85 protein-coding genes and 2 tRNA genes are annotated in these 97,738 nt (G+C 66.5%); 47 read left to right on the top strand and 40 right to left on the bottom strand.

Annotated elements, in window-relative coordinates; all coding sequences use genetic code 11:
* Positions 1–267: 267 nt before the first annotated feature.
* The 4 genes from DXK21_RS08825 to DXK21_RS08810 all read left to right on the top strand — a co-directional run bounded on the left by DXK21_RS08825 (position 268) and on the right by DXK21_RS08810 (position 6,782).
* The gene (locus DXK21_RS08825; RefSeq protein ID WP_114817415.1) at positions 268–1,272 is read left to right on the top strand and encodes a cysteine synthase A; all 1,005 of its coding nucleotides are present in this window, start codon (positions 268–270) and stop codon (positions 1,270–1,272) included.
* Complete coding sequence (gene gcvA, locus DXK21_RS08820; RefSeq protein ID WP_114817414.1) at positions 1,269–2,219, top strand: transcriptional regulator GcvA; 951 nt, start codon at positions 1,269–1,271, stop codon at positions 2,217–2,219. Before DXK21_RS08825 ends, gcvA (DXK21_RS08820) begins: the two co-directional genes overlap by 4 nt.
* A gap of 83 nt (positions 2,220–2,302) precedes the next feature.
* Positions 2,303–3,196 carry an ABC transporter ATP-binding protein gene (locus tag DXK21_RS08815; protein ID WP_114817413.1) on the top strand — a complete coding sequence of 298 codons (894 nt, stop codon included), beginning with the start codon at positions 2,303–2,305 and terminating at the stop codon, positions 3,194–3,196.
* Between the two features lie 10 nt (positions 3,197–3,206).
* Complete coding sequence (locus tag DXK21_RS08810; protein WP_114817412.1) at positions 3,207–6,782, top strand: ABC transporter permease/M1 family aminopeptidase; 3,576 nt, start codon at positions 3,207–3,209, stop codon at positions 6,780–6,782.
* A gap of 485 nt (positions 6,783–7,267) precedes the next feature.
* Here DXK21_RS08810 and DXK21_RS08805 read toward each other — a convergent pair.
* From DXK21_RS08805 to DXK21_RS08790, 4 genes are all read right to left on the bottom strand, one after another.
* Positions 7,268–7,344 (bottom strand) — tRNA-Asp (locus DXK21_RS08805).
* Positions 7,345–7,548: 204 nt separating this feature from the next.
* Positions 7,549–7,625 (bottom strand) — tRNA-Asp (locus tag DXK21_RS08800).
* A 100-nt stretch (positions 7,626–7,725) separates the two neighbouring features.
* Positions 7,726–8,268, bottom strand: coding sequence for a GNAT family N-acetyltransferase (locus DXK21_RS08795; RefSeq protein WP_114817411.1), 543 nt, complete (start codon positions 8,266–8,268; stop codon positions 7,726–7,728).
* A complete protein-coding gene (locus DXK21_RS08790) occupies positions 8,265–10,487 on the bottom strand; it encodes a S9 family peptidase (protein WP_114817410.1) in 2,223 nt (740 codons plus the stop codon). The genes DXK21_RS08795 and DXK21_RS08790 overlap by 4 nt, the downstream gene beginning before the upstream one ends.
* A gap of 64 nt (positions 10,488–10,551) precedes the next feature.
* Between DXK21_RS08790 and DXK21_RS08785 the strand changes: the two genes are divergently transcribed.
* Positions 10,552–11,349 (top strand): trypsin-like serine peptidase, encoded by a 798-nt coding sequence (locus DXK21_RS08785; protein WP_114817409.1) that lies wholly within the window; start codon positions 10,552–10,554, stop codon positions 11,347–11,349.
* Here DXK21_RS08785 and DXK21_RS08780 read toward each other — a convergent pair.
* Together DXK21_RS08780 and DXK21_RS08775 are read right to left on the bottom strand one after the other, a co-directional pair.
* Positions 11,346–12,086: an energy transducer TonB gene (locus tag DXK21_RS08780; RefSeq protein ID WP_114817408.1), complete on the bottom strand. Its 741-nt coding sequence runs from the start codon at positions 12,084–12,086 to the stop codon at positions 11,346–11,348. The genes DXK21_RS08785 and DXK21_RS08780 overlap by 4 nt on opposite strands.
* Positions 12,087–12,129: 43 nt before the next feature.
* Positions 12,130–13,914, bottom strand: coding sequence for an acyl-CoA dehydrogenase (locus DXK21_RS08775; protein ID WP_114817407.1), 1,785 nt, complete (start codon positions 13,912–13,914; stop codon positions 12,130–12,132).
* Between the two features lie 123 nt (positions 13,915–14,037).
* Between DXK21_RS08775 and DXK21_RS08770 the strand changes: the two genes are divergently transcribed.
* Positions 14,038–14,589, top strand: a complete 552-nt coding sequence (locus tag DXK21_RS08770; protein ID WP_114817406.1) for a cytochrome b — start codon at positions 14,038–14,040, stop codon at positions 14,587–14,589.
* Positions 14,586–15,506, top strand: a complete 921-nt coding sequence (locus tag DXK21_RS08765) for an L-threonylcarbamoyladenylate synthase (RefSeq protein WP_114817405.1) — start codon at positions 14,586–14,588, stop codon at positions 15,504–15,506. The genes DXK21_RS08770 and DXK21_RS08765 overlap by 4 nt, the downstream gene beginning before the upstream one ends.
* 291 nt (positions 15,507–15,797) lie before the next feature.
* Here DXK21_RS08765 and DXK21_RS08760 read toward each other — a convergent pair whose 3' ends face one another.
* The 4 genes from DXK21_RS08760 to DXK21_RS08745 all read right to left on the bottom strand — a co-directional run bounded on the left by DXK21_RS08760 (position 15,798) and on the right by DXK21_RS08745 (position 20,097).
* The gene (locus DXK21_RS08760) at positions 15,798–16,823 is read right to left on the bottom strand and encodes a patatin-like phospholipase family protein (RefSeq protein WP_114817404.1); all 1,026 of its coding nucleotides are present in this window, start codon (positions 16,821–16,823) and stop codon (positions 15,798–15,800) included.
* Positions 16,824–16,962: 139 nt separating this feature from the next.
* The gene (locus DXK21_RS08755) at positions 16,963–17,760 is read right to left on the bottom strand and encodes a 3-hydroxybutyrate dehydrogenase (RefSeq protein ID WP_114817403.1); all 798 of its coding nucleotides are present in this window, start codon (positions 17,758–17,760) and stop codon (positions 16,963–16,965) included.
* Between the two features lie 65 nt (positions 17,761–17,825).
* Positions 17,826–18,599 carry a peroxide stress protein YaaA gene (gene yaaA, locus DXK21_RS08750; protein ID WP_114817402.1) on the bottom strand — a complete coding sequence of 258 codons (774 nt, stop codon included), beginning with the start codon at positions 18,597–18,599 and terminating at the stop codon, positions 17,826–17,828.
* A gap of 94 nt (positions 18,600–18,693) precedes the next feature.
* On the bottom strand, positions 18,694–20,097 hold the full coding sequence (locus DXK21_RS08745; protein WP_114817401.1) for an FAD-binding oxidoreductase: 1,404 nt from the start codon (positions 20,095–20,097) through the stop codon (positions 18,694–18,696).
* Positions 20,098–20,174: 77 nt separating this feature from the next.
* On the opposite strand from DXK21_RS08745, the gene DXK21_RS08740 reads away from it, so the two are divergent.
* From DXK21_RS08740 to DXK21_RS08730, 3 genes are read left to right on the top strand one after another with little or no spacing between them, the layout of a single operon-like run.
* Positions 20,175–20,666 (top strand): NUDIX hydrolase, encoded by a 492-nt coding sequence (locus DXK21_RS08740; protein WP_114817400.1) that lies wholly within the window; start codon positions 20,175–20,177, stop codon positions 20,664–20,666.
* A 25-nt stretch (positions 20,667–20,691) separates the two neighbouring features.
* A complete protein-coding gene (locus DXK21_RS08735; protein ID WP_114817399.1) occupies positions 20,692–21,729 on the top strand; it encodes an SPFH domain-containing protein in 1,038 nt (345 codons plus the stop codon).
* A gap of 3 nt (positions 21,730–21,732) precedes the next feature.
* Positions 21,733–22,191, top strand: a complete 459-nt coding sequence (locus DXK21_RS08730) for an NfeD family protein (RefSeq protein ID WP_114817398.1) — start codon at positions 21,733–21,735, stop codon at positions 22,189–22,191.
* Positions 22,192–22,201: 10 nt separating this feature from the next.
* On the opposite strand, the gene rnhA is transcribed toward DXK21_RS08730, so the two are convergent.
* The gene (rnhA, locus tag DXK21_RS08725; RefSeq protein ID WP_114817397.1) at positions 22,202–22,654 is read right to left on the bottom strand and encodes a ribonuclease HI; all 453 of its coding nucleotides are present in this window, start codon (positions 22,652–22,654) and stop codon (positions 22,202–22,204) included.
* A 111-nt stretch (positions 22,655–22,765) separates the two neighbouring features.
* Between rnhA and DXK21_RS08720 the strand changes: the two genes are divergently transcribed.
* From DXK21_RS08720 to tatC, 3 genes are read left to right on the top strand one after another with little or no spacing between them, the layout of a single operon-like run.
* On the top strand, positions 22,766–22,984 hold the full coding sequence (locus tag DXK21_RS08720; RefSeq protein WP_114817396.1) for a twin-arginine translocase TatA/TatE family subunit: 219 nt from the start codon (positions 22,766–22,768) through the stop codon (positions 22,982–22,984).
* Between the two features lie 26 nt (positions 22,985–23,010).
* Positions 23,011–23,592 (top strand): Sec-independent protein translocase protein TatB, encoded by a 582-nt coding sequence (gene tatB / locus DXK21_RS08715; protein WP_114817395.1) that lies wholly within the window; start codon positions 23,011–23,013, stop codon positions 23,590–23,592.
* Positions 23,589–24,476 (top strand): twin-arginine translocase subunit TatC, encoded by an 888-nt coding sequence (gene tatC / locus DXK21_RS08710; RefSeq protein WP_114817394.1) that lies wholly within the window; start codon positions 23,589–23,591, stop codon positions 24,474–24,476. The genes tatB and tatC overlap by 4 nt, the downstream gene beginning before the upstream one ends.
* Here tatC and metC read toward each other — a convergent pair.
* Positions 24,473–25,660 carry a cystathionine beta-lyase gene (gene metC, locus DXK21_RS08705; RefSeq protein WP_114817393.1) on the bottom strand — a complete coding sequence of 396 codons (1,188 nt, stop codon included), beginning with the start codon at positions 25,658–25,660 and terminating at the stop codon, positions 24,473–24,475. The two genes, tatC and metC, sit on opposite strands and share 4 nt — an antisense overlap.
* A 78-nt stretch (positions 25,661–25,738) precedes the next feature.
* Here metC and DXK21_RS08700 point away from each other — a divergent pair, with 78 nt between their 5' ends.
* Positions 25,739–26,842, top strand: coding sequence for an amino acid ABC transporter substrate-binding protein (locus tag DXK21_RS08700; RefSeq protein ID WP_114817392.1), 1,104 nt, complete (start codon positions 25,739–25,741; stop codon positions 26,840–26,842).
* Between the two features lie 30 nt (positions 26,843–26,872).
* Entirely contained in the window at positions 26,873–28,177 is a 1,305-nt protein-coding gene (locus DXK21_RS08695; RefSeq protein ID WP_114817391.1) for a dicarboxylate/amino acid:cation symporter, read from the top strand.
* A gap of 5 nt (positions 28,178–28,182) precedes the next feature.
* On the opposite strand, the gene sseA is transcribed toward DXK21_RS08695, so the two are convergent.
* Positions 28,183–29,025: a 3-mercaptopyruvate sulfurtransferase gene (gene sseA / locus DXK21_RS08690; protein ID WP_114817390.1), complete on the bottom strand. Its 843-nt coding sequence runs from the start codon at positions 29,023–29,025 to the stop codon at positions 28,183–28,185.
* 150 nt (positions 29,026–29,175) lie between these two features.
* Between sseA and kdsA the strand changes: the two genes are divergently transcribed.
* Genes kdsA through DXK21_RS08670 form a run of 4 tightly spaced genes read left to right on the top strand, consistent with a single transcriptional unit; the run spans position 29,176 to position 33,637 of the window.
* On the top strand, positions 29,176–30,054 hold the full coding sequence (gene kdsA / locus DXK21_RS08685; RefSeq protein WP_211305993.1) for a 3-deoxy-8-phosphooctulonate synthase: 879 nt from the start codon (positions 29,176–29,178) through the stop codon (positions 30,052–30,054).
* 18 nt (positions 30,055–30,072) lie between these two features.
* Complete coding sequence (gene rfaE2 / locus DXK21_RS08680; RefSeq protein WP_114817389.1) at positions 30,073–31,533, top strand: D-glycero-beta-D-manno-heptose 1-phosphate adenylyltransferase; 1,461 nt, start codon at positions 30,073–30,075, stop codon at positions 31,531–31,533.
* Entirely contained in the window at positions 31,530–32,531 is a 1,002-nt protein-coding gene (gene rfaD, locus DXK21_RS08675; RefSeq protein ID WP_245945161.1) for an ADP-glyceromanno-heptose 6-epimerase, read from the top strand. The genes rfaE2 and rfaD overlap by 4 nt, the downstream gene beginning before the upstream one ends.
* Positions 32,528–33,637, top strand: coding sequence for a DUF3089 domain-containing protein (locus DXK21_RS08670; protein WP_114817388.1), 1,110 nt, complete (start codon positions 32,528–32,530; stop codon positions 33,635–33,637). The genes rfaD and DXK21_RS08670 overlap by 4 nt, the downstream gene beginning before the upstream one ends.
* On the opposite strand, the gene recG is transcribed toward DXK21_RS08670, so the two are convergent.
* Complete coding sequence (gene recG / locus DXK21_RS08665; RefSeq protein ID WP_114817387.1) at positions 33,634–35,724, bottom strand: ATP-dependent DNA helicase RecG; 2,091 nt, start codon at positions 35,722–35,724, stop codon at positions 33,634–33,636. The genes DXK21_RS08670 and recG overlap by 4 nt on opposite strands.
* Positions 35,725–35,807: 83 nt before the next feature.
* Here recG and DXK21_RS08660 point away from each other — a divergent pair, with 83 nt between their 5' ends.
* Positions 35,808–36,125 carry an FAD assembly factor SdhE gene (locus DXK21_RS08660; RefSeq protein WP_114817386.1) on the top strand — a complete coding sequence of 106 codons (318 nt, stop codon included), beginning with the start codon at positions 35,808–35,810 and terminating at the stop codon, positions 36,123–36,125.
* Positions 36,126–36,136: 11 nt separating this feature from the next.
* The gene (gene mfd / locus DXK21_RS08655) at positions 36,137–39,583 is read left to right on the top strand and encodes a transcription-repair coupling factor (protein ID WP_245945160.1); all 3,447 of its coding nucleotides are present in this window, start codon (positions 36,137–36,139) and stop codon (positions 39,581–39,583) included.
* A 130-nt stretch (positions 39,584–39,713) separates the two neighbouring features.
* Here mfd and DXK21_RS08650 read toward each other — a convergent pair whose 3' ends face one another.
* Positions 39,714–41,990 (bottom strand): fused MFS/spermidine synthase, encoded by a 2,277-nt coding sequence (locus tag DXK21_RS08650; RefSeq protein ID WP_114817384.1) that lies wholly within the window; start codon positions 41,988–41,990, stop codon positions 39,714–39,716.
* A gap of 85 nt (positions 41,991–42,075) precedes the next feature.
* Here DXK21_RS08650 and DXK21_RS08645 point away from each other — a divergent pair, with 85 nt between their 5' ends.
* Together DXK21_RS08645 and DXK21_RS08640 are read left to right on the top strand one after the other, a co-directional pair.
* Entirely contained in the window at positions 42,076–42,570 is a 495-nt protein-coding gene (locus tag DXK21_RS08645) for a CinA family protein (protein WP_211305992.1), read from the top strand.
* Entirely contained in the window at positions 42,567–42,809 is a 243-nt protein-coding gene (locus DXK21_RS08640) for a sulfurtransferase TusA family protein (RefSeq protein WP_114817382.1), read from the top strand. The genes DXK21_RS08645 and DXK21_RS08640 overlap by 4 nt, the downstream gene beginning before the upstream one ends.
* On the opposite strand, the gene DXK21_RS08635 is transcribed toward DXK21_RS08640, so the two are convergent.
* Positions 42,775–43,695, bottom strand: a complete 921-nt coding sequence (locus DXK21_RS08635) for a YihY/virulence factor BrkB family protein (protein WP_245945159.1) — start codon at positions 43,693–43,695, stop codon at positions 42,775–42,777. The two genes, DXK21_RS08640 and DXK21_RS08635, sit on opposite strands and share 35 nt — an antisense overlap.
* Before the next feature lie 197 nt (positions 43,696–43,892).
* Between DXK21_RS08635 and DXK21_RS08630 the strand changes: the two genes are divergently transcribed.
* Positions 43,893–45,197: a diguanylate cyclase domain-containing protein gene (locus DXK21_RS08630; RefSeq protein ID WP_114817380.1), complete on the top strand. Its 1,305-nt coding sequence runs from the start codon at positions 43,893–43,895 to the stop codon at positions 45,195–45,197.
* Positions 45,198–45,265: 68 nt separating this feature from the next.
* Here DXK21_RS08630 and DXK21_RS08625 read toward each other — a convergent pair whose 3' ends face one another.
* Genes DXK21_RS08625 through cysG form a run of 9 tightly spaced genes read right to left on the bottom strand, consistent with a single transcriptional unit; the run spans position 45,266 to position 54,523 of the window.
* Positions 45,266–46,315, bottom strand: a complete 1,050-nt coding sequence (locus tag DXK21_RS08625) for a sulfate/molybdate ABC transporter ATP-binding protein (RefSeq protein WP_114817379.1) — start codon at positions 46,313–46,315, stop codon at positions 45,266–45,268.
* 1 nt (position 46,316) lies between these two features.
* Positions 46,317–47,180: a sulfate ABC transporter permease subunit CysW gene (cysW, locus tag DXK21_RS08620; RefSeq protein ID WP_114817378.1), complete on the bottom strand. Its 864-nt coding sequence runs from the start codon at positions 47,178–47,180 to the stop codon at positions 46,317–46,319.
* Positions 47,177–48,022, bottom strand: a complete 846-nt coding sequence (gene cysT, locus DXK21_RS08615) for a sulfate ABC transporter permease subunit CysT (RefSeq protein ID WP_114817377.1) — start codon at positions 48,020–48,022, stop codon at positions 47,177–47,179. The genes cysW and cysT overlap by 4 nt, the downstream gene beginning before the upstream one ends.
* Positions 48,019–49,029 (bottom strand): sulfate ABC transporter substrate-binding protein, encoded by a 1,011-nt coding sequence (locus DXK21_RS08610; protein ID WP_114817420.1) that lies wholly within the window; start codon positions 49,027–49,029, stop codon positions 48,019–48,021. Before DXK21_RS08610 ends, cysT begins: the two co-directional genes overlap by 4 nt.
* A gap of 14 nt (positions 49,030–49,043) precedes the next feature.
* Complete coding sequence (locus tag DXK21_RS08605; protein WP_114817376.1) at positions 49,044–50,063, bottom strand: cysteine synthase A; 1,020 nt, start codon at positions 50,061–50,063, stop codon at positions 49,044–49,046.
* A 54-nt stretch (positions 50,064–50,117) separates the two neighbouring features.
* Positions 50,118–51,182, bottom strand: coding sequence for a phosphoadenylyl-sulfate reductase (locus DXK21_RS08600; protein ID WP_114817375.1), 1,065 nt, complete (start codon positions 51,180–51,182; stop codon positions 50,118–50,120).
* Complete coding sequence (locus DXK21_RS08595; RefSeq protein ID WP_114817374.1) at positions 51,169–52,836, bottom strand: nitrite/sulfite reductase; 1,668 nt, start codon at positions 52,834–52,836, stop codon at positions 51,169–51,171. Before DXK21_RS08595 ends, DXK21_RS08600 begins: the two co-directional genes overlap by 14 nt.
* Positions 52,836–53,123, bottom strand: coding sequence for a DUF2849 domain-containing protein (locus tag DXK21_RS08590; RefSeq protein WP_114817373.1), 288 nt, complete (start codon positions 53,121–53,123; stop codon positions 52,836–52,838). Before DXK21_RS08590 ends, DXK21_RS08595 begins: the two co-directional genes overlap by 1 nt.
* Positions 53,120–54,523, bottom strand: a complete 1,404-nt coding sequence (gene cysG / locus DXK21_RS08585) for a siroheme synthase CysG (RefSeq protein ID WP_114817372.1) — start codon at positions 54,521–54,523, stop codon at positions 53,120–53,122. The genes DXK21_RS08590 and cysG overlap by 4 nt, the downstream gene beginning before the upstream one ends.
* Before the next feature lie 131 nt (positions 54,524–54,654).
* Here cysG and gcvA (DXK21_RS08580) point away from each other — a divergent pair, with 131 nt between their 5' ends.
* The 5 genes from gcvA (DXK21_RS08580) to fdxA all read left to right on the top strand — a co-directional run bounded on the left by gcvA (DXK21_RS08580) (position 54,655) and on the right by fdxA (position 59,771).
* Entirely contained in the window at positions 54,655–55,584 is a 930-nt protein-coding gene (gene gcvA / locus DXK21_RS08580; RefSeq protein WP_114817371.1) for a transcriptional regulator GcvA, read from the top strand.
* A gap of 118 nt (positions 55,585–55,702) precedes the next feature.
* Positions 55,703–56,509, top strand: coding sequence for a ferredoxin--NADP reductase (locus DXK21_RS08575; protein WP_211305994.1), 807 nt, complete (start codon positions 55,703–55,705; stop codon positions 56,507–56,509).
* A gap of 108 nt (positions 56,510–56,617) precedes the next feature.
* Positions 56,618–57,562 carry a sulfate adenylyltransferase subunit CysD gene (gene cysD, locus DXK21_RS08570; protein WP_114817370.1) on the top strand — a complete coding sequence of 315 codons (945 nt, stop codon included), beginning with the start codon at positions 56,618–56,620 and terminating at the stop codon, positions 57,560–57,562.
* On the top strand, positions 57,562–59,412 hold the full coding sequence (gene cysC, locus DXK21_RS08565) for an adenylyl-sulfate kinase (protein WP_114817369.1): 1,851 nt from the start codon (positions 57,562–57,564) through the stop codon (positions 59,410–59,412). The genes cysD and cysC overlap by 1 nt, the downstream gene beginning before the upstream one ends.
* A 26-nt stretch (positions 59,413–59,438) precedes the next feature.
* On the top strand, positions 59,439–59,771 hold the full coding sequence (fdxA, locus tag DXK21_RS08560) for a ferredoxin FdxA (RefSeq protein ID WP_114817368.1): 333 nt from the start codon (positions 59,439–59,441) through the stop codon (positions 59,769–59,771).
* Between the two features lie 51 nt (positions 59,772–59,822).
* Here the strand turns inward: fdxA and DXK21_RS08555 are convergent, their stop codons facing one another.
* The 3 genes from DXK21_RS08555 to dsbD are packed head-to-tail and all read right to left on the bottom strand — an operon-like array spanning position 59,823 to position 63,198.
* On the bottom strand, positions 59,823–60,497 hold the full coding sequence (locus DXK21_RS08555; protein WP_114817367.1) for a DsbA family protein: 675 nt from the start codon (positions 60,495–60,497) through the stop codon (positions 59,823–59,825).
* Positions 60,494–61,318, bottom strand: a complete 825-nt coding sequence (locus DXK21_RS08550; RefSeq protein ID WP_114817366.1) for a TlpA disulfide reductase family protein — start codon at positions 61,316–61,318, stop codon at positions 60,494–60,496. Before DXK21_RS08550 ends, DXK21_RS08555 begins: the two co-directional genes overlap by 4 nt.
* Complete coding sequence (dsbD, locus tag DXK21_RS08545; RefSeq protein WP_114817365.1) at positions 61,315–63,198, bottom strand: protein-disulfide reductase DsbD; 1,884 nt, start codon at positions 63,196–63,198, stop codon at positions 61,315–61,317. The genes DXK21_RS08550 and dsbD overlap by 4 nt, the downstream gene beginning before the upstream one ends.
* A 394-nt stretch (positions 63,199–63,592) precedes the next feature.
* Between dsbD and DXK21_RS16500 the strand changes: the two genes are divergently transcribed.
* Positions 63,593–63,925, top strand: a complete 333-nt coding sequence (locus DXK21_RS16500) for an autotransporter outer membrane beta-barrel domain-containing protein (RefSeq protein ID WP_162790609.1) — start codon at positions 63,593–63,595, stop codon at positions 63,923–63,925.
* Positions 63,926–63,935: 10 nt separating this feature from the next.
* Complete coding sequence (locus DXK21_RS08540; RefSeq protein WP_114817364.1) at positions 63,936–66,020, top strand: catalase; 2,085 nt, start codon at positions 63,936–63,938, stop codon at positions 66,018–66,020.
* A 39-nt stretch (positions 66,021–66,059) separates the two neighbouring features.
* Here DXK21_RS08540 and DXK21_RS08535 read toward each other — a convergent pair whose 3' ends face one another.
* Positions 66,060–66,311, bottom strand: a complete 252-nt coding sequence (locus tag DXK21_RS08535) for a hypothetical protein (protein WP_114817363.1) — start codon at positions 66,309–66,311, stop codon at positions 66,060–66,062.
* Between the two features lie 259 nt (positions 66,312–66,570).
* On the opposite strand from DXK21_RS08535, the gene DXK21_RS08530 reads away from it, so the two are divergent.
* From DXK21_RS08530 to DXK21_RS08505, 6 genes are all read left to right on the top strand, one after another.
* Positions 66,571–69,990 carry a response regulator gene (locus tag DXK21_RS08530; RefSeq protein WP_114817362.1) on the top strand — a complete coding sequence of 1,140 codons (3,420 nt, stop codon included), beginning with the start codon at positions 66,571–66,573 and terminating at the stop codon, positions 69,988–69,990.
* Positions 69,975–70,823 carry a CheR family methyltransferase gene (locus DXK21_RS08525; protein ID WP_114817361.1) on the top strand — a complete coding sequence of 283 codons (849 nt, stop codon included), beginning with the start codon at positions 69,975–69,977 and terminating at the stop codon, positions 70,821–70,823. The genes DXK21_RS08530 and DXK21_RS08525 overlap by 16 nt, the downstream gene beginning before the upstream one ends.
* Positions 70,820–71,395: a chemotaxis protein CheB gene (locus DXK21_RS08520; RefSeq protein WP_114817360.1), complete on the top strand. Its 576-nt coding sequence runs from the start codon at positions 70,820–70,822 to the stop codon at positions 71,393–71,395. The genes DXK21_RS08525 and DXK21_RS08520 overlap by 4 nt, the downstream gene beginning before the upstream one ends.
* The gene (locus tag DXK21_RS08515; protein WP_114817359.1) at positions 71,392–72,531 is read left to right on the top strand and encodes a hybrid sensor histidine kinase/response regulator; all 1,140 of its coding nucleotides are present in this window, start codon (positions 71,392–71,394) and stop codon (positions 72,529–72,531) included. Before DXK21_RS08520 ends, DXK21_RS08515 begins: the two co-directional genes overlap by 4 nt.
* Before the next feature lie 124 nt (positions 72,532–72,655).
* Complete coding sequence (locus DXK21_RS08510; RefSeq protein WP_245945158.1) at positions 72,656–73,279, top strand: hemerythrin domain-containing protein; 624 nt, start codon at positions 72,656–72,658, stop codon at positions 73,277–73,279.
* Between the two features lie 136 nt (positions 73,280–73,415).
* Positions 73,416–75,158 carry an SLC13 family permease gene (locus tag DXK21_RS08505; RefSeq protein ID WP_245945157.1) on the top strand — a complete coding sequence of 581 codons (1,743 nt, stop codon included), beginning with the start codon at positions 73,416–73,418 and terminating at the stop codon, positions 75,156–75,158.
* 21 nt (positions 75,159–75,179) lie between these two features.
* Here the strand turns inward: DXK21_RS08505 and pdeM are convergent, their stop codons facing one another.
* Together pdeM and DXK21_RS08495 are read right to left on the bottom strand one after the other, a co-directional pair.
* Positions 75,180–75,902, bottom strand: coding sequence for a ligase-associated DNA damage response endonuclease PdeM (gene pdeM, locus DXK21_RS08500; protein ID WP_245945156.1), 723 nt, complete (start codon positions 75,900–75,902; stop codon positions 75,180–75,182).
* Positions 75,899–78,361 carry a ligase-associated DNA damage response DEXH box helicase gene (locus tag DXK21_RS08495; protein WP_114817357.1) on the bottom strand — a complete coding sequence of 821 codons (2,463 nt, stop codon included), beginning with the start codon at positions 78,359–78,361 and terminating at the stop codon, positions 75,899–75,901. The genes pdeM and DXK21_RS08495 overlap by 4 nt, the downstream gene beginning before the upstream one ends.
* A 228-nt stretch (positions 78,362–78,589) precedes the next feature.
* On the opposite strand from DXK21_RS08495, the gene DXK21_RS08490 reads away from it, so the two are divergent.
* Positions 78,590–79,732 (top strand): NAD(P)/FAD-dependent oxidoreductase, encoded by a 1,143-nt coding sequence (locus DXK21_RS08490; protein ID WP_211305991.1) that lies wholly within the window; start codon positions 78,590–78,592, stop codon positions 79,730–79,732.
* A 25-nt stretch (positions 79,733–79,757) separates the two neighbouring features.
* On the opposite strand, the gene DXK21_RS08485 is transcribed toward DXK21_RS08490, so the two are convergent.
* On the bottom strand, positions 79,758–81,362 hold the full coding sequence (locus tag DXK21_RS08485; protein WP_114817355.1) for a cisplatin damage response ATP-dependent DNA ligase: 1,605 nt from the start codon (positions 81,360–81,362) through the stop codon (positions 79,758–79,760).
* Complete coding sequence (locus DXK21_RS08480) at positions 81,362–82,381, bottom strand: ligase-associated DNA damage response exonuclease (protein ID WP_114817354.1); 1,020 nt, start codon at positions 82,379–82,381, stop codon at positions 81,362–81,364. Before DXK21_RS08480 ends, DXK21_RS08485 begins: the two co-directional genes overlap by 1 nt.
* A gap of 151 nt (positions 82,382–82,532) precedes the next feature.
* Between DXK21_RS08480 and DXK21_RS08475 the strand changes: the two genes are divergently transcribed.
* From DXK21_RS08475 to DXK21_RS08465, 3 genes are all read left to right on the top strand, one after another.
* Positions 82,533–83,774 (top strand): putative DNA modification/repair radical SAM protein, encoded by a 1,242-nt coding sequence (locus DXK21_RS08475; RefSeq protein ID WP_114817353.1) that lies wholly within the window; start codon positions 82,533–82,535, stop codon positions 83,772–83,774.
* The gene (locus tag DXK21_RS08470; RefSeq protein WP_114817352.1) at positions 83,774–85,219 is read left to right on the top strand and encodes a UdgX family uracil-DNA binding protein; all 1,446 of its coding nucleotides are present in this window, start codon (positions 83,774–83,776) and stop codon (positions 85,217–85,219) included. The genes DXK21_RS08475 and DXK21_RS08470 overlap by 1 nt, the downstream gene beginning before the upstream one ends.
* Before the next feature lie 400 nt (positions 85,220–85,619).
* Positions 85,620–86,879: a tyrosine-type recombinase/integrase gene (locus DXK21_RS08465; protein ID WP_114817351.1), complete on the top strand. Its 1,260-nt coding sequence runs from the start codon at positions 85,620–85,622 to the stop codon at positions 86,877–86,879.
* Between the two features lie 14 nt (positions 86,880–86,893).
* Here the strand turns inward: DXK21_RS08465 and DXK21_RS08460 are convergent, their stop codons facing one another.
* Both DXK21_RS08460 and DXK21_RS08455 read right to left on the bottom strand, forming a co-directional pair.
* Entirely contained in the window at positions 86,894–87,598 is a 705-nt protein-coding gene (locus DXK21_RS08460) for an RES family NAD+ phosphorylase (protein WP_114817350.1), read from the bottom strand.
* Positions 87,595–88,020 (bottom strand): MbcA/ParS/Xre antitoxin family protein, encoded by a 426-nt coding sequence (locus DXK21_RS08455; RefSeq protein WP_162790608.1) that lies wholly within the window; start codon positions 88,018–88,020, stop codon positions 87,595–87,597. Before DXK21_RS08455 ends, DXK21_RS08460 begins: the two co-directional genes overlap by 4 nt.
* A 231-nt stretch (positions 88,021–88,251) precedes the next feature.
* Here DXK21_RS08455 and DXK21_RS08450 point away from each other — a divergent pair, with 231 nt between their 5' ends.
* The 3 genes from DXK21_RS08450 to DXK21_RS16910 all read left to right on the top strand — a co-directional run bounded on the left by DXK21_RS08450 (position 88,252) and on the right by DXK21_RS16910 (position 90,464).
* Positions 88,252–89,229, top strand: a complete 978-nt coding sequence (locus DXK21_RS08450; protein ID WP_114817348.1) for a zinc-binding dehydrogenase — start codon at positions 88,252–88,254, stop codon at positions 89,227–89,229.
* 303 nt (positions 89,230–89,532) lie between these two features.
* Positions 89,533–89,814 (top strand): DUF7662 domain-containing protein, encoded by a 282-nt coding sequence (locus tag DXK21_RS08445; protein WP_114817416.1) that lies wholly within the window; start codon positions 89,533–89,535, stop codon positions 89,812–89,814.
* A gap of 335 nt (positions 89,815–90,149) precedes the next feature.
* Complete coding sequence (locus tag DXK21_RS16910) at positions 90,150–90,464, top strand: type 2 periplasmic-binding domain-containing protein (RefSeq protein WP_245945154.1); 315 nt, start codon at positions 90,150–90,152, stop codon at positions 90,462–90,464.
* A 139-nt stretch (positions 90,465–90,603) separates the two neighbouring features.
* On the opposite strand, the gene DXK21_RS08430 is transcribed toward DXK21_RS16910, so the two are convergent.
* The 3 genes from DXK21_RS08430 to DXK21_RS08420 form a co-directional block, all read right to left on the bottom strand.
* A complete protein-coding gene (locus DXK21_RS08430) occupies positions 90,604–90,789 on the bottom strand; it encodes a hypothetical protein (RefSeq protein WP_114817347.1) in 186 nt (61 codons plus the stop codon).
* Between the two features lie 59 nt (positions 90,790–90,848).
* Positions 90,849–91,211 carry a DUF4126 domain-containing protein gene (locus tag DXK21_RS08425; protein ID WP_245945153.1) on the bottom strand — a complete coding sequence of 121 codons (363 nt, stop codon included), beginning with the start codon at positions 91,209–91,211 and terminating at the stop codon, positions 90,849–90,851.
* Between the two features lie 447 nt (positions 91,212–91,658).
* Entirely contained in the window at positions 91,659–92,519 is an 861-nt protein-coding gene (locus DXK21_RS08420; protein WP_114817345.1) for a Crp/Fnr family transcriptional regulator, read from the bottom strand.
* Between the two features lie 438 nt (positions 92,520–92,957).
* Here DXK21_RS08420 and DXK21_RS08415 point away from each other — a divergent pair, with 438 nt between their 5' ends.
* The 3 genes from DXK21_RS08415 to DXK21_RS08405 all read left to right on the top strand — a co-directional run bounded on the left by DXK21_RS08415 (position 92,958) and on the right by DXK21_RS08405 (position 95,061).
* Positions 92,958–93,677, top strand: coding sequence for a Crp/Fnr family transcriptional regulator (locus tag DXK21_RS08415; RefSeq protein WP_245945152.1), 720 nt, complete (start codon positions 92,958–92,960; stop codon positions 93,675–93,677).
* Positions 93,678–94,038: 361 nt separating this feature from the next.
* A complete protein-coding gene (locus DXK21_RS08410; RefSeq protein ID WP_114817343.1) occupies positions 94,039–94,395 on the top strand; it encodes a hypothetical protein in 357 nt (118 codons plus the stop codon).
* 27 nt (positions 94,396–94,422) lie between these two features.
* Positions 94,423–95,061: a hypothetical protein gene (locus tag DXK21_RS08405; protein WP_114817342.1), complete on the top strand. Its 639-nt coding sequence runs from the start codon at positions 94,423–94,425 to the stop codon at positions 95,059–95,061.
* Between the two features lie 425 nt (positions 95,062–95,486).
* On the opposite strand, the gene xth is transcribed toward DXK21_RS08405, so the two are convergent.
* Both xth and DXK21_RS08390 read right to left on the bottom strand, forming a co-directional pair.
* On the bottom strand, positions 95,487–96,281 hold the full coding sequence (xth, locus tag DXK21_RS08395; RefSeq protein WP_114817340.1) for an exodeoxyribonuclease III: 795 nt from the start codon (positions 96,279–96,281) through the stop codon (positions 95,487–95,489).
* Between the two features lie 744 nt (positions 96,282–97,025).
* The gene (locus tag DXK21_RS08390) at positions 97,026–97,289 is read right to left on the bottom strand and encodes a hypothetical protein (RefSeq protein WP_114817339.1); all 264 of its coding nucleotides are present in this window, start codon (positions 97,287–97,289) and stop codon (positions 97,026–97,028) included.
* Between the last annotated feature and the right edge of the window lie 449 nt (positions 97,290–97,738).

Raw genomic sequence — 97,738 nt, 5'->3', positions numbered from 1 at the left:
TTTCAAGGGCCGGACTCTAGCTCCGCGTGGAGGAAATTCTCAGGGGCACGTCACCACCCAACGGAAAATCCGCCCACAAATGTCAGAACTAGCACTAACGCTATCCCGATAGCTGTTGCTGCTCTCATTTCTTAAAAACCCCTGCTTGCCCGAACTCCATGAGGGATAGCGGAAGGTAGGTCTTTCCTCCAGTTGTGCCGACTGGTTGTTAGATTTTCTGAACTGTGGCTAAGAGGGTCGCCCTCTTCTCCACGGTTCGGAACTTCCATGATCGTCGCGCCTGATGTTCTCGGCCTGATCGGCAATACGCCTCTGGTGCGCCTCAAGCGCGCGTCGGAGATGACGGGCTGCGAGATCCTCGGCAAGGCCGAGTTCATGAACGTGGGCGGTTCGATCAAGGACCGCGCGGCGCTCAGCATTATTCGTAAGGCGCGGGCGTCCGGCGCGCTGAAGCCCGGCGGCGTCATCGTCGAGGGCACGGCGGGCAATACCGGCATCGGTCTGGCCCTGGTTGGGGCCGCCCTGGGCCACCCGGTCGTCATCGTCATGCCGCGCAGCCAGACGGACGAGAAGAAACGGGCGGTCCGTCTGCACGGCGCCCGTCTGATCGAGGTCGATCCGGCGCCCTTCGCCAGCCCCAACCACTTCGTCGCCTATTCCCGCCGCCTGGCCGAGGAACTGAACGAAAGCGAGCCGAACGGCGCCTTCTACGCCGATCAGTTCGACAATCTGGCCAATCGCGAAGCCCACTATGAAGGCACCGCGCCGGAAATCTGGAAGCAGACGGACGGCGAGATCGACGGCTTCATCTGCGCCGTCGGCTCGGGCGGCACCCTGGCCGGTTGCGCCGCCTATCTGCGCGAGCAGAAGCCCGAGATCGCCATCGGTCTGGCCGACGTTCCGGGCGCGGCCCTCTACAGCTGGTTCACCGAGGGCAAGTTGGCCGGCGAGGGCTCCTCGATCACCGAGGGCATCGGCGTCAACCGCATCACCGGCAATCTGGAGGGGCTGGCGGTCGATCATCCCTATCGGATCGAGGACGCCGAGTTCCTGCCCCTCCTGTTCGATCTGGTGAAGCACGAGGGCCTGTCGCTGGGCCCGTCCAGCGGGGTCAACATCGCCGGGGCCATCCGCATGGCGCGTGACCTGGGACCCGGCAAGACCATCGTCACCGTCCTGTGCGATGCCGGGCAGCGCTACGCCAGCAAGGTCTATGACCCTGCCTTCCTGACCGCGCGCGGCCTGCCGACGCCGGAGTGGCTGAGCCGATGAGCCGCAAGAAGGACATCGCCGTCGAGAGCCGCATCCCGCCTCTGAACGCCTTGAAGGCGTTCGAGGCCGCCGCGCGGCGCCTGAACATCACCCGCGCCGCCGAGGAGCTGTCGGTCACGCCCGGCGCCATCAGCCAGCAGATCCGCATTCTTGAGGAACACGCGGGCGCGCCCCTGTTCCACCGCGAGGGGCGTCAGATCGCCCTGACCGACCTGGGCGCCGAGCTCTATCCGCTGCTGCACGACGGCTTCGACTATCTGAAGCGGGCAGGGGACCTGCTGTATCGCCCCGACCGTCGTCATGCCCTGGCCGTCAGCGTCCCGCCGTCCTTCGCCACCAAATGGCTGGCCCCGCGCATCGCCCGTTTCGCGGCGGCGCATCCGGAGGTCGAGGTGTGGATGTCGGCGGATATGCGGCTGGCCGACGTCGGCGGCGGTCGCGTGGACGTGGCGGTCCGCTACGGACGCGGCGATTATTCTGGCGTGCGGTCCGAGCGTCTGCTGTCAGCCGATGTCACCCCCGTGTGCAGTCCGGCCCTGTTGACCGGGCCCAGGGCGCTGAAGCGTCCGACCGATCTGGCGCAGCACGTCTTGATCCACCTGCGCGCCGGCGAACTGGAAGAACCGCGCCCTGACTGGGCGACCTGGCTGAAGGCGAGGGGCGTGGATCAGGTCGACGCCACGGCGGGGCCGCGTTTCGATCAGACGGCACTGGCTATCGAGGCCGCCGCCCATGGTCAGGGCGTGGCCCTGGCGCCCTATGCCTTCGTGGCTGACGATCTGGCGTCGGGTCGGCTGGTGTCGCCCTTCGCCGACGGGGCTCTGGCGACGGAGATGGCCTACCACGTCCTGACCCGCCGCAGCGGCGTGTCCGAGCCCGCTCGCGCCTTCGTTCGCTGGATGAAGGCCGAGGTGCAGGCGGCGGAACAGCGTGTGGACGATCTCTGATCGCCAACCTGTCCGATTTGTAACTTGAAGATCGGGCGTTGAATCCGTCAGCGTAAAGCACCTTTTACACGCGGGGGCGCTTCATGCTGACGATCAACAATCTTGTCCATGTCTACGGCAACGGAACACGGGCCCTGGACGACGTCAGCCTGACAATCCCGACGGGGATGTTCGGCCTGCTGGGCCCGAACGGGGCGGGCAAATCGACGCTGATGCGCACCATCGCCACCCTGCAGACCCCGACGTCTGGCGAGATCCGCTTCGGCGACATCGACGTGATCCGCCAGCCCGAGCTGCTGCGCCGCACGCTCGGCTATCTGCCCCAGGATTTCGGCGTCTATCCGCGCGTCTCGGCCTACGACATGCTGGACCACATGGCGGTGCTGAAGGGCATAGCCGACGGCAAGGACCGCAAGCAGACGGTCGAGGCCCTGCTGAACCAGGTCAATCTGTGGAGCGTCCGCAAGAAGGCCCTGGCCGGTTTCTCCGGCGGCATGCGTCAGCGTTTCGGCATCGCCCAGGCCCTGATCGGCAACCCGCGCCTGATCATCGTCGATGAGCCGACCGCGGGCCTGGACCCGGAGGAGCGCAACCGCTTCCTCAACCTGCTGGCCGAGATCGGCGAGAACGTGGTGGTCATCCTGTCCACCCACATCGTTGAGGACGTGGCCGACCTGTGCCCGCGCATGGCGGTGCTGGCGGGCGGCAAGATCCAGCTGGAAGGCGCGCCGCTGGAACTGATGAAGCAGATGTCGGGTCGCGTGTGGAAGAAGGCCATCGCCAAGGAGGCCCTGCCGGAACACCGCGCTCGTTTCGAGGTCATCTCGACGCGCTTGTTCGCGGGTCAGACGGTGATCCACGTCCTGGCCGACGCCCAGCCGGGCGAGGGCTTCGAGCCAGCCTCGGGCGGTCTGGAGGACGTCTATTTCTCGACCCTGGCCGCCTCGCGCCGCCCGGCCGTCGCTCAAGCCGCCTGAGGCCCGGATCATGTTCGGGAAAGTCGCGGCCTTCGAGTTCCGCTATCAGCTTCGCCAGCCCGCCTTCTGGGTCATCTCCATCCTCTTCTTCCTGCTGAGCTTCGGCCTGGTCGCCAGTCCGAACGTCAGCCTGGGCACAGGCGGCAACGTCTTCAAGAACGCCCCCTATGCGATCGCTCAGGCCCATCTGGCCTTCAACCTCTTCTTCATGCTGGCGACGACGGCCATTGTCGCCAACGTCGTGGTGCGTGACGCCACGACCGGCTTCGGCCCCATGATCCAGGCCAGCCGGTTGTCCAAGTTCGACTACCTCTACGGTCGCTTCCTCGGCGCCTTCGCCGTGGTGGCCCTGGCCTTCCTGTCGGTCGCCCTGGGCATCCTGATCGGCACGCTGATGCCTTGGGTGGACAAGGAGACGGTCGGGCCGTTCCGTCCGCTGGACTACCTCTACGGTTTCGTCGTGATGGGCCTGCCGGGCCTGCTGTTCAGCTCGGCGGTCTTCTTCACTCTGGCGACCGTCACGCGCTCGATGATGGCCACCTATGTCGGCGTCGTCGGGGTCTTCATCCTCTACATGACCACGACTTCGGTGTTCGGCTCCAAGCCGGAGCTGGAGACCCTGGTTGCCTGGCTGGAGCCGTTCGGCGCCGGGGCCTATGGCCTGGCGACCAAGTATTGGACGGCAGCCGAGCGCAACACGATCAACGCGCCCCTGACCGGCCTGCTGCTGGGCAACAAGCTGCTATGGCTCGGCGTCAGCCTGGCCTTCCTCGCCGCCGCCTGGCCCCTGTACAATCCGTCTCCGCGTGGTTCGAAGCTGCGCAAGCAGGAAAAGCTGAAGGCCCTGGCCGAAGCCTCGCCCGACACGACGGCGCCGGTCGCGCCCCTGGCCCAGCCCTCCTACGGCTTCAAGGCCGGTTGGACCCAGCTGATCTTGCGCACCGCCTTCGAGATGAAGGCCGTGTTCAAGAGCCCGGCCTACTTCGTCATGCTGGCCCTGGGCTTCGCCTTCGGCATCGCCGTCCTGTTGTTCGCGGGAGAGCTATATGGCGCGCCGGTCCTGCCGGTGACGCGGGTGGTGATCGAGACCCTGGGCGGCTCGTTCGGCCTGATCGTCATGATCATCTCGATCTACTATTCCGGCGAACTGGTCTGGCGTGACCGCGAGCGGCGCACGCATGAGATCATCGATTCCACGGCCACGCCCGACTGGACCTTCCTGTTGCCCAAGACCCTGGCCCTGATCCTGGTGCTGGTCTCGACCCTGCTGGCCGCATCGCTGGCCGGGATGATCGTGCAGACGATCAAGGGCTACACCAACTACGAGATCGGCAAATACCTGTTCTGGTATGTCGTGCCCCAGTCCATCGGCTTTGCGCTGACGGCGGTGCTGGCCATCGTCGTCCAGTCGCTGTCGCCGAACAAGTTCGTCGGCTGGGCCGTCATGGTGGTCTATCTGATCTCGACCATCGTCCTGTCGAACATGGGCTTCGACCACGTGCTCTATCGCTATGGCGCAGGGACGGGCATGCCGCTGTCGGACATGAACGGCCTGGGCAAGTTCGCCGGCTATGCGGCGTGGATGCAGGCCTACTGGTCGGCCTTCGCCATCGTCCTGCTGGTCATCGCCTATGGCCTGTGGCGTCGCGGGGCGGAGACGCGCTTCATGCCGCGCCTGAAGCGTCTGCCGCGTCGCCTGATGGGGCCTGCGGGCGTCATCGGCGGCGTCGCCCTGACCGCCTTCGTGGCCCTGGGTGTCTACGCCTTCATCAACACCAACGTCTGGAACGAGTACCGCACCCAGAATCAGCAAGAGCAGCTGATGGCGGACTATGAGAAGACCCTGCTGAAGTACGAGAAGACGCCTCAGCCCGAGATCACCGACGTCAAGCTGGACCTGGACCTCTACCCGCACCAGCCGCGCCTGACGACCAAGGGCAGCTATGTCATCCAGAACCAGACGGGCGCGCCTCTGAATGAGGTTCACCTGCGCTGGAACTACGGTCTGAAGATCGCCAGCCTGGATGTGCAGGGCGCGACCCTGGCCAAGGAATGGCCGCAGTTCGAGTACCGCATCTATCGCTTCGCCACGCCGATGCAGCCGGGCGAGAAGCGCACCATCGCCTTTGAAACGGTGCTGGAGCAGCGCGGCTTCAAGAACAGCGGCGACACGACCCGGATCGTCGACAACGGCACCTTCGTCAACAACGGCGAGTTCGCCCTGACCATCGGCATGGGCCGCGACGGCCTGCTGTCCGACCGGGCCAAACGCCGCAAGCATGGCCTGCCGCCCGAACTGCGCATGGCCAAGCTGGAGGACGTCAGCGCCCAGAACCAGAACTACATCGGCACGGGCTGGGTCAACGCCGACATCACCGTGACCACGGTGGCCGATCAGACGCCGATCGCGCCGGGCTACAAGGTGTCGGACGTGACGAAAGACGGCCGCCGCACGGCCCGCTTCGTCACCGAGGCGCCGGTGCTGAACTTCTTCTCGGTCCAGTCCGCCGACTATCAGGTGGCCAAGGAGCAGCACGGCCCCATCGAACTGGCCGTCTATTACCACAAGGGTCACGAGCAGAACGTGTCGCGGATGCTGGCCGGGATGAAGGCGTCGCTGGATTACTACGGCACGGCTTTCAGCCCCTATCAGTTCCGTCAGGCCCGGATTATCGAGTTCCCGGCCTACCAGACCTTCGCCCAGGCCTTCGCCAACACCATGCCCTACTCGGAAGGCCTCGGCTTCATCGCCGACCTGAGCGACGAGGAGAAGATCGACTACGTCACCTATGTCACCGCTCACGAGGTCGGCCACCAGTGGTGGGCGCACCAGGTGATCGGCTCGGACCAGCAGGGTTCGACCCTGCTGTCGGAATCCCTGGCGCAATACTCGGCGCTGATGGTGATGGAGAAGCTGTACGGACCCGACAAGATCCGTCGCTTCCTCAAGTACGAACTGGACCGCTACCTGCGTTCGCGCGGCATGGAACGGCTGGAGGAGATGCCGCTGATCCGCGTCGAGAACCAGCAGTACATCCACTATCAGAAGGGCGGTCTGGTTCTCTATCTGCTGCGCGATCAGATCGGCGAGGAGGTGGTCAACCGCGCCCTGCGTCGGGTGCTGGCGCAGTACGCCTTCAAGTCCGCGCCCTATCCGCGCTCGCTGGATCTCATCAACGCCATCCGCGCCGAGGCGCCGGCGGACAAGCAGGCACTGATCACCGACCTGTTCGAAAAGATCACCCTGTATGACGTGAAGACCAAGTCGGTCACGGCGACCAAGCGCGCCGACGGCAAGTGGGACGTCGCCCTGACGGTCGAGGCCCGCAAGCTCTACGCCGACGGCAAGGGCGAGGAGACCGAGGCCCCGTTGAACGAGACCTTCGACGTCGGCCTGTTCTCTGCTGAACCCGGTAAGGGCGCGTTCGACCAGAAGTCGGTCATGTTGATGGAGCGTCGCCCCCTGCGCAGCGGAACCCAGGTCTTCCGCTTCGTCACGACCGAGAAGCCGGCCTTTGCGGGGATCGACCCCTACAATCGCTGGATCGACCGCAACTCGGACGACAACGTCAAACCTGTGACGTGACCGCCGCGCCGGTTGAATACCGGCCAGGCGTGAAGGGGGGAGGGCGCGCGCTCTCCCCCCTTTTTCTTGCGCTTTACCGCACGCCGATCCGCCCATTGGGACACGCCATCCAGCGCCCGTCATGCACAACGGCGCGCGCCAATCCCGGTAAAAACCTGGGATTGCGGGTTTTTCGATCGGATCGACGCGCCTGAGGCGTCGGATGGATCAGACTGACGGCTGTCTTTGACATTCCCGTCCGCCGCCGCCCGCTCAGGGCCGTGGCCTCCACCGAGGCTCAAGCCGCTTCGCCTGCAGGAGCGGTCGCGCGCGGCGCCCATTGCACCAATTGCACTGTTTTTTTTCGGATCAGAGTGCAATCCGGCTTCGACGGCGCACAGACCAGGACCCAAGCTCAAAGCAAGGCTGGCCTGATGCTAGATAAGGATTTTTGAGGAAATACAGATCCCTGGGGCGGGGCGGGCCATTCTCTTCGCTGAAGAGAATGGCGCGAGTGACGGGACTCGAACCCGCGACCTCCGGCGTGACAGGCCGGCACTCTAACCAACTGAGCTACACCCGCATTCCCCTCCGCGAGGAGGAGAAGAGGCCGATTAAGGGCGACTCACGACGCGGTCAAGCGCCGAACGTTCGCCCTGTTTAAAAAGGTCACGCGGCTCCATGACGGCGCACGGACGCACAGCGAGCGGGCTGATGATTGGAATGGAAATGAGCGAGGGCGTCTTGGCGACGGGCGGGGCGCGCCATTTCCTTCGGCTGAAGAAAATGGCGCGAGTGACGGGACTCGAACCCGCGACCTCCGGCGTGACAGGCCGGCACTCTAACCAACTGAGCTACACCCGCATTCCCCTCCGCAAGGAGGAGAAGAGGGCGATTAAGGGCGACTCATGATCGGGTCAAGCGCAATGTACGAAAGGGCTGAAAATAGCCGAGAATTCAGCTTCTAGCGCCCGCAGTCGAGGCCAGGGGCGTCGGGCGCGGCGGTCGCGCCCAGGCCCAGAGCCTTCTGCATGAAGACCACGTCGCGCCAGGCGTCGAACTTCCATCCGGCGGCGTGGAATATGCCGACGTGTTCAAAGCCGGCGGCGGCGTGCAGGGCGATGGAGCCGGCGTTGGCGCTATCGCCGATCACCGCCACCATCTGACGCATTCCCATAGCCTCGCAGGCGCCCAGCAGGGCCTTCAGCAGGGCCTTGCCCACGCCGCGCCCGCGAAACGCCTCGGCCACATAGATCGAGTCCTCGACCATGTAGCGATAGGCGGCGCGCAGGCGGTAGGGCCCGGCATAGGCATAGCCCGCGACCTGGCCGTCGATCTCGGCGGTCAGGACGGGCAGGCCCAGCGTGGCGGGCGCGGCCAGCCGCGCCCGCATCTCATCGACTGAGGGGACATCCAGCTCGAACGTCCCCGTGCCGTTCAGCACGCTGTCGGCGTAGATGGCGGTGACAGCCGCCAGATCGGCTTCCGCAAACGGCCGAACGATCACGCCTTCAGCCAGCCCTTGTCCACGGCCCAGACGGCGAAGGCGTAGTCGTGGGCCACGTCCTTCAGATAGTCGAAGCGGCCCGACGAGCTGAAGTGACCCGCCGTCATATTGATCTTCAGCAGGACCGGATTGCCCGATGTGGTCGCGGGCCGCAGCTTGGCCACCCACTTCTCCGGCTCCCAATAGGTGACGCGCGGGTCGGACAGGCCGCCGGTGGCCAGCACTGCCGGATAGGCCTTGGCCTCGATCTGGTCGTAGGGGCTGTAGCTGTACATGTAGTCGTAGGCGGCGGCGTCCTCGATCGGATTGCCCCACTCGGGCCACTCCGGCGGCGTCAGCGGCAGGCTGGTGTCGCTCATGGTGTTGATCACGTCGACGAAGGGCACGCTGCCGATCACGCCGGCCCACAGGTCAGGGCGCATATTGGTGACGGCGCCCATCAGCAGACCGCCCGCCGACCCGCCCTGGGCCACGATCTTGCCCGCCGTCGCATAGTTGCGTTCGATCAGGTGCTCGGCGCAGGCGATGAAGTCGGTGAAGGTGTTCTTCTTGGTCATCCGCCGGGCGCTGAGGAACCAGTTCCAGCCCTTGTCCGAGCCGCCGCGGATGTGGGCGATGGCGTAGATGAAGCCGCGATCCACCAGCGACAGCCGGTTGGTCGAGAAGCTGGCCGCCATGGGGATGCCGTAGGAGCCGTAGCCGTAGAGCAGCAGGGGCGCCGAGCCGTCGACCGGCGTGTCCTTGCGGCGCAGCACCGTCACCGGCACCAGCTGACCGTCCGAGGCCGGGGCGTTCAGCCGCTCGACCACATAGTCGGCGGGGTTATGGCCCGAGGGCACTTCCTGAACCTTGCGCAGGGTCCGCTCGCGCGTCTTCAGGTCGTAGTCATAGGTCGAGGTCGGCGTGGACGGCGAGTTGTAGCCATAGCGCATGACCGTGGTGTCGAACTCCGTCGCCCCGCCCAGCGACAGGGCGTAGGCGGGCTCGTCCACGGCGATCTCATGCTCGGCGCCGGCCCGGTCGCGGATGACGATCTTCGTATTGGCCTCGGCGCGCTCCTGACGGCCCAGGTAATCCTTCACCAGGGCCACGCCCTCGATGAAGCGGCCCGGCGTGTGCGGGATCAGATCCTTCCAGTTGGCCCTGGCCGGGGCGTCGGTCGGCGCCTCGACCACCTTGAAGTCGATGGCGTCGTCGGCGTTGGTGCGGATCACCCAGCGGTCGCCCCAGTGGTCCAGATCATACAGGCGGCCGATGTGGCGCGGCTCGACCACCACGGGCGTCGCGGTCGGGTCCGCGCCCGGAATGATCCGGCCTTCCGAGGTCTCCTGATTGCCGATGCCGATGATGATGAAGGCGTCGTCGGAGGTGCGGCCGACGCTCTGGAACATGCCGTCGTCGGTTTCCTCATAGACCAGGGTGGTCTCGCCGCCACGCGCCGGCCGACGGAAGATCTTGTCCGGGCGGCCGTTGTTGTCCCGGTTGGTCCAGAAGATCCACTGGCTGTCCGGCGAGAAGGTGAAGTTCTCGGTCGCCGATTCGATGGGGTCGGGCAGGACCTCGCCGGTCGCAAGGTCCTTGACGTAGATCTTGAAGACCTCGGAGCCCTGCGCGTCCTCGGCATAGGCGAACAGGGCGTGGTCGGGGCTGTGCTCCACCGCCGAGACCTCCGAATAGGCCTTGCCCTCGGCCAGGGCGTTGCAGTCCAGCAGGAGCTGAGGTGCCGGGGACTTGATGAAGTTCTTGGTTACGAGTTGCCCGTCGACCATCCAGGTCCCCTGGCGCTCGACCCGCATATAGCGCGGGTGCTGCTCGCCGGTGCGGTACTCGGTGAAATACTCCCAGTCGCCGTCCGCAGCGGGGACTGAGCTGTCGTCCTCCTTGATGCGGCCCTTCATCTCCTCGAACATCGCCGCCTGCAGCGGCAGGGTCGAGGCCATCATGGCCTCGCGATAGGCGTTCTCGGCGGTCAGGTGTTCCTTGACATCGGCCTTGATCAGCGAGGGGTCGCGCAGCACGGCCTGCCAGTTGTCGTCCTTCATCCACTGATAGTCGTCGACGCGGACGCGGCCCAACTGCTCGATGCGGACGGGGACCTTCTTGGCGACGGGCGGTTGGGGCAGGGACATCGAGGCTCCGGTAGTCGAACGGGCGAGTGCAGGGGAGGCGGCGGCGAGGCCGACGGCGGCGGTCGAGGCGATCAGTTCGCGGCGATTCATCAATAGGCTCCCCAATGGTTCGGGCGGACCTTGTGCCCGCCGACGGGCGGCGTCAAATGGCGACATGATCTCTCAGGATGTTCCGCCCGCTCCGCCCGCCGTCGTCGCGCCCGCCCCATGGGACCTGACCGTCGGTCTGATCAACGCCACGGTGCAGCTGGATCAGCCGCTGAACGAAAGCGCGCGCAAGGTCGGCACCGGCTTCCTGATTTCCGCCCCCCGACCGGATGGCACGCCGCGCGTGGTGCTGGTCACCGCCGCCCATGTCCTGAATGTCATGCCGAGCGCCGAGGCGCGCATCGGCTGGCGTACGCCCGAAGCAGACGGGGCCTGGAAATTCACGCCCGCGAACCTGCCGATCCGCGACGCCGTGGGGACGCCGTTATGGACGCAGCACCCCGAGCGCGACGTGGCGGTGATGGAGATCGCCGCGCCGGCCGCCTTCGCCCAGGCCGCGATCCCCCTGGGCTGGCTGGCGGACGAAACCACCTTCGACCAGTGGCGCGTGGGGCCGGGCGACGAACTGATGGCGCTGGGCTATCCGCACGGCCTTTCGGCGAACAAGGCGGGCTTTCCGATCCTGCGCCTGGGCCGGATCAGTTCCTGGCCGCTGACGCCGATCCGCCACTTCCCCATCTTCCTGCTGGATTTCGCGGTGTCGCAGGGCAACTCGGGCGGGCCGGTTTTCTGGACGCCCGCCGTCGACCGCCTGCCGGGCGCGCCGACGCCGGATCACCCCTACATCGCCGGGGTGCTGGTGCAGGAGGTCCAGGGCGGCGGCGAGGGGTTGGAGCTGGGCGTCGTGGCTCATGCTCAGTATGTGCGCGAGGCGATTGCGCTGCTGGACGCACCCCGTCCCTAGACCCCGGGCGCGCACTCATATCGGGCGCAATATCGGCGGCGAAGTTCGGCGTCGGCGGCGTGTCGGTCGAACTGGTCCGCGCTGGCCGCCGCAAACCGCCTGCTCCAGGTTTCCTCGTCAAGCGGTCGGGTAGGCGGCATTTCCGGGAGCCCGATCTCGGCCAGAAGACGTGCGGCGACGACGGTGAAGATCGCCTGCGTCTTCTGACGATCCGGATACAGTTCGCCGATCCATTCCGTCACCACAGCGCGGCGGTCAGGCGGGAGATCCTCCAGCCCGAAACGCGAGAGAATGGGTCTCCGAGAGGCCGCCCGTGCTGCCCAGCGCTGGGCGGAAGCTTGCTGACCGGCAGTGGGCTCAGGGCCTGTCCAGGGGACAGGCTTCGTGGACGGCGTCCTCGCCGGCATGCGGAACGGAAGCTGGACCTGGATTCGGCTCGGTTCCGAAGTTCCGTCCCCGGTTCGCGGGGCGAGGACGCCGCGTTGGACCACACGCACGGCTTCGCGGCCAAAGCCCAGGTCGGCGGGCTTCTCCGACATGGCGGTGCAGGCCGACAGGGCGCCGGTGGACAGGGCTTCACACTGCACAACGACGTGGCCCTCCGCCCGGATGATAGCGGCGAAACGCGGATAGTCGGCGGCCGTCGCAGCGGGCGCGGAGACCCAGATGGGGTTCACCACCTTCGGGTCTTCGCCGGCTAAGGCGACGCTGATTAAAAGGGCGGCGATCAAGGGCATGAAGCTTCCTTCAGGCCGAAGCGTCGCACGCCCCCGCCGAACGTCAACCCGCCAGAGCTTCGGCGCTCAGCCCTTGCAGAAGCTCACCGCCCTGACCCACGGCGGCCAGGCGGCTGGAGACGTGGCCCAGGACGTTCGCGGCGTAGAGCTCGTAGAGGTCCAGCTTGCCTTGTAGCCAGACGGGATCGCCGTTCCCGGCGTCCAGGCGGGCCTTGGCGGCCAGAGCGCCCTTGGCCAGCATCCAGCCGCCGACCACGTCGCCCATCAGCTTCAGATAGGCGTCGGCGCCGGCCAGGACGTCGGCGGCCCGCGCTGCGTCGGCCTTGGCGTCCAGCAGCCAAAGGGTGGCGTCCTCGACGGCCTCGATGGCCGTGGCGAAACGTTCGACCGGCTTGCCGACATAGAGGCGGTCGATGTCGATCAGGGTCGCCTTCATGTCGGCGATCAGGGCGTGGGCCGACTCGCCGCCGTCCATCGACAGCTTTCGGCCGACCAGGTCCATGGCCTGGATGCCGTTGGTGCCTTCGTAGATCGGGGCGATGCGGGAGTCGCGGTAGTATTGGGCCGCGCCGGTCTCCTCGATGAAGCCCATGCCGCCGTGGACCTGGACGCCCAGCGAGGCGACTTCGCAGCCGATGTCGGTGGACCAGGCCTTGGCGATGGGGGTGAACAGGTCTTCGCGGCCCTTCCAGGCCTTGCGCTCGGCCTCGGTGGCGGCGTGCTTGGCCAGGTCGGCGGCGACGCCGGTGGACAGGCAGATGGCGCGGGCGGCGGCGATCTTGGCCTTCATGACGCCGAGGGTGCGGCGCACGTCCGGGTGGTCGAAGATCGGAGCGTTCTTCTCGCCGGTCCAGACGCTGCGGCCCTGACGGCGGTCCAGGGCATAGGCGAGGGCGTGCTGATAGGCGCGCTCGGCGATGCCGACGCCCTCGACGCCGACGGCGAGGCGGGCGGCGTTCATCATCACGAACATATGGGCCAGACCCTCGTTCGGACGACCGACCAGTTCGGCGCGGGCGCCTTCATAGGCCATGACGCAGGTGGGCGAGGCGTGGATGCCCAGCTTGTGCTCGACCCCGACCGGGTGGAAGGCGTTGCGTTCGCCCAGCGACCCGTCGGCGTTGACGGCGAACTTGGGCGTCAGGAACAGGCTGATGCCCTTGGGGCCGGCGGGGGCGTCGGGCAGGCGGGCCAGAACCAGGTGGATGATGTTGTCCGTGGCGTCGTGGTCGCCCCAGGTGATGAAGATCTTCTGGCCGTTCAGGGCATAGGTCCCGTCGCCGTTCGGCGTGGCCGTGGTGGTCAGGGCGCCCAGGTCCGAACCGGCGTGCGGCTCAGTCAGGACCATGGCGCCGGTCCATTCGCCGCTGACCAGCTTGGTCAGGTAGGTGGTCTTCTGGTGCTCGGTGCCGACGGCTTCCAGCGCCTCGATCGAGGCCAGCGACAGCATGGGGCAGAGGCCAAACGCCATGTTGGCGGCGTGGACGGTTTCATAGGCCGCCAGTTCCAGCGCCTTGGGCAGGGCCTGGCCGCCGGCCTCGACCGAGGCGGTCAGGCTGGTCCAGCCGCCTTCGGCGAACTGCTTGTAGGCGTCCACGAAGCCGGGGGCGGCGGTGACGGCGCCGTCGGCGTACTTGGCGCCTGCTAGGTCGCCGGGGCGGTTCAGCGGGGCCAGCACCTGTTCCGAGAACTGACCGGCGGCCTCCAGCACCGCGCCCATGACGTCGGCGTCATAGTCGGGAAAGGCGCCCGTGGCGACGACCTGATCAATGCCGGCGACGGCTTCCAGGGCGAAGGCGAGGTCACGGACGGGGGCGCGGTAGCTCATGGCGGTCTCCAGGAATCTTCAACATGCTTCTGACGCCCCAGACGTGGGTGATGCAAGGGCGCTTGGACTTTGGTCGAGGTTCCGCCAAGCTATGGACCTGTGCCGTCGCGGAAGGAAAGACCCATGGCCGAACCTCGGAACCGCTATTCGACCGTTTCCCTGATCCTGCACTGGGTTATCGCTGTGGCCGTCGTCGCGCAGGTGGCGCTGATCATGGCGCACGACGCAACCGAGGGGCCGCTGTCGCGCGAGTTCGTGCAGGTTCACAAGGCGGTCGGGCTGACCATCCTGCTTCTGACCCTGGGGCGAATCGGCTGGCGGCTGGCCAATCCCCTGATCGCCCTGCCGGTCGAGATGCCGAGGTGGGAGCGCATCCTGGCGCGGACGACGCAGATCGCCTTCTACGTCGTGCTGCTGGCCATGCCGCTGACTGGCTGGCTGGCGTCGTCGGCGGGCGGTCGCGAGATCAGCTGGTTCGGCCTGTTCCAATGGCCGCTGCTGCCGGTCGGCGGCGGGCGCGAGGCGGCGGGCCAGTTTATGGACACGCATGAGATGGTGGCGAAGCTGCTCTATGTGCTGATCGTCCTGCACATCGCTGGGGCGCTGAAGCATCAGTTCATCAACCGGAACAATGTGCTGCACCGCATGATCCCGATGATCCCGCGCCGGCCATGACCGGCGACACCCCTGAAATCGCCGCCGAGGCGTTGAAGACCGGGCGGCTGGTCATGCTGCCGACCGAGACCGTCTATGGGCTGGCGGCGGACGCTTCGAATCCGCAGGCGGTGGCGCGCATTTTCGAGGCGAAGGGAAGACCGCGCTTCAACCCCTTGATTGCGCACGTCGCCAACGGCCTGGACGCCGAGAGCATCGCTGTCTTCGACGAGCGGGCGCGGGCGCTGGCTGAGGCCTTCTGGCCCGGCCCGCTGACCATTGTGGCCCCGGTGCGGGATCGGGAGCGGGTCTGTGATCTGGCCCGCGCCGGTCTGGACAGCGTGGCCGTGAGGGTGCCGGGCCATCCGCGCGCACGAGCGGTGATCGCGGCCTTTGGCGGGGCCGTAGTCGCCCCCTCGGCCAATCGTTCGGGACGACCCAGCCCCACGACCTTCGACGACGCCATGGAAGAGACCGGCCAGTTCGTCGGCGCCGCCGTGGATGGCGGGCCGTGCGCGGTGGGCGTGGAGAGCACGGTCGTTTCGGTGCTGGACGGCGTGGTCGCCCTGCTGCGTCCCGGATCGGTGACGCGCGAGGAGATCGAGGCCGTGGTCGGCCCGCTGGCCGAGAGTGGACAGGGGCATCGCTCGCCCGGACGATTGGCCCTGCATTACGCCCCCGACGCCCCTGTGCGGATCGAGGCCGAGACGGCGAACGAGGGTGAAGTCCTGCTGGGCTTCGGTCCCGGCGTCGGCGAGGCGCGTTGGAGCCTGAGCCCGAACGGCGACCTGCGTGAAGCGGCGGCCAATCTGTTCCGGTTGCTGCGCGAAGCGGACCGGACCAGGCCTGTCGGCATCGCCGTATCGCCGATCCCGCACAAGGGGCTGGGCGAGGCGATCAACGACCGGCTGCGCCGTGCGGCGGGGTTCGTCGGCTGATCGCTGTTGCACTGCTCTAAGAAAAAAACAGTGCAATTGGTGCAATGAGCGGAGCGTCGCAGTTCTGGCTCTGAGTGACGGCGCTGGAGCCTGTGCGGGAGCCGGGGACCTGAGGCGGGCGGCGGCGAGCGGGAATGTCAAAGACCGTCTGAGGGCTGTAGTCTGGCCCACTCGGTGGCTCAGGCGAGCAAATGACCGCGACGGGACGACGATCCCTTGTTTTAAAGGGGATTGGCGCGTCGCCTTGCGACAGCCAGGTCGCGACGGCGTGCGGTCTGCGGCGCGCGCGGCCTAGAGAAAACGGGCCTTCAGATCGACGCTGGAGGTCTGTCCGACCTGAGGCGCGCAGTTTTCGAGCCAATGCTCCGCCGCCCGACGCCCGCGCGATTTCAGGTCGTTGAGGAAGCTCCATTCCGTGTCGAACTTGGTCGAGAGCGACAGGCTGCCCAGCCAGTCGTCGACCTCGATGGCGTGCATACGGACGGCGCGATGGCGGTCCTCGTTGCGGCTAAGCTTGCCGTCGGCGATCAGGTCCTGAACGAAGGCGACGGCGCGCAGTTCGGCGACCAGGGGGGCGTTGAACAGGATCTCGTTCAGCCGATCCATGATCTCGCCCGCCTCACGCGGGGCCTCGTCGCGAACGAAGGGGTTCAGCGGCAGCAGCAGGACATCGTCCGGCGTGTCGGCGTAGAACAGCGGCCACAGCGCGGGATTGGCCAGATAGCCGCCGTCCCAATAGGGCTCGCCCTCGATCTCGACCGCGTGGAAGAGGTGGGGCAGACAGGCCGAGGCCAGCAGGACGTCGGGCGTGATCTCGGGCGAGCGGAACAGGCGCGACCGGCCGGCGCGGACCGCCGTGGTCGAGACGATGAGTTGAATATCCGAGCCGCGCACCGCCTCGAAGTCGACGGCGGCTTCTAGCACCCGCTTCAGCGGGTTGAGGTTGAAGGGGTTGAAGGAATAGGGGCTCATCGACATGGCCAGGGTCTCGCCCGCCTTCCACATCGGGCTGTCCTTGAGCCAGCCGGGCGTCAGGGCCTTGGACCAGATGGCGCTGTCGCCGAAGACGTTGCGGCCGCCGGATTGATTGACCTCGCGCCACAGCTTGTCCAGCGCGGCGCGGCCGCCCTCGGCGCCGCCCTGTTCCAGTCCGGTGATCAGGGCCGCAGCGTTCATCGCCCCCGCCGAAGCGGCGGTGACGGCGCGGATGTCGAGGATGTCCGACTCAAGCAGCCGATCCAGCACGCCCCACTGAAAGGCCCCGTGCGAGCCGCCGCCCTGAAGCGCGAGGCAGATGGGTTTGCGTTTCGTCGCCATACCTCACTCCGTCATCCCGGCTGTAGCGTAGCGAAGAGCCGGGATCGCCAAAAGCGCCATCGCCGGAACAGTCGTGTCTGAGCGGTCCCGGATAACGGCGGCGCCGTTTCCGGGATGACGCATGAAAAGCTTTGGCGGCTTACTGAGCGGTCCAGCCGCCGTCGACCGAGAAGTGCGAGCCGTTGGCCGAGGCGCCGAGGTCGGACACCAGATAGAGGAAGAGGCCCGCCAGTTCGTCGGTCGTGACGAAGCGTTTGGTCGGCTGCGAGCCGAGGATGACGTTCTTCATCACGTCGTCGGGCGTCATGCCGCGCGTTCGAGCCTGATCCTCGATCTGTTTGGTGACGATGGGGGTCTCGACGAAGCCGGGGCAGATGGCGTTGCAGGTGATGTTCTGCTGGGCCAGTTCCAGAGCCACCGTCTTGGTGAAGCCGATCACGCCGTGCTTGGCGGCGACATAGGCCGACTTGAACGGGCTGGCGACCAGGCCGTGGGCCGAGGCGATGTTGACGATGCGCCCGCGCCCCTGGGCCTTCATGATCGGGATCGCAGCCTTGGTGGCGTAGAAGGTCGAGGACAGGTTGATCGAGATGATCTTCTCCCACGCGTCGGCGGGGAAGTTCTCAACGGCCTCGACGTGCTGGATGCCGGCGTTATTGACCAGGATGTCGAGGCGGCCCAGCTCACGGTGGGCCGTGGCGACCATGTCGGCGATCTGATCCGGCTGGGTCATGTCGGCGGGGTGGTAGAGGACGCGCACGCCGGTCTCGGCCGCGAGATCGGCGCGGGTCTGTTCGATGACGGCGGGATCGCCCAGGCCGTTCAGCACCACGTCGCCGCCGCATTGCGCGACGGCGCGGGCCAGCGCCAAGCCTATGCCGGAAGTCGAGCCGGAGACGACGGCGACCTGGCCCTTGAGATCGTTCATGGCGAACATGCGGTGAGAACCTGTGGAATAGCTATGCTGCAACGCAGCCTAACCGCAGTCGTTCAATCTGGCGATCAGGAATTTCCTTCCCTGATGAATATCCAGTCCGCCTCGGTCGAAAGCGCCTTGTCGAAGCGGTAGCCGTCGCGGTCGAAGGCCTTGAGATCCTCGGCTTTCTCGATGCGGTTCTCGATGGCGTAGCGGGCCATGGCGCCGCGCGCCTTCTTGGCGAAGAAGGAGATGATGCGGGCCTCGCCGTCCTTGCGCTCCTTGAAGTGGGGCGTGATGACCGGCAGCTTCAGCGCCTTGGCGTCGACGGCGCCGAAGTATTCCTGGCTGGCCAGATTGACCAGGGTGCGCTCGGGCAGGGGGGCTGCGTCCTCGTTCAGGCGCAGCGAGATGCGCTCGCCCCAGAAGTCGTAGAGGGTGGCGCCCCGCTTGGTCTTCAGTCGCGTGCCCATCTCCAGCCGGTAGGGCTGGATGGCGTCCAGCGGGCGCAGCAGGCCGTAGAAGCCCGAGAGGATGCGCAGGTGATCCTGGGCCCAGGCCAGATCGGCGGGGGCGAGCGAGCGGGCGTCCAGCCCGTCATAGACGTCGCCGGCGAAGGCGAAGACGGCCTGCAGCGCGCCCTCGGTCGTCTCGTTGTCGAAGGCCTGGAAGCGTTCGTAGTTGAGGTCGGCCAGGGCGTCGGAGATCGACATCAGGCGGCGCAGCTCGGCGCGGCTCAGCTTGCGCGTCACCTTGGCCAGTTCGGCGGTCTCGTCGGCGCAGCGGCGCGGCGTCGAGGGCACGTCGAGGGCAGGGGCCGTGAAGTCCAGCCGTTTGGCCGGGGACAGGACGATCAGCAAGGCGACATAGACTCCGAAGCATCGGGAAGCGGGCCTCATAGGCCCCTTCCGTGACGATTTGAACCGTCGGCGGCGTCACATGCGGTCGTGAGGCCTAGAAGAGGACGGCCGGGTTCATGATCCGCTGGGGGTCGATGGCCTGGCGGACAGCCTGCATGGTCGCGATCTCCAGCGGCGACTTGTAGCGTCGCGCCTCGTCGGTTTTGAGCCGTCCCAGGCCGTGTTCCGCCGAGATGGAGCCGTTGTAGCGGGCCACCACGTCGTGGACGATTTCGGAGCCTTCCATCCAGCGGGCGATGAAGGCGGGGATGTCCTCGCCGACGCCGGGGATCACGTCATAGTGAAGGTTGCCGTCGCCGACGTGGCCGAAGACCGAGACGCGGCAGCCGGGGTGGAATTTTTCGACCGCCGCCGTGGCCTCGTCGATGAAGTCGGCGATTTGGGACACCGGCACCGAGACATCGTGCTTCCAGCCGCCGCCCTCGGGCTTGAGGGCCGCCGAGTGTTCCTCGCGCAGACGCCAGAAGGCGGCCTTCTGGGCGTCGTTCTGGGCGATGGCGGCGTCGATGATCAGGCCTTCCTCGAAGGCGCTGGTCAGCAGCCGCTCCATGGCCGAATCGGCGCCGCCGGGCTCGCCTGAGGTCAGCTCGATCAGGACGTACCAGGGCGGGGTGGTCTCCAGCGGCTCTCGCGTGTCGGGAATGTTCTTGAGCACCAGGGCCATGCCCAGACGCTTCATCAACTCGAAGGCCTCGACCCCGCCGCCGGTCTCGGCCTTGGCGCGGGCCAGCAGGGCGACAGCGGCGTGGTGGCTTTCTAGACCGACGATGGCCGTGGCGCGGCTGCGCATGATGGGGAAGAGTTTCAGCGTCGCCGCCGTGACTACGCCGAGCGTGCCCTCGGCGCCGATGAACAGCTGCTTCAGGTCATAGCCGGTGTTGTCCTTGCGCAGGCGCTTCAGGCCGTTGAACACCTGACCGTCGGGCATGACGGCTTCGATGCCCAGCACCAGGTCGCGCATCATGCCGTAGCGCAGGACCGCCGTGCCCCCCGCGTTGGTCGAGATCACGCCGCCGATGGTGGCGGAGCCTTCGGCCGCGAGGCTGAGGGGAAAGAAGCGGTCCTTTTCCTTGGCCAGTTGCTGGGCCTCCAGCAGGGTGACGCCGGCCTCCAGCGTCATGGCGTCGTCCAGTGGCGTGACGTCGCGCACGGTGCGCAGCTTGCGCGTGGACAAAAGGACCTCGCCAAAGGGGATCTGGCCGCCGACCAGGCCTGTGCCGCCGCCCTGGGTCACGACGGCGACGCCGTGGCGGGCGCAGATCTCGATAGCTGTGGCGACTTCTTCGGTCGTACGCGGCTGCAGCAGGATCGGTGTCTCGCCCGTCCAGCGCCCGCGCCATTCGGTCAGCCAGGGGGCCATGTCGTCGGCGTCCTGGGTCCAGGCGCCGGGCAGGGCGGCCTTGAGGTCTTCGATGGCGGCGGGCGTGGGGAGGGTCATATCCGCCTTGTGGCAAAAGGCGCGGCGTGGTGGAAGCGCAAAACCCTGCCTCCAGGCGCTCAATTCGCGGAGAAAACATGATTCCGGTCCCGGCTGTGGGCGTGGTCTGCCTGAAAGGCGACGAAGTCCTGCTGATCCGGCGCGGCACGCCGCCGCGTCAGGGCGAATGGAGCCTGCCGGGCGGTCGGATCGAGCCTGGCGAGCGGCTGGCCGACGCCGCCCGGCGTGAACTGCGCGAGGAGACGGGCGTGGAGGCCGAACTGATCGGTCTGATCGACGTGGTGGACGGCCTGTTTCCGGAGGCAGGGAGGCACTACGTCCTGATCGACTACGCCGCGCTGTGGACGGGCGGCGAGCCGACAGCAGGCGACGATGCCGCTGAGGCGGTCTTCTTGCCGTTCGAGGAGGCGCTGCGGCGGGTCGACTGGTCCGAGACGCGGAGGATCATCTGTCAGGCGCGGGCGATGGCGGCGGCCCATAGTACCGCCCTAGGCGCGGGACAGGGCGCTGACGGCCTTGTCATCGCCGGTGAACCGGATTCGGTGGCGCGAGGGCGGGGCGACCGTTAAGCTCCGCTCTCAACCGGAGGGGCTTATGGATTTCTCGATTTTCTTCTTTGTGGTGTTCGCGGCCTTCGCGATCATCTTCCTGTTCAGCGTCATCAAGATCGTGCCGCAAGGCCGTGAATTCACGGTGGAACGCTTTGGCAAATACACCAAGACGCTGAAGCCCGGCATCAGCATCCTGACCCCCTTCGTCGAACGGGTCGGTCGGCGCATGAACATGATGGAGCAGGTCCTGGACGTGCCCCAGCAGGAGGTCATCACCAAGGACAACGCCATGGTGAAGGTCGACGCCATCGTCTTCATCCAGGTGATGGAGGCCTCGGCCGCCGCCTATCGCGTTGAAAACCTGCCCTACGCCATCACCCAACTGTGCATGACCAACCTGCGCACCGTGGTCGGTTCGATGGAGCTGGACGAGGTCCTGTTCCAGCGCGACAGCATCAACTCGCGCCTGCTGACCGTCATCGACGCGGCGACCGAGCCGTGGGGCGTCAAGGTCAACCGGATCGAGATCAAGGACCTGACCCCGCCCGCCGACATCACCAACGCCATGGCGCGTCAGATGAAGGCCGAGCGCGAGAAGCGGGCGGTGATCACCGAGGCCGAGGGCGAGAAGCAGGCCGCCATCGCCCGCGCCGAGGGCGCCAAGCAGTCGGCCATCCTCCAGGCCGAAGGCCGCCGCGAAGCCGCCTTCCGCGACGCCGAGGCGCGTGAGCGTGAAGCCGAGGCCGAGGCCAAGGCGACCGCCATGGTGTCGGAAGCCATCGCGCGCGGCGACGTCAACGCCATCAACTACTTCGTGGCCCAGAAATACGTCGAGGCCTTCGCCGAACTGGCGCGCAATCCGACGGCCAAGACGGTCATCGTTCCGGCCGAGATGAGCGGTCTGGTCGGCACCATTGCAGGCCTGGGCGAACTGGTCGGCCTGGCCAAGGAGCAACAGCAGGGGCGCACGGACGTTCGTCGTGAGCCCCGTCAGGCCGCCGCGCCTTCGCCCGCCTCTACGCCGCCCGCCCGCACTGTCGCGCCGCGCCGTCCTGGCGGCGCGGTTCCGACCACGGAGTAGGTCATGGACTTCATCCAGAACCTCTACGCCAGCCAGCCTTTCTGGCTGTGGCTGGCCGTCGGCGTGGTCCTGCTGGCCATCGAGGCGGCGGCCTCGACCGAGTGGCTGCTGTGGCCGGCGGTCGCGGCGGGGGTCGTCGCCCTGATCGCGGCGATCGCGCCGAACCTGGGCCTGCCGGTCGAGGCGGGAATTTTCGCCGCCCTGACCGTTATCGCCACCCTGGCGTCGCGGACCCTGATCAAACGGGTCAATCCGACCGACGAGCCCGACATCAACGACCGCGACCTGCGTCTGGTCGGCGAGCGGGCGCGGGTGGTCGAGGCCTTCGTCGATGGTCGCGGTCGGGTCTTCGTCTCGGGCGCCGAATGGCCGGCCGAGATCGAGGGCGCCGCCCCGCTGGCGGGCGAGAGCGTGGTGGTCGAATCAGTGGCCGGTCCGCGCCTGAAGGTACGCGCCATCTGAGCCCTCCGGCCTAGCGGCGTCTCATCTCGTCCACGCCGCGATTCGCCAGGGTGTCGGCGCGTTCGTTCAGGACGTGGCCGGCGTGACCCTTGACCCAGTGCCACTTGACCTCGTGGCGGCTGCGGGCCTCGTCCAGGCGCCGCCAGAGGTCGTCGTTCTTGACCGGCTTCTTGTCGGCGGTCTTCCAGCCGCGCGCCTTCCAGCCTCTGATCCACTCCGTAATGCCCTGCATGACGTATTTACTGTCGGTATGCAGGTCGACGCGGCAGGGGCGTTTCAGCACTTCCAGCGCGGCGATGGCGGCCATCAACTCCATGCGGTTGTTAGTGGTGTTGGGCTCGCCGCCCCAGATTTCCTTCTCGTGACCGCCGCCGGTTTGCAGAATGGCGCCCCAGCCGCCAGGGCCGGGATTGCCCTTGCAGGCGCCGTCGGTATGGATGATGACGTGATCAACGAGACTCATGGCCGCGTCCCTACAGCCTCCCTTGGCGCGCCGCCATCAGTCAGCCTATATGACGCACAACAATCAGTCGGACGGGACCGGGTTTCTTCGGTTCCTTGAGGAGGTATCGCCATGGGCTCCATGAGCATCTGGCATTGGGCCATCGTCGTCGTCGTCGTGCTGGTCCTGTTCGGCGGACGCGGCAAGCTGTCCGGCATCATGGGCGACGCGGCCAAGGGCATTCGCGCCTTCAAGGATGGCCTGAAAGACGACACGGATTCCAAGGGGCCGAAGGACGGGGTGAGCTCGCTGCCGCGCACCGAGGCCGAAAAAGAAGACCTGAACCGCTGATCGCGTTCGCGGAGAGACGCTGAATCATGGGTGGTCTTGGCCCCGGAATCGGCGGGTTCGAAATCCTTGTCATCGGTCTGGTGGCCCTGCTTGTCGTGGGGCCAAAGGATTTGCCGATGCTGATGCGCAGGGTTGGCCAGTTCGTCGCCAAGGCGCGCGGCATGGCCAACGAATTCCGCGCCAGCTTCGACGAAATGGCGCGCCAGTCCGAGCTGGACGACCTGCGCAAGGAGGTCGAGGCGCTGCGGACGGGGCAGGGGATGCACCCGCTCGGCGCTGACGCCGAAGCGGCGTTCAAGGACATCCGTAGGGATCTGGAGGCGCCGCTGGGCGTCCCGGCTCTGGCGACGTCTGCCATGGCGGACGCCGCCCCCGTCGCCACGGGCGTGGACGAATGGCCTGACGCCGTGCAGCCTGAGGCTGAACCCGTGCCTAAATCCGTGCTTGAGCCCGTCGCCGCGCCCAAGGCCAAGGCGGCTTCAAAGCCGAAGACGGCTCGTGCGCCGGCCAAGAGCGCCGCCAAGCCAGCCTCGAAGGTCAGCCCCGCCAAGGCTGAGACTGCGGCCGCCAAGCCCAGGGTCGTGCGCAAGAAGAAGGTCGATCAATGACGTCGTTCGACCGGGACGAGGCCGAGATCGAGGCCTCGCGCGCGCCCCTGATGGATCACCTGATCGAGCTGCGAGGGCGGCTGCTGATCTGCGTCGTGGCCTTCATCGTGGCCTTCATCGGCTGCTTCGCCGTCGCCGATAAGCTCTATCTCTTCCTGGTTCAGCCCTATGTGGTGTCGGCGGCCTTCCATCAGACGGTGGGGGCCCACGGCCATGTCTCGCCGTTCGACCTGATCCTGGGGACAGCGCGCCTGATCCCGGTGCCTGCTGTCGATGATCAGAGCGTCAAGCTGATCTATACGGCGCCGCTGGAGTTCCTGTTCACCAAGATGAAGCTGGCGGGTCTGGGCGCGGTCATCATCGCCTTCCCGGTCCTGGCCTGGCAGCTGTATCGCTTCGTGGCGCCGGGCCTGTATCGCAACGAGAAGGGCGCCTTCCTGCCCTTCCTGATTGCGGCGCCGGTGCTGTTTCTGCTGGGCGCGGCCCTGGTCTATTTCGTCATGCTGCCCTTCGTCATGTGGTTCTCGCTGAGCCAGCAGATCATCGGGCAGGGCGTCTCGGCCGAACTGCTGCCGAAGGTGTCGGACTATCTGAACCTGGTGACGGCTCTGATCCTGGCTTTTGGCCTTTGCTTCCAGTTGCCGGTCGTCATGACCCTGTTGGGGCTGGCTGGCATGATCAGCTCCAAGGTCATGGCCCAAGGCCGTCGCTACGCCATCGTCGCCGTGGTGGTGGTGGCCGCTGTCGTCACCCCGCCGGACCCCATCAGTCAGCTGATGCTCGCCGTGCCCATGGTGCTGCTCTACGAGGTCTCGATCTGGTGCGTCCGCATCATCGAAATGCGCCGCAAGAAGGCGGACGCGGCTGAAGAGGCGACCGTCTAGAACGAGGCGGTCGTAGTCTGCGCCACGCGCCAGGCCTCAAGGCCGATTTCGAGATCTGCGATGAGATCGGCGGGGTCTTCCAGGCCGACGTGCAGGCGCAGCAGTTGACCCGGCAGGTCGGGCCTATGCTGGCGATGGGCCAGTTGCGGCGTTTCGTGAGTAATCAGGCTTTCGAAGCCGCCCCAGGAATAGCCCATGCCGAACAGGCTGAGGGCCTTCATCAGGGCGTGAGCCGAGGCCTTGTCGCCGCCCTTCATGACCAGGCCCATCAGGGCCGCGCCGCCGGAATAGTCCCGCCGCCACAGGTCGTGGCCGCCCGAGCCGGGCAGGGGCGGGTAGAGGACGCGCTCGATCTCAGGCCGGGCTTGCAGCCATTCGGCGACCTGAAGCGCAGATTTCAGCGCCTCGTTGTAGCGCAGGGGCAAGGTGCGCAGGCCCCGCAGCGCCAGCCAGGCGTCGTCGGGCGAGACGTGCCAGCCCATGTCCTCGATCGTGTGCAGCATGGCGCGGGCGATCCCCGCGTCCTGAACCGCGATGGCGCCCATAAGCAGGTCGGAATGGCCGGCGGCGTACTTGGTCACGGCCTGGACGCTGACGTCGACGCCATGTTCGAGCGGGCGGAAGGCGAGGCCTGCCGCCCAGGTGTTGTCCATCACCGTCAGCACGCCGCGCGCCTTGCAGGCGGCGGCCAGGGCGGGAACGTCGACCATCTCGAACGTCAGAGAGGATGGGGATTCGATCAGGAGCAGCCGGGTCTGTTCGCCGCAGAGCGATAGGATTTCCGAGGTCGTGGCTTCTGCAGGATGAAACCGCGTGGCGATGCCTCGCGCGGCCAGGTGGCGGGTCAGGAAGCGGCGCGTGGGGCCGTAGACGGCGTCGCTGGTCACGACTTCGTCGCCGGGGCGCAGCAGGGTCAGCAGCGGAACGGTCACGGCTGCGAGGCCCGATGGGACCAGGAAGGCGTCGCCGGCGCCCTCCAGATCGGCCAGGGCGGCGCGCAGTTCGCGGGCGGCGCTCGTCCCGTCCAGGCCATAGACCGGCCCGGGCGTCGAATCCTGCATGGAGGCTGGGTCGTCGCTGAGCATGGTGGAGGCGCGCTCGAGCGGAGGATTGACCGGCCGACGGCCCTGGCCGCGTCGCGTGGCGGAGGCGATCAGGCGGGTGCGGTCGGAAAGGCGCGGCATGAAGGCTCCGGCGGGTTGCGGTTCTGGCGTTAGAGGGCTCTAAAGAAGGCGGGGGCGCAAGCTGGAGAGGGTGCCGGAATGCGGACGTCGAAGGTCGTGACGGGAATATCGTTGGCGCTGCTGCTGGCGACGGGCGCCTGCGAGCGGCAGGCGAAGACCGATCAGGCAGAGGCGCCGACCCCCTCACGACCGACCACGACCGCGATGCCGGACGATAGGGCCAGCCCCACCCTGGCGGCGATTAAGCAGCGCGGGCGCCTGAACTGCGGCGTCAATCAGGGACTGGTCGGGTTCGCCTATACGGATAATCGCGGCGCCTGGCGCGGCTTTGACGTCGACTTCTGTCGGGCGACGGCGGCGGCGATCTTTGGCGATCCTGATGCCGTGCGATTCGTGCCGCTGACCGCCGAACTGAGGTTCGAGGCTCTGCGCGACGGGCGGGTGGACGTCCTGTGGCGCAATACGTCCTGGACCATGAGCCGCGACACCGGCGGCGAACTGAGCTTCGCCGGGATCAACTATTACGACGGTCAGGGCTTCCTGGTGCGTCGCGCCCTGAACTTGAACAGCGCAGCTGAACTGAACGGCGCGCGCATCTGCGTCCAGACCGGCTCGACCACCGAGCTGAACGTCGAGGATTATTTCCGTACGCGCGGGATCGAGTTCCGTCCCGTCATGGTCAAGACCGAGGAAGAGGCGCGCCAGGCCTATGCGCGCGAGGAATGCGACGCCTTCACCGCCGACATCTCGGCCCTGGCGGCCGCGCGAACGACCCTGGCCAATCCGCAGCAGCACGCCATCTTGCCGGACGTCATCTCCAAGGAGCCTTTGGGGCCGGTCGTGCGCCAGGGCGACGACCAGTGGACGGCGGTGATCCGCTGGACCTTGAACGCCCTGATCCTCGGCGAAGAGCTGGGCGTGACCAAGTCCAATGTGGCGGGCCTGGCGCGCGACAGTCAGGAACCGCGCATCCGGCGCCTGCTGGGCGAGGACGGAGAGTTCGGGCCATCCATAGGCCTGCCGCGGAGCTGGGCACGGGACGCCATCGCGGCGGGCGGCAACTATGGCGAGATTTTCGAGCGGAACCTTGGCCAGCAATCGGCGCTGAATCTGGCCAGGGGGCTGAACGCGCAATGGAGCGCGCGGCCCGGCGGCCTGATCTACGCCCTGCCGATCCGATAGGGCTCAAAAGGCCGACTGAACGGGGGACGCATGACCACGACGACGAGAAAAGCCCTTCCACTTCATGTGCTGATGTTTATCGGCTTTCTGGTCGGACTGTCGGGCGGTCTGGCGGTCAATCTGACCATCGGCGGCGATACGCCCTGGGTTCAGTGGCTGACGTCGAACATCACGGGGCCGGCGGGGCAGATCTTCCTGCGGCTGCTGTTCATGCTGGTGCTGCCGCTGCTGTTTTCGGCCCTGGTGGTCGGCGTGGCCGAGATGGGAGATTTGAAGACCTTGGGGCGGGCAGGGACTAAGAGCCTGCTGTTCACGGTCTTCATCTCAGCCATCGCCGTCATCATCGGCCTGGTTATGGTCAATGTCTTCCGCCCCGGCGACGGCGTGGACCCGGCGCTGGCTCAGCAACTGCTGGAGCAGGGGCGCAGCGGCGCTGCCTCCATCGTCAGCAGCGCGCCGGACTCGGTTCGGGCGGGGGACTTCTTCCTCGACCTGGTGCCGTCCAACGTCTTCACGGCGGCGGCGCAGAACGAAATCCTGCCGGTCATGGTCTTCGCCCTGCTGTTCGGCATCGGCTTGGTGATGACCAAGAGCCCGGCGACGGACCGCCTGCAACAGACCATCGAAGGTCTGTTCGAGGTGATGATGAAGCTGATCAACCTGGTCATCCGACTGGCGCCCATCGCCATTGCCTGCCTGATGTTCAACCTGGCCGCTCTGTTCGGGTGGGAACTGCTGGTGAGGCTGGCGGCCTTCGTCGGTGTCGCCGTGGGGGCCATGGCGATCCATATGTTCGTGGTCTATCCGATCTGCATCGCCACCATGGGCGGCATGTCGCCGCTGAAGTTCTTCCGCGACATCCGCGAGGCCATGGTGGTCTCCTTCTCGACCGCCTCGTCCAACGCCAGCCTGCCGGTGTCGCTGCGCGTGGCGGAGCAGAACCTGGGCCTGCCGCGCAAGATCGCCCGCTTTGTCCTGACGGTCGGAGCCACGGCCAATCAGAACGGCACGGCCCTGTTCGAAGGGGTGACGGTGTTGTTCCTGGCGCAGTTCTTCGGCGTGGATCTGAGCCTGGGTCAGCAGTTCATCGTCATGCTGGTCTGTATCCTGGGCGGGGTCGGCACCGCGGGCGTGCCGGCGGGCAGTCTGCCGGTCATCGCCATGATCCTGGCCATGGTGGGCGTGCCGCCGGAAGGGATCGGTCTGATCCTGGGCGTCGACCGCTTCCTGGATATGTGCCGCACCACGCTGAACGTGACCGGCGATCTGGTCGTCGCCACCGTGGTGTCGCGCGGTGAAGAGGACCCGGACGCGACGGTTCCGGCTGCGGCCTAAACGCTCTAGCCGACCACTATGGGGGTGTCGGCGCGTGCCCCCCATTCGGCCCATGAGCCGTCATAAAGCTGTGACGCGCGGCCCAGTTCGGCCAGGCCCAGGGTCAAGATGGCGGCGGTCACGCCAGAGCCGCAGCTGGTGATGACCGGACGATCCAGATCGACGCCGGCGTCGCAGAAGGCGGCTTGGAGTTCTGTGCCGCGCTTCAGTGTCCCATCCGCGTTCAGTAACTGGCTGAAGGGCAGGTTGAGCGCGCCGGGCATATGGCCGGCGCGGACGCCTGGGCGGGGTTCGGCGGCTTCACCTCGGAAACGCGGAGCCCCGCGCGCGTCCACGACCTGAACCTTGCCTCCCAATGCCTGACGGACCTGATCCAGATTGACGACGCTCTCGGCATTCAAGGCCGCGTCAAAGGCCGAGGCCTTGCGGGGAGCGACAGAACCGTGTTCCAGAGGCCGCCCCTCGGCGCGCCATTTCGGCAGGCCGCCGTCCAGCACGCGGACTCGCTGCGCGCCCATGGTCCGCAGCGTCCACCAGACGCGGGCGGCCGAGAAAAGGCCCTGGGCGTCATAGACCACGATGTCGTCACTCTCGCTGATCCCCATCTCGCCCATCGCCTCGGCAAACGCCTGGGGCGTCGGCAGCATGTGCGGATAGGGGCTGGCGTGGTCGGAGACGGCCTCGATGTCGAAGAAGACCGCGCCGGGCAGGCGCTCGGCCTCGAAGTCTGCTCTGGCGTCGCGTCCATCCAACCACCAGCTGGCGTCGATGATCCGCAAGTCGGGCGCGCCGAGGCGATCCGCCAGGGCTGAGGTCGAGATCAGAGGGCTGTGTGAAGGCGTGTGCATGGCGGCACGATAACACAGGCTGCCCAGCGGTGTGGTCAGGCGCTGAGTCGCCCTGTAGGTTGCGAAGCTGAGGGTTCGACGCCACCTGTCGGACGCAAAGTTGCGCCACAAACCGCGACTTTATCGATTCAAACAGCCGAAAGCGCCGCCGTGAACCGTCCCAACGCCGTCATCGAACTGTCCGCTGGCCTGAAGAAGCCCGTCGTGATCGGCGGCGGTCGCCGCATCGTCTTCATCGCCGGCCCCTGCCAGATGGAAAGCCGCCAGCACGCGCTGGAGACGGCGCATCGGTTGAAGGAGATCGGCGACCGTCTGGACGTCGGCATCATCTACAAAACCAGTTTCGACAAGGCCAACCGCACGAGCGCCACCGCCGCGCGCGGCATTGGCCTGAAGGACGCCCTGCCGATCTTTGCTGAAATCCGCGAAGTCACCGGCCTGCCGACCCTGACCGACGTTCACTCCGAGGCTCAGTGCGAAGGCGTGGCCGAGGCCGTGGACGTGCTGCAGATCCCGGCCTTCCTGTCGCGCCAGACCGACCTGCTGCTGGCCGCCGCCGCCACCGGCAAGGCGATCAACATCAAGAAGGGGCAGTTCCTGGCCCCCTGGGACATGAAGAACGTCATCGCCAAGGTGGTCGGCGCGGGCAACCCCAACGTCATGGCCTGCGAGCGCGGCGCCAGCTTCGGCTACAATACCTTGGTCAGCGACATGCGGTCGCTGCCGATCATGCGCGAGATCGGCTGTCCCGTCGTCTTCGACGCGACGCACAGCGTGCAGCAGCCGGGCGGGCAGGGCACGTCCTCGGGCGGTCAGCGCGAGTTCGTGCCGATTCTGGCGCGCGCCGCCGTGGCCGTGGGCGTGGACGCCGTCTTCCTGGAGACGCACGAGGACCCCGACAACGCCCCGTCGGACGGCCCCAACATGGTGCCGTTGGACCAGTTCGAGGCCCTGGCCGCTGAACTGATCGCTTTCGACGACCTGGCCATCAAGGTCGGCGCCAAGGCGCCGATGGCGAACCGGGCGTGAATCCGGTAGTTCGGCGTCATGGCTGAACGATCACTGGATTTGGGCGCGCTGCAAGGTCTGCTGGCGCAGGTGCATGAGCTGAAGGTCGCCTGCGTGGGCGACCTGATGCTGGACCGCTATGTCTATGGCGAGGTCAGCCGCATCTCGCCCGAGGCGCCGATCCCTGTCCTGCGCGCGCGCCGCACCGTGGCCATGCCCGGCGGCGTGGGCAATGTGGCCCGCAACGTCGCGGCTCTGGGCGGGCAGGCCCGACTGGGCGCTGTCGTCGGTCAGGATGCGGCGGGCGCCGAGCTGTCCGATCTCATCGCCGTCGAGGACCGGGTCGAGGACGCCCTGGTCCGCCCCGAGGGCGCGGCCACCATCGTCAAGACGCGCTTTGTCGCAGCCGGTCAGCAACTGCTGCGGCTGGACGACGAGCAGCCCGCAGCCGGCGGCTATGGCGAGAAGGCGGTGTTCAAGGACGCCAAGGCCATCCTGCTGTCTGACTACGCCAAGGGCGTGGTGGACGACGCCCTGATCGCGGCGGCGCTGTGGGCCGGTCGGGAATACGGCGCGCCGGTGATCGTGGACCCCAAGGGGCGCGACTTCGCCCGTTATGGCGCGGTCGATCTGATCAAGCCCAACGCCAGTGAGCTGGCCGGGGCGACCGGCCTGCCGGTCGAGACGGACGCAGAGGTGGAAGTGGCGCTGGCGGCCTTGCTGGCGGCGACCACGGCCAAGGCGGTCGTCGTCACGCGGGCGGGCAAGGGCATGACCCTGGCCCGTCGCGACGGCGGCGTGGTGCATTTCCCTGGTCGCGCGCGCGAGGTCTATGACGTATCCGGCGCCGGCGACACCTCGCTGGCGGCCTTGGGTCTGGCGCTGGGCGCAGGCGCGTCGCTGGACACGGCGGTGCAGTTCGCCATCCTGGCCTCGGGCGTGGTGGTGGGCAAGAGCGGTACGGCGGTCGTCACGCCCGCCGAACTGATCGAGGCCGAGATGAGCCAGCACGCGGCCCTGGCCCAGGCCAAGGTCACGCCGCTGGACGAACTGTCGGATCAGGTCGAGGCGTGGAAGCGTCAGGGCCTGAAGGTCGGCTTCACCAACGGTTGTTTCGACATCCTGCACCGCGGCCACGTGGCCTATCTGGCCCAGGCGCGCGGCTGGTGCGACCGGCTTGTGGTGGCGTTGAACACCGACGCTTCCGTGCGCCGTCTGAAGGGCGAGGGGCGGCCGGTCAATGATCTGGACAGCCGCGCGGCCGTGATCGGCGGTCTGGCCAGCGTGGATCGGGTGACGGCCTTTGACGATCCTACGCCGATGGCCCTGATCGAGCGGCTGCGGCCCGACGTCCTGATCAAGGGTGCGGACTATACCAAGGACAAGGTGGTCGGCGCGACCGAGGTCGAGAGCTGGGGCGGCGTGGTTCGCCTGGCTGATTTCGCCGACGGCTATTCCACGACCAGGACGATTGAGAAGATGACCGGAGACGCCCAATGATCCCGCGTATGATCGTTGTGACCGGAGGCGCGGGCTTCATCGGCTCCAACATCGTGGCGCGCCTGTGCGAAGCGGGCGCCTGCGACGTGGTCGTCTGCGACCGACTGGAAACGGCCGACCTCGCCAAGTGGAAGAATATCGCCAAGCACCCGATCGCCGACCTGTGGGCGCCGGAAGAGCTGTTCGAGCAACTGGAACGCCACGCCGAGCGCATCGAGGCCGTGGTGCATATGGGCGCCATCTCCTCGACGACGGAGCCGGACGCGGACCTGATCCTGCGCACCAATTTCAGCCTGTCGCGTGACATCTGGGACTGGTGTGCGCTTCGCGACGTGCGGATGATCTACGCCTCGTCGGCGGCGACCTATGGCGATGGCGAGACCGGATTTGAGGACCGCGATGATCCTGAGAGCCTGAATGCGCTTCGTCCGCTAAATGCCTATGGTTATTCGAAATACCTGTTCGATCAGTACGCCGTGCGTCAGGCGGATCGCGGACAGGCGCCGCGTCAGTGGGCGGGGCTGAAGTTCTTCAACGTCTATGGGCCGAACGAGGGCCACAAGGGTGGCATGAAGTCGGTCGTGGCCCAGATCTGGCCCAAGATTCAGGCGGGCGAGACGGTCAGCCTGTTTAAGTCGCACAACCCCAACTATCCCGACGGGGGGCAGCTGCGCGACTTCGTCTATGTCGATGACGTGGTGAACATCATCGACTGGCTGCTGCAGACGCCGGACGTGTCGGGTGTGTTCAACGCCGGATCGGGCCAGGCGCGGTCCTTCGCCGACCTGGCGCGCGCCACCTTCGCGGCGGCAGGCAAGGAAGCCTCCATCGCCTATGTGGACATGCCCGAGGCGATCCGCGATCGGTATCAGTACTTCACTGAGGCCAGCATGGACCGCATCCGCGCGGTCGGCTTCAACGGCCAGTCGACGCCGCTGGAAGAAGGCGTGCGTCGCTATGTTCAGGGCTTCCTGTCGCAGTCGGACCCCTATCGATGAAGAAGCCCCGTCTGACCTTGCGCCAATGGGTCGGCATCACGGGTTTTGCGCTGGTCTTCATCCTGGTCGCCGCCGTGGCCGTCTGGCGCGGCGACATCCTGAAGGCGGGCCTGGACCCCCAGGTGCCGTTCCAGACCTATGAGCCGCCGCCTGCGCCCAACTATGACCAGGCGGCGGCCTGGGTGCTGCGTGACGCCCGTGCGCCGGGGGCGGGCGCGGCCCACGTCTTCTTCGTCCATTCGACGACCTATGAAGGCGGCCAGCACTGGAACGGCCCCATCGATGACCGCAAGGCCGCCGACGACCTTCGACGCGGGGTCCTGCCCAACTATGCGGGGCCGTTCGCGCGCGCCGGCGACGTCAGCGCGCCGCGCTATCGTCAGGCCAGCCTCTATACACGACTGACCCTGCGCGAAGACGCACGCGAGGCCCGGGCCTTCGCCTATCGGGACGTTGACGCCGCCTTCAGCGCCTGGTTGCAAGCCCACCCCACGGGGCCGATGGTCCTGGTCGGGGCGGAGCAGGGGGCGGATCTTGTGGATCGACTGCTGCACGATCGTGTGGCGCATGATTCTGTTCTGAAGCAACGGCTTGTAGCGGCATATCTTATGGAAGGCGTCCTGCCGGAGGCTCGCTTTGGCGAGGTTCCGCTGTGCCAGAGCCGTGATGAGATCGGTTGCGCCCTGGCTTGGAGATCGGTCGAAGAGGGCGATGAGAGCGAGGCCAAGCGCGTGTTGCGCCGCGCCCTGGTCTGGGATGAACGCGGGGCCTTGATCAGCACGGAAGGCGCGGCGACGGCTTGCGTCAACCCGGTCACGGGGTCCGCAAAACGACCTGCATCGGCCATGCGCGACAGCCGCGGCGCCACCAATGCGACCAATCTGGAATGGGGCGCCCGCCCGGCCTTTCAGGGACGGATCGTAGCGGCGGAGTGTCGTGACGGAATCCTGTGGCGATCCCCGCTGAACTCGGAATCCTTCCGCCTGCGGGGGTCATGGGCCGACAGGCGCAAGATCCCGCCCTTCAACCTGTTCTACGCTGATATCGAGGCCGATGTTCTGGATCGCGTCAGCATCTGGGAAAAGATGAACGGGGCTGTCGGCTAGTCCACGCCGGGGCGGTCGTTGCGCCAGTCGAACAGGGATTCCAGCACCCGCACGGCCTCGCCGCGCGGACTGGTCAGGTCGGGGTCGCGGCCCAGGATCAGGCGGGCGTCGTCGGACGCCGCCAGCATCAGCGAGCGGTGCTTGATCGGATCGGCGAAGCGATAGGCGGGGAAGCCGCTCTGCTTCAGGCCTAGAGGGTCGCCGCCGCCGCGCAGACGGAAGTCTTCCTCTGCGATCTCGAAGCCGTCTTCGGTGCGGCGCAAGGTCTCCAAACGTTCGCGCGCCGTCTCGCCCAGGGCGCCGTCCTGTCCGCCGTACAGGAGGATGCAGGCGCTGGACTTGGCCCCGCGTCCGACGCGGCCACGCAGCTGGTGAAGCTGGGCCAGGCCGAAACGGTCGGCGTGTTCGATGACCATGATGGAGGCGTTGGGCACGTCCACGCCGACCTCGACGACCGTTGTGGCGACCAGAAGCGGGATGCGGCCTTCGGCGAACTCGGCCATCACCGCCTCGCGCTCGGCGCCCGGCATCTGGCCGTGGGCCAGGCCGACTTCGACCTGAAGGATGCGGCGCAGGTCGGCGGCGCGTTCTTCGGCAGCGGCCAGGTCGATGGCTTCGGACTCGGCCACCAGAGGGCAGATCCAGTAGGCCTGCGCGCCGCTGTCGATGGCCGCCTTCAGCCGTTTGGCCACCTCGCCGATGCGGACCAGGGGAACGACGGCGGTGGCGACGGGGGTGCGGCCCGGCGGCTTTTCCATCAGCCGGCTGACTTCCAGTTCGCCGTACTGGGTCAGTTCCAGCGTGCGCGGGATGGGGGTGGCCGACATGGTCAACAGGTGGACGCCGCCGAGGCTCGGGTCGCCCTTGGCCTGAAGTCGCTGGCGCTCGTTGACGCCGAAGCGGTGCTGCTCGTCGATGACGGCCAGGGCCAGGCGTTTGAATTGCACCGCGTCCTGGAAGAGGGCGTGGGTGCCGATGGCGACCTGGGCCTCGCCCGAAGCCAGGGCCGCCAGCCGTTTGCGCCGCTCGGCTTGCGTGTCGCGGCCGGTCAGCAGAATGGTCGTGATCCCGGCGTCTGCCAGCATGGGGGCGAGCCGCTGATAGTGCTGACGCGACAGGATTTCAGTCGGGGCCATCAGGGCAGACTGGAAGCCGCTGGAGGCGGCGTCGGCCAAGGCCAGGGCCGCGACGGCGGTCTTGCCCGAACCCACGTCGCCTTGCAGCAGCCGGCCCATCTGCTCGCCGGAGGCCAGGTCGGCGCGGATTTCCTCGATGGCGCGGGCCTGGGCGCCGGTCAGGGTGAAGGGCAGGGCGGCCAGCATCCGCCGCGAGGCCTCGCCCGCCGTGATTCGTGCGGCCGGCGTCACCTGACGCGCGCGGCGACGGCGCGCCAGGGCCAGTTGGTGGGCGAACAACTCGTCATAGGCCAGACGCTGACGCGCGGGGGCCTCAGGTGTCAGGTCCATTTCGGACGTGGGTGCGTGCAGGCTCTCCAGCGCCGCGCGCCAGCCGGGCCAGCGTCGGGCCGACAGCCAGGCGGCGTCCTGCCACTCGGCCAGCTCTGGAACAGCGGCCAGCGCGCCCTGCGCCAGCTTTCTCACCACGCGCGAGGTCAGGCCTTGGGTCGCCGGATAGACGGGTTCGGACAGGGGGATCTCGTCCGCCTTGTCCAGCGGCAGGATGTAGTCGGGGTGGGCGATCTGCACCTCGTTGTTGAAGCGCTCGACCTTGCCTGTGACCAGCCGCCGCTCGCCGCGCGGGGCCAGGCTCTCGATATGGCGCGGCGAGCCGGCGAACCAGATCAGGTGAACAAAGCCGGTGTCGTCCGAGGCCCGCATCTTCAGCGGCGCGCCGATCTTGTGCGGGGGGATCAGCCGGTCGATCAGGACGTCGAAGACGCCGATCTCGCCCTCAACGGCGGCGGCGGCGGTCGTGCGGCGGCGCTGGATAATCCCGGACGGCGACAGGAACAGCACGTCGCGCACCAGCGGGCCCGCCAGTTTATGCACCAGAGGCGCGCTTCGAGGCCCCACGCCCTTCAGGGTGGAGACGTCGGCAAACAGGGGAAAGAGAATCTCGGGCCGCATTAGCCTCAGCATAGCTGGCGAAAACGGAACGGGAACGCTATCTGATCCAACTCTTCACATGAACGGACCGGGCAAGGAAACGCGTGGCCGAAATTGACGCACGTCCAGAGGACACTCTGAAGCACCAACGCCTGGGCCGGATTTCGTATCGCGCCTGGCGACGCGGCTTCCGCGAAGCCGACATGGTGCTGGGCCCCTTCACCGATCAGGTCGGACCGACGCTGAGCGACGAGGAGCTGGATCAGCTCGAGACCCTGCTGGATGAAGAGGATCAGTACCTCTACGCCTGGATCATCGAGAAGGAGCCGACTCCGCCCGAGTTCGACGGGCCGATGCTGGCGCGCATCCGGACCTTCATGCGTGAACACGTTGCGGCGGAAGTGGCCAAGGGTATCGGTTGATGAGTGAGGCGATGGCGCGGCGTGACGTCGAACTGGGCGGCGCGCCCGAGGGGCTGGATGCGCTGGTCGTCGCCGAGCGGCTGAAGGCGCAGGGCGGCGTGGGCCTGCTGGTGGCGCGGGATTATCAGCGTTCGGGAAATTTCACTCAGGCGCTGAGTTTCTTCGCCAAGGATGTTGAAGTTCTTGAATACCCGGCCTGGGACTGTCTGCCTTACGACCGTCTGAGCCCGACCGCTTCGGTTGCGGCGCAGCGGATGGCGACCCTGACCCGTCTGGCCCAGCGCGATCCGTCGGACGTCAGACCGCTGCTGGTTGTCGCTACCATCGCCGCCGTGACCCAGCGGACGCCGCCGCGACACGCCGTCACCGGGGCCGGGTTCGAGGCCCGGGTGGGCCGTGACCTGGATACGGCGGCGCTGGAACGCTATGTCTCGGCCAACGGCTATGTCCGCGCCTCGACCGTGTCGGAACGCGGCGAATACGCCATTCGGGGCGGCGTCATCGACGTCTTCCCGCCGGGCTTCGAGGAGCCGGTGCGTCTGGACCTGTTCGGGGCCGAGCTGGAATCCATCCGCGCCTTTGATCCCGAGACCCAGCGCTCGACCCGGCAGTTGAAGCAGGTCGCCCTCCTGCCGGTGTCAGAAATTCTGCTGGACGCCGAGTCGATCTCGCGCTTCCGCACCGCCTATCTGAACCTGTTCGGCGCGGCGGGCGACGAGCCCATGTACGCTGCGGTCAGCGAGGGCGCGCGTCGTCAGGGTCTGGAGCACTGGCTGCCGCTCTTCTACGACCGGCTCGACACCCTGTTCGACTTCCTGCCCGACACGGCGCCGGTCTTCCTCGACAGTCAGGTCGAGCAGGCCCGCGCCGAGCGCTGGAGCCTGACGACCGATGCCTATGAGGCGCGCAAGGAAGCGGCCAAGGGCAAGGGCGGCGCGGCCTATCGCGCACCCGCGCCGCAGAGCCTCTATCTGGACGAAGTCGAGTGGAACAGCGCCCTGGCCGGTCGCGCCGTGCGCCGCCTGTCGCCGCTGGCCGCCGATGCGATGCGGGGCGGCGAGGACGCCGGCGGGCGTCTGGGCCACAGCTTTGCCGCTGAGCGCACTCAGGACAGCGTCAACCTGTTCGCCGCCGTGGCCCAGCACGCCGAGCGGCTGAAGGCCGACGGCAAGCGGGTCCTGTTCGCCTCGTGGAGCGAGGGCTCGTCCGAGCGTCTGGCGGCCATGCTGTCGGATCACGGCCTGGAACACGTCCTGCCGGTGCGCGACTGGGCCGATGTTCTGGCCTCGCCCAAGGACATCTATCTGCGCGCCGTCCTGCCGGTCGAGCATGGCTTTGTCACCGAAGACGTGGCGGTCATTTCCGAGACGGACATCCTGGGCGACCGTCTGGCGCGGCCCCGGCGCAAGCGGCGGGCCTCCAACTTCCTGGCCGAGGCCTCGGCCCTGACGGCGGGCGATCTGGTGGTCCACCTGGATCACGGCATCGGGCGCTATGAGGGCCTGAAGACGCTGGAGATTCAAGAGGCGCCGCACGATTGCCTGGAACTGCTCTACGCCGGTGACAGCAAACTCTATTTGCCGGTTGAAAACATTGATCTTCTGACTCGCTACGGCACGGACGCCGACGGGGTTCAGCTGGACCGTCTGGGCGGGGCGGGGTGGCAGGGCCGCAAGGCCAAGGCCAAGGAGCGTCTGCGCGCCATGGCCGAGGGCCTGATCGCCCTGGCCGCCAAGCGCGCCATGCGCGTGTCCGACGCCATCGTGCCGCCCTCCGGCCTGTTCGACGAGTTCTGCGCCCGCTTCCCCTATGAGGAGACGGACGACCAGTTGAACGCCATCGGCGACGTGCTGGAGGACCTGGGCAAGGGCACGCCGATGGATCGCCTGATCTGCGGCGACGTCGGCTTCGGCAAGACGGAAGTGGCGCTGCGCGCCGCCTTTGTCGTGGCCATGACAGGTCAGCAGGTTGCGGTCGTCTGTCCGACGACCCTCCTGGCGCGTCAGCACTTCAAGACCTTCAGCGAGCGCTTCGCCGGCTGGCCGATCACGGTGCGGCACCTGTCGCGCATGGTCACGGCCAAGGACGCAAACGAGACGCGTGCGGGGCTGAAGGACGGCACGTTCGAGATCGTCGTCGGCACCCACGCCGTGCTGGCCGAACAGGTCGGTTTCCGCGATCTGGGCCTGGTGATCGTCGACGAGGAGCAGCACTTCGGCGTCAAGCACAAGGAGAAGCTGAAGTCGCTGCGGGCTGATGTTCACCTGCTGACCCTGACGGCCACGCCCATTCCGCGCACCTTGCAGATGGCGCTGTCGGGCATCCGCGAGATGTCGATCATCGCCACGCCGCCGGTCGACCGTCTGGCGGTGCGGACCTATGTCACGCCGTGGGACCCGGTGCTGGTGCGCGAGGCCCTGCTGCGCGAGAAGTATCGGGGGGGGCAGGCCTTCTATGTCGCGCCGCGTCTGAAGGAACTGCCGGAAATCGAGAAGTTCCTGCGCGAGCAGGTGCCCGAGGTGAAGTTCGTCGTCGGTCACGGCCAGATGACACCGACCCAGTTGGAAGACGTGATGAGCGCCTTCTACGACGGCAGCTATGACGTCCTGGTCTCGACCACCATTGTCGAGAGCGGCATCGACATTCCGACGGCCAACACCCTGATCGTCCATCGCGCCGATATGTTCGGCCTGGCCCAGTTGCACCAGATCAGGGGCCGCATCGGACGGTCCAAGGCGCGGGCCTTCGCCTATCTGACGACGGACCCCAAACGGCCGCTGAGCTTGTCGGCGGAGAAGCGTCTGCAGGTGCTGCAATCGCTGGATAATCTGGGCGCCGGCTTCCAGTTGGCCAGTCACGATCTGGATCAGCGCGGCGGCGGCAACCTGCTGGGCGACGAGCAATCGGGCCATATCCGCGAGGTCGGGGTCGAGCTGTATCAGCAGATGCTGGAAGACGCCGTCGCCGAACTGCGCGAGCAGGGCGAGGAAGTGGCTGACCGTGGCTGGTCGCCGTCGATCAATGTCGGCGCGGCGGTCCTGATTCCAGAAGCTTACGTGCCAGACCTGAACGTTCGCCTCAGCCTGTATCGCCGTCTGTCGGACGCCGAACGCAGCGAGGATCGCGAAGCCCTGGCGGCTGAACTGATCGACAGGTTCGGTCCGCTGCCGGACGAGGCGCAGCAGCTTCTACGGATCGTGGGCATCAAGGCCAACTGTCGCACGGCCAGCATCGAACGCATCGATATCGGGCCTAAGGGCGCGGTGCTGACCCTGCGCAACAACAGCTTCCCCAATCCGATGGGACTGGTCGGCCTGATTCAGAAGAACCAGGCCTTCTGGAAGCTGAGGCCCGATCAGAAGATCGTGGTGAAGGGCGAATGGCCGACACCCGGAGACCGTCTGAAGGTGGCCGAGCGGATCACCGCCGATCTGGCGCGGGTCGCGGGGGCGGCTTAACCAGCAGAAGACGTCATCCCGGCCGAAGAGCCGGGACCGCCCAGGACGCGATGGTTTGGATCGATGGTCTGAACGCCGCGTCTCTTGCGGTCCCGGATAGCGGCTGCGCCGCTTCCGGGATGACGCTGTCCTAGCCGCGTCCCTTCATCTGCCTGATCAGGGCGCCGAACAGATTGACGTAGTCGTCGGTCCAGGGGCGCACCTCGGTCGGGCCCAGCTTGCGCCAACGTCCGTCGCTCTTGAAGTCCGCCAGGCCTTCGGGCGTGGGCGAGATGGCCAGGGCCTCGGTCGAGGCCTCTGACATCTCGGGTGCGTTGGGCTGTTCGACATAGATCTGATGCAGGTCCGCCGCGCCCAGTTGCCGGGCGGCGGCGACCGCCGGCATGGCGATTTCGAGGTTGCGGTTGGACAGGTGCAGAACGACCACGCCGTCGGGCTTCAGCAGGTTCAGATAACCCTGAATGGCTTCGACCGTCAGCAGATGCGTCGGTACGGCGTCCGACGAGAAGGCGTCGATGATCAGCAGGTCATAGGTGCCGGGCGCTTCCTTCGCCATGGTCAGGCGGGCGTCGCCCAGAACGGTGCGGATCGGGCCATCGGCGCAATGCGAGATATAGGTGAACCAGGACGGGTCGCGCGACACGCGGTCCACCATGGGGTCGATCTCGAAAAAGGTCAGTTCGTCCTCGGCGCGTTTATAGGCCGCCATGGCGCCGGAGCCCTGACCCACGACGCCGATCCTGGCGGCGGGCGTCCGGGCCTGGATGCGTTGTGCGGCCTGCCCCAGCGGGGTGGCGGTCGCATAGTACATGGTCGGCATGCAGGCGAAGCCGGGCGCGCGCGCCTGGGCGCCGTGCAGGGTGGTGCCGTGCATCAGGACATGAACGTCTCCGCCCATGCCGTCGTCGCGCGTGACGGCGACCCGCATGACGCCGAAGAAGCTGCGCTCGGTCAGGTTCCAGTCATACCCGCGTCCGACATGGTGCGCCGACAGGGTGATGACCCCGATGATGATGGTGAACAGGACGGCCCGGTCCCGCACCAGGAAGGCGCAGATCGCCGCCCCGCCCAGAATGAACTGCACCACCTGAAGCCGGGCCTGGTCGCTGAGCAGGGCGCGGAAGTCGGGGTTGTACCGCATGAACTCCAGAATGACGGGCGGCGCGATGGCGACGCCGACGCCGATGAGCAGGATGACCACATCGCGACGAGACAAGGCGCCTTCGCCCCAAGGCCGGGCCAGTCCGACCAGAACCATGACCAGCGGATATTCCCAGACGCCGTTGAAAATGACCGGCGCGATCAGGGCGTTGAAGGCCCCGCCGAGGACGCCGCCCAGCGACAGCAGAAGATAGAACTCGGTCAAACGATCCGGGGCCGGCCGTCGCGCGGCCAGTCGCTGATGACACATCAGGGCCGTCAGAAAGAAGGCTGCGAGGTGTCCCAACAGCAGAAACAGCCACTGGCCCGTCGTCATGCCCACAAGGCTGACGACGATGGCGCCGAGCGCCGCCTGAAGCACCAGCGTGGTCGGCAGGCTGATCCACGGTCTGGCCTGGAAGGCGATGACGAAGGTCAGCAGATAGAGGGCCAGCGGCGCGACCCACAGGAAGGGGGCTGAGGCCACGTCGGTCGAGAGATGGGCGGTGACGCCCAGCATCAGGCTGGACGGCGCCGCGGCCAGCAGGACCAGAATGCCCTTCTCGCGCCACGGGATCGGGGCGCTGATGGCCAGAGGGGCGGGCTCGGGCGCATCCTGAACCCGCCGACGCCAGACCGCCACGGCCAAGCCGACCACCAGCAGGACGAACAGAGCGTATCCGCCGGTCCAGGTCGTCCGCTGGCCTGACAGGGACATCAAGGGTTCGATCAGGGCCGGGTAGGCGAGCAGGGCCAGGAAGCTGCCGAGGTTGGAAGCGGCGTAGAGAACATAGGGGTTCTGGCCGTCCGCATGACCAGCACGCACCCGTGCGTACCAGGCCTGAAGCAGGGGGGCGGTGGCCGACAAGACGGCGAAGGGCGCCCCGACAGACAGGGCCAGCGTCGCCAACAGCCAGGCCGTTGGAGCCGTGGGATCAGGCTCGCCCAACAGGCCGCTGATCTGCAAGGGCAGGAAGGATGAGGCGGCCAGCAACAGGCCCAGGTGAATGGCTGCTTGCCATCTCAACGACCGGACCCGCTGTAGCAGGTGGGCGTAGCCGTAGCCGACCAGCAGCGCCGTCTGGAAGAAGACCATCGAGGTGTTCCACACCGACGGCGAGCCGCCGAGCATGGGCAGGACCAGCTTTGTCACCATGGGCTGGACGATAAAAACCAGCGACGCCGACGTGAAAATGGCGACGGCGAACAAGGCGGGTGTTATCGCATCGGCCTTGCGAACGGCCGTCGTCATGGTGGAATCGGTCATTCGCGATCCGCTGGTATCGGCGTGGTCGTCTGACCCGCCCCCTAGCCAGCAGTTTTAGACCGACTCGTAGACGGAGCGCATAGCGATGTTCCCGCAAGATATCGAAGCCTCAGCCACAGCCGTCATCCAGGCCGCGCTCAAGGCCGGCGTCATGGTCGCCACGGCTGAAAGCTGCACTGGCGGCCTGGTGTCCAGCGCCCTGACGGCCATTGCGGGATCGTCGGCGGTGCTTGATCGGGGATTCGTCACCTACAGCAATGAGGCCAAGGGCGAGATGCTGGGCGTCTCGGAGGATCTGCTGGCGCGATTCGGCGCGGTGTCGGAACCTGTGGCCAGGGCGATGGCTTCGGGCGCGGTCGAGCGGTCGCGCGCCTCGGCGGCCGTTTCCATCACCGGGGTCGCGGGTCCCGGCGGCGGTTCAGAGGAAAAGCCGGCGGGCCTGGTGCATTTCGCCGCTGCCGGCCCCGGCGGCGCGGTCGTTTATGTCGAGCGTCGGTTCGGCGATATCGGGCGCGAGGCGGTGCGGCTGGAAAGCGTCCGCGTCGCCCTGGCCCTTCTGCTGGAGGCGGTTTCGGCGTGAGCGAGGCGGTTGTGGTTGATGCACGGGGCCATCGCTGTCCGGTGCCCAGCCTGCGTCTGCGCAAGGCGATGGAAGGGCTAAGACCGGGCGCGCGTCTGATCCTGTTGGCGACCGATCCGATGGCGCGGATCGACGTGCCTTATCTGATGGGCGACCTGGGCGGGACGGTCTGCGAGGTGGAGGAGCAGGACGGCGTCCTGCGCATCACTGTCGAGACTGGCGCCGCTCCGACAGATTGACGACTGAAGCGCTGATTTCAATCTCCGGCGCTTCGGGCTTCCAGGCGATTTCCAGTTCCGTGGCGAAGGCGCCGCCATAGAAGATGGCGTTGACGTTCCACGACAGCCAGATCAGCAGCACCACGACCGCGCCGACCGAGCCGTAGGTGGCCCCGAGCTGGGCGATCTGCTCGACATAGATGGCGCAGAGCCACGAGAAGACCGATGACATCACCGTCGCCATCAGTCCGCCCAGCAGGGCCGGCGTCCAGGCCACGCGCGTCTTGTGGGACATGGCGTAGCGATAGAGCATGGTCAGCCCCAGCCATAGACCCAGCGACGGCCACAGCCCATCCAGCGGCAGGGTCAGCCAGGCGAGGATTCGGGAATCCTGCGTGTGTTCCAAAAGCCGGGAGGTGACGACCGCGCCCGACACGACGGTGAACAGGGCGAAGGCGAACAGGGCGACGAAGACGGCTAGAAGATTGAACTTGAAGAAGCCGTGGGGTTCGGTTTCGTCGTGGATCAGATTAAGTCCGGCCAGCAAGGCCTTGAAACCACGGTGTGCGGCGTAGCCGCCGATCACCAGGGCCAGGGCGCTCTGCGCCGAGACGGTGCGCGCCGAGGTATGGGCCAGGCGCTCGATTTCATTGATGAAGATGGCGCGTGCGGCGTGCGGCAGAACATCGGCCAATGCGGTCGCCTGCTCGCTGACCTGACCGATCGACAGGACCGCCTTGTAGAAGCCGATCAGGATGGCGATGGCGGGGAATAGCGCCAGCAGGGCGAAAAAGGACACGCCGCCGGTATAGAGCATGACGTCACGCCCCCAGCTGCGAGCGAAGGCGCGCACCGCCAGGCGACCCCAGAACAGGGGCTGGGCCAATAGGGAGGTGGGCTGATTCAAGCTTTCGCCTCGATCATCGTCAAAGCGACCGATTAACCTCATTTGCCCTATGGGGAAACCCACCGAAGACAGCGATGGTTTTGCACCGCTGTCTCTTGCGGCCCCCATTGCTAGATCGGCGACGTGATCAGTATCATGGTCCCGGCCTGGAGCATCGGCGTCGGGGGCGAGCCGTCCAGGCCATGGGAGAGAAGTGTTTGGATTCCGATCCGCGTCTATTGGTCGTCGCTGTTGATGACGTCCTGATCGGTCCCCTTTGCGAGGGGTTGGATCATCTGGGCTGGACCACCCTGACGGGGCGATCCCTGAACGCTGCCGAACAGGTGTTGAAGGACATGACGGTCGACGCGGCTGTCGTGGATGCGCGCGGACTGGAGGGCCAGGACATTGTCGCGCGCCTGCGCAAGGCCGCCGCGCCACGCTATCTGCCCATCCTCATGATTGGAAGCAGCGCGGCCGAGGGCGGCGATGTGGACCTGATGATGTCGTCGCCGCCGCATCCGTCGCAGGCCGCCCTGCGGCTGGAGCAGCTGATCCGGGCGGGCATCGCAGAAGAAGAATTCCGACTGAGGCAGGCCACCTTCGCCGCCCACGGGGTGACGTTGACGGCGCCGGATCTGGGCGAAACGCCGCTGCAGATCCTGACCGCCGGGGCGGCTGACCGTCGCTTCCTGGCCATGTCCAACGCCCTGTCGGCCGCCGGCGCCGAGGTCGTCGCTGCGCCGACGCCCTATACCGCCTTTGACTATCTGCACGAGCGGGCGTTTGACGCTGCTGTTCTGTGGGGCGGTCAGGATCACGCCCCGGCCTTGTCGATCGCGTCGGGGATGAAGCGGAACACCCGCCTCTATCATATCCCGCTGGTCCTTTATTTGCGCGGCGCGGCCGAGGTCGAACTGGAAGATCTCTTCCGTCGTGGCTTTGCCGACGTCGCCGCCGCCGAGACGCCGGAAGACGAGACCGCAGAACGGGTTCTAGCCCTTGCGCGCAATCATCGTCGCCGTCAGGCGATCCGACGCGCGCTCGATTCCGTGCGCGGCTCGGACCTGATGGACAGCGCCACGGGACTGTTCACTCGGGACCTGTTCGCGGCGCACCTGGGCCGAGTGGCCGAGGGCGCCCGGTCGCGCAATCGCGCCCTGTCTGTATGCGTCCTGAGGGTGGCTGAGCGCGAGCCGGTGGCTCAGGCCCGTAGCGGAGGCTGGCTTGACCGCGCGATGCCGCAGATTGGCGCCATGGTGTCACGCCTGGTGCGGGTCGAGGACACGGCGGCGCGTCTCGGGCCTGAGCTGTTCGCCCTAGTGCTGCCGGCGACGGGGGCAAGGGCGGCGCGTCTGGCGGCCGAACGAATTTCGGCGGTCATCGCCTGCACCGCCTTCGACGCCGGCAAGGATCGCTCGCCCTTCGTGGTCGAGTTTGACGTCGGCGTGGCCGAGATGCTGGACGGCGAAACGCCCGCAGCCGTTCTGGAACGGGCCTCGGCTGACCTGTCAAAAAACTGAGGACGATTGATCGCTAACGCTCAGCAGGCAGCTGAAACCCGCGCCGATGACGGCGACAGGCGGTCCGCTCATGCGCTTTTCGTCAGGGTGTCTCCGCGCTCGGCGAGGACGTGAAAACGGCGGGGGTGAAGGCGGACCGGCTCTCCGGGAGCGAGGATTGTGAGCGGGTCGCCGACGGCGCGGTCCAGCTCCAGTCTGCGGCCATGCAGGGACACGGCGACGCGCGCCCTGTCACCGCGTCGCAGGCTGGATATGACCACGCCGAACAGGCCCGTGTCGCTCGCCTCCAGATCTTCGGGGCGGATGCAGAGGAAGGCGTCGCCGGTGGGGGCGTCGGAGGGGGCGCGCCAGTCGCTGGACATGACCTCGCCGCGCGCCACCGTGGCCTGAAGCTGGAGGCCTTCGCCGAGGAAGTCGTGGACGAAGGCCGAGGCGGGGCGGTCGTAGAGGGCCTGGGGCGTGTCGACCTGCTCGACCTTGCCCTGACGCAGGATGACGACGCGGTCCGCCAGCTCCAGCGCCTCTTCCTGATCGTGGGTGACGAGGACGGTCGTCACGCCGGTCTGCTCATGGACCTGACGCAGCCAGCGACGCAGGTCGCGGCGGACGCGGGCGTCCAGGGCGCCAAAGGGCTCGTCCAGCAGCAGCAGGCGCGGTTCGATGGCCAGGGCGCGGGCCAGGGCCACGCGCTGGCGCTGGCCGCCGGAAAGCTGGCTGGGGTAGCGGGCGTCGTAACCTTCCAACTGGATCAGCCGCAGCAGGTCGTGGACGCGCTCGGCGATTTCGGCGCGAGCTGGGCGTGATCCGCGCGGGCGGACCTTCAGGCCGAAGGCGATGTTGTCGGCCACCGTCATGTGGCGGAACAGGGCGTAGCTTTGGAACACCATGCCGACGCGGCGCTCGCGCGGGCTGAGGGCCAGGAAGTCCTCGCCGTTGAACCGGACCTGTCCGGCGGAGGGGCGGTCCAGCCCGGCCATGATGCGTAGAAGCGTGGTCTTGCCCGAGCCGGAAGGGCCGAGCAGGGCCAGGAACTCGCCGTCTCGGACGGTCAGGCTGACGTTGTCCAGGGCGGGCAGGCCGTCATAGGCGCGGGTGATGGACTGAATGTCGAGGGTCATGTCAGCGCCGCCCCCTCGCGGCGAGGTCGTCGGCGTGGCGGTGCTCGAGGAAGGACTTCAGAACCAGGGTCAGGAGCGCCAGAACCGCCAGCAGCGCGGCGGTCGCGAAGGCGCCGACGAAGTCATACTCGTTGTAGAGAATCTCGACGTGCAGCGGCAGGGTGTTGGTCAGGCCGCGAATGTGCCCGGACACGACCGAGACGGCCCCGAACTCGCCCATGGCGCGCGCGTTAGCCAGCAGCACGCCGTAAAGCAGGGCCCAGCGCACGTTCGGCAGGGTGATGAAGAGGAAGATGGCGGAGGGGCGGGCGCCGAGCGTCAAGGCGGCCAGTTCCTCGTCCGAACCTTGTTGCTGCATCAGGGGGATCAGTTCGCGCGCGACATAGGGCAGGGTCACAAGGATCGTCGCCAGGACAATGGCGACCGGGGTGAACATGATCTGGAGACCGGCGGCGTTCAGCCAGGGCGCGAACCAGCCCGAGGCGCCGAACAGCAGGACCCAGACCAGGCCGGAAATGACCGGAGACACTGAGAGCGGCAAGTCGATCAGCGCCATCAGCAGGGTCTTGCCGATAAAGTCGAACCGGGTGACGCACCAGGCGGCGGCCAGGCCGAAGACGGCGTTCAACGGTGTGGCGATGGCCGTGGTCAGCAGGGTCAGGCGGGCGGCGGCCCAGACGTCGGGCTGGGACAGACTGGCGACGGCGGCGCCCAGGCCTTTTCGCAGGGCTTCGACCAGAATGACGCTGAGCGGGGCCAACACGATGAGCGTCAGCCACAGCAGGGCCAGACCGATGAGCAGGCCGCGACCGAGGCTGAGGTTGCGGGGGCGAGCCGCTGAGAGCCGCAGGGTTTCGGCCGTCATGCGCCCCGCCTCGCGATCAGGCCTTGCAGACCGTTGAAGCCGAGCAGGATGAGAAAGGACAGGATCAGCATGGCCATGCCAATGGTCGCGGCCCCGGCATAGTCGAACTGCTCCAGCTGGGTGACGATCAGCAGGGGCGCGATCTCTGACCGCAGCGGCATGTTGCCGGCGATGAAGATGACCGAGCCGTATTCTCCGACCCCGCGCGCGAAGGCGAGACCGACGCCGGACAGCAGGGCGGGCAGGACGGCGGGCAGGATGACGCGCGTGGCGCGCTGAAACGGCGAGGCGCCCAGGGTCTCGGCCGCGGCCTCGACCTCCTGATCCAGGTCCTGAAGTACGGGCTGGATGGAGCGGACGACGAAGGGCAGGCCGACGAAGATCATGGCCACGACCACCCCAACCGGGGTGTAGGCGATCTTGACGCCCAGCGGCGCCAGCAGGCCGCCGATGGGTCCGTTCTGGGCGTAGAGGGCGGTCAGGGCGATGCCGGCCACCGCCGTCGGCAGGGCGAAGGGCAGGTCGATCACCGCATCGGCCAGCCGCTTGCCGGGGAAGTCGTAGCGGGTCAGCACCCAGGCCAGCAGCCCGCCCATGATCGCATTGACGGCGGCGGCGACGGCGGCGGCGATGAAGCTGAGCCTCAGGGCCGCCTGGGCACGCGGCGAGGCGACGGCGGCGATGACGTTGTCGAAACCGTTCTCCCAAGGCCGGATCGCCAGGGCGGTCAGGGGGATGAGGACGAAGAGCGACAGATAGGCGACCGTAAATCCCAGCGAGAGGGAGAAGCCGGGAAGGGGGCTGGGGGTTCTCCAGGCACGTCGACCGGCCTGTCGGGTCACGGTCGTTGGCCGGGTTGATGGATATGGTCGAAGACGCCGCCGTCGGCGAAGTGGCGCTTCTGAGCCGCGCTCCAGCCGCCGAAGTCGGAGATGGCGACCATGCGGATCTGAGGGAACCGGTCAGCGAAGCGGGCAGCCACGACCGGGTTGCGCGGGCGATAGAAGTGTTGGGCGGCCAGAACCTGAGCCGGTTCGTCGTAGAGTTGGCTCAGGTAGGCTTGGGCGCGGTCGCGCGTGCCCTTGCGGTCCAAGACGCTGTCAACCACGGCCACCGGCGGTTCGGCCAGGATGGAGAAGGGCGGGGCGATGATGTCGACCTTGTCCGGTCCCAGTTCACGGGCGGCGAGGAAGGCTTCGTTCTCCCACGTCAGCAGGACGTCGCCGATGCCGCGCTGGACGAAGGTGGTAGTCGACCCGCGCGCGCCGGTGTCGAGCACCGGCACGCGGCGGAACAGTTCGGTGACGAAGGCTTGCGCCGATGGCTCCGTCCCGCCCGGACGCCGCAGGGCGTCGGCCCAGGCCGCCAGATAGTTCCAGCGTGCGCCGCCGGAGGTCTTGGGATTGGGGGTTATGACTTCGACGCCGGGTTTGAGCAGATCGGGCCAGTCGTGAATGGCCTTGGGGTTCCCCTTGCGCACCAGGAAGACGATGGTCGAGGTGTAGGGCGAGGCGTTGTTCGGCAGACGGGTCTGCCAGTCGGCGGCGATCAGGCCGCGCGCGGCGATCTCGTCGATGTCGGAGGCCAGGGCCAGGGTGACGACGTCGCCCGGCAGGCCGTCGATGACGGCGCGGGCCTGCTTGCCGGAGCCGCCGTGAGACTGTTCAACCGCAAAGGACGCGCCGCCGTCGTCGCGCCAACGGGCGAGGAAGGCTTCGTTATAGGCGCGGTAGAACTCACGCGTCGGGTCATAGGAGACGTTGAGCAGGGCGGCCTGGGCGCCCTTGGGCTGGGCGCAGCCGCTGAGGGCCAAGCCTCCGGCGCCGAGCAGAAGGCCGCGACGGTCCATGGTCAAGCCCCCCATCACGCCGACACGCGCACATCATCCTTGACCCAGTGCGGGGTCGGCAGCCCCTTGCTGCGCAGGAACTCCGCGTTGAACAGGCGCGAGGCGTAGCGCGTGCCGGGATCGCACAGGACGGTGACGATGGTCTTGCCCGGTCCCAGGTCGCGCGCCAGCCGCACGGCGCTCGCCAGATTGACCCCTGAGGAGCCGCCGAGCGACAGACCCTCGTGCGACACCAGATCGAACAGAATGGGCAGGAATTCAGCGTCTTCGATCCGATAGGCGAAGTCTGGGGTGAAGCCTTCGAGGTTGCCGGTGATGCGGGCCACGCCGATGCCCTCGGTGATCGAGCTGCCCTCGCCGGTCATCTGACCCTGGGTGAACCAGTTGAACAGCGCGGCGCCCGCCGGGTCGGCCAGGGCGATCTTCACCGCCGGGTTGTGTTCGCGCAGGAAGGCGCCGACGCCGGCCAGCGTGCCGCCGCTGCCGACGGCGCTGACGAAAGCGTCGACCTTGCCCTGGGTCTGTTCCCATATCTCGGCGGCGGTGCCTTCATAGTGGGCGGCGCGGTTGGCGATGTTGTCGAACTGATTGGCCCAGAAGGCGCCGTGGGGCTCGGTCAGGTTCAGCTTGCGCGCCACTTCTTCGGAGTAGTGGACGAAGTGGTTGGGGCTGGAGAAGGGGGCGGCGTCCACCTCGATCAGCCGTGCGCCCAGGGCGCGGATGGCCAGCTTCTTCTCTTCGGACTGGGTGCGCGGCATGACGATGACCACGCGGTGGCCCAGCGCCGCGCCCACCAGGGCTAGGCCGATGCCGGTATTGCCCGCTGTGCCTTCCACGATGACCCCGCCGGGCCGCAACGCGCCCGAGGCCTTGGCCTTTTGCACGATGGATAGGGCGGCGCGGTCCTTGATGGACTGGCCGGGGTTCAGGAACTCCGCCTTGCCTAAGATCTCGCAGCCGGTGGCGTCCGACAGGCGATTCAGGCGGATGAGCGGCGTGTCGCCGATGAGGTTGATGATGCTGGCGATGGACAAGGGATGTCTCTGGATCAGGTCTTGGGAAGGGGCCGGCGATGTGTGAAACGAGCGTCAACAGGCCGGGGCCAGCGCCCGTTCGTGGATGCCGCACTCGGTCTTCTCCTGACCGGCCCAGCGGCCGTCTCGGGCGTTCTCGCCTGTTTCCACGGCGCGGGTGCAGGGCCAGCAGCCGATGGAGGGGTAGCCCTGCTCGACCAGCGGATGACGCGGCAGTTGGTGGTCGCGCAGCCAGGTCTCGGTCTGATCGGCTGACCAGGCGGCGAGCGGGTTGACGGTCAGGACGCCGTCGGCGGCCTCGAACGGTTCGAGCGCGGCGCGGTGGCTGTTCTGATAGCGTTTGCGGCCGGTGATGCGGGTGTCGAAACCGGCCAGCGCTTGCGCCAGCGGCTGGACCTTGCGAATGGTGCAGCAGGCGTCGGGCGCACTGCGCCACAGGTCGCCGCGCGGGTCGGCCTTGGACAGGGCGGCGGCCTCGGGCTTGATGTCCCGCACATCGGTCAGGCCCAGTCGTTCCGTCAGTTCGCGGCGATAGGCCAGGGTCTGGAAGAAGTGCTGGCCGGTTTCGAGGAAGACGACGGGCAGGTCGGGCCGGACGCGCGAGATCAGATGCAGCAGGACCGCCGCCTCGGCGCCGAAGGAGGATATGACGGCGGCCTTGCGCTCCAGGGCAGGGTCCAGAACCGCGCGCAGCAGGTCTTCGGCGGCGGCCTGGCCCCATTGGGCGTTGAGGCGGGCGGCCAGGGCGGCGTCGGGGTTGGTGTGGCGCTGACGCCAGACCAGTCGGTCGTCGCCGGACGCGGGCTGATAGGCGGCGCTGAACACCTGATCCATGCGCCGCCACGGCGCGGGGTCTGCGCCGGGCGACAGCTCGACCGCGTCGAAGCCGCAGCGGCGCAGGTGCCGGGCCTGATCGGGCAGGACCTTGCCGGCGGCGATCAGGCGACCGCGATAGCCTAGGCCTCGCAGGACCGCCGCCAGCGAGAAGCCGCGCCCGTCGCGAAAGGCCTCGAACTCCAGAATCAGGCTGTCGTTGGCCGTCGCCGCCGCGCGGACGTCTTCCTCGGGCGTGGAAACGCTCAGGCGGACCCCGTCCTGGACTTGCTCAAGCAGCTGCATCGGTCAGCTCATAGATGGCGGTGCGGAAGGGATCGGCGCCCAGGCGGCGGACCGTGTCGATGAACAGCTCGCCGTCGTTGCGGATCTCCAGATAGCGATCCAGGGCGCGGGCGATGGCGGGGGCGACCTCTTCTGCGGGAAGGCTGCGGCCGACGATCTCGCCTAGCGCCGCCTGTTCGTCTGGCGAGCCGCCGACGGTGATCTGATAGTATTCCTCGCCCTTTCGATCGACGCCGAGGACGCCGATGTGGCCGACATGGTGGTGGCCGCAGGCGTTGATGCAGCCGCTGATGTTGATGCGCACCGGGCCGAGTTTTTCCAGCAGGGCGGCGTCGGCCAGTTGGTGCGACAGGGCCTGGGCCACGGGGATGGAGCGGGCGTTGGCCAGGCTGCAATAGTCGAGGCCGGGGCAGGCGATGATGTCGGTCGCCAGGTCGGCGTTGGCCGTGGCCAGGCCGGCTTCGCGCAGTCGGCTCCAGACCGCGTGGACGTCCTCCAACCGGACGTGGGGCAGGACCAGATTCTGTTCGTACGAGGCACGAACCTCGTGGAACGAAAAGCGTGCGGCCAGATCGGCGACGACATCCATCTGAGCTGCCGTGATGTCGCCGGGGACGCCGCCGATGGGTTTCAGCGAGACGATGACGGCGCCATAGCCGGCCTGCTTGTGCTCGCGCAGGTTAGACCGTGTGAAGCGGGCGAACTCGGGGTTCAGGCGGCGAGCGGCGTCATAGGCGGGGCTGGTGGCGGGCAGGTCTGCGAACGGCGGCGGCGTGAAATAGGCCTGGATGCGGGCCAGCTCCTCGTCGGGGATGCGCAGGTCTTCCTGACGAAGTATGGCGAACTGGCGCTCAACCTCGTCGCGGAAGGCGTCGATGCCGATGGCGGCGACCAGAATCTTGATCCGCGCCTTGTGGATGTTGTCGCGCCGCCCCAGCAGATTGTAGGCGCGCAGGATGGCGGTCAGGTAGGCCAGCAGGGACTGACCCGGCACCGCGGGTGCGATCTCTTGCGCGATGTGGGGCAGACGACCCTGACCGCCGCCGACGAAGACGCGGAACGCTGTTTGGCCGTCCTCGCCGCGCACGATCTGCAGGCCGACATCATGGGTGCGGACCGCCGCCCGATCCTTGGGCGCGCCGACGATGGCGATTTTGAACTTGCGAGGCAGGAAGGAGAATTCCGGGTGGATGGTCGACCACTGGCGGACAATCTCGCACCAGGGGCGCGGGTCCTCGATCTCGTCGGCGGCGACGCCGGCGAAGACGTCGGTCGTGACGTTGCGGATGCAGTTGCCGGAGGTCTGGATGGCGTGCATCTCGACCTCGGCCAGATCGCTGAGGATGGCGGGCAGATCTTGCAGCGCGGGCCAGTTGAACTGGATGTTGGTGCGGGTGGTGAAGTGGCCGTAGCCCTTGTCATAGGTGCGGGCCACATGGGCCAGCCGACGCATCTGGCGGCTGCTGATCACGCCATAGGGAACGGCGACGCGCAGCATATAGGCGTGCAGTTGCAGATAGACGCCGTTCATCAGCCGCAGCGGCTTGAACTCGTCCTCGGTCAGCGCGCCGCTGCTGCGGCGGTCGACCTGATCGCTGAACTCCGCAATCCGCTCGCGGACCAGGGCGGCGTCGAACTCGTCATAGCGGTACATCAGGGGGTCTCGTTTCGAGCGGCGAAGTCGAGGCTGTGGCCGACGGTGGGGCCGACCGAGCGGATGCGCTCCTTCAGCCGGTCGCGGCCCGAGGGCGCGCGGTCCTCGACCTCGATCAGATACGGATTGACGAAGACGGCCGGTCGAGACTGGGCCAGAGTCAGAGCGGCCTCGGCGGCGTCCGCGTCCAGAATGCGAGCGGCGTCGATGGCTTCCACGGCGGCGTCAGCCTCGCCCAGATAGATGACGCGGCCGTCGTTCAGGCGGTTGGCGGTCAGCAGCTTCATGCGGCGGCCTCGATCAGGGCGCGCTCATCGCTGGCGACGGCCAGGGCGGCGGTTTCGCCGATGAACAGCAGGGCGGGGCCGGTCAGATCCATGCGTGCGACCAGGGCGGCCAGATCGTCGAGCCGTCCCTTGAGCGTGCGCTGATCCGGGCGGCTGCCGTTCTCGACAACGGCGACGGGGGTGGCGCCGTCACGACCGGCGGCGATCAGGTTCGACGCGATCTCAGCGGCTTGGCCCGCGCCCATATAGACGGCCAGCGTATGGTTCGGCGCCGCCAGCCGAGCCCAGTCGGCGGCTTGCCCGCCCGGCTTGGGCTGGCCGGTGACGAAGGTCACGGCCTGGGCGTGATCGCGGTGGGTCAGGGGCAGGCCGGTCGAGGCGGCGCAGGCGAGAGCGGCGGTGACGCCCGGCACGACGATGGCCTCGATCCCGGCGGCGCGCACGGCCTCCAGCTCCTCGCCGCCGCGTCCGAATACGAAGGGGTCGCCGCCTTTCAGGCGCACGACACGGTGGCCGGCGCGGGCTTCCTCGATTATCAGCTGTTCGATCTGGTCCTGCGGCACCGAATGGTCGCCACGCGTCTTGCCGACGTAGATGCGCCGGGCGTCACGGCGGGCGCGGTCCAGCACCTCGGCCGAGACCAGCTTGTCGTGGATGATGACGTCGGCGTCCTGAAGCGCGCGCAGGGCCTTGAGGGTCAGCAACTCGGGATCGCCGGGACCGGCGCCGACGATATGGACGATGCCTTGATCGGCCTCATCACGGGGCGCGGAGGCGACGTTCAGCAGCCGGACCATCTCGCGGCGGGCCTCGGCCATGCGGCCGTCGGCGGCCAGGTCTGCGGCGGGACTGCGGAAGGCCTTCTCCCAGAAGCGGCGGCGCGCGAGGAAGTCGGGGATCGCGTCCTTGACCGCGCCGCGCAGTTCGCCCGCCAGCTGGGCGACCGAGGCCACCCCCTGCGGCAGGACGGCTTCGATCCGTGAGCGCAGATCGCGGGCCAGGATGGGGGCGTTCCCGCCAGTGGCCACGCCCACGACCACGTCGTCGCGGTCGATCAGGGCGGGGGTGTGGAAGTCGCTGAAGGCGGGCTGGTCGACGATGTTGGCCTGGGCGCCGGCCTTGCGCGCGGCCTCGGCGATGCGGCGGGCCAGGGCGATATCGCTCAGGGCGATGAAGACCATTCGGGCGCCGCGCAGATCGGCGGCGTCGGGAAGGCGGGCGTTGGGCGTCGGGGCGGCGGGCGGCGTTTCCAGCGCGGCGGGCGCGCCGTCCGGCGTGAACCAGACGAGGTCGGCGGGGCTGTTCAGGAACAGGCGCAGCTTCGCCAGGGCGGGTTCACCCCCGCCGACGACGACGACTTTCGCCCCTTCCAGGGGGATGGATGCCAGAAAGACGCGCATCGGCCTTGTTCCATGATCTGCTGTCTTCCGCCCTCATGTTTGCGTGGCGGCTCGACATTCAGCATCCGTCGTGCACGATCCTTCCACAAACCAGATTGTCTCCGACGCCCTGATAGGTTTTCTGCAAGCGCATGATTCGACCGCTTTTGCCCCTCAACGCCCTGCGTGCTTTTGAAAGCGCGTCGCGGCACCTCAACTTCTCGCGGACGGCGGCCGAGCTGTCGGTGACGCCGGGGGCCGTCAGCCAACAAATCCGCCTGCTGGAAGAGATCATCGGCGGGCCGCTGTTCACGCGGGAAGCGCGCGGGTTGCAGCTGACGGAACTGGGCCGGGCGGCGACGCCTCTGCTGCGCGAAGGGTTCGAACGGCTGATGGACGCCTCGGCCATTCTGCGTGAGCCGCCGTTGAACCGGACGGTGGCGATCAGCGTGGCGCCGTCCTTTGCGTCCAAATGGCTGATGCCGCGCATGGACGACTTCCACGCCGCCCACCCGGACATCGAGGTGTGGATTTCGGCGGACATGGAGCCGGTGACGGTGGGCAAGGGCAAGGTCGATCTGGCCATCCGCTATGGCCCCGGCGACTATCCGGGTCATGTGGTCGAGCGCCTGCTGACCGAGACGGTGATCCCTGTCTGCTCGCCCGCCCTGATGGCCGCGCCGCATCCGATCCGCACCGCCGAAGACCTGACCCGGCATACCTTGCTGCATGACATGTCGGAGGACGGCGACGCCTCACGGCCCGACTGGGCCATGTGGCTGAAGGCCCGGCACGCCAGCCATGCCGACGCCCGGCGCGGCTCGCGGTTTGACCAGTCCAGCCTGCTGATCGAGGCGGCGGCGGCGGGGCGCGGCGTCGCCCTGGCCAAGCGGACCCTAGCCCAGGCGGACCTAGCCACCGGGCGTTTGGTCGCGCCCTTCCCGGACGGCAGTCAGGTGCTGGGCTTCGCCTATTTCGTGGTGCTGCCGAGGGACCGTCCTGTGTCGCCGGGAACCAAGGCCTTCGTCGCCTGGCTGAAGAAGCAGGCCATCGACTACGATAACAATCTGGACCAGCTCTGAAATCGTTCGCAGATTTTCTGCACGCTCAAAACAGGATTGATCGTTTCCTCCGCTGACGCCGCCTGCCCTATGTCGAAGGCCTTCACACAGGAGGTCGGTCGTGAGCGAAGTCGCAGTTCTGGAACGTGCCCATGTCGCGGCGCCCGCGCCGTGGACCCCGCAGCGGGTGCGCTCGGTGCGGCGCTGGACCGATCATCTGTTCAGCTTCGCCATCGACCGGCCCGAGGATTTCCGTTTCCGCTCGGGCGAGTTCGTCATGATCGGCCTGCCGTCGCTGGACGGGGCGGGCAAGCCGACGCTGCGGGCCTATTCCATCGCCAGCCCGTCGTGGTCGGATGAGTTGGAGTTCTTCTCGATCCGCGTGGAGGACGGGCCGCTGACGTCGCGTCTGGTCGATATCCGGCCGGGCGACGAGGTCTTGCTGGGCAATAAGCCGACCGGGACCCTGGTGCTGGATGCGCTCAAGGCGGGGCGTCGCCTTTTCCTGATCGGCACCGGCACAGGCCTGGCGCCCTGGCTGAGCGTGACGCGCGATCCTGAAACCTATGAACGGTTCGAGCAGGTGGTGGTCACGCATACGGTGCGTCAGGTCGCGGACCTGGCCTATCGCGACTTTCTGCAGGCCGAGCTGTTCGACGACCCGCTGGTCGGCGAGGTCGCGCAGGGGCGGCTGACCTATTATCCGACCGTGACGCGTGAGGCGTTTGAGCGTCCGGGCCGGATTACCGACCGCATCCGCAGCGGCGCCTTCTTCGACGATCTTGGACTCGAGCGCCGCTTCGATCCGGCGTCTGACCGCGTCATGCTGTGCGGTTCGACGGCCATGATCCGCGAGGTTGCGGCCCTGCTGGAAAGCCATGGGCTGAGCGAAGGCTCAAACGCCGAACCCGGCGACTATGTGCTGGAACGCGCCTTCGTCGGCTGACCGCGCAGTTTTTCTATCGGCCGGCGCGAGATCATATCGTTCGACGCGGACCGGCCCTCCACGCTTCAAATATCCCTCGTTAGAGACGACCAGTGAGGACCGCAGCCTATGCAGGCGACCGTCGAAAAGCAGAGAGACGCCACCGCGCGTCGCGTCCTGCCCCCGCATCTGCGCCAGTTGGAAGCCGAGGCGATCGAGATCCTGCGCGAGGTGGCGGCGACGGCGCGCAACCCGGTCATGATGTATTCGATCGGCAAGGATTCCGGCGTCCTGCTGCACCTGGCGGCCAAGGCCTTCTATCCGGGCTCGCCGCCGTTCCCGCTGCTGCACGTGGATACGACGTGGAAGTTTCGGGACATGATCACCCATCGCGACCATGTGGCGGGCCTCTATGGCGCGCGGTTGCTGGTCCACACCAACCACGAGGCCCTGGCGCGCGGCATCAGCCCGATCACCTCGGGGTCCTCGGCCCACACCCAGGCGATGAAGACCGACGCCCTGAAACAGGCGCTGGACCTGCACGGCTTTGACGTCGCCATCGGCGGCGCCCGGCGCGATGAGGAGAAATCGCGGGCCAAGGAGCGCATCTTCTCGTTCCGGGGCGCGGACCACAGCTGGGACCCGCGTCGTCAGCGGCCGGAGCTGTGGCGGCTGTGGAATTCCAACCTGGGACCGGGAGAGAGCCTGCGCGTCTTCCCCCTGTCGAACTGGACCGAGCTGGATGTGTGGGAATACACCCAGGCGGAGGGCATCCCGGTCGTGCCGCTGTATTTTTCGGCCTTGCGCCCCGTGGTGGTGCGAGGCGGCGCCTTGATCGTGCGGGACGACGAACGGCTGCCGTTGAGGGAGGGCGAGACGCCCGAACTGCGCCGCGTCCGTTTCAGATCTCTGGGCTGCTATCCACTGAGCGCGGCGGTGGAGTCCGAGGCCGACAGCCTGGACGCTGTCATCCGCGAACTGCGCACCAGTAGGCAATCCGAGCGCCAGGGGCGGCTGATCGACGCTGACGAGACCGCTTCGATGGAGCGCAAGAAGCGCGAGGGCTATTTCTGATGGACGGCGCCGCGACGGCTTTCCCGCCGCAGGGCCAGCGGGCGGAACGCGATCTGCTGCGCTTTCTGACCTGCGGCTCCGTGGACGACGGCAAGTCCACCCTGATCGGGCGGCTGCTGTTCGAGACGGGCCAGGTGCCGGAGGACCAGCTGGCGACGCTGGAGCGCGACTCGCGCCGGTTCGGCACCGACGGGGCGAACCTTGACTACGCCCTGCTGCTGGACGGGCTGGAGGCCGAGCGCGAGCAGGGCATCACCATCGACGTGGCCTATCGTTATATGTCGACGCCGCGCCGAAGCTTCATCGTCGCCGATACGCCGGGGCATGAGCAATATACGCGCAACATGGCCACCGGCGCCTCGACCTGCGAAGCAGCGGTCGTGCTGGTGGATGCGGTCAAGGGCGTTACGGCCCAGACGGCGCGCCACAGTCGCATCGTCGCTCTGTTCGGCATTCGCCACGTCATTCTGGCGGTGAACAAGATCGACTTGATCGCGGATGATCCAGCGGCGTTTGAGCGTATCCGTGACGCCTACGCCGAACTGGTCGCCGATCTGGGTTTCCGCTCGGTGACGGCGATTCCGGTCAGCGCGCGACGGGGCGACAACCTGACAGCGCGGTCCGCCGCCACGCCCTGGTACGACGGCCCCAGCCTGATTGAGGCGCTGGAAGACCTGCCGGTCGCGGAAACCGGCGTTGCGCGGTCGTTCCGCCTGTCGGTGCAGTATGTGAACCGGCCTCATGCCGACTTCCGGGGCTATGCCGGGACCATCGCCTCGGGCGAGGTGAGGGTGGGCGATGTTCTGGCGGTCTGCCCCGGCGGTCAGACAGCGACGCTGGCGCGCATTCTGTCAGGCGACAGGGAGGTTTCAACCGCTCGTGCCGGCGACGCCGTGACGTTGGTGCTGGCCGAGGCGGTGGACGTGGCGCGCGGCGATGTCCTGGCGCCGGTCGATGACCGCCCCGCTGCGTCCGACCGCCTGGATGTCCGCTTGCTGTGGATGGGGGAGCAGCCGTTTGATCCTGGGCGTCGCTATCAGGTCAAGCTGGGCGCCCGAACCCTGCCGGCCCGCCTGACCCTGGCCGATGCCATGGCGGCGCTGACGCCCAACGAACTGGCGGATGGTTGGCTGACCCTGCCGTCGCCAGCCGCAGTGGACCCCTTCCGGCAGGACCCGACCCAAGGCGCCTTTGTGCTGATCGACCGGGCCTCCGGCGTCACAGTTGCGGCGGGGGTGGTGACAGGCGTGTCGGGACAGGCGGCTCACATCCATCAAAGTCCCGCCGCCGTTTCGCGCGAGGCCCACGAACGGCTGAGCGGCCATCGTGGTGGCGTGGTCTGGCTGACCGGCCTGTCGGGCGCGGGCAAGTCCACCGTGGCTCAGGCGCTGCAACAGAGGCTACATGGACGCGGTTGCCGGACGGTGCTGCTGGACGGGGACAACCTGCGCCACGGCCTCAATCGCGATCTCGGGTTTTCCGACGCCGACCGGGCCGAGAACGTGCGGCGGACAGGGGAGGCGGCGCGGCTGTTCGCGCACACCGGCGTCATCGCCATCTGCGCCCTGATCTCGCCGCGTCAGGCGGATCGCGACGCCGTCAGGGCATTGTTCGACGACGAGGGCTTCGTCGAGGTCTTTGTCGAGGCCTCTCTGGAAAGCTGCCGGGCGCGTGATCCGAAGGGTCTCTACGCCCGGGCTTCGGCCGGGATGATCGCTGAATTCACCGGGGTCGCCGCACCCTATGAGATCCCGACTGCGCCTGATTTGACCGTCGCGACGGAGCAACTGGCGCCGTCGCTGGCGGCGGATGCGGTGCGTCGCCTTCTGGAAGAGCGCGGCTGGCTCTAGGCCGCCGCCAAGACTGGATTTCTCTCGTGACCTATCTCGTCACCGACGCCTGCGTGAAATGCAAGTTCATGGACTGCGTCGAAGTCTGCCCCGTGGACTGCTTCTACGAGGGTGAAAACTTTCTGGTCATTTCGCCCGACGACTGCATTGATTGCGGCGTCTGCGAGCCGGAATGTCCCGTTGACGCCATCAAGCCCGACAGCGAAGACGAACCCGACGGCAAGTGGCTGAAGATCAACACGGACTATGCCAGGCTATGGCCCAACATCACGGTCAAGGGCGAACCGCCCGCCGACCGAGCCGACTATGAGCAGGAAACCGGCAAGTTCGAGAAGCACTTCAGTCCCAGGCCCGGCTGAGGTTGCTTCCGGCCTGCGTCAGCGGGCGAGGGAATGTGCGGCTGTCGTCGTTTATGGGGTGGTCCCGCCGCCAAGGGGCTGTTCGGTGCGGACACGTGCGATGACGGCTTCCAGGTAGGCTTTCGGCATGCCGCCCGGGATCAGGCGGCCGTTGATGACGAAGGCGGGGGTGCCTTGCAGCGCCAGAGCCCGAGCCTCGCGCCCGTTGCGGCTCAGGACGGCGTCGATCGCTGTGCGATGTTCTGAAAGATCGCGTTCCAGGCGGGTCATGTCGACGCCCGCCTGCTGGGCCAGGCGCTGGATATCGGCGTCGCTGGTGATGCGCCCGGGGGACTGCATGAAGACGTTATGGACCGCTTCGTACTTGCCCTGATAGCCGGCCGCCAATGCGGTGCGGGCGGCGGTCTGGGAGACGGCGCCGAAGATGGGCCAGTCCTTGTAAAGGACGCGGACCTTGGGATCGGCCTTCATGACGGCGTCGACCACGGGCTGCATCTTCTTGCAGTAGCCGCAGTTGTAATCGACGTAGCCGACGATAACGACGTCCGCGTTCTCGCTGCCCAGGAAGGGTACGCCTGGGTCGCGGATCAGATCGTTGAACCCGATCAGGCCCGACGTCGCTGCAATTGCATCCGAGGCCAGGTCGTTTGCGTCTCTGGCTTCCGCGGGGCCGCAGCCGGCCAGCGCCAGGACAGCGGCGAGAGCGGGCAGGAGGGGGCGCGTCATGGGTGGGACTCCGTCAGAGAAGAAGATCGGTTCAGCCGCGCGATTTCCGCAGCGATCCGTTCGGGCGCGATTTCGCCTGTATGGGCCTGGGACAATCGGCCGTCGACGTGAAGGAAGAGCGTCACGGGGATGCCCACCGTGCGATAATGGCGCTGGGTCGCCATGGCGGGGTCGAGCAGCAGGTGGTCGAAGCGGAGGTCCTCACGCTCAAGGAAGGCGCGTACGGCCTCTTCGCTCTCGCCCTGATTGATCAGGAGGAAGCGGACATCGGGATGGTCCCGCTCGGCTTGCAGTAGAGCGGGCATCTCTCGTCGGCAGGGGGCGCACCAGGTGGCCCACAGGTTGATGACGGTCGGTCGCCCATCCAACGACGCCAGATCGACCGCCGGGCCGTTGACGGCGGTCAGAGTCAGGGCGGGAGGCGGCAGGGGCTCAGTCGCTGACGCCAGTTGATAGGTCATGGTGAAGACCAAGGCCGCCGCCGACAGCGGCGCAACGGCCCAGAGGCGTTCTTGCGTGGTGCGCAAAAGGAAGAACAGCGTCAGGCCGGCGACCGGCAGGACCCACAGCCAGATGAACCCGCCCTGCCATACCGCCAAGGCGCGCAAGGGGGCGTCGCTGAAAGAGTCCCAGTGAGCGATGACGTGGGCCAATCTTGCGGCGGCCAGACCGCCGATGACCAGCACGGTGCTCCACAGGTTGAAGCGCTGGCTGACGCGGCTGGCCAGCAGACCTGTCCCGATCAGAAAAACAAAGACGCCCGCTAGAATGGCGAACCGTTCGCCCGACAAGATCAGAGGGCCGAGGACGATGGTGTTCACGCGGCGGCTCCGGCACGTTTCAGGGCGTCCAGCATAGGCTGGACCGAGGTTTCGCCGACCAGACGCGTATCCGGCGCCTCGGTGGCGGAGCGGGACATGAAGATCAAGGTCGGCGGCCCCGCCACGAGGTAGCGTTTCATCATGGCGCGGGTCTCGGGCGTGCTGCGGGTGAGGTCGACCTGGATCAGATCGACTTCGGCCAGGCGGGCGACGACGTCCTGATTCTGGAACACCTGCCGTTCCATCACCCTGCAGCTGACGCACCAGTCGGCGGTGAAATAGACGAGGGCCGGGCGTTGTCGCGCGGAGGCCGCCGCCAGGGCGCGATCCAGCCCTGGCTGATCCACGACGACGGCGGCTGGCTGTGCGGCGATGGCGGCTGTCGGGGAAGAGCGCGTCAGGGGCGCCAGGGGACGCCAGGGATCGACGGCCCCTAGGCTGAGGCCGCCCAGAAGCAGGACGCCCCAGGTCGCCGCCGCCAGACCTGCCGCGCGGCCGAAGCGGCTCGATAGCCTAGTGGTGGCTGGACTGAACAGGCCAAGCGCTGCGGCCAGAGCCAGGGCCAGTGCAGCCCCGAGCGCAAGCGTGGCGGCGGGTGGCAGAGTACGGCTGGCCAGCCACCAGGCCATGGCCAGAAAGACGAAGCCGAACACCATCTTGACCCGGTCCATCCACGGGCCGGCCTTGGGCAGGAACCGTGCGCCGGCCGTACCGAACGCGATCAGAGGCAGGCCCTTGCCCAGTCCCAGGAAGAACAGGGCCGCCGCACCGAGCAGGATGTCGCCGGTCTGGGCGATATAGAGCAGGGCGCCCGCCAGAGGGGCGGTGACGCAGGGGCCGACGATCAGGGCCGAAACGAAGCCCAATCCCGCCGCGGACAGTAGGGTGCGGCGCCCATGGCCGTCGTCGCGCGACAGACGGCTGGTCCAGGCGGAAGGCAGTTGCAATGTGAAGGCGCCGAAGGTCGAGATCGCCAGGACGACAAAGATGACAGCCACGGCGCCGACCGCCCACGCCGACTGCAAGGCCATCTGCAGGTTCTGGCCTGACCAGGCGGCGGCCAGGCCCAGCAGGGCCAGGGCGCTGGACAGACCCAGGACATAGGCGATCGACAAGACCAGACCGCGCCGTGACCCACGATCATCGGCGCCGCGCCCAATGACGCCGGCCAGAATGGGGTACATGGGCAAGACGCAAGGGGTGAAGGCCAGCAGGACGCCGAAGCCGAAGAAGGCCGCCAACACCCAGGCCGCGCCGCCTTTTAGCGCCAGTCGTCCTACGAAGCTGTCGTCCTTGGCTTTCATCGGCAGAGCAGCCGAGGCGGTCGCTGCGGCAGACATCACGGAATTGGCAGTGGGAGAAACGACCAAGGCGTCGGGGGCGACGGCCATAAGGGCGGCCCGGGGAGGCTCGGCGTCGGCTTTAGGGTTGTCGATGTGGGCCTGGGGGCGAGCAGGGACGGTCACCGTTCGGGTTGTGGGCGGATAGCAGATCGAGTCTTCCAGGCAGCCTTGGTAGGTAATGCTGATCGACGACGGCGCGCCGGCCTGGGCCAAGGTGTCCGCAGACATGACGGCGCGACCGATGTCCCGCCAGATGTCGACCACTCCGAAGTCTGGATCGTCCTTGGATCGGCCCTTGGCCAGATCAAGGGGCAGAGGCGCGGCGCTCTGGGCGACGGCGGCGGCGGTGTGTTCGCGATACAGATAGTAGCCTGGCGTGATGGCCCAGACGAAGCTCAGATCGCCGTCAGCCTCTCGCGCTACGGTCAAGGCAAAGGCCTCGTCCGGCGACAGCGGCGTCTCAATTTGAGCTGACGCAGGAAACGCAAAGACAAGGGCAGCGAGGCAGGCGAAGGATAGGCGTTGCAAGAAACTCATCTCTGACTGCTGGCGGCGAGAGCTTAAGTGGAGCTTAAGCCGAGGCCCGCATGTCGAAATGAGAGGCTCGTCGTAGAAGATGGCCCGGTTCGGGGAACGGATCAAAAAACTGCGGTGAAGCGGTACAGTGCTCTGTTGAACAGGACCCGCAGACGAATTCCAGGCTACGCAACGGCAGGAAAGCGATGATCGCCTGAACGCGGCCTCCGCTCAGCCAGAGACCGGCGCTGGCGCTTTCGTCGGCCTATGGACCTCCGGCTGGGTCGATTGGCGCCGTCAGGGCGATGCGACTGTGAAGGCGTTGCCGTTCGTGACCGAACCCTTTCGCCTATCTGGGTCTTGTCCTCGACTGTCACCTTGCCCGGTGCGGTCTACGCCAGAGGACGTCCGGCCGATGCCTTCTGCGCGACTGGACGCCCGCAACATCACGCTGGACGGCTTCACCGAAACCGGCGGCGGCCTATTTGCCCTGAACTGGGATGAGATCGAACAGAGAAACCTGTCGGCCTACCTGGGCGCGTCCTGGCGCCATGTGGACCTTGGTCGTCAGTCTGTCTCTGGAACGCCCCACCGGCGCGCAATCCGGAGCGGGCGCCGCCTCGGCCGCACTGCTGGTGCAACGCTCAATCCCCCTCGTCGTTGTTTCACGAGGAAGAACGACATGAAGCCTTTCGCGGCGTTGGCCCCGCTCCCGCGATTTCAGCCCATCACAGACAAACCCGACTGAAGGAAACACCATGCCCAAGCCGCCCGTAGCAGACGCCCGCCCCGGTGGGGGCGGCGAACTTCATCAGACCGCCTCTACGCCTGACACGCGCCTTACGACGAACCATGGCGTGCCGGTCAGCGACGATCAGAACTCGCTGAAGGCCGGCCGCCGCGGCTCGACCCTGCTCGAGGATTTCGTGCTGCGCGAAAAGATCCAGCACTTCGACCATGAGCGCATTCCAGAGCGCATCGTCCACGCGCGGGGATCGGCCGCCCATGGCTTCTTTGAACTGACCGAGAGTCTGGAAGACTACACAACGGCCAAAATCCTGACTGAGGTCGGAAAGAAGACCGAGGTCTTCACGCGCTTTTCGACGGTGGCCGGGGGCGCGGGGTCGGTGGACACGCCGCGCGACGTGCGCGGCTTCGCCGTGAAGTTCTACACGACCGAAGGCAACTGGGATTTGGTGGGCAACAACATCCCCGTCTTCTTCATCCAGGACGCGATCAAGTTCCCGGACTTGATCCATGCGGTGAAGATGGAGGCGGACCGCGGCTATCCTCAGGCGGCCAGCGCTCATGACACCTTCTGGGACTTCATCAGCCTGATGCCCGAAAGCACGCACATGGTGATGTGGGCCATGTCCGACCGGGCGATTCCGCGGTCTCTGCGCATGATCGAGGGGTTCGGGGTCAACACCTTCCGGCTGATCAACGCCAAGGGCGAGGCGACCTTCGTCAAGTTCCACTGGCGCCCGAAGCTGGGCACCCAGTCGACCTGCTGGGACGAGGCGGTCAAGATCGCCGGCGCCGACCCGGATTACCACCGCCGCGATCTGTTCGAGGCCATCGATCAGGGCGATTTCCCGGAGTGGGAGTTCGCGGTTCAGCTCTTGAGCCAGGCCGAGGCGGACGCCCTGCCGTTTGATATTCTCGACGCGACCAAGCTGATCCCCGAGGAGACGCACCCGCTTCGGGTCATTGGCCGCATGGTGCTGAATCGCAACCCGGACAACTTCTTCGCTGAAACCGAACAGGCCGCCTTCCTGCCGACCAACATCGTGCCCGGCATCGACTTCTCGGAAGATCCCCTGCTGCAAGGCCGGCTTTTCTCCTACCAGGACACGCAGTTGTCGCGTCTGGGAACGGTCAATTTCCACCAGATCCCGATCAACCAGGCCAAGGGCTGTCCCTTCCAGAACTTCCAGCGCGACGGCCACATGCAGACTCAGGTCTTCAAGGGACGCGCCAACTATGAACCCAACAGTCTGGCCGAGGCGGGCGAGGAGGGCGGGCCGCGCGAGGACCCGCAGGGCGGCTTCCGCACCGCCGCCGTGACGATGGAGGGCGAGAAGGTCCGGCTGCGCGCTGAGAGTTTCGCCGACCACTACAGCCAGGCGCGGCTTTTCTTCCGTTCGCAGACCGAGATCGAGCAGGCCCATTTGGCCAGCGCCATCGTGTTCGAGCTCTCGAAGGTGTCCCTCGACCATGTGCGAAACCGGGTCGTGGCCAATCTGCGTAATGTCGATGAAGACCTGGCGAAACGGGTGGCGAACGGGCTGAACCTGCCGCTGCCCCAGGCCGCGAAACCCGCGGTCGATCCGATCGATCTGGAGCCGTCGCCCGCCCTCAGGATCGTCGGCAAATATCCGGACACGCTGAAGGGCCGCAAGGTCGCGATCCTGGTGGCTGACGGGTCTGACGGCGCCGTGGTCGCGGGCGTCCGCAAGGCGGTGGAAGGCGACGGTGGGGCGGTGTTTATCGTCGCGCCCAAGGTCGGCGGAGCGACGCTGGCTGACGGCTCCACGCTGGCCGTCGACGGCCAGTTGGCGGGAAGCCCTTCGGTGCTCTTCGATGCGGTCGCGGTCGTCCTGTCAGACGAGGGATGCGCCCAACTCCTGAACGAGGCGGCGGCTGTGGACTTCCTTCGGGACGCCTTCGGTCATCTCAAGGCCATCGGCCATACGTCGGAGGCTCGACCGCTTCTGGACCGAGCGGGAATCACGCCTGACGAGGGAGTCGTCGACCTGTCTGCGGCGAAGGCAGCGGACTTCCTGCCGCCGGCCCGCACGCGTCAGTGGGCGCGGGAGCCAGCCGTACGAACCTTGGCCTGATCATCTTGTCCAACGGGCTTGATGCGGGAAGGGCGGGCGTCACGCAGCGACGTCCAGCCCTTCCTGCATCAGGGACGGCATGAGGGGCTCGGACGGGAAGCCGAGATCGGGATTGCTGCGCACTTCGATCAGGCGTTCGCCATGATAGAGGCAGAGGGTAGAGAAGCCGAACCACTCGGCCATGACGGGATCTAAGGCCTTACGCGCCGAGGCGTCGTCTCTGGCGTCCAGGACTCGGATTTCCCGCGCCGGGACGCCGGGCATGTTAACGATGCAATAGTATGAAATCACGCGACTTTCCTAAAGTTGCGGCCTCAAACGACTTTGCAGCCGAAGGGTTCCTCATCTCGCCCGATTGAGCCGACGTCTTATCGGCGCAGATGCATCGCTGCTGTCGTAACGCTTTTGGGCGGGCGTCGGCGGGGCGCAGGAAGGAGCGAGCGCGGAAAGGACCGGCGTGGCTTGAGAAAAACCAACACAGGTTATTGCGTTGGCGGCTGCGACCTCTAGGCAGGAAGGCTTTCGTCGTTCACCTGAGGTCAGACTGCTGATGAAGTCGTTCCGTCGCCCGTCTCCGGGCTCGAGGGCCGAAGCCTTGTCCACAATCGGGCTGGGTCTGGTTCTGGCCTTTTTCCTCGCGACGAGCACGGTGGCCTGGTTCAACGTCCAGGTTCTGCGGGCGAACAACCAGCAGATCATTCACACGCATAAGGTCATCGTCGCCGTCGACGAACTCCTGGGAACGGTTCAGGACGCCGAGACCGGACAGCGAGGATATCTACTCACCGGCAATCCTCTTTATCTTCAGCCCTACGAGCTGGCTTCGGCGGCCGTGAGCCGCCGCCTGGAGGATGTGGCCGTTCTGACCCAGGACAATCCGGTGCAGCAGGCCCATGTGCGGCAGGTTCGCAGACACGTCGACGCGAAGATGACCGAGCTGGACGCCACGATCCAGACGCGCCGCGCCGAAGGCTTACAGGCTGCCGTGGCCAGGATGAACACGGATCGCGGCAAGGCGGAGATGGACGCCATCAGGGCCGAGGTGAACCTGATGAGGCAGGAGGAGCAGAAGCTCCGCCTCGCGCGCCTCGAGGAAATGGACGCCGCTTACACCACTGCCTTGATCAGCGGGGTCCTCTCCGGCCTCCTTGGCGCCGCCCTGACCCTGGCCATCTACGCCCTCATCCGGCGCAGCGCCCGTCAAAGGGCCCGACAGGAGTGGATTCACAAGGGCCAGGTCGGTCTGGCGGACGCCATGATGGGCGACCAGTCGGTCGAGCAACTGGCCGACAGCATTCTCGCCTATCTGGCGCGGTATGCCGATGTTCAGGCGGCGGCCCTCTTCAAGGGAGAGGGCGGCGTATTTCGGCGAGTCGCCGCGCTCGGCGTTCCGGCCGACGCGCCGATCCCGGCGCGTTTCGGTCCGCGCGAAGGCCTGTTGGGGCAGGTCGCCGCCGAAGGGCGCGCGTTGACGGTGTCGGACGTGCCTGAGGGCTATCTGACGATCGGCTCGGCGCTGGGACGCGACAAACCCCGACACCTCGTCATCGCTCCGGGCCGGGCTGACGGCGAGATCAACGCCGTGCTCGAACTCGGCTTCCTGCGTCTCCCCGATGATCGCCTCATGGCGCTGCTGGAGGAGACGGCGCCGCTGATCGGCACGGGCTTGCGGTCGGCCCGCTATCGGGCCCGACTGCAGGACATGCTGGAGGAGACCCAGCGCCAGTCCGAGGAGCTTCAGGTCCAGAGCGAAGAGCTTCGCGTCTCGAACGAGGAACTGGAAGAGCAGGGACGCGCCCTCAAGGAATCCCAGGTGCGTCTGGAACAGCAGCAGGCGGAACTGGAACAGACCAACAGCCAGCTCGAGGAGCAGGCTCAGGTGCTGGAAACCCAGCGCGATGATCTGGAGCGCGGATCGGCGGCCTTGGAGCTCAAGGCGCGAGAGCTGGAGCAGGCCAGCCAGTACAAGTCCGACTTCCTCGCCAACATGTCCCATGAGCTGCGCACGCCGCTCAACTCGCTTCTGATCCTGTCGAAACTGCTGGCTGACAATCCCGACGAGACCCTGTCGGAGGAGCAGGTCAAGTACGCGCGCACGATCCAGTCCTCGGGCAATGATCTGCTGACCCTGATCAACGACATCCTCGACCTGTCCAAGATCGAGGCCGGCCATATTCAGGCGCGCCCTGAGGCGGTGTCCTTGCAACGCCTGGGCGACGACATCCGGCAGACGTTCCAGCCGGTGGCTGACGAGCGCGGCCTCACCTTCGAGATCGACCTGGGATCTGGCGATGACGTGCTTGAGACGGATCGCCAAAGGCTTGAGCAGATCCTGAAGAACCTTCTGTCGAACGCCTTCAAGTTCACCGAGAAGGGCAAGGTGACGCTGTCAGTTTCGGCCGTCGGTTCTGATGAAGTGGCTTTCGCCGTTTCGGATACGGGCATCGGCATCGCCCCGGACCAGCAGAAAGGCGTGTTTGAGGCCTTCCAGCAGGCGGACGGCACCATCAGCCGGCGCTACGGCGGGACTGGCCTGGGCCTGTCCATCTCACGCGAACTCGCCCGTCTGCTCGGGGGGCGTATCCGCCTAGAAAGCCGGCCGGGCGAGGGCAGCGTCTTCACCCTGACCCTGCCGCGCACCTATGACGCCGCGCGCGTGGCGCCGCGAGAGGCGCCGACCGGATCGCCCGCTGCGGCTTCGCCGGCTTCAACGCCCGTTGCGGCGGAAGCCAGGCCCTTGGCCCGGACCCTGGATGACGATCGCGATCATCTGGCGGGGGCGCGTCGCCTGCTCCTGGTGGTGGAGGACGACGACCGCTTCGCCGCCATTGTCCGCGACCTGTCCCGGGAGATGGGGTTCCAGTGCATTCTGGCAGGCACGGCGGAGGAGGCCGTGAAGCTGGCCAAGCGCTATCGCCCCAACGCCGTGGTGCTCGACATCGGTTTGCCGGACCAGTCCGGCCTCACGGTGCTGGACGTGCTCAAGCGCGACGACGAGACACGCCATATTCCTATCCATGTCGTCTCTGCCGACGATCACAGCCAGACCGCCCTGTCGCTCGGAGCGATCGGCTATGTGATGAAGCCGGTGGCGCGCGAGGCCCTGGCCGATGTGCTTCGTTCGCTGGAGGAAAAGCTGACGCGGACGATGCGTCGTGTCCTCATCGTCGAGGACGACGTGGTTCAGCGCGAGGCGGTCAGCAAGCTGCTTGAATCCAGGGATGTGGAGACGGTCGGCGTCGGGACAGCGGCGGAATGTCTGCAGCAACTCAAGAGCCAGACTTTTGATTGCATGGTGCTGGACCTGACCCTGCCGGACGCGTCGGGATTCTCTCTGCTGGAGACGCTCAGCCGCGAGAGCGGGCAGGGCTACCCGCCAGTCATCGTCTATACCGGCCGCGACCTGTCCCCGGAACACGAGCAGCAGCTACGCCGCTATTCCAGCTCCATCATCATCAAGGGCGCTAAATCGCCTGAACGGCTGCTGGACGAGGTCTCCCTCTTCCTGCACCAGGTGGTGTCGGAACTGCCGCCCGAGCAGCAGAAGATGATCCGCAAGGCCCGCCACCGCGACGCCGTGCTGGAAGGGCGGAAGATTCTCATCGTCGAGGATGATGTGCGCAACATCTACTCCCTGACCAATGTGCTGGAACCGCGCGGCGCCCGCATCGAGATCGCGCGCAACGGCAAGGAGGCCATTGAGCGGCTGGAACGGTCTGCTGAAGATCCGGCGCAATCCATCGACCTGGTCTTGATGGACGTCATGATGCCCGTCATGGACGGCCTGACCGCCACGCGAGAGCTGAGAAAGGACCCGCGCTGGCGCGACCTGCCGGTGCTGATGCTGACGGCCAAGGCCATGCCAGACGATCAGGAGCGCTGTATTGCGGCGGGGGCCAACGACTACATGGCCAAACCCCTGGATGTGGACAAGCTGCTGTCGCTCGTACGCGTATGGATGCCGCGTTGAGTCCGGTCGCCCCCCACGAGGTGGAAGACATAGAGATCCAGCTGCTGCTGGAGGCGTTGTTCCAGCGTTATCACTATGACTTCCGTCATTATGCGCGAGCCTCGATCAAGCGCCGCCTGCTCCAGGCGCGCACCCATTTCGGGCTGCCGAGTCTGACGGCGCTTCAGGAGCGCGTCCTGCACGACCCGGAGATGTTGCCGCAGCTTTTGGGTTTCCTGACGGTCCAGGTCAGCGAAATGTTTCGTGACCCCGCCTATTTCCGGGCTCTGCGAGAGCAGGTGCTGCCGCATCTGAGAACCTATCCTTCCCTGAAGGTGTGGATCGCGGGATGCAGCGCCGGCGAAGAGGTCTATTCGCTCGCCATCCTGTTCCGTGAGGAGGGCCTGTTCGACCGGACGATGTTCTACGCCACGGATATCAATCCTGACGCGCTGCGGGCGGCGGAGGCCGGCGTCTATTCGCTGGATCGCATCCGAAAGTTCACCGAAAATCACCAGAAGTCAGGCGGTCGCACCTCGCTGTCGGACTACTACACGGCCGACTACGGTCGGGCGGTGTTCGACAAGTCCCTGAGGGCCAATGTCGTCTTTTCGGACCATAGCCTGGTGTCGGATGCCGTCTTCGGCGAGATGCAGCTGATCTCATGCCGCAATGTGATGATCTACTTTGATCGCCCGCTGCAGGATCGCGCCGTCGGCCTATTCAAGGACTCGCTGGCTCGCAACGGCTTCCTGGGCATCGGTTCCAAGGAGAGCTTGCGCTTCTCGCGGCACGCCGGCGCCTTTGCCGACTTCGTCCCGGAAGAGAAGATCTATCGCAGGCGCGAGCCATGACCCCTGATCCTGCCCGAGCCCTCGTGATCGGCGCCTCGGCCGGAGGGGTGCAGGCCCTGCTCGCCATCCTGCCGGAGCTGCCCGCCGACTTTCCCTTGCCGGTCCTGATCGTCCTGCACGTGCCCGCCGACCGCAGCAATGTGCTGGCGCCCCTGTTCGCGTCCAAATGCGCGCTGACCGTCAAGGAGGCGGAGGACAAGGAGCCGACGCAGCCGGGCGTGGTCTATTTCGCCCCTTCCGATTATCACCTTCTGGTCGAGGCGGACGGCGCTCTGGCCCTCTCGTCTGACGAGTTGGTCAACTACTCCCGCCCTTCCATCGACGTCCTGTTCGAAAGCGCCGCCGACGCCTATGGCGCGGGGCTGGTCGGCCTGGTTCTGACCGGCGCCAATGAGGATGGGGCGGCGGGATTGAAGGCGGTCGCCGCCGCTGGCGGTCTGACATTCGTCGAAGACCCTGCCTCCGCCTATGCCCGCCCTATGCCGGAGGCCGCCCTTCGCGCCTGCCCGGCCGCACAAGTGATGTCGCTCGCGCGCATTCCCGAAGTTCTGAAAGGCCTTGGACAAGCATGACTAGCCCGGAGAAGCCGATCCATCTCCTGCTTGTGGACGATCTCGAGGAGAACCTGCTCGCTCTGGAAGCTCTCCTGAAGCGTGACGGCGTGGTCTGTCTCAAGGCCCGCTCCGGCGATGAGGCTCTGGAACTTCTGCTGGTGCATGACTTCGCCCTCGCCCTGGTGGATGTCCAGATGCCGGGCATGGACGGTTTTCAGCTCGCTGAGTTCATGCGCGGCAACGCCAATGCGCGGCACATTCCGATCATCTTCGTCACGGCCGGCAGCGCCGACCAGCAGCGCCGATTCAGGGGCTATGAGGCCGGGGCGGTGGATTTCATCCAGAAACCTGTCGAGACGGACATCCTGAAGAGCAAGGCGAACGTCTTCATCGAGCTGTACCGCCAGAGGCAGGAGATCCTCTCGCATCGAGACGAACTCAAGGCCTATGCGGCCGCCCTCAGCGCCGCCGACCGCCGCAAGAACGACTTCATCGCCATGCTGGGGCACGAGCTGCGCAATCCCGTCATGGCCTTCAGGGCGGGGCTGCAATTGCTTGAGCGGCAGACCGATCCCGAACGCAGCGCCCTGATCCACGCGCGGATGGAGGTCCAGGCCCATCATCTTTCGCGGTTGATCGAGGATCTGCTGGACGTCGCCCGCATCGACCAGGGCAAGATCTCGCTGAAGCGCGAGCGGGTGACTGTGCAGAGCATCATCGACTCGGCGGTCGACACCAGTCGGCCCAAGATCGATGCAGGGCGCCACGACCTGACGGTCGACATGCCGGGGGCGCCGATCTGGCTCGACGGCGACTTCACGCGTCTGTCCCAGGTGGTGAGCAATCTGCTGACCAATGCCGCCAAGTACACGCCGTCGGAAGGCCGCATCCAGGTGTCGGCCAACAGGGTCGAGGATCGTGTGCGGATCGATGTCGCTGACAACGGGGTCGGCGTGCCGGAAGAGATGCAGGTCCGCGTCTTCGAGCTGTTCACCCAGTCCAAGGGGCCTGACGACCGATCGCGCGAAGGTCTCGGGATCGGCCTCGCCCTGGTTCGCGAACTCGTCGAAATGCATGAGGGCGCCGTCGAGTTGGAAAGCAACGGGCCGGGATCGGGCAGTCGGTTCACGGTCTGGTTCCCGGTCGTCGGCTAGGGGCTCTGCGGCGTTCAGTTTGCTTTCATGCACTCGGGAACCAGCTGAGAAGTCGAAGGTTCGTACTGCGAATGTAGAGCTTGTCGCCTGCCGCTGGCCGGTCGACGCTTTGGAGGAGCAGGGCATGCAGAAATCGGTTTCGGCGAGCGAGAAACGGGCGCAGCCCATGGCGCCTGAAAAGGCCAAGGCTGAAGCCGTGGCGAAGGCGCGTTCCGTCGCGCCTGATCTCGCCGCGCGCATCGGCAGCACGCCGGCCACCAAGTTCCGGGGTGATCCCGATATCTTCGGTCGGCTGGTCGAGGACCATGATCGCCACCGTGCGCTTCTGGCCATGATGGAGGAGACAGAGGGGAAGTCTCCCGACCGCGTGCGTCTCTTCGACGAACTGGTTCATGAACTGAAGGCTCACGCGGCCGCCGAGGAGCAGGCGCTGTGGTCCAGCGTGCTGAGAAATCCCGCCACGACGGATTTCGCGCGCCACGCCGTCGCCGAGCACAAGGAGATCGATGACCTCCTGGCGGATCTGGCCGCGCGGGACATGGCCTCTCCGGGCTGGATACGGCGCTTCGCCGCCCTGCGAGAAGAATACCTCCATCACATCCGGGAGGAAGAGCAGGAGCAGTTTGTCGCGGCTGAAAAGGCATTGAGCCCGGCTGATCTCCGCCACATGCGCACCGTCTTCAACAGACGGAAAAAGGAAGAGAAGGCGGCCGTCGAGGTCGAAAAGAAGATCCGCCTCAAGGCGTGATGTCCTTGCGCCGGGAGGGCGGTCGCTCCCGAATGGTAAGTCGGCATCGATTGTGCCGCCGCGACGTTGACTGACGAAACTGAGGGGGCGGCGACACGTGACATTACAACAAGGGCTGGCGTTCGGACTGATTGCGTTGACGATTGGCGCCTTCATCTGGGGCCGGTTTCGCTACGATCTGGTGGCGGCGGTCGCCCTCGTGGCGGGCCTCGTCCTCGGGGTGGTTCCGGCAGAGGCCGCCTTTGACGGGTTCAAGAACGATGTCACGGTCATCATCGCCTGTGCTCTGATCGTCTCGGCGGCCTTTGCGCGCTCGGGGATTGTTGAAGCGGCGATGCGGCGGGTTCTGCCGTTGTTGAAGACCGAGCGGAGTCAGGTTCCGGTGCTGACCGGGGTCGTCACCCTGCTGTCCATGGCCACCAAGAACGTCGGAGCACTGGCGATCATGATGCCGGTGGCCCTGCAGGTGGCTCGCCGCACCGGGTCAGCGCCCTCGCGACTGCTGATGCCAATGGCCTTCGGGGCCATGGCGGGAGGAATGGTGACGTTGGTCGGGACAGCGCCGAACATCATCGTCGCCCAGGTGCGCCAGGAGGTCGTGGGCCAGTCGTTCGGCATGTATGATTTTGCGCCAGTCGGTCTCGGCCTGACGGCCATCGCCCTGGCCTTTCTCGCGTTCGGCTATCGCCTGCTGCCCAGGGAGCGCCACAGCGCCGCTGTGATGAACGCGGCTCTTGATGAGAACGCCTACGTCACCGAGGTCAGCGCTCCGGACGACTGGGCGCCCGGGTCCATGACGGTGTCAGCCCTGATGAGATGCGGGGAGGGAGAGGTCCGGATCATGGCGCTGATCCGCAACGGCAGGCGCCGACCGAACCCCCGTGGGAACGTGGTCGTCAAGGCGGGGGACATCCTGCTCGTCGCAGGCGAACAGCAGGGGCTAGAAGCCTTTCTGGCTACGGCGCGTCTGAAGTTGGTCTGGGAGAACCGGCCCATCGCCACGGAGAGCGCCTCAGAGGAGATTGCGGTCATCGAAGCTGTCGTCGGCCGCAACTCGCCTTTGCAGGGTCAGTCCGTTCGGCAGTCCGACCTCTATGGGCAACATGGCATCAACCTCCTCGGCGTGTCGCGCAGCGGCTATGAACTGACCCAGCATCTTCGGACCGCCAAACTGGCGTCGGGCGACATCCTTCTGCTTCAGGGCGCGGAGCAGAGCTTGCCGACCGCGCTGAAAGCCCTGGATCTGCTGCCCCTGGCTGAGCGGGAGGTGCGACTGGGTAGTCGGCGCAAGCGCTTCCTGCCCGCCGTCGTCCTTGCGATCGCCATGATCCTCGTCGGGTTCGGCCTCGTCCCGGTCGCCGTGGCCTTCTTTGGCGCGGCCGTGGTGATCGTGGCTATGGGCGGGCTGAAAATGCGGGAGGCCTACGCCGCGCTGGACGGGCCGCTTCTGGTCCTCATCGCCGCCCTGATTCCGGTTTCGGACGCGATCCAGCAGACCGGCGGTTCCGAGCTGATCGCGGGTCTGTTGAGACATGTCTTCAGCGGCCTGCCCGGGGTGCTGGCGATTGGCGGGGTCATGTTGGCCTCAATGGCGGTGACCCCCTTCCTGAACAATGCGGCGACGGTCCTGATCGTCGCGCCGATCGGGGCCACCCTGGCCAGGCAACTCGGGTTCAATCCCGATCCCTTCCTGATGGCGGTGGCGGTGGGAGCGGCCTGTGATTTCCTCACCCCCATCGGACATCAGTGCAACACTCTGGTGATGGGGCCGGGCGGCTACAGGTTCTCCGACTATCCGAGATTGGGCGCGCCGCTTAGCCTTCTGGTGCTTCTGGCCGGACCGCCGCTGATCCTGCTGTTCTGGCCTCTGCACGTCTAAGGACGAGAGTGGTGGTTTTGATCAACCAACCATGGATCGTTGATCAGGCCGCATCTTCTCATAGGAGACGGCCGCGACGCGCCGAGCCAGCAGGTAGCCGGTCGGGGGCGCGCGAAAAAGGCCAGTGAATGCGGGGTCTCGCAGATTAAGTCCTCCGGCATAGGCGCCGAAGGCGGGCAGAATCAGGCGCCTTCCGTCGGAGGCAAAGCAGCGACGGCGAATGCTTCCTGCCGGGCCGCTGATGCGGGCGCAGGGGTGCAGGTGTCCCGACACCTCGCCATCGGCGGGGCCGGGAGAGGGCTCGTGGCGTAGCGATAGCCCGGCGACCTCGACCACCTGCGCGGTCTCGCCGCCCAGGTCCCCCGCACCATCGGGATCATGATTGCCGGCGACCCAGATCAGTCTGAGCCTCTCAGCCAGAGCGGCGAGGCGCGCGCGCTCATCCGAGACGATACGCGCTGATGCGCCGTGGTCATGGAGAGTGTCGCCGAGCAGGACGACGGATCGCGGGGCGAGAGTCGCGACCTCATGCTCCAGCCGGTTCAGGGTCTCGCGCGTGTCGTAGGGCGGCAGGAGCTGCCCGCGCGCGGCGTAGGCCGATCCCTTTTCGAGGTGCAGGTCGGCGACCACCAGCATGCGCTCCCCCGGCAACCAGAGGGCGCCCGACACGCGAAACACGACGTCAGCCCCGGCCAGGCGGGTGGCGAAGGCGCCGTCCTCGGCCTCCAGCTTTGCGACGCTCAAGACATGGCCTCGTCGATCAGAGTCGCGTCTTCCAGCATCATGTCCGCGGCCGAGGTTCCGGGCGCACGCTCCTTGCCGATCTCCATCAACAGAGGCACGGCGAAGGGTGAAACATGCCGGAGCCGCTCGACACTGATCCGGCCTGAGATGCGGGCCAGCAGCTCACCCAAACGCGCCAGATCCAGAAGGCCGCGCGCCGCGTCCTCGCGGGCGCAGGACAAGAGAAGATGATCGGGATCGTGCCGACGCAGGGTGTCGTAGATCAGGTCGGCGGAGAACGTCACCTGTCGACCATTCTTCTCATGCCCCGGCATGCGGCGCTCGATCAGGCCGCTGATCAGGGCGCATTCCTTGAAGGCGCGTTTCACCATGAAACTCTCGTCCAGCCAGGCTTCCAGATCGTCCCCCAGCATGTCCTGCTGGAACAGGGCGTCGAAATCGAGGCTGTCCATTGGCCGCAGGGACCAGACGCACAGGGCGTAGTCGTTGGCCAGATAGCCGATCGGCCCGACCCCGGCGCGGTCCAGCCGACGCGTGATCAGCATGGCCAGTGTGGCGTGCGCCAGTCGCCCCTCGAACGGATAGCAGACCATGTAGTGGCGTTTGCCCCGGCTGAAGGTCTCGACCAGAAGATCATCTTCGCCGGGCAGGCTGGAGTGCGCCTTTTGCGCGTACAGCCACTCGCAGACGTCGGGCGGCAGGCGGGACCATGAGGTTTCGTCGCTCATCATCCGACGAACGCGCTTGGCCAGGAAGGTGGACAGCGCGAATTTTGAACCGCCCCAGCTAGGAACCCTGGGCTCTTTTTCGGTCGAACGGGTGACGATGGCGTCCGTCCCCCTGACTCCTTCGAAGCGCCATATCTCGCCTGCAAACAGGAAGCTGTCGCCTGGGGTCAGCTGTTCGAAATACCACTCCTCGGCCTGACCGATCTTGCGACCAGACCCGTGGCGGCCAGGCAGGCGGATGTTGAGGGTCTGGGCCGTGACGATGACGCCGACATTCATCCGATGCCGTCTTGCTGTCTCTTCATTGAGTACACGCCAGCGGCCGTCGCGACCGCGAATTATCCGTCGGAAGCGATCATAGCTTCTGAGCGCGTAGCCGCCCGTCGAGACGAAATCGACGACCTGCTCAAAGGCCTCCCTGGAAAGTCCTGCATAGGGTGCGGCCCGGCGCACCTCTTCGTATAGCTCCACCAGGTCGAAGGGCTCGGAACAGGCGCAGCCCATGATGTGCTGGGCCAGGACGTCGCGCGCCCCGGTCCTGGGCGGATCGCCGTCGAGCGCGTTTTCCGCCACCGCTTCCACCGCCGCCTGGCACTCCAGCATCTCGAACCGGCTGGCGGGCACAAGAACCGCGCGGGAAGCCTCGTCCAGTCTATGGTTGGCCCGTCCGATCCGCTGCACCAGTCGCGAGGCGCCCTTGGGGGCTGCAAGCTGGATGACCAGATCAACCGCGCCCCAGTCGATGCCCAGATCCAGCGTCGAGGTGCAGACCACGGCGCGCAGTTCCTGGCGCGACATCGCGGCTTCCACCTTGCGGCGCTGTTCGGCGGACAGGCTGCCGTGATGAAGGGCGATCGGCAGGTTGTCCTCATTCAGCCGCCATAGCTCCTGAAAGGCGAACTCCGCCTGCCAGCGGGTGTTGACGAAGACCAGGGCCGTGCGCGCCGTCTTGATGGTCTCATAGACCTCGGCCATGGCGTGCTGGGCGGTGTGGCCGGCCCAGGGCACGCGGTTTTCGGACAGCAGAACCTCGACCTGCGCCGGCGCGCCTGCCTGACCATGGACGATGTCGTCGCCTCGGTCCGACAGCCAGCGCCTGACAAGGGCCGGGTCGTTCACGGTCGCCGACAGGCCGACGCAGCGCAGATGGGGCGAAAAGCTTCGCAAACGGGCGAGGCCGAGCGCCAGCAGGTCGCCGCGCTTTGAGCCGTAGATGGCGTGGATCTCGTCGATCACCACGCAGCGCAGGTTCTCGAAATAGTCGCGCGCCCCTTCCCAGGCGCAAAAGAGAGCCAGTTGTTCCGGGGTGGTCAGCAGGATGTCGGGCGGGGCGATCCGCTGGCGCTGGCGGCGGGCCTGGCCGGTGTCGCCGGTCCGGGATTCGACCACGATCGGCAGGTCCATCTCGCGCACGGGTGTCAGCAGGTTGCGTTCCACATCCACGGCCAGGGCCTTGAGCGGCGAGATATAGAGGGTGTGCAGGGCCTTGGGCCCGTTGCGCGGCCCGCGCTCTGCCAGGTCGATCAGACTGGGCAGGAAACCAGCCAAGGTCTTGCCGCCGCCGGTCGGGGCGATCAGCAGCACGTCAGCGCCGGTCTGGGCCTTATCGATCATGGCCAACTGATGCGCGCGCGCCGACCAACCGCGACTGGAGAACCAGTCATGGAAGCGGGGCGGGAGCCCGTCGGAGGCGAGGTCGCAGGTGTCCAAGCGTGGAGGTCCCAAAGGCATGAAGTCGAATATAGGTGCGTTCTTGTTCTGTTTCACCTCTGCATCGGATGTCGAGCCTGAGGTCAGGCCGCGCCAAGGCCTGGACGAGAGCAACCCCCCGGCCACAAGGCGCGTTCCGTCGTCCGGTCTCAAAGCGAGGCTTGGAGGGAAGGCCAAATGGCGGGATTGACCCGGAAACGTGACCTGAGAAGTGGCCGCTCCCTATGGGCCGACAGTGCTTTCCTTGGCGTGCCCGTTCGCCCCTTGAAGCAGGCGATTTCGGTCGATGTCGCTATTGTCGGCGCCGGGATCAGCGGTGCGCTGATGGCCCATGAGTTGTCGCGGGATCATGAGGTGGCGGTTCTGGATCGCCGCCCGCCGATGATGGGTTCGACCGTCGCCTCAACCGCGCTCCTGCAGTGGGAGATCGACCTGCCGTTGACGGCGCTGGCCAAGAAAATCGGGCAGGCCGACGCCCGCCGGGCCTATCTGCGGTCCCGAAGGGCGGTGGACGATCTGGGGCGTATCGTGGCGGACGAGCAGATTCGATGCGGCTTTCAGGGCCGCAAGGCCCTCTATCTGGCTGGCGACGCCTATGGGCGGCGAGCGCTGGAGGCGGAGGCCGAGGCGCGGGCGGCGATCGGGTTGGACAGCCAGTTCCTGACGGCGGCTGAACTGGGCGACCAGTTTGGCGTCGAGCGGACGGGGGCCATTCTGAGCGGGGGCTCGGCCAGCGCCGATCCCGCCCAGCTGGCGGCCGGCTTGCTTCGGCGTGCGGCAGAACGGGGCGCGCGGATCTATTCGCCGGTCAAGGTCATGCAGGCGGCGTCCGACCCGGACGGGGTCACGCTGCTGACTGAAGAGGGTCCGGCTGTTCGGGCGTCGGCGGTCGTCTTCTGCTGCGGCTATGAGCGACCGGAGGGCGTGTCTGCGCCGGATTCCGATGTGATCTCGACCTGGGCGCTGGCTTCCAAGCCCGGAGCAAACCTTCCGCTCTGGCTGCGCGAGACCATGGTCTGGGAAGGGGCCGATCCTTACCTCTATATGCGCACCAGTCGGGACGGGCGGCTGATCGTCGGCGGCGAAGACGAAGCCTCCGCGACCGCGCATGCCGACCCAGCGCTGATGCGTGAAAAGCGCGACCGAATCCTGGCCAAGGTTAAGCAGCTTCTGCCCAAGGTAGAGGTGGAGGTCGACTATGTCTGGGCGGGTGCCTTTGGCGAAAGCGCTACGGGACTGCCCCATATCGCGCCGGTAGAGGGTTTGGATCACGCCTGGGCGGTCATGGGGTTCGGCGGCAACGGCATCACCTATTCGGTGATTGCCAGCCAGGTGGTCGCGGCCGCACTGAGGGGCGGGAAAGACCCAGACGCCGACCTCTATCGTCGCTGACCTCAGGGCGGGGCAGGAAGCGCGGCTAGTCCAGCATCCGTTCGAGCGTGGCCAATTCGTCGGCCTCCTTGGCCGGCTTGTCCCAGCGGATGCGGCTGATGCGAGGAAAACGCATGGCGACGCCGGACTTGTGGCGTTTGGATCTCTGCAGGCCTTCGAAGGCGACCTCCAGCACTAGCCCGAACTCACGGGTAGCGGTGACGGAGCGGACGGGGCCGAAGCGCTCGACGGTGTGGTCGCGCACGAACTTGTCGAGCTGTTTCAGTTCCTCGTCGGTGAAGCCGAAGTAGGCCTTGCCGACCGGGGTCAGCACGTGGATTCCGTCGGCGTCCTCGGTCCAGACGCCGAAGGTGTAGTCGGAATAGAAGCTGGACCGCTTGCCGTGGCCGCGCTGGGCGTACATCAGCACGGCGTCGATCAGGTGCGGATCGCGCTTCCATTTGAACCACGGCCCCTTGGGGCGACCCGCCTCATACACGCTGTCCAGCCGTTTCAGCATCAGGCCCTCTGCGGACTGCGGATCGCCGGGCGGCGGTTCGGCGCGCCGGGCGGCCAGCCCCTTCCAGGTCTCGAACGGCACCAGGGGCGACAGGTCAATGCGGTCTGAGCCGATGGCGGCGACGAAGGCCTCCAGCCGCGCGCGGCGCTCGGCGAAGGGCAGGGCGCGCAGGTCCTCGCCCTCGGCGGCCAGCAGGTCGTAGGCGCGTATGCCCGCCGGATGGCTGGCGATCAGCTTGGCTTCGGCAGTCTTGCGGTTCAGCCTTTGTTGCAGGTCGCCGAAGGGGGCGACCCGACCATCGCGTAGCACCAGAAGCTCGCCGTCGATGGCGCCTTCATAGTTCAGGGCCGCAAGGACATCGGGAAAGGCGCCGGACACGTCCTCGCCGGTGCGGCTGTAGAGGCGTTTCACGCCGCCTTCGCTGACGGCCTGAACTCGGATGCCGTCCCATTTCCATTCGGCGGCGTAGGCGGCGGGGTCGAGGCGGGGCAGGTCGATGGCCTCGTCGATGGGCTGGGCCAGCATGACGGGACGAAAGCGGCCATGGGCCATGGCCGAGGGGCGCTCGGTCTTGCCGTCCAGCCAGGCCAGGAGGTCGGCGTAGGGCGGGGTCTGAGCGTGCCAGACCTCTTGTATGTCGGCGACCTCGACGCCGCCGAAGTCCGCCGCCGCCTGCCAGGCCAGCCGCGCCGAGACGCCGACGCGCAAACCGCCCGTCACCAACTTCAGCAAGGCCCAGCGGCCGTCGGCGTCCAGGGCGTCGAGCCAGCCTTCCAACAGGCCCTGAACCTCGCCGCGCTTGGCCGTGTTCAGAGTGTCGATGACCTCGGATAGTTCCGGCTCGCGGTTGGCGCCGTGTCGGGCCGGCCAGATCAGGGCGGCGGTCTCCGCCAGGTCGCCGACATAGTCATAGGACAGGCGGAACAGCTCGGCATCGACGCGGGCCTCGACCGCCTGACGGATCATGGCGGGCTTGGCGGCGGTGAAGGACAGGGCGCCGGTCAGAGCCGCCAGGGCCCAGCCCCGGTCGGGATCGGGCGCATCGGCTAGGTGGTCGCGGATCAGTCGCAGCTTGGCGTTGCGCGACGCCGTGAACGACAACCGATCCAGCAGGGCGGCGAAGGCGCGCATTAGTCGTCATCCTCGTCTTCATAGCCGACCAGGTGCAGGGCGCGAGCCGTCAGTCCCTCCAGTTCGGCCCAGCGGCGCAGGGCGTCGTCGCGGCCGTGGGTGATCCAGATTTCCTGCGGCGACAGCTCGGTCAGGGTGGCGGTCAGTTCGTCCCAGTCGGCGTGGTCGGACAGGATCAGCGGCAGTTCGACGCCGCGCTGGCGCACACGCGCCCGCACGCTCATCCAGCCCGAGGCGAAGGCCGTGACCGGATCGGGGAAGCGACGGCTGCAGCGGTCGGCGATGGCGGAGGGCGGCGCGATGACGATGCGCCCGGCGAAGTCGGCCTTTGATCCGGTCGCCGGGGCCAGCGGTCCCAGATCGACGCCGAAATGCTCATAGAGCCGATTGAGGCGTTCAAGCGCCCCATGCACATAGATGGTCTCGTCATAGCCCGCCTCGCGCAGCAGGCGGATCACTCGTTGCGCCTTGCCGAGTGCATAGGCCCCGACCAGATGGGCGCGTTCCGGGAATTGCTGGACCGAACGCAGCAGGCGACCGATCTCCTGCGTGTCCGGGGGATGGCGAAAGACCGGCAGGCCAAAGGTGGCCTCAGTGATGAAGACGTCGCTGGGCACGGGTTCGAAGGCGGCGCAGGTCGGGTCGCGGCGACGCTTGTAGTCACCCGAGGCGGTGATGGTCAGACCCCCGTGGCGCACCGTGGCCTGGGCTGAGCCGAGCACGTGGCCGGCGGGGGCCAGCGACACCTCGACGCCGCCCACCTTGAGCCGTTCGCCATAGGTCAGAGCTTGTGTCCGACCCGCGAAGTCGGCACCGTAGCGCTCGCCCATGATGGCCAGGGTCTCGGGCGTGGCCAGGACAGCGCCGTGCCCCGCTCGCGCATGGTCGGCGTGACCGTGCGTGATGACGGCTCGAGCTACGGGGCGCGGCGGGTCGATGTAGAAGTCGCCTTCCGGGCACCATAGGCCGCCAGGCGTTGGTCGCAGGACCGAGGCGAAACCGTGATCGGGCAGGGACATGCGCGTGAGGGTCGCTTTCAAGGCCATTCGGATATCAGGGCCCGGCCCTGAACAGGGCAGGGAAACGGAGCCATGAAGGTCAGGGTTCCGCCGTCGTCCCCATCATACGGTCACGCTGGACCTTTCGGATCAAGGAACATATCATGAACGGATGGCGCGTATCGAACTTCGGCGAAAGCTCTCCATCCTGTCCGATGCGGCCAAGTATGATGCGTCGTGCGCGTCGTCCGGCGCGCCTAAGCGCAACTCCCTCGACGGCAAGGGCGTGGGCTCGACGGAGAGCATGGGCATCTGCCACGCCTATACGCCGGACGGGCGGTGCGTCAGCCTGTTGAAGATCCTGCTGACCAATTTCTGCATCTATGACTGCGTCTATTGCATCAACCGCTCGTCCTCGAACGTCGAGCGGGCGCGATTCACGGTGGACGAGGTCGTCGATCTGACCCTGGCCTTCTACAAGCGCAACTATATCGAGGGGCTGTTCCTGTCGTCCGGCGTCGTGCGCTCGGGCGACTATACGATGGAGCAACTGGTCGAGGTCGCGCGTCGCCTACGCGAGGACCATGACTTTCGCGGCTATATCCATTTGAAGCTGATCCCGGAAGCGGATGAGCGGCTGGTGGCGCTGGCGGGGCGTTACGCCGACAGGCTGTCGGCCAATATCGAGCTGCCGCGCGACGAGGCCTTGGGGCGACTGGCGCCCGAGAAGGACGCCCGCCTGATCCGCAAGACCATGGGGCAGGTGCGGTTGAGGCTGGAAGCGGCCAAGCCGGAGAAGCGCGACCGGCATCGTCCGCCGGCCTTCGCGCCGGCCGGTCAGTCGACGCAGTTGATCGTCGGCGCGGACGGGGCTCCGGACACGGAAATCCTGGACCGCAGCGCCTCTCTGTATGGCGGCTATGGCCTGCGCCGCGTCTATTATTCGGCCTTCAGCCCCATTCCCGACAGCTCCAGCGTCCTGCCGTTGTCGAAACCGCCGCTGATGCGGGAGCATCGGCTTTATCAGGCCGACTGGCTGATGCGCTTCTACGGCTTCACCGCGCCCGAGATCGGGGAGGGCGCGTCAGACGGGATGCTGGATCTGGCGGTCGATCCCAAGCTGGCCTGGGCGTTGAAGCGACGCGACATTTTCCCCACCGACGTCAATCTGGCCGCGCGCGAAGACCTTTTGCGCGTGCCGGGGCTGGGGGTGAAGGCGGTGGATCGCATCCTGTCGGTCCGGCGCTATCGCACCTTGCGGCTGGAGGATGTGGCGCGGTTGACGCGGTCGATCGACAAGGTGCGACCCTGGATCGTCGCACTGGACTGGACGCCGGGCGGTTTGACGGATGCGGAGCACCTGCGCGCGCGGCTGGCGCCGCAGCGGGCCCCGGAACAGTTGAGCCTGTTCTGATGCGCACCATTGTCCTGGCGAGTGAGACGGATTTCGCCGGATGGAAGGCGGCTGCGCGCCGTTTGCGCACTGCCGGCGTCGAGCCCGCCAGCGTACGCTTTGTCACGGCGGGATCTGGTCAGGACGGGCTTTTCGACGTTGATGGAGCGGCTGGCGCAACCGCCGTGGACGATGCTTTCGTCGTCCCCCGGGCCTTCATGGAAACGGCGGGCGACCTGATCCTGCACCGCGCCCCGGATCGGTTCGACCTGATGTATCGGCTGCTGTGGCGGCTGCGGGACGAGCCCGATCTGATGCGGGTGGTGTCCGATCCCGATGTCGCAGCGGCGGCCGAGCGGGTGAAGAACGTCCACCGCGCGGCGCACAAGATGAAGGCCTTCGTTCGTTTTCGCGAAACGAGGGATGCGGACGGCGAGCGCTGGGTCGCCTGGTTCGAGCCGGCGCATCGCGTGCTGGAAAAGACGGCGCCCTTTTTCGCACGGCGGTTCAGCACCATGCAGTGGTCGATCCTGACGCCGGATGGGACCGCCCACTGGGACGGAGACGCCCTGACCTTCGGGCCGCCGGGACGACAAGAGGAGGCTCCGCAGGAGGACGAGGTCGAGGATTTCTGGCGCACCTACTACGCTTCGACCTTCAATCCTGCGCGTCTGCGCACGCGCATGATGCAGTCGGAGATGCCGAAACGGTATTGGAAGAACCTGCCCGAGGCTTCTCTGATCCCGGGACTGGTGGCCTCGGCGGCGGCCCGCACCGAGATCATGGTCTCTGAACCTTCGTCTCTGCCAAATGAGAAGTTTCAGCGCCTGCGCCCACCGACGGTTGATCGGACCTCGACCGATGACCTGGTCGCTGCGGACCCGACGGACCTGGAGCGAGGCCTGCAGAACTGCCGGCGCTGTCCTCTCTGGCGGGATGCGACCCAAGGCGTTTGCGGACAGGGACCGCGCGAGGCGCGGCTGATGATTGTCGGCGAGCAGCCGGGCGATCATGAAGACCTGGCGGGACAGCCTTTCGTCGGGCCAGCAGGTCAGGTTCTCGACGTCGCCCTCGCCCAAGCGGGCATTGATCGCTCAGGGGTCTACCTGACCAATGCGGTCAAGCACTTCAAGCATGAGCCGCGCGGCAAGCGACGCCTGCACAAGACGCCCAACGCGGGCGAGGTCCAGGCCTGCCGCTGGTGGCTGGATCAGGAGCGCAGACTTGTTAGGCCCCGGCTGATCCTCGCATTGGGCGCGACGGCGGGCCTGGCTGTGCTGGGGCGAAAGCCATCCATCATGGCGGAGCGGGGCGCGGTGATTGACACGCCGGATGGCGCGCGCGCTCTGCTTACGCTTCATCCGGCCTTTGTCTTGCGTATGCCTGATCTTGAGGAGCGTCGCCGCGCGCGCATGGCCCTTGTCGAGGATCTCAGGATGGCTCGGACAGAAGCGGGGCTGACTTGATCGGGCTAGTGATCGTCCGCCGTCTTTCAAAGGTGCAAAGCCATGCCAACGAAGACGCGAAAATCGTTCCGCGTGTTAGGTGCATAGAAATCTGGATGGGAAGCCGCCCGGGCCAACTATGATTAAGCGCGACGATATCTTGGGCTTAATGCCCCCGAGTGGCTCCGCGGGTAGAGGCCGGAAATAGATTGCCAGATTTTTTCATCTGAGCCTGTTTCGTGTCAAAAAACTTATTCACTACAATGTGTTCTGTTTTTCCAAACTGCTGCAAACCGCGTCAGGGCATTTCACCGAGTTTTTGTCTGCTGGATGGGAAGCTGGATGGGAAGGATGGTGGGTGCAAACCAAATTAGGAGCCACTAGAATCGAGGCTCCTGGATGATTTGCAGCGAGCGCGGCGATGGCTTTGAAAGTCAGCAAGCTCACGGATCGAAGTGTCCGTGGCTTCAAGAGCGAGGGCTACTATTCCGACGGAGACGGCCTCTATCTCGTCGTGGCCCGAACGGGCGGACGTAGCTGGATCTATCGCTACCGGTCGGGGGGCGCACGAAGGGACATGGGTCTCGGGTCCATGCTCGACGTGTCCCTGGCGGATGCGCGTCTCGCCCGCGACAGGGCCAAGCAGTCCATCGCTGCTGGGAGGGATCCGTTGGCGCAACAACGCCGCACCGATGCTCTTAGCCTGGAGGCGAGCCCTTCGACCGGGATGGACAGGCCGGCGGTCCGAACCGGCGTCGCGGGGCGGCCCACACTGCTGGCGTGCTGGACGGACTATGTGAAAGCCCAGGAAGGCGGCTGGCGTGGTCGCAAGACCAAGGCCGGCTGGATGCGCTCCATCGAGCGCCACGCCGCGCCGATCAAACACTGGCCGGTCGATGAGATCGACGTCGAGGCCGTTCTCTCCGTACTGACGCCGCTCTGGCTGACCAAGGCGGAGTCAGCCGGCAAGCTGCGCGAGCGCCTCGAAAGAGTGCTGGACTACGTCAGGGTTAAGAAGCTGCGCACCGGCCCGAACCCGGCTGTGTGGAAGGGGAACCTGATCCACCTCTTGCCGCCGCGCCCCAAGCTCCAGCGCGGCCACATGCCGGCCATGCCCTACGAACAGATTCCGGCCTTCATGAAGCGACTCTCGGCCAGCCAGGGCATGTCCGCCCGCGCGCTGGAGTTCACGATCTTCACCGTGGCGCGTGAGACCATGACCCTGGAGGCGGTCTGGGGCGAGATCAGAGCCGATGTCTGGGCGCTCGACCCGAGCCGCATGAAGGAACGCGCCTTTCGCCAACCGCTATCGACCGGCGCACTGGACGTTTTGAAGGCGGTTCATCCGACCCACCCGCGACCCAACCAGCTCATCTTTCCGGGACCAAAGGGCGGGCCGATGTCCAATATGGCGATGGACATGATGCTTCGGGATCTGGCGCCGGGCTTTACGCCGCACGGCATGCGCTCGACGTTTCGGGATTGGGCGGGCGACGAGACGGACTACGCCCGAGAGACCATCGAGGAGTGTCTGGCGCATGTCGTCGGCGACGAGACCGAGCGAGCCTATCGGCGGAGCGACGCCCTGCGCAAGCGGCGCCAGGTCCTGGAGGCCTGGTCCGACTACTGCCTGTCCGAAATGACGGCGGGCGTCTGTCTGCCGAGACGGGCGTCTGCTTGAGGGCTGCGGTCAGGCTAGGCTCGATTGACGCCGGTCAGCATGATCACCTCGACCTGACCCTTCGCATCCCAGACGTATTCGTAGTGCCCGCCCTGGAGGATGGGCAGGGGCAGGGCGCCCGGGCGGAAAATGCAGGCGTTCACGCCGCCTGGACGGCGCACGCTGTCATAGACGAGGCCATCGACGCCGTCCGGGTCGCCAGGCCAGCGAATATCGGCGGCGAAGGCCTGGGAGGCGCGATAGTCGTCGGGATCGTAGAGCTCCGCACGTTCCGCCTGCAGCCCGCGCAGATCCGCCAGATCCAGGTCCAGATGGACGACAAGTTCTCTCAGCTGGATGCGGTTGGGAAAGCCCCCGGCCGACAGTCGAAGCCGTCTGCCGTTGTGGTGGAGGGTCTCTTCGATAGCCGTCTCGATGTCCGTTGCGCAGTACCAGGCTCCGAGGTCGGGCCCATTGAAACGCCCGCCGCTCTCGGAAGCGTGGAGGAAGGCGGCGTTGGCGAGCGTGGCGGTCGGCCCTGCAGCTAGTGAGCCCGGCGGCATCATCTGCAGGCGCGCCATGGCGAGGAGGCGGCCGTTGGTCATCTCCTCGAGCTGGAAGGCGACGCGGAGCTCTTCCTCGTTCTCGGCGATGTCGTCGAAGACGCCGGTTGTTGGAAAGCGGCTGTTGACCAGGCGGTGGGTACGGGACGTGAAACGCCGCTGCGGCGGCGTGGTCAACGCACGCCCCGCCAAGCGTCGAGGTAGCGCCGGACGTCGTAGAGGTCGGAAATACCGCCATCGGTCATGCGCTCAAGCGGCGAACGGCCGTTGAAGGGGTGGTCGCGGTTCTCCGCCTTCAGCCACCGGACGCCAGCCTGGTCTTCGACGAAGATGAGCCTCAGGCCCTTCAGGATGCCCAGGACGAGGGAGATGCGTTCGAGTTGGTCGCGTGTCAGCGTGGTGGCGTCACCGTTGCGCCAATTGTGTTCAGTCTGGCGTGAGATGTCGCCGAGAACGGCGCGCTTCTGATCGACCGTCAGACCCCATAGGGCCGCCGCCTTGAAGAAGAGCTTGAGGGCCGGGGCGGACATGCGCCTGCGCTCCTGCGGATCCCGCAAGGGCGGGACCGGGTCGAGGGATCTGAGGGCGGCGTCCTGCATAGCCATGGATGCAATGTAGAAGTCTGTACGTCATGGCGCAAGCCATGAAGGGGCGATGGACCTTGTTCATTCCCCTGGTGTCCGCCATCCACGATGACGCGAACAAAACCCGGAGAAAACGCCGGGGGGATTGAGGGGAACATTGCAGACGCACGGTGGAGCCCCATCTCAAGCCTCAACCTGATGAACTCGTCATCGGCCAGGGCCGGGCGACGGGTGGAAAGAGACCGAATGCGCAGCCTGATCCACGACAGCTTCGGCGAACCGGCCGAACTCCTCCATCTGGCGGACCTGCCAACGCCTGAACCTGGCCCTGGCAAGGTCCGCATCCGCACGACGCTGTCGCCGATCCACAATCATGACCTTTGGACCATCCGCGGCAGCTACGGCTACAAACCGCCCTTGCCCGCCATCGGCGGCAGCGAGGCGGTCGGCGTCGTCGAGGCCGTCGGGGAGGGTGTGGACGCCGCTTTGTTGGGGCAGCGGATCGCCGTCGCGGGGGTGCACGGCAGCTGGGCCGAGTACTTCCTGGCTTCGCCGGGCGGTCTGGTTCCCGTGCCGGATGCTGTCAGCGACGAAGCGGCGGCGCAACTGATCGCCATGCCTTTCAGCGCCATCTCCCTTCTGGAGGTCCTGAGCGTGGCCGGGGGCGACTGGATCATCCAGAACGCGGCGAACGGCGCGGTCGGCAAAACCCTAGCCATGCTGGCGAAGGGGCGGGGCGTCAACACAATCAACTTAGTCCGGCGCGACGCTGGCGTGGCTGAGCTGGGGGCTCTGGGCATCGACCATGTGGTTTCCACGGCGACGCCGGACTGGAAAGACCAGGTCCGCGCCCTTCATGGAGAGGCGCCGATCAAGGCGGCGGTGGACTCCATCGGCGGAACATCGAGCGGCGATCTGGCGGACCTGCTCGGCGAAAACGGATTGCTGGTGTCGTTCGGCTCCATGACCGGCGCGGCCATGGAAATTCCCTCCGGCGCGGTGATTTTCAAGCAGCTCACGCTCAAGGGCTTCTGGGGCACCAAGGTGTCGGCGGCCATGCCGTCCGATCAGCGCCGCCGTCTTATCGGCGAGCTTCTGACACGCGTCGCCAGCGGTCAGCTCGAATTGCCGGTCGAGGCCGTATTCGGGCTCGACGAGGCGTCGCGCGCGGTGGAGGCCTCTCTCGCGTCTGGTAAGGCCGGCAAGGTGCTGTTCCGACCTTAGGGCGACCGACTGAGCGGCAGGCTTGGGCCAGCACCGCCACAAGGCGCGCGGATCGTGGCGCCGGCTGCGATCACGAAATGATGTTGCGGGGTTTCGTCCACTCCTCAGCTTCGGGGAGGCGCGGCCCGGCCATTCCCCGTCCATTGCCCCCCTTTGCGGCGGAGGCGTCGGGTCGCATTCACGTTCGGCGTCCAGTTGAGAATCGCCTGTGCGGCCTTCTCTCACGGGGCGGCGTCCCGTATGGACGCCCGCTTGAACTGTGCAGGCGGGTCGTCGGGGCACGGTGACAGGAGAAGGGTCGACATGGCGAAGTATGAGCCTCTTGCTCGCTACCTGCGCCGCCAGAAGACGGCGGAAGTCGAGCTGAGCTTTCGCGATATCGAACGGATCGTGGGCGGGCTTCTGCCAAAGGCGTCGACCGACCCGAAGTGGTGGCGGGCCGAGGATGCGCCTTCAGCCCCGCCGCAGCAGCGCGCATTCGCCCAGGCGGGATACGTTCCCGAGCCGGAACTGAAAACCGAACGCGTGCGCTTCGTGCGCGCGGCGTCGCGGAGCCCTTCGGCGTCGGACGCTCGGGCGGACTGAGATCGCCCGGCGTCGGTCAGGCGAACCTGGCCGATTGGCGTAGCCTGGACTTCGGCCCGGCCCACCGCGATCACATCTGGGCCCTGGCGCACAGGGACGGCATGACCGCCTCTGGGGGGCGGGATGCAGCGGGGGACGGAAATCTCCCCATGCAGGTGCTGAGCCGCGCAACCCTCGACCACCAAGTCCAGCAGCAGCCAGGCAAAGAACGAACGATTGATGCGTCTGGTTGGACTGTCGGGCAGCCTGAGGGCTGTGCGCCATGCGCCGCGTCTGGTGACCGATGACTTGCATATGCTGCACGAGGGGGCGCTTCAGGGGCTTGCGTTGTCCTGTTGCCGACCGTGGCGGTGGCGGGGGATCTGGAGGCCGGTCGATTGATCGACCTGTTGCTCGACTGGCGACCGACGAGATGGATTGTCCACGCGGTCTTCCCCTCGAGGCGCGGCCTGCTGCCCTCGGGCTCCTACAACAGCGCCCTACTGCGGGCGGCCCAGGGCATGACGCTCGAGGGCGTCGAACTGGTCGAGGGCTCGATCCGGGGCATCCCCCTCTATGACGGCGACGGCGAACAAGAGGAGGGGGCTCACGGCGTGGCCAGAAGGTCCTGTTTCGTCTTTCCTACCGCCGAGCGTAAGGTGATCGCCTGATCCTCGATGCAGCCGAGGCGCAACGCGCTTTTGCACGGGAGGTCGCCGCTCGCCTGCTCGATGCTCATATCCGCACCTTGGCGAAACGCGGGGTCGTACGGGATTGAGACGGGCATCCGCCCGTCGGGCAGGCATCGCGCTAGGGTTTGGGCTTGGCCTTGAAGGTATCGCCGATCACTGTGGCGTCCGGGCCGTCGGGACCGGCCGCGCGCCGGGACTTGAGCCCGGTGCGCTTCACCGCGGCCTCGGACGTCGAACCGTCGGGACGGCCGCCGGGAGTTGCGGCGTTGGCTTTTCGGCCTTCGCTCTGCTTGGGGTCGCTCATGTCGGCTTCTCCTGTTTGTTGGAATATTGGGCGGGCTTTCTCGCGGAGGGCCGCCCTTTTTAAATTGCGACCGCGGGTCGGCGCGAAGACTGACGCCGGTCGGCGCGCATGATCAGGGTCGTGGCCCCAAGCGTCAGAGCGTCCTCGACCAGACCGCTCCTCGTCTGCCCGAAACGGCGTAAGGCGCGTTTACGAACCGCTAGCCCGACATATCCGCCGACGACGGCGCCGACAGCGCCCAGGGCTCCCGCCTGGAGCCGCCGGGCATGAGGCGCCAGGGCCGCGCCGGCGAGCGCGCCCGACACAAGTCTCGCGGCCAGGCCGGGGGGAACTGTGCGGTCAGGCGCCGAGCGCATCTTGTCGCCCAGCAGCTCGCCGACGGCTAGGATGCTTGCCCCTATCACGACAGAAGGGCGTCTCATGACTCCCGGGGCGCCGTTGTCCCGCACCAGGCCGCCTGAGCGGGCTGCCATGGCCACAGCCGCAAGCGGCGTCATTGAGCGCTGTCCGGCGACGAGTCCGATCAGCAGGGGGCTCCAGTTCACTGATTTCTCCATCCGCTATCCATGACTGAAGCCAGCGCCTCGCGGTCTGCATGGTTCCCGCCCCTGCAGCGCGGCCCAACATCAAGGCCGCAGTCGGATCGGCGCCACAGGCCCTTAGCGGCGACCGGCGTGAGCCGGGAAAGCCAGGCCGGGAGGTGAGTTGTCCTCGGATCGCTCAAAGGAAAGATCGGAATCTGGCTCAGGGAACATGGCCTGCGCAAGATGGACGCCGCCGATGTCGCCCGTTGTCGCCGGGTCGGGCGAAACCTTCATGCCCGCAGTGAAGCCCCAGTGGGGCCTTGCTATGCTAGGCCGGAGCCCGGCTCAGCAAGAAGCGGTTGATGCCGGCGTCCCAGCGGCGAGGTCAGCGGGATCAGGAAAGGGCGGCGCCCGCCCTGCTTGCAACTGAGATGAAGGGGTTTGGGCGGCATCCCAGGATGAGGGTTCAGCGAGCGGCGTCGACTGGACGAGTCTCAGGTTTTCGGCGCGCCTCGGCGCCTCTCCGCAACCGCACGAGGCTTGGCGCAGCCCCTCCAGATCAACGACCTGGACCTTTCCTCGTCCAAAGCGCACCAAGCCCTGCTCCTGCAGTCGGCCCGCCGCCGCATTTACGCTTGTTCGCTGGACGCCCAGCATCGCGGCGAAATCGGCCTGTGTGAGACGAAGCGCGGCGCCGTGGGCGCCGCAGTGAAGCCGTACCAGCCACTTGGCCAGTCGATCCGTCACTAGGTGTGAGGCGTTGCACACCGCCTCAGCGGCCAGGAAGTGCAGGCGCGTCGGCGCCTGACGCGCCACGAGACGTGTCAGCCAGTCGCGGCCGAGGCACCCCACCACGCTCTCGGCCGGTACGCGACAGACCAGAGTTTCGACAATAGCCCGGGCCGTCGCCAGCGGCCCACAAGCGTCCAGCGCCTGATCCCAACCATGAACAGATCCGGACACGACGATGGAGACGCAGATGCGCTGGCGGCCAGGAAACAGGCCCAAGACGCCGGTCAGGATAAAATAGAGCCCGTCATCATCGGGAACGTCCTCTCCCGCAGCGAGCACCTTGAGCTGCCCTCGTTCCATGGCCCGATCCTGGGCGAGGGGCGGCAGGGCCTGGAAGACCGGGTGGTCTTGGATTTCAAGGTGCGATCGGGAAGGCAGGTCGCGGAGATTCATAAGCTGGATCATGGTCTTCATGTCGTACTCCTGAGCCCCGTAGTGTGGCGGTTTGCCCGAAGGCCGCCATTCACATGGGTTAGGAGACTCGCGTTCAGTTGATGGCGGCCACGACGGAGTGGTGTCGGGCAGGCGTCCCTTGGGAACGTGGCGGGCGAGGGAAGGGAACCGTCATGGCTGGCCACAACGGTCGCTACAGCGGCCGGGGGCCGGCGTGATGCGTGCCGAAACCGTGGCCGCCGAGGACATGCCGTCTGGGGGGCGCTCTGGTGAAGCGGCGTCTGGGGTCCAGTCGAACCGTCCTGAAGGCGCGCATCTTCGAGGATGACGCGCTTGGCTTCGGAGCCGCCGTGGCAAGAGAGGAAGGCGGGCCTTACCAGGCTGACTCGATCACGAGCGGCGGAACCAGCCCCGCGGCGGACGGTTCTCTCGGAGCGTTACAATAACGAGGAGCGGATCTTGACGGGGCCTCTGGTAGAAAAGCTCTCGAGACGAAACCAGCTGTCCGCCGAAGAGAAAGCAGTGCTTGGCGGCATCCTCGCGCCGCCGACGATGGTCAAGGGCGGAGACGACATCGTACGCCAGCACGCCTCACCCCAACACAGCACGCTTTTGCTGGACGGTTTCGCAGCCCGGTACGTCGTGCTCATGGACGGCGCGCGCCAGATCACGGAGCTGAATGTTCCCGGCGATTTCGTCGACCTCCACAGTCTGCTGATGAGCCCCATGGACCATGGCGTAGCGGCGCTGACGGACTGCACCGTCGCCTACTGCCCGCATGAAGCGCTCCGTGAGGTGACCGAGACCCAGCCGCACCTGACTCGTCTACTGTGGATGGATACCCTGATCGACGCCGCCGTGCATCGCCAATGGCTGGCGGGTCTCGGTCGTCGGGCTGCGACCGGTCGTCTGGCCCATCTTTTATGCGAGTTGTATCTCCGCCTGGAGGTGGTTCACAGGGCGGGCGGGGGCAAGATGACTCTTCCGCTGAGCCAGGCGATCCTCGCGGATGTGCTCGGCCTTTCGACCGTTCACGTTAATCGATGTGTGGCCCAGCTGCGCGAGGAGGGGTTGATCGACTGGAGCAGTCGATCGGTTCGGTTCCTGGACTGGGACCGCTTGGTTCATCTGGCGGAGTTCGATCCCACCTATCTCCGGCTCAGCCGCGAGCCGGTCTAGACAGTCTTTGTTGTTGATCAGCGCGCCGAACCTGAAGCGGCAGCCGCGGGGCTGATCGGCAGCCCGCATGAAGTCGCAGTGTCTAACCACCGGAGCGCTTCCTCTGGCTGCCCTCATCTGGGTCTCTGACCCTGGGAAGGTCGACACCCTCTGTCCGGAACCGGACCCAAGAGACCTTAGCCGGCTCCCCCTGTTTGAGGATATGAATCGGGTTGTCGGGACCGGATCGAACAGGAGCGGACCCTGCCGTTTTGCAATGAGGCCCGAGGCACGGGGGTTCGGCGGAATTGTGAGCCCGTCAGCGGAACCCCGAGCCGGAGAGCAGCTTCTTTTCCGGACAGTCTCCCTGAAAGGAAATCACATGACGAGAGCCATCTACGCCCTAGCGGCGGCAGCGCTTCTGCTGACAGCCTGCAGCGACAATTCGGCGGACGAGGGTAGGGTCGAAGGCCCGGTGGTTTCTGAATCCGATGCGCCGCGCAATCCGGCGGTCGACATGTCCTCGAACCCCGCCGACGCGAGCCTCACTCCGGGCGCCAACTCCTTTACCGAAGCCCAGGCGCGCTCGGCCATCGAGAAGCAGGGTTACACGGGTGTCGGGCCCCTGAGCCAGGACTCGTCGGGAATCTGGACGGCGGTCGCCACCAAGGACGGGGCGGAGAGCCAGGTCTCCGTCGATTACAAGGGTGTCGTCAGCGCCGCCCCTTCGACTCGCTAGAATCACTTCAGTTTCAAGGAAATGCACATGGCTACGGTCACTCGACTATTCGACACGCACACCCAGGCGCTTGAGGCTGTTTCCGCCTTGGAAGCCGCCGGCTTTGATCATCACAAGATCAGCTTGATTTCGAACAACGCAGACAACTGGCACGAGGGTCATCGTCACGCAGACGACCGCAAGCTTGGAGATCTGAACGGAGACGGTGAGAACGATATCGCTGAAGGCGCCGGCAAGGGCGCTGCGACCGGCGGTGTTCTGGGCGCGGGCGCCGGAGTGCTCGCTGGCCTCGGCATGTTGGCGATCCCCGGACTTGGCCCCGTTGTGGCGGCCGGTTGGCTTGCTTCGACCGCGGTGGCGGCGGTGGCGGGCGCAGCTGTCGGCGGAACCGCCGGCGGCTTGCTAGGAGCGTTGAAGGAGGCGGGTCACTCCGACGAAGAAGCCCATGTCTATGCCGAAGGCGTTCGTCGTGGCGGCACGTTGGTGAGCGTGAAGGCGGACGAATCCGAGCGGGTGCGTATCGAGACCATCCTCAACGACCGTCGGGGCTTCGATTCTCAGGCGCGCGTCGGGGCCTACCGTGAAGGCGGCTGGTCCACCTTCGACCCGGCGGCTCAGCCCTGGACGACCGACCAGATCGAACAGGAACGGGCTCGATATCGCTAATCGCCGTAACCGCGAGAATGCTATCGGGATGATCTGATAGAGTGGTGATGCGCTTCATGAAGATCTCTCGGCCCTCCGTCGCAAGACGGAGGGCCTTTTTCATGCGGGGTCAGGGAGCAGGGGGACGGCTTTCGTGTGCACGGGCGGTCGAATGTTCGGCAGGCGGCACGAAGAACAGCCCGGTCCTTAGGCCATTCCGAGTCACACTCTTTTTGAAAAGGACTCGCCACGAACGCTCAGGAATCAGGCGCTAGCGCGCTGGCTGGCATCGCCTTCCAGCTCACCCTGCTCGACAAGCTGGTGGAGAAAGGGGTGCTGGATTCGGACGAGGTTCAACTCATTCTTCTTGAGGCCGACGCCAGGCTCGCCCAGAGCCCGAATATGACGGTCACCGGCAGGTTCCTTGCGGATCTGAGAAAGGACCTTCATCTGAAGGCGGGCGACGGCAAGTCCTCCAGCTGAATCCAGACCGGGGCGTGATCGCTGGTCTTCGCCCAGCCTCTGACGTGGCGGTCAACCTCAGCTTCGCGAAGCCGGTTTCGGAGGGACGGGCTGAGGAGGAGGTGGTCGATTCTCAGTCCGGCGTCCCGCGAAAAGCCATTCCGGAAGTAATCCCAGAATGTGTAGATTTTCTCGTCTGGATGCAGGGCGCGCAGGGCGTCAGTCCATCCCTGATCCAGCAGACTCGCGTAGGCGTTTCGAACCTCCGGACGGAAGAGGGCGTCACCCTTCCAGCGCTCAGGTTTGTAGACGTCCAAGTCGGTCGGCATGACGTTGTAGTCGCCGGCAAGCACCACGGGAGCCCCGCTCGCCATCAGGCTCGCGGCGTGGGCCGTCAAGGCCTCGAACCAGCGAAGCTTGTAGTCGAATTTGGGGCCCGGAGCGGGGTTCCCATTCGGGAGGTAGAGGCAGCCCACAAGCACCCCGTTGACCGCCGCCTCGATGTAGCGGCTCTGCGAGAGGTCGGGATCGCCCGGCAAACCTCGGCGGGTCTCGTGGATTGTGACGTCACGAGCCAGAATGGCCACGCCGTTCCAGCTCTTCTGGCCCAGCCAGATCGCGTCATAGCCTGCGTCTCGGATTGCCGCTGCGGGAAAGTTCGTCTGCTGGGCCTTGAGCTCCTGGAGGCAGACGACGTCGGGTCGCGCAGTTTCGAGCCACTGCAGTAGAACGGGAAGCCGCCCGTTCACGCCGTTCACGTTATAGGTCGCGATCTTCATGTCATCTCGCCAACCTCATGTCGCAGTGCGGAGGGGGGCATTCTGAAGGGGGGCCGGATCATAGAGCTTCCTGTCAGGAACCCCCGTGCAGGGCGGTCAGAGCTAGACCGAAATGCGGGTAGCCCCCGCGATGTTCCTCTCTGAACGAAGAAGGGTGAGGAGCAGCAGCTTGATGGCGATCCCGACCGAACGACTGACGTAGACACGCTGACTGTTCCGCCGAGCGTTGCTGGCGCAGGTCAGCACCGACGGGTCATCCAAGGCTCCTCTGATCGCGCAGGTTTCCTCGTGACGCAGGACCCGATCCCGAGGGGGTCCTTCTCCCATTGGCCGCACCCTCGCAGTTGCGCTGGTGTCCGGGCCCTTTAGCTACCGATCTTGGGCTCCAATTGCCTGACTCACTGAACGATCCTGAGGCGAGTAGTAGAAAGCGGCTTATCATCAGGGTTGGATGATATTTGATGAAACGCCCTGAAACCCAGTGAAGTCCATATTGCGTCTGGTTGCTTGTCAGGAAAAAGCGCGTCGCCAACTGTAGCGGAGGAGAAGCTCCTCAGCCTCAAACCGCCTCCTGTTCCACACCTGACCAGCATGGTGGTGCGATCGTCTTGCTGATCCTGGCGCGGGATGTAGTGTCCATCCTCGGCGCCCCGGTCGTAGGCTGAAGCCTTTAGCGGCTCCCTCCAGGAGTATCTTCTTTGTAGATCCAAGGAGGACTGCCACACGGCGCTGGTGGGGCAGGCGTCAGGCGCCGTCCTCGCCTTCCTGCTCACGCAGTTCTGAAAGCAATCCTTCCCACTTCACGTCGCATTCGGTCTCCGCCTGTTCAAGCCAGAGGGCGATAGCGGCTTGGCGGCGGACGATGTCTTTCATCTGGCCATCCAAGTCGTCGTCAGCCGCTTCGCCGATGGCGAAGAGGGCCATCATATCCCTGATGGCCTGCAACCGACCGACGAGCGTCCCTAGGCGGAAGCTCGGATCGTTGAGGATGCTGCTTTCCTCTTCCATAACATCACCCTGCCGAACCTTGGTTAGATGAGCACTTAACTAGGTTAAAATGCGCCCGCTTGGCGCGTGGCTTGTCTCTGGTCAGTTCCTCTCCTCAAAATCCATGGATGAGAAGAGCGGCTCAGCTTCGATCACGGTGGGGCGTAGCCGGCTAGGTGATTTTGCAACGTAATCAGCATGCTGACCGTGAGGGGTGTCGATTGCTGCAAGTGGTGAAGCACTCCAGCCATGCGAGAAAATAGCAATATTGACTAGGCAACTATGACCACGCGCTTGAGGGATGCCCGTACCCCTCCGGTGAAGGCCGCCTTGTTCGGCTGAGCCCATCGGCGATCCTGGACTCTTAAGTGCGGTCTTAAGACCGGTCATAAGAGCAGGCGTGAGAGCGGATGAGCCAGATCACCCTCCTGACAGGTCCGGAGCGGCGACGTCGCTGGACGGATGAGGAT

Origin of the sequence: Brevundimonas bullata (genome assembly GCF_003350205.1) — a bacterium.
Taxonomy (GTDB): domain Bacteria; phylum Pseudomonadota; class Alphaproteobacteria; order Caulobacterales; family Caulobacteraceae; genus Brevundimonas; species Brevundimonas bullata.
Note: the sequence above shows the minus strand (reverse complement) of the source record. Positions and strands in the feature narration are given on the sequence as shown.

Coding starts and splice junctions, on each gene's coding strand:
- DXK21_RS08825 (WP_114817415.1), top strand. CDS start 268: ATGATCGTCGCGCCTGATGTTCTCGGCCTGATCGGCAATACGCCTCTG.
- gcvA (WP_114817414.1), top strand. CDS start 1,269: ATGAGCCGCAAGAAGGACATCGCCGTCGAGAGCCGCATCCCGCCTCTG.
- DXK21_RS08815 (WP_114817413.1), top strand. CDS start 2,303: ATGCTGACGATCAACAATCTTGTCCATGTCTACGGCAACGGAACACGG.
- DXK21_RS08810 (WP_114817412.1), top strand. CDS start 3,207: ATGTTCGGGAAAGTCGCGGCCTTCGAGTTCCGCTATCAGCTTCGCCAG.
- DXK21_RS08790 (WP_114817410.1), bottom strand. CDS start 10,487: ATGAATCGCCGCGAACTGATCGCCTCGACCGCCGCCGTCGGCCTCGCC.
- DXK21_RS08785 (WP_114817409.1), top strand. CDS start 10,552: ATGATCTCTCAGGATGTTCCGCCCGCTCCGCCCGCCGTCGTCGCGCCC.
- DXK21_RS08780 (WP_114817408.1), bottom strand. CDS start 12,086: ATGCCCTTGATCGCCGCCCTTTTAATCAGCGTCGCCTTAGCCGGCGAA.
- DXK21_RS08775 (WP_114817407.1), bottom strand. CDS start 13,914: ATGAGCTACCGCGCCCCCGTCCGTGACCTCGCCTTCGCCCTGGAAGCC.
- DXK21_RS08770 (WP_114817406.1), top strand. CDS start 14,038: ATGGCCGAACCTCGGAACCGCTATTCGACCGTTTCCCTGATCCTGCAC.
- DXK21_RS08765 (WP_114817405.1), top strand. CDS start 14,586: ATGACCGGCGACACCCCTGAAATCGCCGCCGAGGCGTTGAAGACCGGG.
- DXK21_RS08760 (WP_114817404.1), bottom strand. CDS start 16,823: ATGGCGACGAAACGCAAACCCATCTGCCTCGCGCTTCAGGGCGGCGGC.
- DXK21_RS08755 (WP_114817403.1), bottom strand. CDS start 17,760: ATGTTCGCCATGAACGATCTCAAGGGCCAGGTCGCCGTCGTCTCCGGC.
- DXK21_RS08745 (WP_114817401.1), bottom strand. CDS start 20,097: ATGACCCTCCCCACGCCCGCCGCCATCGAAGACCTCAAGGCCGCCCTG.
- DXK21_RS08740 (WP_114817400.1), top strand. CDS start 20,175: ATGATTCCGGTCCCGGCTGTGGGCGTGGTCTGCCTGAAAGGCGACGAA.
- DXK21_RS08735 (WP_114817399.1), top strand. CDS start 20,692: ATGGATTTCTCGATTTTCTTCTTTGTGGTGTTCGCGGCCTTCGCGATC.
- DXK21_RS08730 (WP_114817398.1), top strand. CDS start 21,733: ATGGACTTCATCCAGAACCTCTACGCCAGCCAGCCTTTCTGGCTGTGG.
- rnhA (WP_114817397.1), bottom strand. CDS start 22,654: ATGAGTCTCGTTGATCACGTCATCATCCATACCGACGGCGCCTGCAAG.
- DXK21_RS08720 (WP_114817396.1), top strand. CDS start 22,766: ATGGGCTCCATGAGCATCTGGCATTGGGCCATCGTCGTCGTCGTCGTG.
- tatB (WP_114817395.1), top strand. CDS start 23,011: ATGGGTGGTCTTGGCCCCGGAATCGGCGGGTTCGAAATCCTTGTCATC.
- tatC (WP_114817394.1), top strand. CDS start 23,589: ATGACGTCGTTCGACCGGGACGAGGCCGAGATCGAGGCCTCGCGCGCG.
- metC (WP_114817393.1), bottom strand. CDS start 25,660: ATGCCGCGCCTTTCCGACCGCACCCGCCTGATCGCCTCCGCCACGCGA.
- DXK21_RS08700 (WP_114817392.1), top strand. CDS start 25,739: ATGCGGACGTCGAAGGTCGTGACGGGAATATCGTTGGCGCTGCTGCTG.
- DXK21_RS08695 (WP_114817391.1), top strand. CDS start 26,873: ATGACCACGACGACGAGAAAAGCCCTTCCACTTCATGTGCTGATGTTT.
- sseA (WP_114817390.1), bottom strand. CDS start 29,025: ATGCACACGCCTTCACACAGCCCTCTGATCTCGACCTCAGCCCTGGCG.
- rfaE2 (WP_114817389.1), top strand. CDS start 30,073: ATGGCTGAACGATCACTGGATTTGGGCGCGCTGCAAGGTCTGCTGGCG.
- rfaD (WP_245945161.1), top strand. CDS start 31,530: ATGATCCCGCGTATGATCGTTGTGACCGGAGGCGCGGGCTTCATCGGC.
- DXK21_RS08670 (WP_114817388.1), top strand. CDS start 32,528: ATGAAGAAGCCCCGTCTGACCTTGCGCCAATGGGTCGGCATCACGGGT.
- recG (WP_114817387.1), bottom strand. CDS start 35,724: ATGCGGCCCGAGATTCTCTTTCCCCTGTTTGCCGACGTCTCCACCCTG.
- mfd (WP_245945160.1), top strand. CDS start 36,137: ATGGCGCGGCGTGACGTCGAACTGGGCGGCGCGCCCGAGGGGCTGGAT.
- DXK21_RS08650 (WP_114817384.1), bottom strand. CDS start 41,990: ATGACCGATTCCACCATGACGACGGCCGTTCGCAAGGCCGATGCGATA.
- DXK21_RS08645 (WP_211305992.1), top strand. CDS start 42,076: ATGTTCCCGCAAGATATCGAAGCCTCAGCCACAGCCGTCATCCAGGCC.
- DXK21_RS08625 (WP_114817379.1), bottom strand. CDS start 46,315: ATGACCCTCGACATTCAGTCCATCACCCGCGCCTATGACGGCCTGCCC.
- cysW (WP_114817378.1), bottom strand. CDS start 47,180: ATGACGGCCGAAACCCTGCGGCTCTCAGCGGCTCGCCCCCGCAACCTC.
- DXK21_RS08610 (WP_114817420.1), bottom strand. CDS start 49,029: ATGGACCGTCGCGGCCTTCTGCTCGGCGCCGGAGGCTTGGCCCTCAGC.
- DXK21_RS08600 (WP_114817375.1), bottom strand. CDS start 51,182: ATGCAGCTGCTTGAGCAAGTCCAGGACGGGGTCCGCCTGAGCGTTTCC.
- DXK21_RS08595 (WP_114817374.1), bottom strand. CDS start 52,836: ATGTACCGCTATGACGAGTTCGACGCCGCCCTGGTCCGCGAGCGGATT.
- DXK21_RS08590 (WP_114817373.1), bottom strand. CDS start 53,123: ATGAAGCTGCTGACCGCCAACCGCCTGAACGACGGCCGCGTCATCTAT.
- cysG (WP_114817372.1), bottom strand. CDS start 54,523: ATGCGCGTCTTTCTGGCATCCATCCCCCTGGAAGGGGCGAAAGTCGTC.
- gcvA (WP_114817371.1), top strand. CDS start 54,655: ATGATTCGACCGCTTTTGCCCCTCAACGCCCTGCGTGCTTTTGAAAGC.
- cysD (WP_114817370.1), top strand. CDS start 56,618: ATGCAGGCGACCGTCGAAAAGCAGAGAGACGCCACCGCGCGTCGCGTC.
- cysC (WP_114817369.1), top strand. CDS start 57,562: ATGGACGGCGCCGCGACGGCTTTCCCGCCGCAGGGCCAGCGGGCGGAA.
- DXK21_RS08555 (WP_114817367.1), bottom strand. CDS start 60,497: ATGACGCGCCCCCTCCTGCCCGCTCTCGCCGCTGTCCTGGCGCTGGCC.
- dsbD (WP_114817365.1), bottom strand. CDS start 63,198: ATGAGTTTCTTGCAACGCCTATCCTTCGCCTGCCTCGCTGCCCTTGTC.
- DXK21_RS16500 (WP_162790609.1), top strand. CDS start 63,593: ATGCCTTCTGCGCGACTGGACGCCCGCAACATCACGCTGGACGGCTTC.
- DXK21_RS08540 (WP_114817364.1), top strand. CDS start 63,936: ATGCCCAAGCCGCCCGTAGCAGACGCCCGCCCCGGTGGGGGCGGCGAA.
- DXK21_RS08530 (WP_114817362.1), top strand. CDS start 66,571: ATGAAGTCGTTCCGTCGCCCGTCTCCGGGCTCGAGGGCCGAAGCCTTG.
- DXK21_RS08525 (WP_114817361.1), top strand. CDS start 69,975: ATGGATGCCGCGTTGAGTCCGGTCGCCCCCCACGAGGTGGAAGACATA.
- DXK21_RS08520 (WP_114817360.1), top strand. CDS start 70,820: ATGACCCCTGATCCTGCCCGAGCCCTCGTGATCGGCGCCTCGGCCGGA.
- DXK21_RS08515 (WP_114817359.1), top strand. CDS start 71,392: ATGACTAGCCCGGAGAAGCCGATCCATCTCCTGCTTGTGGACGATCTC.
- DXK21_RS08510 (WP_245945158.1), top strand. CDS start 72,656: ATGCAGAAATCGGTTTCGGCGAGCGAGAAACGGGCGCAGCCCATGGCG.
- DXK21_RS08495 (WP_114817357.1), bottom strand. CDS start 78,361: ATGCCTTTGGGACCTCCACGCTTGGACACCTGCGACCTCGCCTCCGAC.
- DXK21_RS08485 (WP_114817355.1), bottom strand. CDS start 81,362: ATGCGCGCCTTCGCCGCCCTGCTGGATCGGTTGTCGTTCACGGCGTCG.
- DXK21_RS08480 (WP_114817354.1), bottom strand. CDS start 82,381: ATGTCCCTGCCCGATCACGGTTTCGCCTCGGTCCTGCGACCAACGCCT.
- DXK21_RS08475 (WP_114817353.1), top strand. CDS start 82,533: ATGGCGCGTATCGAACTTCGGCGAAAGCTCTCCATCCTGTCCGATGCG.
- DXK21_RS08470 (WP_114817352.1), top strand. CDS start 83,774: ATGCGCACCATTGTCCTGGCGAGTGAGACGGATTTCGCCGGATGGAAG.
- DXK21_RS08465 (WP_114817351.1), top strand. CDS start 85,620: ATGGCTTTGAAAGTCAGCAAGCTCACGGATCGAAGTGTCCGTGGCTTC.
- DXK21_RS08455 (WP_162790608.1), bottom strand. CDS start 88,020: ATGCAGGACGCCGCCCTCAGATCCCTCGACCCGGTCCCGCCCTTGCGG.
- DXK21_RS08450 (WP_114817348.1), top strand. CDS start 88,252: ATGCGCAGCCTGATCCACGACAGCTTCGGCGAACCGGCCGAACTCCTC.
- DXK21_RS08445 (WP_114817416.1), top strand. CDS start 89,533: ATGGCGAAGTATGAGCCTCTTGCTCGCTACCTGCGCCGCCAGAAGACG.
- DXK21_RS08430 (WP_114817347.1), bottom strand. CDS start 90,789: ATGAGCGACCCCAAGCAGAGCGAAGGCCGAAAAGCCAACGCCGCAACT.
- DXK21_RS08425 (WP_245945153.1), bottom strand. CDS start 91,211: ATGAGACGCCCTTCTGTCGTGATAGGGGCAAGCATCCTAGCCGTCGGC.
- DXK21_RS08420 (WP_114817345.1), bottom strand. CDS start 92,519: ATGAAGACCATGATCCAGCTTATGAATCTCCGCGACCTGCCTTCCCGA.
- DXK21_RS08410 (WP_114817343.1), top strand. CDS start 94,039: ATGACGAGAGCCATCTACGCCCTAGCGGCGGCAGCGCTTCTGCTGACA.
- DXK21_RS08405 (WP_114817342.1), top strand. CDS start 94,423: ATGGCTACGGTCACTCGACTATTCGACACGCACACCCAGGCGCTTGAG.
- xth (WP_114817340.1), bottom strand. CDS start 96,281: ATGAAGATCGCGACCTATAACGTGAACGGCGTGAACGGGCGGCTTCCC.
- DXK21_RS08390 (WP_114817339.1), bottom strand. CDS start 97,289: ATGGAAGAGGAAAGCAGCATCCTCAACGATCCGAGCTTCCGCCTAGGG.